Origin of the sequence: Paraburkholderia unamae (assembly GCF_003268775.1) — a bacterium.
GTDB classification, from domain to species: Bacteria; Pseudomonadota; Gammaproteobacteria; order Burkholderiales; family Burkholderiaceae; genus Paraburkholderia; species Paraburkholderia unamae.
On the sequence record NZ_QLSU01000010.1, the window covers coordinates 56478 to 171820 of the forward strand.

Here is a 115343-nt window from a genome sequence, read left to right on the forward strand (position 1 = left end):
TGACCTATATATTACTTCACAAATCACGATTTTTCATATCGATATATCTAAATTAGGATTAGGCCATTCGATAGCGCTCTGTTCGCTACCCCATTTTTCAACCGGCTCGTCCGGGAGAGAGAGGCCTAGATGTCTACACCCACCCTTACGCATGCCCTGCCGTCCACCCGCGGGCAGCTCAACGGCGTGCTGTTCGTCGCCCTGTTCGCTGCGGCCGTCACCAGCATCGCGTCGCTGCCCGCCATCGCCGGGCTCGGCATGAGCCCGCTGATCGTCGGCATCGTGGCCGGCGCGATTTACGGCAATGCGCTGCGCGACGGCATGCCCGAAAGCTGGGCCGCCGGCGTCAACTTTTCCGCGCGCAAGCTGCTGCGCATCGCCGTGGCGTTCTTCGGGCTGCGCGTGAGCCTCCAGGAAATCGCCCAGGTCGGCGTGCCGGGGCTCGTCGAGTCGGTCGCGATCGTCGTGAGCACGCTTGTGATCGGCACCTGGGTCGGCATGAAGGTGCTCAAGCTCGACCGCGACACCGCCATCCTCACGGCCGCCGGCAGTGCGATCTGCGGCGCGGCCGCCGTGCTGGCCTTCGAATCCACGCTCCAGTCGAAGCCGCACAAGAGCGCCATGGCCGTGGGCAGCGTCGTGCTGTTCGGCACGCTCTCCATGTTCCTCTACCCGGTGGTCTATAACGCGGGCTGGCTGCATCTCGACACGCTCGGCGCGGGCCTCTTCTTCGGCGGCACGATTCACGAAGTCGCCCAGGTGGTGGGCGCGGCGAGCAACGTGAGCCCGGAAGCCACGCACATCGCCACCATCGTCAAGATGACCCGCGTGATGCTGCTCGTGCCGGTGCTGCTCGTGCTCGGCGTGTGGCTCAACCGTGCGGCGCGGAGCGCCGCGCACGAGGCGGGCCAGGCCGTTACGCGCAAGCTCGCGGTGCCCTGGTTCGCGCTCGGCTTCCTCGCGCTCGTGGTGGTGAATTCGCTCCACGTGCTGCCCGAAGCGGCCACCCACGCGGTCAACACGCTCGACACCTTCGCGCTGACCATGGCAATGACGGCGCTCGGCATCGAAACGCGCGTCTCGCAGATCCGCCAGGCCGGCCCGCGTGCGCTGACCGCCGGCCTCATCATCTACCTCTGGCTGGTCGGCGGCGGTCTCGCGATCACCTGGGCCGTGGAGCGCGTGTTCGCATGACCCCGCGCCCAAGGGCGGTGCGCTCCCCTGCGCCGCCCCGACCGATCCCCCGTGCGCCGCTTCTCGCGGCCACCGGCCCCGCCCGCGGCGGGGCTTTTTGCGTTTCTGCGCGCCGCCGCGTTGCGCCATCTCGTGTCGGCGCGGCACGCGCGCGCCAGGCGCGACGGTTGCGAGCGATACTGTCCGCTGCCGTCCGTCGCGTGGACGGCGGCCGCGCACGCCGTGGCGCGCACGGCGATCGACGCAAGGGGACGACCGATGGCATACGAGCTCTACTACTGGGACGGCCTGCAAGGCCGGGGCGAATTCGTGCGGCTGGCGCTGGAAGAAGCACAGGCGCCTTACGTGGACGTGGCGCGCGGCGAGAAGAAGGACGGTCTCGGCATTGGCGCGATGATGAGCGAACTGGAGAGCGACGGGCCGTATCCGCCCTATGCGCCGCCCTTCCTGAAGGACGGCGAATTCATCATTGCGCAGACGGCCAACATCCTGCTCTACCTCGGCCCGAAGCTCAAGCTAGCCCCGCGCGACGAAGCCCTGCGCTTCGTGGCGAACGGCCTGCAACTCACGATCGCGGACCTCGTGGCCGAGGTGCACGACACGCATCATCCGATCGCAAGCGGTCTGTATTACGAGGACCAGAAGACCGAGGCGAAGGCGCGTTCGGCGGATTTCATCGCGCATCGCATTCCGAAGTTCATGAGCTACTTCGAGCGCGTGCTCGCGCAGAATCCCGAGGGGCCGCGCCATATGGTGGGCAGCGCCCTCACCTACGTCGATCTGTCGATGTTTCAGATCGTCGAGGGGCTGCGCTATGCGTTTCCGAAAGCGACGAAGCATTTCGCGGACCACTATCCGCATGTCGTCGCGCTGCGCGACGCCGTGGCGAAGCGCCCGCATATCGCCGCCTATCTCGCTTCGGAGCGGCGGCTGCCGTTCAACGAAACCGGCATCTTCCGGCACTACCCCGAACTCGACAAAGCCGTGCGCTGAAGGCGCGCGGGCCGTCGGGTGTTTCCTTTGACGCCGCTGTGGTCGCGATCAACGCGCCCGCGCGGCTTTCTTTCACCCTTCACCTGACCCGCTCGCCGTGCTGTCATTCCTGCTGAAACTGCGCACTCGCGCCCGCGATCTCTTTCGCCTGTCCGACGCCCACACGATGCTGATCTGGTCGGTCATCGTCGGCGTGGCCGGTGCATTTGCGACCGTGCTCTTTCGCGAAGGCATCGCGCATCTGCAAATGCTCTTTACGGGCAGCGAGGGCAGTCTCGTTGAAATGGCCCGTCACCTGCCGTGGCAAACGCGCATCTGGATGCCCGCCTCGGGCGGCTTCGTCGCCGGGTGCCTGTTGCTGATCGCGCGGCGCAAGTCGCCGGGCAACGGCAACAAGGCGATGCACACCGATTACATCGAGGCCGTAGCGATCGGCGACGGCGTGATGCCCGTCGGCAAGAGCATCTGGCGCAGCCTGTCGTCGCTCTTCACGATCGCGAGCGGCGGCTCGATCGGCCGCGAAGGCCCGATGGTGCAACTCGCCGCGCTCGCCGCCTCGCTGATCGGGCGCTGGGTTCACTTCGACCCGTCGCGGCTGCGCCTGCTCGTCGCGTGCGGCGCGGCGGCCGGTATCACCTCGGCGTACAACGCGCCCATCGCGGGCGCCTTCTTCGTGACCGAGATCGTGCTCGGCTCGATCGTTATGGAAAGCTTCGGGCCGATCGTGGTCTCCTCCGTCGTCGCCAACATCACGATGCGCGAGTTCGCGGGTTACAAGCCGCCGTACGAGATGCCGGTGTTTCCGCCGGTGACGGGCGTCGAGGTGCTGCTGTTCGTGGCGCTCGGTCTCTTGTGCGGCGCGCTCGCCCCGCAGTTCCTCGTGATGATGGACACCGCGAAGAAGGGCTTCGGCCGCCTCAACGCGCCGCTGCCCGTGCGGCTCGCCTTGGGCGGCCTCGTGGTCGGCGTGCTCTCGGTCTGGACGCCCGAGGTGTGGGGCAACGGCTATAGCGTCGTGAACTCCATCCTGCATTCGCCGTGGACCTGGACCGCGCTCGCCACCGTGCTCGTATTCAAGCTCGTCGCAACGGCCGCGACGGTGGGTTCCGGCGCCGTGGGCGGCGTGTTCACGCCCACGCTCTTCATGGGCGCCGTGCTCGGCTGCCTGTTCGGCCAGGGCATGCACGCGCTCTGGCCCGACGGCACCTCCGCGCCCTACGCCTATGCGATGGTGGGCATGGGCGCGTTCCTCGCGGGCGCGACCCAGGCGCCGCTCATGGCGATTCTCATGATCTTCGAGATGACGCTGAGCTACCAGGTGGTGCTGCCGCTCATGCTCTCGTGCGTGGTGGCGTACTTCGTCGCGCGCGCGATCGGCAAGGCCTCGATGTACGAAATCACGCTTCATCGCAACCGAGAGGAAGCCGAGCGCATGCGCCTGCGCATGACGCAGATGCGCGAGCTGATCCGTCCCGCCGAGACCGTCGTGCGCGCGAGCGCCACAGTGCAGGAAATGACGCGCGTGTTCCTCGAATATCCGGTGAAATATCTCTACGTGACCGACGATACCGGGCGCTTTCTCGGCGCGGTGGCGCTCGCCGACATCACCTCCGACCTCCTGCAAAAGCGCGACACCTCGAACAAGCACGCCTGCGACTACCTGAAGCCCACGTTCGACGTGCTCACGCCCGACATGCCGCTCGCCGTCGGCCTGCAACACTTCATGTCGTTCCAGGGCGAGCGCCTGCCCGTGGTCGCCAGCACGCGCGAGCCGACGCTCGCGGGCGTGGTGTACAAGACTTCGCTTCTCGACGCGTATCAGCGCATGAACGCGGAGCGCTAGGCGCTTCGCCGTTCGTGCCGCCCGCCGCGCATGGCAAAGCGCGGCGGATTTTCTAGAATTGAGGGCAAGACACGCTACGCGGCGCGCCGTGCGCCTGCGCACGGAAGCCCGCGCACGTAGCCGCCACAATCGACTCGGGGACCACCGGAGCGAAGATGAGCGAACCCTCACTCGAAGCTGTACGCCGCGACCATGCGGGCTGGATATTCGTGCACTTGCAGGGCGAGCCCTACGACCGGGGCGAGCAGCACGGCAAGTTGCTCGCTCACGAGATCCGCAACGCCATACGCACCGCGCGCTATCTCGCGAAGTGGGACACGGGCGAGGACTTCGACACCTTCGTCAACGCCGCGATCGCGCAGTTCGCGCCGCGCCTGGACACCGAGTTCGCCGACGAGATCCAGGGCATCGCGGACGGCGCGGGCCTCAAGTTCGCCGAGGTGCTCGCCTGGAACGGCTACATGGACCTGCTGCAAAGCTGGTGGCCAACCCATGTGGCGGCGCGCCAGCCGCAGTCCGCGGTGCACCTGTGGCGCGGCCGGCGCGGCCACCATTGCAGCGCGTTCATTGCCACCGGAAGCGCGACGCGCGACGGCCGCATCGTCATGGCGCACAACTCGTGGGACCGCTACGCGGCCGGCGACGCCTTCAACATCGTGTTCGACATCGTGCCCGACTCGGGGCACCGCATTCTCATGCAGGGCCTGCCCGGCTGCATTTCGAGCCTCACCGACTTCTGGATCAACGGCGCGGGCCTGATGGTGACGGAAACGACGATTTCGAACTTCGTGGGTTATCGCCCGAGCGGCGCGCCCGAGTTTTATCGCTCGCGGCGCGCCACGCAGTATGCGTCGAGCATCGCGCAATGGTGCGAGATGTTCGCCCAGTCGAACAACGCCGGCTACGTGAACAGCTGGCTGCTGGGCGACACGAAAACGGGCGAGATCGCGCGCTACGAACTCGGCTTGCAGCATGCGGGTTTCGAGAGCACGAAGGACGGCTTCTACAGCGGATTCAACGCGGCCACGGACCTCAAGATCCGCAACCAGGAATGCACCGGCGAAGCCGACGACTACACCGACGTGCGGCGCAACGGCGCGCGCCGCCTGCGCTTCATGCAGCTCGCGCAGGAGCATCGCGGCGCGATCGACGCCGAACTGGCCAAGACCATGATCGCGGACCATCACGACGTCTATCTGGAACGCAGCGACAACCCGTGTTCGCGCACGATCTGCGGCCATCTCGAACTCGACGATGCGCGCTTTGGCGGCGCCGATCACGGGCCGTTCAACCCATGGGGCGCGAACGACGGCAAGGTGGTCGACAGCGACATGGCGCGCGACATGGCGTTCTGGGCCCGCTGGGGCCATCCGTGCGGCCGGGCGTTCGACGCCCAGGCGTTCATGCAGCGCCACCCGCAGTGGAACTGGCTCAACGGCTATATGCGCGACCGGCCGTCGTGGCCATGGGCGCGCTTCGAGGCGCTGCGCCCGTAGCTTCTGCGGGCGCCTGCCCGTCCTTCTCCGCGCAAAAAAAGTACAAACGTTCGAGACGCGCCGGCGCATTTCCTGCCATCATGGAATATCCGTACACGCCTCGCGCGCACGGGCCGCAAGAGCGGCCCCCCGGCGCCCCGCGTGGCGGCGCGCCGGCTGCCCCGGCCGGCGCGGCTGCTCGCGTCGCCGCCACGGCTGGCGGACGCGGTACGGCGCTTGCTGCGACCTGTGGGCCGCATGAGAAAGGAGGTCGAGCGATGAAAACCTCGACACTGATGACCACCGTGCTGTTGTCGGCCTCGTGCTTTGCCGCTCCGGTACGCACCGCGCAGGACTCGCCGGTCGAACGCGCCGGCGCGCACCTCCCGCTCCAGACCGGTCAGTTCCGCGCCGACGACGCCCCGGTGGCGCCTCCTGCCCCCAACGTGCCCGTTTCCGTCACCGACGGTCCCCAGCATTGGGAATATCTCACCCTGCCCAAGTCGCACCGCCTCGACAAGACGCTGAGCCCGGACCTGCATCAGCAGACCTGAGCCGCGCCGGCCGTCAGGCAGGCAAGCAGGCGTGGCGAGCACGCGGCAAATGCGCGTCAGACGAGCGTCAGAAGCGCGGCGCGCGCGGTGAAGCCGGTGCACACGTGTCCACGGCGTGCGAGGCGGATTGTGTATGCTTGAGCCGCGCCGCTCACCGCGCGCCAGCCGAACAACGAACGAGACAACGACGCGAACCGCCCGCACAGGCCGACGCGCAAAGGACGCCACGCATGCCAGCCTCAAGCATTCCCGAAGAACCGATCGACCTGCAATTCTCCGACGTGCTGCGCGAAGTGCGCTGGCCCGCGAACAAGGACGAACTCGTGGACGCCGCGCGCACGGCGGGCGCAAGCAATGAAGTGCTGGGGATTCTCGACGGCATGCCCGAGCAGGATTACCCCAACGTCGATTCGGTCACGCGGCTGATCGGCAGCAACTACGGTCCGGGCATCGGCGCCTAGGTCAGGCCCGGTTCGCAGCCGGATCCCCCTCCATTGACGCCCGTGCGCGAGCGCGCGCGGGGCTCAGGCGTCGCGCCCGAACACGACCCGCGCGAGGAAGCTCGCGAGCACGGTTTCGACGACCGGCGGCGTGACGTGCTGCGGGTCGGCCGTGGCGAGAAACTGCACCCCGTCGCACAGCCCCATCAGGCCAACCGCGAGCAACTGCGGCTCGATCGGCAGGGGGGTGCCCACGCGCCTCGAAAACTCCTCGATATACGCGGCAAGACTGTCGCGCTTTTCCTGCATGAAAGCGTTAAAACGCACGCGAAAGCGCGCGTCGCGCGCGGCCAGCAGCTTGGCCTCCACCCACAGGAGGAAAACCTTGTTGTCCTGCGGCATGCGGCTGTAATACGTGAGCACACGCGCTTCCATCTGCTCGCGCGACACCTCGGTTTCGAAGATCGCGCGCAGGTCCGTCTGCATGGCCTCGTGATCGCGCCGCAGCAATTCCACGAGCAGGTCCGACTTGCCGGAAAAATTCGAGTAGAACGCGCCGCGCGTGTAGCCCGCGGCATGCGCGATGTCCTCCACGCTCGCCCCCACGAACCCTTTTTTCATGAACATGGCCTGCGCCGCGTCGAGCAGGCGCTCGCGCGTCTGATCGCGGCTTTGCTCACGGGTGAGTCGGATGCGCTTCATGGCGTGGGGCTTCGTGATGACGTGATGTCGGGTGGGTTGGCGGGAGTCTAACACTGAAACATTCTTCGGATTCAACTTCGCACTCAGATACAGTGTTGTATTAGAATCCGGCTCATCATCCCAAACCGGGGGCGTGTGCGCGAGGCCGCGCGGCGCCCGCGGTTCAACGGCGGCGCAACTGGCCCGGCGGTTTGCGGTCTGCGTGCGCGCAAGGCGTATCGAGGTCCAAGTGAATCGTTGCGGTCGTGGCGCGTCGAGCAGGATGCGCGGAGGTTCCAGTCAGCATTCCAGTCAAGGTTCCGGTGAATCCCGCCGCGCGGCGGTTTGTGCGTCGCGGCATGCGCCGTGGCGGCAGGCCGCGCGCATTCTGCTTGTGGCGGGCGTATTCGCACTCGCCGCCTGCGGCAAGCAAAAGGAAGCGCCGCCGCAGCCGCGCCCGGTCGTTTCGATGACCGTGCATCCCGACGGCGGCGCGGTGAGCCCCGCCTACCCCGGCGACATCGAGGCGCGCAACGCCACGCCGCTGTCGTTTCGCGTGAACGGCAAGATCATCGAGCGCGTCGTGCGCCTTGGCGACAGCGTCAAACCCGGACAAACGCTCGCGCGCCTCGACCCCGCCGACTCCGAGAAGAACACCGCGAGCGCGCAGGCCCAATTCGACGCCGCGCAGCACCGCTTCGTGTTCGCCAAACAGCAGCTCGATCGCGACACGGCCCAGTCGCAGGCCAATCTCATCGCCCGCGCGCAACTCGAACAGACCCAGGATGCGTACGCTTCCGCCGTGGCGCAGCGTGACCAGGCGCAGCAGCAGTTGGCCCTCGCGAAAAACCAGCTGCGCTATACGCAGCTCGTGGCGGACCACGCGGGCGTCATCACCGCCGAAAACGCCGACACCGGCCAGAACGTGCAGGCGGGCCAGCCCGTCTACCAGCTCGCGTGGACCGGCGACGTCGATGTGGTGTGCGATCTGCCCGAGCGCGCCATTGCGGCCCTGCACACGGGCGACGCGGCGCAGGTCACGCTCGGCGCGCTGCCCGGCCGCCGTTACACGGCGCGCCTGCGCGAACTCGCGGCGGCGGCCGACCCGCAAAGCCGCACGTGGCGCGCGAAGCTCACGCTCGAACACCCCGACGCCGACGTGCGTCTCGGCATGACGGCCAATGTGGCGTTCGCGTCCCCGGCCGAGGCAGGCGCCGCGCCCAGCTTCACTGTGCCGGCCACCGCCCTCTTCCACGACGGCGACGCGCCCGCCCTCTGGATCGTGCACGCGCCCGACAACGTGCTCCAGTTGCGGCGCGTGAGCGTCACGCGCTACGACGCGCGCACCATCACCGTGGCGAGCGGCTTGCAGGACGGCGAGCGCATCGTGGTTCAAGGCGTGCACACGGTTCACGCGGGCGAGCAGGTTCGTCCGGTTGCACCGCTGCATGCCGAGGACTTCGCGTCATGAGTCAGGTTCCTGGCTCGAGCCCGGGCGCCGATCACGAAGAGGGGCGCTTCAATCTCTCGGCGTGGGCGCTACGGCATCGCGCGCTCGTCACTTTCGTCGTCGTGCTCGCCACGATTTTCGGCGCGCTCGCCTATACACGCCTTGCGCAGTCGGAGGACCCGCCCTTCACGTTCCGCGTGATGGTGATCCAGACCTTCTGGCCCGGCGCGACCGCGCGCCAGGTCGAGGACCAGGTGACGAACCGCATCGGGCGCAAGCTCCAGGAGACGCCCTATATCGACTTTCTGCGCAGCTATTCGCGGCCCGGCGAGTCACTGGTGTTCTTCACGATGAAGGATTCCGCGCCCGAGAGCGAGGTGCGCGAGACGTGGTACCAGGTCCGCAAGAAGGTCGGCGACATTGCGTATACGCTGCCGCCGGGCGTGCAGGGGCCGTTCTTCAACGACGAGTTCGGCGACGTCTACACGAACATCTACACGCTCGAAGGCGATGGTTTCTCGCCCGCGCAACTGCACGACTACGCGGACAAGTTGCGCGAACAACTTCTGCGCGTGCCCGACGTGGGCAAGGTGGATTACTTCGGCGACCCGCAGCAGCGCATCTACATCGAGATCCCGAACGCGCAGCTCACGCGCCTCGGCATCACGCCCACGCAGCTAGGCCAGGTGATCGGCGCGCAGAACAGCGTGGCGGCCGCGGGCACCCTCACGACCGCCGACGACCGCGTGTACGTGCGCCCGAGCGGCCAGTACGACGACCTCAAGGCGATTGCCGACACGCTGATCCGCGTGAACGACCGCACCTTCCGCCTGGGCGACATCGCCACGATCCGGCGCGGCTACGACGAGCCGCCCGCCACGCAGATGCGCTTCCAGAACCAGGCGGTGCTCGGCATCGGCCTCACGATGCAGCCCGGCGGCGACGTGATCCGGCTTGGCAAGGCGCTCGACGCGCGCGTCGAGCAGTTGCGCGCGCAACTTCCGGCGGGCCTGAAGCTCGTGGAAGTGTCGAGCATGCCCGATGCCGTCTCACGCTCGGTCGACGACTTCGTCGAAGCCGTGGCCGAGGCCGTGGGCATCGTGCTGCTCGTGAGCCTCGTTTCGCTCGGCGTGCGCACCGGCATGGTGGTCGTCATCACGATTCCGATCGTGCTCGCCGTCACCTCGCTCACGATGTATCTGTTCGGCATCGGCCTGCACAAGGTCTCGCTCGGCACGCTCGTGCTCGCGCTCGGCCTGCTGGTGGACGACGCCATCATTTCCGTCGAGATGATGGCCGTGAAGCTCGCCCAGGGCTGGAACCGCACGCGCGCCGCCGCGTTCGCCTATACGAGCACCGCGTTCCCCATGCTCACGGGCACGCTCGTGACCGTCTCGGGCTTTCTGCCCATCGTGCTTGCGCGCTCGAGCACGGGCGAATACACGCGCTCGATCTTCCAGGTGTCCGCCATCGCGCTGATCGCCTCGTGGTTCGCGGCCGTGGTGCTCATTCCCCTGCTCGGCTATCGGCTGCTCCCCGAGCGCAAGCCCGACCCCAACGCGACGCATGGCGAAGACCACGAGCACGAGATCTACGACACGCGCTTCTATCGGCGCCTGCGCGGCTGGATCGGCTGGTGCATCGAGCGGCATCTCGTCGTGCTCGCGCTCACCATCGTGCTCTTCGTGGCGGCGCTCGCGGGCTTCACGCTCGTGCCGCAACAGTTCTTCCCGAGCTCCGACCGGCCCGAGCTGCTCGCGGACGTGCGCCTGCCCGAAGGCGCCTCGTTCGAGGCGACGCTACGCGAGGCGAAGCGCCTCGAAGCGGCGCTCAAGGGCCGCCCCGAGATCGACCATTTCATCGACTTCGTGGGCACGGGCGCGCCGCGCTTCTATCTGCCGCTCGACCAGCAGCTTCAGCAGCCCAACTTCGCGCAGTTCGTGATCACGGCGAAGTCCGTCGAGGACCGCGAGAAGCTCGCAAGCTGGCTCGAACCGATGCTGCGCGACAAATTCCCGGCCATCCGCACGCGCCTCTCGCGGCTCGAGAACGGACCGCCCGTGGGCTACCCCGTGCAGTTCCGCGTGAGCGGCGACGACATCCCGACCGTGCGCGACATCGCCAACAAGGTGGCGGCGACGCTGCGCGCCGATGCGCGCACCGAGAACGTCAACTTCGACTGGGACGAGCCGGCCGAGCGCTCCTTGCACTTCCAGATCGACCAGCAAAAGGCGCGCGCGCTCAACGTCTCGTCGCAGGACATCGCCAACTTTCTGCAAATGACGTATTCGGGCTATACCGTTACGCAGTTTCGCGAGCGCGACAAGCTCATCAGCGTGGATCTGCGCGCACCGGGCACGGAGCGCGTCGATCCCGCGCACCTGCTCACGCTCGCCATGCCCACGCCCAACGGCCCAGTGCCGCTCGGCGCGCTCGGGCATCTCGCCAACGATCTGGAGTACGGCGTGATCTGGTCGCGCGACCGTCAGCCGACCATCACCGTGCAGTCGGACGTGCGCGCCGGCGCGCAAGGCATCGACGTCACGCATGCGCTCGACAAGCAACTGGAGTCGATCAAGCGCGCGCTGCCGCCCGGCTATCACATCGAGGTGGGCGGCTCAGTCGAGGAAAGCGCGAAGGGCCAGGCGTCCATCTTCGCGCAGTTGCCCGTGCTCGCCATCGCCGTGCTCATGCTGCTCATGATCCAGTTGCAAAGCCTCGCGCGCGTGATGATGGTCGTGCTGACCGCACCTCTCGGGCTGATCGGCGTGGTGATCGCGCTGCTCCTGTTCCGGCAGCCGTTCGGCTTCGTGGCGATGCTCGGCGTGATCGCGATGTTCGGCATCATCATGCGCAATTCGGTGATCCTCGTGGATCAGATCGAGACGGACATCCGCGCGGGGCACAAACGCTTCGACGCCGTGGTGGGCGCGACGGTGCGACGCTTCCGCCCGATCATGCTGACCGCCGCGGCCGCCGTGCTCGCGCTCATCCCGCTCTTGCGCTCGAACTTCTTCGGGCCGATGGCGACTGCGCTCATGGGCGGCATCACGATTGCGACCGTGCTCACGCTGTTTTTCCTGCCCGCGGCCTACGCCGCCGCGTTCCGCGTGCGCAGCAGCGAGACTGACGAGACCGGCCGCGCGCCGGAACAGGCATCATGAAGACTTTATTGCCGACTCGGGCGTTGGCGGCGTACTCGCACGCCCCCCGCCTTCCACGCGCGCTCAGCGCCCTCGCAGCCTGCTCGGCGTTTGCGCTCGCCGGCTGCGCGATGGGTCCGACGGGCGAGCCGCCTGCGATGCCGCAGCCCGAGCATTACGGCGCGCAGGCCCAACCCGCGCAAACGGTCGCCGCCCAGGGCGTCGCGCAACAGTTCGTGACGGGCGCGGAGCCGGTGCCCCAATGGTGGACGCTCTACGGCTCCGACGCGCTCGATGCGCTCGTAAACGAAGGCCTCGCCAACAGCCCGGACCTCGCCGCCGCCGATCACAGCCTGCAAGCCGCGCGCGAACAACTGCGCGGCCAGATCGGCAGCTCGCTCCTGCCGACCGTGGATGCGATCGGCACCGCGCAACGCCAGCAGGCGCCCGCCATTCCGCAGTTCGGTATCGACCAGTTGCAATACGCGCTGTTCGCGGGCCTGATCGACGTGCGCTATACCTTCGACGTGTTCGGCGCGACGCGGCTGAACAACGCGGCGCTCGCCTCGCGCGTGAACGTGCAGGCGTTCCAGTTCGAGGCCGCGCGCCGTGCGCTCGCGGCGAACATCGTGGCGAGCGCGCTTGGCGCGGCGACGCTGCACGCACAGATCGACACGACCGAGCAACTCATCGCACTCGCCAATGCCCAGGCCGACGACGTGCAAAAGCGCTACGCACTCGGCGCCGCCTCGCGCACCGACCTGCTCAACGCCCAGCAAAGCGCGGCCTCGCTCGCGGCGAATCTGCCGGGGCTGCGCCAGCAATGGGCCGCGCAGCGCCACGCGCTCGCCGTGCTGATCGGACGCACACCCGACCAGGCCCCGCCCGATCTCGACCTGGCGAGCCTTGCCGTGCCGCCGCAGGTGCCCGTGGTCGTGCCTTCAGAACTCCTGAAGACCCGGCCCGACATCGAGGCGGCAACGGCCACGCTCACGGCCGCCGCCGCCGAGGTGGGCGCCGCGACCGCACAGATGTATCCGAGCATCACGCTTTCGGCGGCGCTCGGCCAGGGCGGCTTTAGCTGGCCCGTCGTGACGTCCGGTGCGGGCGCGCTCTGGGCGATCGGCGCTTCGCTTTCGCAACCCATCTTTCATGGCGGCGCGCTCCTCGCGCAGCGGCGTGCGGCGTTGCAGTCGTACGACGCAGCCAACGACACGTACAAGCAAACGGTGCTCACGGCGTTCCGCGACGTCGCCGACCGCCTCGCCGCGCTCGAGCACGACGCGCAGGCTCTGGACGCGGCCAGCACCTCGGCGCGCACGGCCCAGGGCGTGTACGAGGACACGAATGCGCGCCACAAACTCGGGGCCGTGCCTTGGTATGCCGTGCGCCAGAGCGAACAGCAATGGCGCAATGCGCGCCTCGACGAAATCCGCTATCGCGGCACGCGGCTCGCCGACACGGCCGCGCTCTTCCAGGCGATGGGCAATCCGCCGACGAATCCCGCGACGCTCGGCAGCGGGCACGAGGCACAGACTGCCGCCACCGCGGCGTCGGATGCCGGAGCGGCGCAGGGCAAATAGCGCTCACGCCGTTTGGTACGTTCCGTACGTGTGGCGAGTCGCCTCGCGGTAGCATGAAGGGCAACGCGCCGCGCGAGACGGCGCGCCTTCGCCAAGGACACGACATCATGCCCCCGCCCGCACTCGACTTCTGGTTCGATCTTTCGAGCAATTACAGCTACTTGAGCGTGATGCGCATCGAAGCGCTTGCGGCTCGCGCGGGCGTGGCCGTGCGCTGGCGGCCATTCATGCTGGGCCCGATTCTCGAAGCGCTCGGCTGGGAAGGCCCGCCCTTCGTCGTGCAGAAGGAAAAAGGCGCATACGTGTGGCAGGACATGCGCCGCCAATGCCGCAAATATGGCTTGCTGTGGCGACAACCCAGCGAGTTTCCGCGCCGCGCCGTGCTGGCGACACGTATCGCGATGCTCGCCGCCGACGAGCCGTGGCTGCCCGCCTGGTGCCGCGCCGTGATGGCGCGCAACTACGGCGGCGATCGCGAAGTGGATTCGCCCGAGGCGGCCGCGCAAATGTTGGTCGCGCTGAGTCTGCCCGCACAACCGATCATCGAGGCAGCCGGCAGCGATGCGAACCGGCTGCGCGTGCGTGAACGCACGCACGCGGCTCGCGAACTGGGCATCTTCGGCGCACCGACGTTCTTCGTCGGAGAGGAAATGTTCTGGGGCAATGACCGGCTCGAAGACGCTATCGACGCCGCCCTTTGCGCGCCGCCGGACCAAGACATCGACTAACCCCCTGCCCCCTGCGACTGTTGTTCTGTCAGGATTTTCTGGCCCTTATTTTTAAGACAGAACTGATACACTGCGCCGTAAGTCAGGTTTGACTGACTTAATTAAACGGCCTCAATTCCTACGCATTCCTATCTATTACGAAGAGCGGCCGCATCGGAGACGAAACCGCGCCATGCAGACGGCGCCCGTCGCGCCCAGGCAAGGCGCGACGCAAGACAACCTGAGAGATCACGACCATGGCACATCACGTGAAGCGTGGCATTTGCTTCGCATTGCTAATCATGGCCAGCGCTACCGCCCAGGCCAGCCTCGATTGTTCCGGCTCGCATGGCGGCTTTCGCTTCCAGACCGACGATAGCTGGACCGGCACGGACAAGCTGGAGCACTTCGCGGTGTCCGTGCCGTTCGGCGCGCTCGGCGGCTGGCTCACGCGCGATACGGATCACCCGGTCGTCTATGGCACGCTGATTGGTACAGTGCCGGGACTCCTGAAGGAAACGCTCGACGGCACCTGCCGCACCGATGGATTCTCGTACAAGGATCTGTTCGCCGATGCGCTCGGCGCGCTCACCGGAGCGTGGCTCGCGCATTGGGCCGTGACGTATTCGCGTGGTTCGCATGCCCGAACCTTCGGACTGCGTTATGACGATGTGTTTTGACGCGCGCTGACCCGTGTTGCGTGTTCGCGTGCATTGCCTTTGGCGTCAGCTAGTTAGGTTCGATCTCCAAAGGTTACCCACAGGTCTGCCAACAGAAACTGTGGAGAACTCAAGGTGCAAGTTACCCACAGATTTTGTTGGCAAGGCTGAGGGTAACTATTCCCCCACACCGCGCAAGTCCACGCCACAAGGCTTTCCGGGCGATGGGTGTGGGAATTTGCATTCCCCGAGCAGCCCCAAGCATCCATTCCCCCGCGTTTCCCCAACATTGCGTTGCGGGAAAACCGCCGCTCCCCCGCAGGGGAGACGGTCTACATATTGAACATCTTTCTTGCAGGAATTGCGGACAAGCGGTGACTTGGCGGCACTCTCTACAAGTCACTTGCTGCTTCAATACGCAGACAGCTTGCCTGTTGATGCTGCGCAGCAGCGTGAGCACGTGTGGGGAAAATTCATTCCCTACCTCGCGTGATGATAGGGCTACTCTCGTGATTATTGCCCCGCCGGAGACCGCTACAAAGCCTGCGACCTCGGCCCCCGAGGCCAACATGCGCGCGCTGCCCGAGGCGACATAAAAATCACAGGGTGTGATCTTTACCTCGACTATCTGCGGCTACCACTCCAGCGCGTCACTCATCAGTTCATGGGCAGGAACGAAATGCCATTGCCGGAACTCGGGATCGAACATGGCGAACTGGTCAAAATCCGGGATGGCGCCATCAGCCTCCATAACCGGGGCTTGCGCCCATGCCTCCTGCACAAGGGCCTCTAGCCTTATTTTCCCCCAGTCAGCGAAGGTCTGAGCCGTTTCCTTCCACGCGAACAGGCCCGCCCGCTCGTGGACCTCATCAACCAACCGCGCAATGCTGTCGGCCAGCAACGCAGCGTCATTCCATGAATCCGATCGATACGGCGCAAACATGATCGCTTGCGGTGCACCGCCTTGTCGCAGCAACACCCGCCCTGCACGCGCCTGCCATGCCATATGCACACAGAAAGATACAGGCCCGTTTCCCTGCCCCTTCAGTTTTCCAGGCGCAATGTTGGCAACCTCAAGTATCTGAACACGCTGCTCTGGGAGCGTGAGGCCGACATCGACAAGCGCATCAAAGGGCGACAGGTAACAGGTCAGCGCTTCCTCTCCGCTAACCGCCGAGTTGCCATGCAACGCAAATCTTCCCTCACCTTTGTCGAGTGCGGCAACGAACATCGTGAAGTCTCCTCTTCGATCCTTATGGGCTGCACCAGGCACAATTTTCGGGTCACTTTGCGGGCGGTTTGCCCGATTGTCCCCAAATGCTCTGCCCCGCATGCAACAGCTTCATCAGCATCCCCGGCGCGCAATCGGCCATGCACATCGCGCGACCTTTCGTCACTCGTCCGTTGTCACCGATTGGATAGTCGGAGTAGATCAGAGGTTTGACGGGCATGCTGCCGCGAATCTCGACCATAGAAGCGGGCATCCCCTCTCCTAGATCGACGGTATTCTGTTCCATGATATTCACCCATGGATGACTCGTCACATCAACGGATTTTGGAAAGCCTTCGTATCCTGGCGCCTCGCATTTTGTGAGATATCTATATTTTCTAGGCTTTTTTTCCGTCGCCAGATAACAGATTCCCCGAAAATCATAGAATCGGTATCCAGTCCTTTTACCATTCAGAACATTGACTTCGTATCCATCGCGATCCACGAGCCAATAGACATAAACCTCGTTCTGGCGATCGTAAGGAAGATATGAAGGCGTAACGTCGGGGTCAGAGCTCTCATGTTTTGAGGTTATACCAAAAAATGCGCGGACAGGAACCACTCCGTTCCACGGGGATAAATCGTCCAATGAAATGTAATCTTTCTTCCTGACAGAGACCGCCGGATGACCAGCCGACGCTGGAATTGTATCCACAATGTCATCATCTTTCGCGGAGCGAAATTTATCGCATGCGTAAGAATCGTCCCCAGCAGGGGAGTTACCCATCGCATGACGAAGAAAAATTACACAAGTCAATTCAATTGGATTTTCATTATTTACAGTAACATCATTGACCGTAATCGAACGCGCACTGACATGCGCGCAGGCAATCATTAAAAACGCCGAGACTACCGTCGATTTTATTAGCGATGATTGTTTCCTCATGAAATCAGCCGTCATTATTCACCCTTTGCCGTGATGTGCATATGCGTGTCATGTGGCTCGACCCAGTTGACCCATGGCGTATAGATCGCACCGTGCAACTTTTCACTGTCGCTATTCAATTCCGCGTACAGCTTCGCTGGCTTTTGCCCGCGCAAACTTGTCGGGAATGGATGGTCCCGCCCCCCGCGCCATGGCTGCGAATCGTAAAATCGCTATGCTCCAACGAATCATCGAAGCTGGCCACATCCAGTCGGTCCCCCATCTCTTATGGGCTGCACTAAACGCAATTTTCAGGTCACTTTGCGGACGGTTTACGAGGAGGTCCCCAAATGCTCTGCCCCGCATGCAGCAGCTTCATCAGCATCCCCGGCGCGCAATCGGCCATGCACATGGCCCGACCTTTGGTCACACGTCCGTTGTCACCGATTGGATAGTCGGAGTAGATCAGAGGCTTGACGGCCATGCTGCCGCGAATCTCGACACCATCTGCTGGCATGCGCTCCCCGAGATTCACAGTGTTCTGCTCCGTGATGTTCACCCAGGGATGACTTGTCACATCAACGGATTTTGGAAAATCGTTATAGTCCCACCTTTTACCCTGACATTCAGTTCGATACTTATATTTTCGAGGCTTATATTCCGTCGCCAAATAGCACACCCCCAAATAGTCATAGAATCGGTATCCAGTCCTTTTGCCACCCACGACAGCCACTTCGTATCCGTCACGATCCACAACAATATAGTTAGATATCTTATTCCAATTGTCGTAAGGGAGATACGAAGGGGCAACGTCAGGGTCAGCTTCCTCCTGTTTTCTCGAAATGGAATAATATGCTCGAATAGGAGCGTCCCCTACCCATGGGGGCAGATCATCTAGAGATATATAGTCTTTCTTTTTGACTGGAATTGCCGAATGCTCTGGCTCCGATGGAGCCATTTGAATCACATCATCATCCTTTGCATTTCGATATTTATCACATAAATCCGACATAGAGTCCCATCCAGCATGCGAATCATTAATTGCATGACGAACAAGAAGCACGCATTGAGGCGACAAATAATTATCATATGAAATTCTTGCATCATTCACCGTCACCACCCGAGCGCTTGCATAAACACAAACGATCATTAAGGATGATGCGACTGTCGCCAGCCTTATAGATAGCGATTTTTCTTCCATAGCAGTCTTTCTCAACTATTCACCCTTTGCCGTGATGTGCATATGCGTGTCATGTGGCTCGACCCAGTTCAGCCATGGCGTATAGATCGCACCGTGCAACGTTTCACTGTCGCGATTCAATTCCGCGTACAGCTTCGCCAGCTTTTGCCCACCCGAACTTGTCGGGAATGGAAGATTCCGATCCCCCGCGCCATGGTTGTGAATCGTAAAATCGATATGCTCCAACGAATCTTCGAAGCTGGTCACATCCAGCCCGTCCCCCATCTTGTGCAGGCGCGAGCCAAGCATCGGTCGCCACGAACTGGAGAGACTCAGTTTGTCGATGTGCAAGCGCCACGCGGCCTTAAGAGCAGCAGCAAAGGTGCGCGGCGACGTACGCTTGATGGCCTGTTGAATTGTCGTGTTGTCACTCGTATTAATTGCGTTGGCAAGCGCTCTTCCGATAAAGGTAAGCGTGATTCCCAAGGTGGGAATCTCAACCGTAAGCGGTGCCATGGAGCGAGAGCCGGCACCGGCAGCATAGATCGGCGCGAGCGTCGCAAGCCAGTCTACGGCGATTGTTTCCACACTCCCCGTCACCTGGGGCAGCGCAGGCGCCGACACAACAGCGGGAACGGACGCCGGCGAACTGCCGCCCAAAACAGGGCCGACGTAAGCATGTGGCCCATCAGAGTGAGGCGTAACGGCGTTTGTCATCGCCGGCACTAACGCATGGGAGGGATGCGCAGCAACCTGTGGATGCGGCATATCACCTGCAAGTGCGTTGCGCGAGATAGTGCCAGACGGACAGAGCCTGCTGATGTCGGCGTCAGTATATTCATGACTGACCTTTCTCCAAAGGTCGCCGGTGAGAAAACCATAGTATTCGTTGGTTGGCGCTGATTTAACTACCAGCGTATTTTCCGATGGGATCGATGGAAGATTGTTTTTCTCGATAAACTTATTTTGCACGTCTGACCGGAGTTCGAAGATGTGAATCTTGCTGTGCGCAGCGTCAGGAACGGTCCATGGATATAGCTGGAAGTTTCGATGGTACCTGAAAGCGTCATTTGCAATGTGTAATGCGATTCGCTTTACTTCATCGGGAATATGGATGGCGTCCAAGCTATGCACAGATCGCTTTCCGTCGTGCAAAGCGCTTGTATAGGTTCGGCCAGGAAATTCTTTGTATGCGCCCGATGTAGGGTATATCACCTTCTTCGTATCGACATCGACCACGACAAAGGGAAGCCGCGTCAAATACGAGGCAGAATCGGTTACTCCATATTTCGAAGTATCAAGGCCATGCAGGTCCGAATACATTCCATTGTACCGATCCAACGGCGCACAATAGAAAACAAAACTCACCAGGCGGTCCGTAACTGTTACCTGCTGAGTCGGCATGTTCGTCCCGGTCATCATTGAGCCGATGGGTGCCTGTGTAGAAGCATTCATTTGTATCAACCTTCGGAAGGGTCTGCATCGCAGCAACTTTCCGGCGCATTGTCGCTGTCGTTTTCTGCATCCTGTGAATGATGCGGGTGTACTTTCACTTTTTGTGACCGGCCGGCCCAGATCCGCTCAGTCAGCCCGTTTTTATCAGTGCGGCCGTACCAGATCGAGCCGTTTTCCGCTTCCAGCCGGTACGGATAGTTCTTGAGAATGGCACCGCTGCCATCGCTAAGCGTAAATTGCGCGCTGTAATCTTTCTCGCCTGGCAGGTCAGGTAATGGCGTGCGCATCGATGCCTTGCCCTGCTTCTGGATCGTGATGAACTTGAGGAAAAGGTCGTTAGGACCGCCGAGCCAGCGTCGATCACTCGTGATGAGGTCGCGCGCCTGCGAATGATGATGAAACGCAATAATTTCGGGTTTGTCAGGGTCGCCATCTCGAAAAGAAATCACCGCTTCATCGTTGTCCAGCGCGACAAAGTGGAAGCCCGTTTGCAGCTTGCCCGCGAAGGGCTTGGCGAGTCGCAGCGGTACGCTCTCGCCACCTTTGGGCCATGTTGCGAAGTCCACATCGAAGCGGACAACGTAATAGCCCACGGAATTGAGGTAGGCATAGGTGTACTTGTCCGGGCTGCAAATCCGGGCGCTCAACGTACCGCTGATTTTTGCCCAGGTTTCCGGCTTCAGTTCCAGACGGAAACGCCGGTCGGCAGGGATGGCCCTGAACGTGTTCGAATACGCCGCGTCACGCGCACCGCTGTGCGTGGCCTCGATGATGACCATGCCTTTGGGCGCATCCGGCAGCACGATCTCTGTTTCGAGCACCGTGGCGCACTGCAAGGCGAACACGTTGCCCGCGCCTTCGTACACAACCTGGCCGGCGATCGCCGCTTCGTGCCTGAGTTGTGCCTCCCACTGCGCCCCGTCCGCGTCGAGGTGGTACGTGCCGTAGATATACGGCTGGCCGTAGGTGGTCGGGTCCTCGGGCGCGACGGTGGCCGAGGCGCGAAAACGCTCCCACGCGGATTCAGGGTTGTACTCGGCAACCATGAACGACTGCGGCACTGTGACGGTATGGGTCTTGATCGCCGTGACGGCTTCCACGCCGCCCGCTTCGAGTCCCGCCGCCTCGCGGTACGGCACAATGCGCTGAGGTTGGTCGTAGAGATAGTGGTCGATGTCATCGGCAAAAACCACCTGATCGCCGTATTCTGTCTCCGCGATAAAGCACCAGATGCCCGCCTTCTGGCAGAGCATCTGGACATACGCCATATCCGTCATGTGGTGCTGCATGCGGAACAGATGCTTGGGGTAGTGGCGACGCAACCGGAAGCGGAACTGATGGTCTCTCAGGCCGTGGCGGCGCAGGATGGCTGCGAGAATGTCCGGCGTGCTCTGGTGCTGGTAGTTGCCGGTGTTCATGACGGCTTCGAGCCGTCCGAAATGCGACTTGAGGACAACCTCGCACCTTGTGAAATCCTTCGTCGTTTGAACCGTCGAGAAGCGCTCGATAAAGCCTGAGAAGCGCCGCATGGTCCCGTCATCGGCCTTGATGCTGAAAACCGCGTCACGGCTCAGGAAGTCGACGCGCAACAACTGCTGCGGGTGAGTCAGTTCGATATGGACGATGTTGGGTTCGCCCATCTTCTCGGTGGCCTTGAACGACACGACCGAAAGTTGCGCCGCGTTGTCAGAACCTGGTACCGCCAAGTGATAGGACTGACGCCCCGAAATATTTTCAGGCAATAGATCAAATTCGGCCATACGATCTCCCGGATCAAATTAATGTGCTCAATGGCACCACGAACCGGTTTCCATCAACATGGGATGAATCTGAAATGCGCATGCGCATCGGATAGATGCTCGATCCGTCTGACGCACGCCACAATTTCAATTGATAAATCACATAGTTATACTAACAATCTTGTATTGGTGAACATGCAGCAAGTGACTTGTTACCTGCTGCCTTCTCGACGGGGTTGCGCACTTCCGGTGAATGCGAGGCCAACCCAATTCTCGGAGTCCTGCATTGATCGCACCGCCGGGAGCAGTACCCCTGCGAAGCCACACGTCGAGAACGCGAGCGGTCTGGTTCCAACACGCATCCAGCAAGGCGCGAAGATCGCTTACTGTGTTGCTGTGCCTCACCGCGAGTCTGATGAGTGTGCTGCCACATGCAGTGTGGCAAACACGCCGCGCAAGGTGAGCGACGGGAGACGCCGCAAGGCGGCAATTCCCTGTCATCTGCATCACTGCTGACCAGCAGGCCGCGCTCGACCTGTGGCCTGTTTGAGCTTTACCCTCTCTACGACAGCCCTCGTGTGGCCTGCCGGATCGCCGCCGCGCTCGATATTCAGTTTTGTTTCATCGCGTTTCGCGCGGTTGCTTTCCAGCGTGTCGCGCAGCTACGCACCGACCGGCATCTCGCGCGCCGTGCTGTAGGAGCGGTAACGAAAGGGCACGCTGATCCCCGGCGTCCCTGCGTGGCCCCTTCCCGACAGACTGGTGCCGTCCCGCAAGGTGCAGTCATTCTCAGCGGCGCTGAGTTTCAGGATTCCGTTTCGGTGATGGTTTGAAAGCGAGTTCACCCACGATATTCCCGAGAGCGCACCAAGGGCGTCTCGATTCTGCAAACAACCGGAAGCCCTGCGCGCAGCGCGGCGACATTATCCACAGATTTTGTTCACAGCCCTGTGGAAAAGCCCTGGACATTGCGGCCAACTCCTTGGTCCGCAAGGAAATTCTGCTCACCAAACAAAACACGGCGCGTTGTTGCCAACGCGCCGTGCTCATCCTGCGAAACTCAACAAACCCGCATCAAGGCTTGTTCGATTCAAACAGATCCATGATTTGCTGCTTCTCCGTCGTGCTCACGTTGGGCGGCGTCATCCCGCCCGGACCCATGCTGCCGGTCGCGCCGCTCGCATCGCTCGCAGCCCCAGCCGGGTTTGCCGAGTCGAGGCCAATGCTCGACACGAAGCCGTTGCCCGGCGTCATGTCAGAGAAGTACAGCTCGCCGTTGATCGTCGTGAGGCCGTCGGGCATCGCCGGTTCTTCCTGCGGCACGCCGCGCAGCGCGCGCTGCATGTACTCCACCCAGATCGGCAGCGCGAGCTGCGCGCCGAATTCGCGGCTGCCGAGGCTCTTCGGCTGGTCGTAGCCCATCCACGCCACGGCAACGAGCGAGCGCTGATAGCCCGCGAACCAGCCGTCCTTGGCGTCGTTGGTCGTACCCGTCTTGCCTTGCAGGTCGTTGCGATGAAGCACGTTGGTGCCCGCGCCCGTGCCCGCCGTCGCCACCGAGTGCAGCAGGCTGTTCATCACGAACGCGTTGCGCGGCGAGAGCGTTTGCGGCGCGTTCTGGCCCGCTACGAGCGGCTGCGCGCGCAGGATCGGCTGGCCGTGCGCGTCGTCGACTTCGGCGATCAGGTACGGGTTGATGCGGTAGCCGCCGTTCGCGAACACGCTATACGCGCCCGCCGATTGCAGCGGCGTGACGAGGCCCGCGCCGAGCGCCATCGGCAGGTACGGCGGGGTCTTGTCCGCGTCGAAGCCGAAGCGCTGCGTCACGTAGTCCTGCGCGTACTTCGTGCCGATGTACGAAAGGATGCGGATCGACACGAGGTTCTTCGACTTTTGCAGCGCGAGGCGCATGGGCATTGGGCCTTCGGGCTGGTCGTCGTCCTTCGGCTCCCAGGCGTCTCCGCCCGGCGTGCTGGGCGGGAAGTACAGCGGCGCGTCGTTGATGATCGTCGCCGGTCCCAGGCCCTTTTCCAGCGACGCCGAGTAGATGAACGGCTTGAAGCTCGAACCCGGCTGGCGCCACGCCTGCGTGATGTGGTTGAACTTGTTCTTGTTGTAGTCGAAGCCGCCGATCAGCGCGCGAATCGCGCCGTCCTGCGGCGCGAGCGAGACGAGCGCGCCTTCCACCTGCGGCAGTTGCGTGATCTGCCAGTTGCCCTTCGAGTCCGCCATCAGGCGCACAATCGAGCCCGGGCGAATGCGCAGCGCCTGCGAGGCGCGCGGCGAGAGCCCCGCCGCCACGAAGCGCAGGCCGTCGCCCGTGACCGTCACCGAGGTGCCGTCGAGTTGTTGCGCCGTCACCGATTTCGGGCCCGCGTCGGTCACCACCGCCGAAACGAGGTCGCCATTGTCCGGGTGGTCGGTGAGCGCGTCTTCGATGGCCTGCTCGCGGTCGTCGCCGTCGGCGGGCAGTTGCACGAAGCCCTCCGGCCCGCGATAGCCGTGGCGGCGCTCATAGTCCATCACGCCCTTGCGCACGGCCGCGTAGGCGGCGTCCTGATCGGCGGAATCGATCGTCGTCACGACCGTGAGGCCGCGCGTGTAGGTCTCATCCTTGTACTGTGCGTACATCATCTGGCGGACCATTTCGGCCACGTATTCGGCGTGCACGTTGTACTCGGTGCCGGCCGTCTTCGTTTCGAGCGGCTCCTTGATCGCTTCGTCGTACTGCGCCTGATTGATGTAGCCCAGGTCCAGCATGCGCTTGAGGATGTAGTCCTGGCGAATCTTCGCGCGGTGCGGATTGACGATCGGGTTATACGCCGACGGCGCTTTCGGCAAGCCCGCGAGCATCGCGGCCTGCGCGATTGTGATGTCCTTCAGGTCCTTGCCGAAATACACGCGCGCAGCGGCCGAGAAACCGTAGGCGCGCTGCCCCAGATAGATCTGGTTCATGTACAGCTCGAGGATCTGGTCCTTCGTGAGCGCGCGCTCGATCTTGTAGGCGAGCAACATTTCGTAGACCTTACGCGTATAGGTCTTTTCGCTCGACAGGAAGAAGTTGCGCGCGACCTGCATCGTGATCGTGCTCGCGCCCTGCGAGGCGCCGCCGTGCATGAGGTCGGCCACGCCCGCACGCAGGATGCCGACGAAGTCCACGCCGCCATGCTCGTAGAAGCGGTAGTCCTCGATCGCGAGCACGGCTTTCTTCTGGATGTCCGGAATGTCCTGGAAGCGCACGAGCTGACGCCGCTCTTCGCCGAACTCGCCGATCAGCACGTGGTCGGCGGTATAGATGCGCAGCGGCACCTTGGGCTGATAGTTGGTGAGCGCGTCGAGCGAAGGCAGTTGCGGCTCCATCACGACGAGCGCGTAGCCCACGACGAGCGCGCCCACCACGCAGAGCGTCGCGACGAGGCCGACGAACCAGAGCGCAATCGCGCTGCCGAACGAGCGCCGCTTCGGGCGTTCATCGCGCGGACCGTCGCCGCCCGACTGCGGGCGGCGAGGCGGTTGGCGGCCGTTGTTGAAGGAGGGTTCCCGATCTTCGTTCGGGTACTGCGGTGAAGGCGGTCGTTTGATGATAGGCATGAGTGGAATGATGGGCGCGTCTCGCGCGCGCCAGCGGCGCGCGTTTTCGCGCGCATGGATCTCGACCACGGCGTCATGGCGCCAATGCGGCACACGACGTCGCCGGCTCACTCCCGGCGACGCGGCGCGACCGGTAACGCCCCCGTCCGGCCGCGCGGCGCGCGCTACGGCACGCCACATGCAAATGTGCCCCCGTGCAGGCGACATTCGCGAAATGTAACAGCGCATTCTAAAGAAATCGCGGGCGGCGGGTCGCGTTTTTTTGTAAGAGTTTCCTGGACAAGCCTTCCTGCCCGATTTATTGCCGCGACGAAAGGTCTGCTGATGACCCCTTGCGCCAATCGGCGCTTTATGCGCGAAAAGTTTCGTAACGAATGGATCCGCCACGCGGCAAATTACACGAAGTAGGCTTGTCGGCGGCATATTCTTGCGAGCAGGGTCTTTCCCAACAGGACACCTTCCGATTGCGCATCGGCGCACTCGTCATATGATGAAAGATCCGCTACACGCCCCTGCTCGCGCCCACGCACGCTCACAATTCCTCTTTCAAAAAGCGCGCAGGCAGGAATCGACGTCATACGAAGCCGACCCAACGGCCCGCCGATCATGAACAAGCCTAGCGAACGCATCGTCGTCTTCGTCACGCCCGCCCAGAAACGCGCGATCTCCGCCACCGCCGGCGAACTCGGCATCAGCGTCAGCGAACTCATGCGCCGCGCCGTGATCGCGTTCAGCGCGACGAGCGACCAGGTGAAAGCCGCGAGCATCGTCGACCGCCTCAACGCCCCAAGGCAGCCCGACGCGCTCGCGCAGGTATTGCAAAGGGCGGCGAGGCCGCTGCGCACGACCCGCGCGGGCGTGATCCGGCCGCCGGCGGCAGCGCCCGGCGGCGTCAATGGATTCCCCCCGGAAATTGCCCCGGAAACAGACCCGTCCGGGCACCCGGATGCCGCCGCGACGGCCGACGAATCCGCCGCCGCCCTGCCCGCCCATGAACCCGACGTGAACCATGCCGCGCGCGAGATCGCGCAGGCCGTTGCGCGCCTGAACGCCGAAGCGGCGGCTGCCGCCGAGCTCGATGCCGCGGCAGCGCAAACGCACACCGCCGAGCCGTTGCAGCCGCTGAGTTCGGCGCCCTTCGCGCGCTCGCGACGCAACGCGGACGACCCGATCGACGACGCCCACAGCGACGACACCACGCCCGAAGGCGGAAAATTCGCCTGAAATTCACCTGTCACGCGGCGCGCCTTGCGCGTGACGATTACAGGAATATTTCAGTTACGCAGCGTGCCTGCATGCGCCCTCGTGCGCCCCTTCCTTTAAGTCCCTTTTAAGACGGCCCGTGGTGTAATATCCGCGAGCGATGGCGCCCCAAGGCCTGAAGCGGTGCTTCGAGCCATACGGCAAAATGCCGTCGCAAAAGGAACGCACGAATGCGTGAATATGCGATTGCCCTATTGCAATCGCCGCACTCGCCCTGATTTGCGCGCAGCATGCGCGGTGTGCGCAAAGCGGCGTAAGCTGGCAGATGGATCGGCGATTGCCACCGTTGCCCGGCTTGCCCTGTTCGCCAGCCAGGTTGGCCCCTGCGCCAGCTTACGCCGCGAGGCGCACACTGCATGCACGCACCTCGGCCAGGCATGGCCGATCTCATTTCACTGGAGGAATTCATGTCGCTTTTCGACTCCATCTCCCGCACGGTAAAGGGCCTGCTCAACGACGCGGCCGACTCGGTGCAGGATCCGTCGCGCGATTCGCGCCAGATCGTGCGTGAGCTCGACGACAGCATCGCCCGCGCGGAGAACTCGCTCGTCGAAATCCAGGCGCAGGTCGCGACGCAGCAAAGCAAGCGCGACGTGGCCGCCGACAAGGCGAAGAAGTACGAAGACGGCGCGAAGCGCGCGCTGCAATCGGGTGACGAAGCGCTCGCGCGCGAGGCGCTCGGTGCTCAGCAAACCGCCGAAACGGAACGCGATGCGCTCGCGGTCGAACTCGCGAAGCTCGAACCGTCGGTCGACCAGTTGAAGAAGCAGATCGACGACATGCGCTCGCGCCGCAACGACCTGAACGCACGCTCGAATATCCTTCAGGCGAAGCAGCAGATCGCCCAGGCGAAGGATGTCGCGGCCACGGCGCTGGGCGGCATCGGCGGCAAGAATCTCGACGCCGACTTCCAGAAGCTCGAAGACAAGGTTGCGCTCTCGAACGCGCGCTCGGACGCCCGTCTGAACTCGGCTGACCAGTCGAGCGGCAAGGCGCTCGACGAAAAGCTCGCGGCGCTCAACAAGGGGCCTTCGGTCGACGACCGCCTCGAAGCGCTCAAGAAGCAGTTGAACACGCCGGCGCAGTAACGCAACCGTAGTGCACTTCGTAGTCGCTCCCGGCATGACGCACGACGCGCGGGAGCCAAGGATGCGGCGCGGCACGACCCGTGCTGCCGCAATAGCGAGTGGCAAGCTTGCCGCGCCGCATCCCCGAATTGAATGTCATGGAGACGGGCGTCAATCCGCCCGGCCTGCAACATGAAAAAGTTTCTTGCCGCTGCCAGCATCGCACTTGCTTCGCTCGCTTTCACGGGCGGTGTGGCGTTTGCCGTGCCTAGCGTGCAGCAGATCGAATCCGCGATGTCCCAGGGCGACTGGCAACGCGCCGACTCGGGCCTGACCGAAGTTCTCCAGGCGCATCCGGATAACGCTCGCGCCCACTACCTCTACGCCCAGGTGCTCAACCGCGAAGGCCGCTACGCCGACGCGCTCACCCAGGTCCAGCAGGCAAAGACACTCGATCCGCAGATCCGCTTCACCCAGCCGCAGCGTTTCGCGCAGGTCGAAGCGAAGATTCGCTCCGACGCCACGCGCGCCGGCGCCGTCACGACCAGCAGCGCGAGCAATCCGTTCGCGCAGCAGCAGGTCGCCGCGCCCGCTCCCGCGCCGCAGAAGCACGGCCCCGGCATGGGCATGTGGATCGGTATCGCCATCGTGCTGGTGGGCGTTGCGCTCGTGCTGCGCTGGACGCTGCGCCGCGCGAAGTCCACCGAAGACGCGAAGGCCGGCGACGACCGCCTCGACCAGCTCAAGCGTGCCACCGCACTGCTCAACGGCGTGCGTTCGCTCAAGCTCGACGTGAAGCTCTCGACCGCGCCCGGTCATGAAGCGCTCGAAAAGGAAGTCGAGGGGCTGGAAACACAGTTGCGCACGCTGGTGGAAACGCTCTCGAACAGCGCGAACCCGCGACCGCCTTATGAGATCGAAGATCTCGAGCGCCAGTTCGCAAGCCTCAAGGCGCGCGCCGAAGGCCGCCCCGATCCGAATGCGCAACCGGCAGCCCCCGCAGCCGCGCCCGGCTATGGCAGCGACTCCTCCTATGCGCGCGAAGCCGACGCCGCCTTTGGGCGTCAGCCGCAGTACCCGCCACAATATCCGCAGCAGCAGCAACCGCAGGTCATCGTTCAGCAAGGCGGCGGCGGCATGGGTGGCATGGGCGGTCTGCTGACCGGCGTGCTGCTTGGCGAGGCGCTCAACCACGGGCGTGACCGCGTGATCGAGCGCGACGTGATCGTCGACGACGAAGGCCGCCGTGTGCAGCGTGACGGCAATGGCAATGGCGGCGGCCTCGACTTCGGTCAGGGCTCGAACGACTGGGGTGACGGCTCGGGTGGCGGCGGTGGCGTCGACATGGGCAGCAACGACAGTTCGGACGACTGGAACAACTCCTGAGCGCCTGAGACCTTCCTGGCGCGCGCCGCCGACACGACGACGGGCTCCTTCATGGAGCCCGTTTTGCATCGGCGCGCAACGCCAGCAACACCGCACAACACACGAAACAACGGACGCGCATATGGCCACTGAAGCGCGCGGCAACGGGGCCGCACTGCGCATCGCCATCATCGGCAGCGGGTTTTCCGGCATCGGCATGGCGATCCGGCTGCGCCGCATGGGTATCGACTCGTTCACGCTTTACGAGGCCGCCGAAAGCCTGGGCGGCACCTGGCGCGACAACGCCTATCCCGGCGCGGCTTGCGACATTCCTTCGCATCTCTATTCGTTTTCGTTCGAGCTGAATCCGGCATGGACGCGCACCTACGCGCCGCAGCAGGAGATTCTCGACTACCTGCGCCATTGCGCGCGCAAGTACGACGTCGAGCGCTTCATCGAGTACCGCTCGCGCGTGCGCGCGGCGCGCTTCGTGGAAGCGCGCCGCGTCTGGCAGGTCGAGATCGAGCGTGGCCAGGCGGACGGGGCGATCAATACCATCGATATCATCGAGGCCGATATCGTGATCGCCGCGCACGGCCCGCTTTCGCGCCCTTCGCTGCCGCACATTCCGGGCATCGAACGCTTTGAAGGCAAGGTCTTTCACTCGGCGCGCTGGGACCATGACTATGCGCTCGAAGGCAAGCGCATCGCCGTGATCGGCACGGGCGCGAGCGCGATCCAGTTCGTGCCGCAAGTCCAGCCGCACGTGGCGCGGCTCGCGGTGTTCCAGCGCACGCCGCCCTGGATCATGCCGCGCCGCGACCGCGCGATCAGTGCGCGCTGGCGCTGGGTCTTTCGTCATGTGCCGCTTGCGCAGCGCGCCGCACGCGCGGCCATTTACTGGCAACTGGAATCGCGCGCGCTAGGCTTCTCGGTCGAACCGCGCCTGCTCAAAACGCCGACGAAATTCGCGCGCAGCTATCTCGCGCACAAGGTGAAAGACCCCGAACTGCGCGCGCGGCTCACGCCCGACTACCTGCTGGGCTGCAAGCGCGTGCTGCTCTCCAGCGACTACTACCCGGCGCTCGCGCAGCCCAACGTCGAACTGGTGACCGAGGCGATTCGCGAGGTCGTCGCCGACGGTATCGTCACCGCCGACGGCACGCATCGCGCCTTTGACGCGATCGTCTGTGGCACGGGCTTCCTGGTCAACGACGTGGAAGCGCCCTTCCAGGTGACGGGCACAGGCGGCCGGGATCTCGGCGAAACCTGGCGGCGTGACGGCCCCGAGGCGTATCTGGGCGCGAGCGTCGCCGGTTTCCCGAATCTCTTCTTCATGATCGGGCCGAATACCGCGCTCGGGCACAACTCGATGATCTACATGATCGAGTCGCATATCGGCTATATCGCGTGCTGCATCCGCGCGCTGCAACGCTCGGGCGCCCGCACGATGGACGTGCGTGCCGAGGCGCAGCGCGCCTGGAACATGCGCTTGCAGGCGCGTTTTGCGCGCACCGTGTGGCAGTCGGGCTGCCACAGCTATTACCTCACGCAGGCCGGCAAGAACACCGCGCTGTGGCCGGGCTTCACGTTCATGTTCCGGCGCAAGACGCGCCGGGTGCGCCGCGCCGACTATGCGTTCGGCCGTTAGCCTTTCCGGCTCGGGTCAACCGCGCCGCGGCCGCCCGGCGTACACGCGCGTTTCGTAAGCGAAGTTCACGCGGCCGTCCTTTTCGGTCGCCTCGAACAGCGCGCGCAACGCCGCGAGCATCGGCTCGTGACGTTCGTCGCCGGACTGCGTCGCATACGAGGACGACATCAGCCTGCCGCGCAGGCTTTCGAAATCGAGCAGCTGTGCGTTCGGGAACACGGTCTGGTGCTCGAAGCCTTCGCCGAACCAGTCCGCCATGGCAGCCGCGTCGGGATAGCTTTCGGCCACGCGCGCGTAGTCGGGGCAAAAGCGCTGGAGCAGCGCTTCGTACCCTTCAAGAAACGCCGAACCTTCGAGCAGTCGGCTGTTCCAGAACAGCACGATCTTGCCGCGCGGCTTCAGGATGCGCGCGAACTCGCGCTGCGTGTCGGTCTTGTGGAACCAGTGGAACGCCTGCCCGGCGCTTACGAGGTCCACACTCGCGGGGTCGAGCGTCGTGGCCTCCGCCGTGCCCGTCACGCTGCGGTAGCCCTTGTAGCCACCCAGCAGGTCGTCGGCCGCGGCGCGCATGGCCGCATTCGGCTCGACGGCCGTGACGGGGTGGCCCGCGTCGAGAAACAGTTTCGTGGAGAGGCCCGTGCCCGCGCCGATGTCGGCCACGGGCGCGCCCGGCGCGATGCCGCACTCCACATGCACGAAGGTCGCCACTTCGCGCGGATAGGTCGGCCGGAATTTCACGTAGTCTGCGACCCGGTCGGTGAAACGCCGGGTGGAATCGTCGATCATCGTCTGCCCTTTTGTCCGTTCAACCGCCGCCGCCAAGGAGCTTCAGGAGCTCCCAGAGGAAGCGCAGCACCATCACGATCAGCTCCCAGAGCTGGATCAACTGCTGCCAGAGCGCGAGCGGCGCGCTCCCACCGCTTATGGCCTGGATTGTTGCGTCGATTAATGCCTCGATCATCTTGCTCCTGTCGCGACGCCCCTTGCGCTGCTTGTCACCTGCCCGCGCCCGGCGCGCCCGAGTTCCCGATCATAGCGCCAGGCATGGCCACTGCGCTCAAGTCCCCGTGTTACAGGCCGTAAACAGGTTCAGATGGCCCGGCGATCGAACCTGCTCACGACCGGGCACGCGGCTTCCCCGCCGCAGTGGTCCACCGCAGTGGTTCGCGGTCGCCAATCCGCACCGGGCAAGGAGACACCCGATGACACGTTTGCGTTTGCTGGGCCTGCGCGGTCGCCGCCGCACGGGAAAATCCGCCGGGATCGTCGGCGACATTGCCGCCCAGGCCGGCAGGCTCGGCATCGAGATCTGCGACGTCGCGGGCCATGTCGACGAGGTCGCGGCGCGCGTGCAGCGTCAGACCGACGTCTGCCACGCCTTGCGCGAGTCGGCGGCCCATACCCTCGCCGGCAATCACCAGATCGCCACGGCCGCGCGCGCCATGCGCGAGCTGAGCACCGGCACCGCCGCCACCGTGCAGCAGTCGCAACAGACCATCGAAGAATCGCTCGCCGACATCCACGGTCTGGTGGAAAGCGTCACGGTCATCGAAACGCAGATCCGCGCGCTCAAGAGCGCGCTCGCGCATGTCTCGAAGGTCTCTGAGGAAATCTCGCTGATCGCCCGGCAAACCCAGCTTCTCGCGCTCAACGCGGCCATCGAGGCGGCGCGCGCCGGCGAGTCGGGCAAGAGCTTCGCCGTGGTTGCGGCCGAGGTGAAGAACCTCTCCGCGAAAACCGCGCAGGCCACCGGCCAGATCGAGCAGACGCTCGGGCAGCTCACGCAGCAGACCGAACAGCTCATCGCCGAAGGCACGGCGAACACCGAACGCGCGCATCGCGTGCGCGCGGGCACGCACACCATCGGCGAGGCCGTGCACAGCACCGGCGAGGCGATCGTGCAGCTCGACGAGCACGCCGGACAGATCGCCCAGCTCACGGGCGAGATCGAGACGAAGTGCGACGGGCTGGAGAGCCAGGTGAGCGAGATGGTCGCGGGCGTCGAGGACTCGGGCCGCAACTTCGTGCAAGCGAAGAATCAGCTCGGCAAACTGCTGGAGGTGTCGGAAACGCTCATCGAACTTTCCGCCGCCACGGGCGTGGAAACCGACGACACGCGCTTTATCGAGACCGTGCAGCGCGCCGCCGCCCAGGTCGGCAAGCTGTTCGAGGGCGCGCTCGCGCGCGGCGAAATCGGCGAGGCGGATCTGTTCGACGGCCACTATGCGCCGGTGCCGAATACGAACCCGCAGCAGCACATGACCCGCTTCACGGCGTTCACCGACCGGCTGCTGCCCCCGATCCTCGAACCGCTGCTCACGTTCGACGAGCGCGTTGCTTTTTGCGTGGCGATCGATCCGCGCGGCTATATTCCGACGCACAACCGCAAGTTCTCGCATCCGCAAGGTTCCGACCCGGTGTGGAACGCCGCGAACTGCCGCAATCACCGCATTTTCAGCGACCGAGCGGGCCGCGCGGCGGGCTCGCACACCAAGCCCTTCCTGCTGCAAACCTACCGGCGCGACATGGGCGGCGGCACGTTCGTGATGATGAAGGACGCCTCCGCGCCGATCTTCGTGAACGGGCGGCATTGGGGCGGCTTTCGCATGGGGTATCGGCTGTAGCAAGCCGTCGTCCGAACCGCCCAAACGAAGACGGCGCGCGGACATTCCTGCCCGCGCGCCGTCTTTTCATGCGCTTCGAAGCGCGTGGGTGATCAGACCGCCATCGCCATGCGCTTGCGTTCGGCGCGCTGCATGAAGTAATTGCCGAAGATCACGCCCACCGTCACAACCGCGATAAACAGCGTGGCGAGCGCGTTCATCTCGGGGTTCAGACCGAGACGCACACGCGAGAACACGACTAGCGGCAGCGTAGTCGAGCCCGGCCCCGAAAGGAACGCGGAGAGCACCAGGTCGTCGATCGACAGCGTGAACGAAAGCAGCCAGCCCGCCGCGAGCGCCTGTGAAATGAGCGGCAGCGTGATCTGGAAGAACACCTTGAACGGCGTCGCGCCCAGGTCGAGCGCGGCCTCTTCGAGCGACGGATTCAACTCGCGTACGCGCGACTGCACGATGATGGCGACGTACGAAATGCACAGCATCACGTGGCCGATCCAGATCGTGAACACGCCGCGCCCCGCAGGCCAGCCGATCAGCTTGCCCATTTCCACGAAGAGCAGCAGCAGCGAAATACCCTGAATCACTTCGGGTATCACGAGCGGCGCGTTGATCATGCCCGAGAACAGCGTGAAGCCGCGAAAGCGCCCCATGCGCGCGAGCACGAAGCCCGCCCACGTGCCGATGAACACCGAGGCGAACGCCGTCATCAGCGCGATGCGCAGCGACAGCCACGCGGCGGTGATCAACTCGTCGTCGGTGATGAGCGCCTGATACCAGCGCGTCGAAAAGCGCGTCCACACCGTCACCAGTTGCGACTCGTTGAACGAGTAGACGATCAGGCTGAGGATCGGGATATAGAGGAACGCGAAGCCGAGGCCGAGCGCGATGAACTGCAATACGCGATTCGGTTTCATTTGCCGCGGCCCTCCAGTTCCTTCGCCTGGAAGTGCTGGAACAGCGCCATCGGCACGAGCAGCAGCAGCACCATTGCGCAGGTCACGGCGGAGGCCATCGGCCAGTCGGCATTGTCGAAGAACTCGTTCCACATGACGCGGCCGATCATCAGCGTGTTCGCGCCGCCAAGCAGTTCAGGAATCACGTACTCGCCCACCGCCGGAATGAACACGAGCAGACAGCCTGCGATGATGCCGTTCTTCGAGAGCGGCAATGTGATCTCGATAAACGCGCGCCACGGCTTCGCGCCCAGGTCGTACGCGGCTTCGAGCAGCGTGAGGTCCATTTTCACGAGGTGCGCGTAGAGCGGCATCACGAGAAACGGCAGGTACGAATACACCATGCCGATATAGACGGCTGTGTTCGTGTGATAAAGCTCGATGGGCGAATGGATGATGCCGATCGACATCAGGAAATTGTTCAGCAGTCCGTTGTTCTTGAGGATGCCGATCCACGCATATACGCGAATCAGGAACGATGTCCAGAACGGCAGCATCACCGCCATCATGAGGATGTTGCGCGAGGCCGGATTCGCGCGCGCGATGTAGTACGCCATCGGATAGCCGATGATGAGGCACAGCAGCGTCGAGATCCCCGCCACGACCACGGAATTCACGTAGGTCGCGAAGTACAGGCTGTCCTGGAACAGGAACGCATAGTGCGAGAAGTCGAGCGCGATGTGCCACACGCCGTCCGCGAACGACGTGAGTTCCGTGTACGGCGGAATGCCGAGCTGCTGGTCGGCAAAGCTGATCTTCACCACCAGGATGAACGGCACGAGGAAGAACAGCAGCAGCCAGATGAACGGCCCCGCCACGACCGCCGTGCGGCCGGTCAGATTGAAGCGCTTCGCCGGCCAGTGCAGGAGGTTGCGCAAAGTCGTCGCGCTCATGACGTCAGCACCACACCGGCCGAAGCGCTCCAGCGCACGTAGACTTCGTCGTCCCAGGTGGGCGAGTCGATCTCGGAGAGCGCGAGGCTCGACATGTTCGCGACCACGGTTTTGCCCGAATCGAGCTTCACGTGATAGAGCGAGTAGCCGCCCATGTACGCGATGTTCTTCACGATGCCCTTGCCCCAGTTGAACGTGCCTTCGGGCGGCTTGCGCGTGAGCGCGATGCGCTCGGGACGTACCGAGATCGTCACGGGCATGCCAAGCGGTCCCGTGATGCCGTGGTTCACATAGAGGCGCACCGGCAGGTCCGAACACTCGACGAACACATGGTCCGGCTCGTCCTCGACCACGTTGCCGTCGAACAGATTGGTCGAACCGATGAACTCCGCCGAGAAGCGGCTGTTCGGGAATTCGTAGACTTCATTGGGCGTGCCGAGCTGCACGATCTCGCCTTCGCTCATCACCGCGAGGCGCCCCGCCATCGTCATCGCCTCTTCCTGGTCATGCGTGACCATGATGCAGGTGACGCCGACCTTGTCGAGAATGTTGACGAGCTCGATTTGCGTGCGCTGGCGAATCTGCTTGTCGAGCGCCGACATCGGCTCGTCGAGCAAGAGCAGCTTGGGGCGCTTCACGAGCGAGCGCGCAAGCGCCACGCGCTGCTGCTGGCCGCCCGAAAGCTGGTGCGGCTTGCGCTTGGCGAAGCGCGACATCTGCACGAGTTCGAGCGCGTTGGCCACGCGATCTTTCAGCTCGCCCTTCTTCACGCCTTCCTGGCGCAGCCCGAAACCAACGTTCGATTCCACCGTCATATGCGGGAAAAGCGCATACGACTGGAACATCATGTTGACCGGGCGGCGGTACGGCGGCATCGCGGCGAGGTCTTCGCCATCGATCAGGATCTTGCCCGACGTGACGGTCTCAAGACCCGCGAGCATGCGCAGCAAGGTGGACTTGCCGCAGCCCGAGCTGCCGAGCAGCGCGAACAGCTCGCCCTTCTTCACCGACAGATTGACGCCCTTGACGGCCGTTGTCTCGCCGAACTTCTTGACGACATCGACGATCTGCACGAAGTTGTCCGCGGCCGTATCTGCCGCGGCGAAGCCCGAAGGCAGCGAACCGGCGGTTGCCGGCGCGCTCGACTGGTCACTCATGATTCTCTCTGCCCTGCCTGTTTCTGCGTGAATGCTGGACGGGGTTGACGAACAAAGCCCCCGGCGGCTTGCCGAGGGCTCGGGGTAAAACGTTGGGCTGCTGCACCGACCGCGTCAGCGGCCCGACTTGAACTCGGTCCACAGACGCGTCTGGAGACGCTGGATCTCAGGCGGCAGCGGCTTGAGCAGGAACAGCGTCTTCAGGACTTCGGGCGGCGGGTACACGGCCGGGTCGTTGGCGATGTCCTTGTTCACGTACTTGCGCGCTTCCGCGTTCGCGCTCGGGTAGAAGACCGTGTTCGTGATCGCAGCGTGAACTTGCGGCGTCTCGATGTAGTTGATCCACTCGTGCGCGGCTTCCTTGTGCTGGGCATCCTTCGGGATGGTCATCACGTCAAACCAGATCGGCGCGCCGCCCTTCGGAATGTAGTACTCGATCTTGTACGGCTTCTTCGCCTCGATGGCGCGATGCTTGGCGATTACGACGTCGCCCGACCAGCCGTAGGCGAAGCAGATGTCGCCGCCCACGAGGTCGTTGATGTAGCCCGACGAGTTGAACTGCGTGATGTACGGGCGGATCTTCTTCATCATCGCGAGCGCGGCGCGATAGTCGTCCGGATTCGTCGAAAGCGGATCCTTGCCGATGTAGTGCAGCGCGGCCGCGAACATCTGGTCGGGCGCGTCGAGCACGGACACGCCGCAGGCTTTCAGCTTCGAGATGTTCTCGGGCTTGAAGAGGATGTCCCAGTTGTCGAGCGGCACGTCCTTGCCGAGGATCTGCTGCGCCTTCGTGACGTTATAGGCAAGACCGGTGGTGCCGTACGCCCAGGGCACCGCGTACTTGTTGCCCGGATCCGCACCGGCGACGAGCGCCATCAGTTGCGGATCGAGATACTTGAGGTTGGGGATCTTCGACTTGTCGAGCGGCGAGAAAATGCCGGCGGCGATCTGCTTGCCTGCGTAGTTGCTGGTCGGCACGACGATGTCGTAGCCCGAGTTGCCCGCGAGCAGCTTGGCCTGAAGCGTGTCGTCGCTGTCGTAGTTGTCGTACTTGACGTTGACGCCGGTTTGCTTCGTGAAGTTCGGAATCGTGTCCTTGGCGATGTAATCGGACCAGTTGTACACGTTCAGTTGCGTGTCTTTTGCCACCGACGTCAGCCACGGCGCCGCGCACAGCGCGAGCACGGCCAGTTGCGCCACCACCCCTTTCTTCATCCCGTTCTCCGATCCTGACCGGCTCCTGCCGGCCGCCTGCCTCGCTTAGTGCCGCGCTTCGTGTCACGTATGCAGCGGCTCCCCTGACTTTCCCGAACCTACCATCAAACCTGCCTGGCAAGAAATAAAACGCCGGCATGTCGCGCAAACGGAACATGCGGAGCATGAGCCATGGGACCATGGCGCACCCGCGCGCAGACGGTAAATCGCGCGCAATTTTAGCGGTTTCACGGGCCGTGTCCACAAAAAATCCGCGTCGGTGGCGCATGCGCGACGTCCCGCTTCGAGCGGCGTCCCTGTCGGTCTCGGCGCGCCGAAATCCCCGCCTGCTCGTCTGCGCGACCTTGCTATCAGCTTGCGGTTGCGCGGGCTGACCCATCGCGCATCGACGCTCACCGCCGCGCGGCCGGGGGGCCGCCAGGGGTGCGACCGGCCGCCTGGGCGCGTATCGGTTAACATAGCGACGTTTCGTACCGATGCCGGCGCGCCCGACGCGCCGGCCACGCCCCAAGGCTCATCAATGGCATCCAATCTCCACGACCTTCCCGACAGCCCGTGTATCGGCGTGTGCTCGACCCTCTTCGACGACATCTGCAAAGGCTGTGGGCGCACCGCCGTGGAAGTCTCCAACTGGGTGTTCCTGAGCGACGAGGAAAAGCGCGCCGTATGGGAGCGCATCGAGCGCGAAGGCACCGCCATGCGCTTCCAGAAGGATCGCGCCTGAAATAAAAAACGCCGGACAAGCCGGCGTTTGCAAAGAGGCAGGCAGGCGCTCAGAACTTCATGCCGACGCCGAGGCCCACGATGATCGGATCGATATGCAGGGTGCCGAGAGGCGTGCCGGCCAGCGACGCGTCGGTGTGCATCCAGATCTTCTTGATATCCGCGTTCACGAAGATGCGCTTCGTCACCTGGAAGTCGATGCCGAACTGCAACGCCGGACCCCAGCTATGGTTGTCGATCGAAACCGACTGGCCGCCCGCGTGCAGACCGTTGTTGTAGAACAGCGTGTAGTTGATACCCGCGCCCACGTACGGCCGCACCTTGCCCGCATTGTTGAAGTGGTACTGGAGCAGGAGCGTGGGCGGCAGCACGCCCACGCCGCCGAGCGCACCGATGTTCGACGTCACCTGGTTGCGCGACGTGCCGAGAATCAGTTCGACGCCGATGTTGTCGGTCGCCATGTAGGTGAAGTCGACTTCAGGCACGAGCGCGTTATTCACGTCGGCGCCAAGCGCGCCGAGCGGACCGCTGCCCCGTGCCTCCGGCGCGATCTCGATGGCGCGCAGACGGACCAGCCAGTCGCCTGCGTAGATGCCCGAGTCGGGCGAGCCGGCTGCATTGGCCGGCGCGGCAAAAAAGGCGGCGCTCATCATGAGCGCGCACGTTGCTGCAATCTTTCTCACTGCGTGTTGCATCGTATTTCCCCGTATCTATAAGTGTGGCCTGTCAGCGGCCTACAAATTGTCAGAGACGGGGTCCGACGGAGTTTTGACTCCCATCAAGCCAGTGCGAAGGCGGCCCGATGTGCGACCGCAGGTCGCGCAACTCCTGTCAGTAACAGCTCCAAAAGGTCGCGCACACTGCGAATCGTGTTGCCAAATGGCAACGCTTCACGGCCGCGGAAGAACAGACCGTTCGAGACATCGCCGCGCAGCGCCGCGGCGAGACGCGTGTCGATGCAGAAGTGCCCGAACTTTTCGATGCCGTCACGCAGCCCGCACGCCGAAAGGCATTCGAGCCCGGTTGGACAGGCGAGCTTGAGCGAGCCGATCTTGGCCCGGATGCGTGACTCGTTGCGCAGGTAACGTTCGAGCCACGGCGTTTTCACGGCGCGGGCGGGCAGCCCCGTCACGCTCACGAATTCCACGATGTCCTCGGGCTTCGCCTCGGCCAGCACCCGCTTGAATTCGGGGTGGGCGTCGCCCTCCTCGGTCACGGCGAACGGCGTGCCGACCTGCACGCCATTGGCGCCCGCTTCGAGCCATTTGCGCACGGCCTCATGGCTGTTGACGCCGCCCGCCACGACGAGCGGCACGTCGCGCCGCGTGATGCCGAGCGTGGTGTACACGCCTTCGAGTTCTTCGAAGATCTGCGCGAACGCGAAGCGCGCGTTGTCCATGTCGGCGATATCGGTCACGCCGAGGTGGCCGCCCGCATGCGCCGGATGCTCGATCACGATGGCGTCGGGCAGGCGCCCCTTCTTCATCCATTTCTTGAGCACGAGCGCGACGCCGCGCGCGTCGGACAGAATCGGCACGAGGGCGATGTCGACGCCCGCCGTGAGGTCGGGCAGATCGAGCGGCAGGCCCGCACCCATCACGATGGCGTCGGCGCCGTGCTCGCAGGCGGCGCGCACGTAGTCCGCATGCGCGCTCACGGCCTTCATGACGTTCACGGCGATCATGCCGTTGCCGCCGGCGAGCTTGCGTGCCGCGGCGATCTCGCGGCCCAGCGCGATCAGGTTCGCGCGCGTGAGCGTTTCGTTGCACGGATCGGCGCGGCACATTTCCATGAGGTCGCCGTGATGATGGCGCAGGTCGATGCTCGCGATGGTGCCGAGCGCGCCTTCGCGCGCGACACTGCCCGCAAGCCGGTGCGCCGAAATACCGACGCCCATGCCGCCCTGCACGATGGGCAGCAGTTGACGGCCGCGAATTTCGAGCGGTGCGAAGGAGTGTGCAGGAAACATGTTTTGCTCTGTCGATGACAAAGCGCTTATGGTCGCGCGTACCCCACAGATGATATTGACCAGAATCAAAAGAAAATGCGGCCGCCGGTAAAGGCAGCCGCATCAGTGATTTATATCAACACGTCGCACTACAAGATTTGCGATGACGCGACGAGATGCCTCATCAGGCTTTCGGCACCTTGAACTGCATGGATTTGTACTCGAGGTATTCCTCAAGGCCGTACGCGCCATTCTCGCGGCCGTGGCCCGACTGCTTGAAGCCGCCGAACGGCGCGGCCATGTTCCAGGTGCCGCCGTTGATGTCGATCTGGCCCGTGCGGATACGGCGCGCCACGCTTGCCGCGCGCTCGTCGCTGCCGGCCCAGACGGCACCACCGAGACCGTAGAGCGAATCGTTGGCGATCGCCACGGCGTCGTCTTCGTCCTTCGCCGTCAGAATCGTGAGCACCGGGCCAAAGATTTCTTCTTGTGCGATGGCCGCGTCGCGCGGCACGCGGCCGAACACGGTCGGCTTCACGAAGAAGCCCTTCGTCACGCCCTCGGGCAGGCCCGGGCCGCCGGTCACGAGTTCGGCGCCGTCGGCTATCCCGCGCGCGATGTAGTGCTGCACGCGCTCCTGCTGGACCTTCGAGGCGAGCGGGCCGAGCCTGGCCTTCTCGTCGCGCGGGTCGCCGACCGTGAACGCCTCGGCGGCCTGCTTCGCCAGCTCGCGCGCTTCTTCGTAGCGCGACTCCGGCACGATCATGCGCGTGTGCGCCGAGCAGGTCTGCCCCGAGTTCAGGAAGCACGCGCCCACGGTGCCCTTCACGGCGGCCGCGAAATCGGCGTCGTCGAGCACGACGGCGGCCGACTTGCCGCCGAGTTCCAGCGCCACGCGCTTGACGGTAGCCGAGGCCACTTCGGACACGCGCTTGCCCGCGCGCGTCGAACCCGTGAACGACACCATGTCCACGTCCGCGTGACGCGCGAGCAGTTCGCCCACCACAGGGCCATAGCCCGTCACGAGGTTGAACACGCCCGCGGGCAGGCCCGCGTCGTGGATGGCCTCGGCGAGCACGAACGCGTTGAGCGGCGCGATTTCCGAAGGCTTGAGCACGACGGTGCAGCCGGCCGCGAGCGCGGCGGCGACCTTGAGCGTAATCTGGTTGAGCGGATAGTTCCACGGTGTGATGGCCGCGACGACCCCCACCGGCTCGCGCACCACGAGCGAGTTGCCCACGCGCTCCTCGTACGGGAAATCGCTCGCAAGCTTCGCATAGGCGCCCCAGTTGTAGACGGGGCCGCCCACCTGGATTGCGCGCGCGAGCTTCAGCGGCATACCCACTTCGCCCGCGATCAATTGCGCGAGTTCATCGGTGCGGGCCTTGAGGTTGTCGGCGATTTTTTGCAGATACGCGCCGCGCTCGGCGGCGGGCGTCGCGGCCCAGCCGTTGAAGGCGGCGCGCGCGGCGGCGACGGCCGCTTCGGCATCGGCCTCTACGCCTTCGGGAATGCGGCCCATGATCGATTCGGTGCCCGAGTCGATCACGTCGATCGTGCCCTTGCCGTGGGGCGCGACCCATTGGCCGTTGATGTAGAGCTGGGTGTAGTCGTTCATGGGCGGTGCTCCTGTCTCCGTGTTCGTTTGGCGGTTTATCGCGGCCTGGCCGCGTCGATCCCGCATTCTAGCGTGGTTGACGCAAACGGAAAGCGCCGGATGAAATGGGAGAAACGACGCCCGGACTTGAGTGCGCCAGGAATGCCGCAACGTCAGTCCCAAAACAAAACGGGCGACGCTCACCGCGCCGCCCGTTTTCATTTCATGCTTCGATCAGCGACCGATGCTCAATGCAGCCCCTGGCTTGCGAGGAAGTCCTCGTAGTTGCCGCTGTAGTCGTTGATCTTGCCATCGGTTTTCACTTCGATGACGCGGTTCGCGAGACCGTTCACGAATTCGCGGTCGTGCGACACGAAAATCAGCGTGCCTTCGAACTTCTCGAGCGCGATTTGCAGCGACTCGATCGATTCCATGTCCATGTGGTTCGTGGGCTCGTCCATGAGCAGCACGTTGTGACGGCCGAGCATCAGCTTGCCCCAGATCATGCGGCCCTTCTCACCGCCCGACAGCACCTTCACCGACTTGCGGATGTCGTCGGCGTTAAAGAGCAGACGGCCCAGCGTGCCGCGCACCGACTGCTCGTCGTCGCCTTCCTGACGGTACTGGTCGATCCAGTCCATCAGCGTGACGTCGGCCGGAAACTCTTCGTACGTGTCCTGCGGCATGTAGCCGATGCTCGCGTTCTCGGCCCACTTCACCGAGCCGTTGTCGACGGCCAGCTTGCCCAGCAGCGAGCGCAGCAACGTGGTCTTGCCCGCGCCGTTTTCGCCGATGATCGCGATGCGCTCGCCCGGTTGCACGCTGATGCTGAATTTGTTGAAGATGCGGCGCTCATACGTCTTCGTGATCTCTTCCGCGACCACGACGATGTTGTGCAACTTCTTTTCGAATTCGAAGCGGATGAACGGGTTCTGGCGCGACGAGGGCTTGAATTCCTCGATCTTGATCTTGTCAATCATCTTCAGACGGCTGGTGGCCTGGCGCGCCTTGGACTTGTTTGCCGAGAAGCGGCGCACGAAGTCCTGCAAGTCGGCCACGCGTTCCTTCGCCTTGGCGTTGGCATTGGCCTGGCGCTCACGCGCCTGGGTCGACGCCAGCATGTAGTCGTCGTAGTTGCCGGGGTAGACCTTCAGCGTGCCGTAGTCCATGTCCGCCATGTGCGTGCAGACCTGGTTCAGGAAGTGTCGATCGTGGGAAATGATGATCATGGTCGAGTTGTACTCGTTCAGAACATCTTCCAGCCAGCGGATCGAATTGATGTCGAGGTTGTTGGTCGGTTCGTCGAGCAGCAGCACGTCAGGCTTCGAGAACAGCGCCTGCGCGAGCAGTACGCGCAGCTTCCAGCCCGGCGCCACAGCGCTCATCGGGCCAGTGTGGAATTCCGTGCCAATGCCGATGCCCAGCAGCAGTTCGCCCGCGCGAGCCTCGGCCGTGTAGCCGTCGTACTCGGCGAACTTCGCTTCGAGTTCGGCGGCGTGCATGTAGTCGTCGTCGGTGGCCTCGGGGTTCGCGTAAATCGCGTCGCGCTCGGTCATCGCGGCCCACATTTCGGTGTGGCCCATCATGACGACGTCGAGCACGCGCACGTCTTCGTACGCGAACTGGTCCTGGCGCAGCTTGCCCAGACGCACGTTCGGCTCGAGGATCACGTTGCCCGAGCTCTGTTCGAGATCGCCACCGAGGATCTTCATGAACGTGGATTTGCCGCAACCGTTCGCGCCGATCAGGCCATAGCGGTTGCCTTCGCCGAATTTGACCGAGATATTCTCGAACAAGGGCTTCGGCCCGAATTGCATGGTGATGTTGGCGGTAGAGAGCACAGCGCGTCCCGGAAAGTAGATCGACGAAAAACCTGTAATTTTAGCAGGTTATGCCACTTCGCGCGCGAGTTCCAGCCGCCGGAGGCCCGCCGCGCACGCAGGATCGCGGCGCGAGCCCGCGGAAAAACCGGCGCGGATCGCGCGGGCGCGAACGACGGCGCGCGCCGCCCTGCCGCAAGCATGACACGCCGATAAGTGCGCAATATGAAGGCGGCCGGCGCGGGTCGCATTGAGGGCCACATTGCGTGGCCACAGCACGCCTTCGCGGCTTCGAGCGTCAGGCCTCGCCGGTGCGCGGCGTCTGGAGCACGTCGACGAAACCCGAAAAATCGGCCTGCGCGAGGCCCATCGCCGCGGCAAGGCGCAGCAACTGCTGAACCGTGCCCGCTACGGGCATAGGCGTACCGGTTTGCATGGCCGCCGCGGCAATCGTGTCCACGTCTTTCTGGAACGTCTTGAGCGCGCCGATGGGCTCGAGGCCGTCCTGTGTCATGCGCGGTACGAAGGTGCGCAAGAGCGTCGAGTCGGCCCAGCCGCCCGCGAGCGCCTCGGGCAGTTTCGCCGCGTCGATGCCGCTGCGCCGCGCGAGGCTCACCGCCTCGGCGATCGCCGCCACCGTGGCCGTGACGATCGCCTGGTTGCACAGTTTCGTGGTCTGTCCCGCGCCCGCGCCGCCCATATGGGTGATACGCGAAGCGTAGGCGGCGAGGATGGGCGAGACGGCTTCGACATCGGTCGCCGCGCCGCCCGCCATGATCGCGAGCGTGCCGTTCTGCGCGCCCGCCACGCCGCCGGAAACCGGTGCGTCGATCCAGCCCACGCCCAGCGCCGCCGCGCGCTCAGCGAGCCTGCGCGTCGCATCGGGCGGAATGCTCGAATGATCGACGATGCAGCGCACACGCACGCCCTCGCCCGTTCCGCCTGCCAGCAGCCCCTCTTCGCCGAACACCACGGACTCGACGGCCGCCGCGTCCGCGACGCACAGCAGCACCACCTCCGCCGCGCGGGCGAGTTCGCGCGGCGTGGCCGCCACCTGTGCGCCGTCGGCGACGAGCGCCTCGGCCTTCTGCGGCGAGCGGTTCCATACGCGCACCGCGTGCCCCGCGCGCAGCAAATGGCGGATCATCGGCGCGCCCATCAGCCCCGGTCCGCAAAAACCCAATTCGTGCTTGTCCATCTTCTCCGTCTCCTGCGCCGGGCGCCCCGCAGGCACGTCCGATGCTCGATTTCTTGCGAGGCGCCATCATACCCGGCGCCGCGCCCATCGGGCCTTCGTACCTTCGCACCTTCGCGCCCGCGCGCGAGTGCGTTACCTATACTCGATTGACGCGCCCTCGCCGCGCGCCCTACGAGGAGACACCGCCATGAGCGACCACGTCTACAAACAGATCGAACTCACCGGCTCGTCCACGGTATCGAGCGACGACGCCATCCGTGGCGCCATTGCGCGCGCGTCGAAGACGCTGCGCCACCTGCACTGGTTCGAGGTCGTGGAAACACGCGGCCTGATCGAAAACGATCAGATCTCGCACTGGCAGGTCACGATCAAAGTGGGCATCCGCATCGACGATTGATGTAGATGCCCTGCGGCAGGCATTGTCCTGAGTGCAGGCATAGACCTCGCCCCCGTTTTTTACGCGCCGGCAAGGAAAAACGGCTGCGCGAGCCCCATAGGCTACGTGCAGCCGTTCCTCGTCCGGACGCCCGAATCGTCCGAAGAAAGCGCTCGCGCTTACTTCGGCAGCGAACCGTCCACGCCTTCGACGTACCAGTTCAGGCGTTGCAGTTCCGGGTCGGTCAGCGTCTTGCCCGCCGGAATCTTGACCGCGCCGGTCTGGTCCTTGATCGGGCCGGTGAAGACATCCCACTTGCCGGCGGCGATCGCCTCGCGCTTCGCGGCAACGGCCTTCTGCGCGTCGGCCGAAAGCTCGGACGTGTTGACGTCGCCGAGATCCACGGCCTTTTGCGGAATACCCCACCACACGGGGTCGTTCTTCCATTTGCCGTCGAGCACCTGCTGGATCGCGGCGACGTAATACACGCCCCAGTTGGCCTCGACCGAGCCGAGGTGCGCGTGCGGGCCGAACTTCTTCATGTTCGAATCCCAGCCGAACGCGTGGACCTTCTTCTCTTCGGCCGTGGCGAGCGTGGCGCTCGAATCGGTGTTCTGGAGCAGCACGTCGGCGCCCTGACCGATCAGCGTTTCGGCGGCCTGCTTTTCCTTGCCCGGATCGAACCAGCTATTGATCCAGATGACCTTGGTGTGGACCTTCGGATTCACCGAGCGCGCGCCGAGCGTGTACGCGTTGATGTTGCGCACGACCTCGGGAATCGGCACCGAGGCCACGAAGCCGAGCGTATTCGTCTTGGTGGCGTAGCCGGCCGCGACGCCCGCAAGATACGCGCCCTGATACATGCGCACGTCATAGGTGCCGAAGTTCGGCGCCTTCTTGTAGCCGGTGGCGTGCAGGAACACAGTGTCCGGGAAGTCCTTCGCAACCTTCAGTTCGAAGTCCTGATAACCGAAGCTCGAACCGAAGATGATCTTGTTGCCCTTGCTCGCGAGATCGCGGAACACGCGCTCCGAATCCGCCGATTCCGGCACGTTCTCCACGCGCGTGATCTTGATCTTGTTGCCGAACTTCTGCTCGGCGGCCTTCGAGCCCTGATCGTGCGCGAAGGTCCAACCGGCATCGCCCGGATTGCCGAGATAGACGAACGCGACGCCCGGCGCGTCAGCGGCCTGGGCCAGCGGCGCGAGCGCCGCCGTGCCGCACGTGGCGGCGACGGCGAAAGCGGTCAGGATGGTTTTTTTCATCGTGGATCTCCTGTCGTGGATGGAATGACTGCGAGCATGCGAAGCGTGGTGATCGGACACCGACCGCGTACTGGTCAGCAATCCCGATCAATGGCGAAAAACCAGGCGGCCGGCCTAAGCCGCCCCAAAGAACGGCTTGCCGAGCGAGGCCGGCGCGTTCAGGCGAATCGTGTTCGGGTTGCGCGAAATGAGCACGAGCACGACGATTGTCGCGACGTACGGCAGCATGGCGAGAAACTGCGTGGGCACCGGCACGCCCACGGCCTGCGCGTAGAACTGCGCGCCCGTGACCGCGCCGAACAGCAGCGCGCCGATCAGCAGACGCCCTGGACGCCAGGTGGCGAACACCACGAGCGCGAGCGCGATCCAGCCGCGCCCGGCCGTGATCTGCTCCTGCCACAGGTGCAGTTGCACCACCGAGTAATAGCTGCCCGCAAGACCCGCCATCGCGCCGCCAAAGGCCGTTGCGCCATAGCGCACGCCGATCACCGGAAAGCCCACCGAATGCGCGACCTGCGGCGACTCGCCCACCGAGCGCAGCACGAGCCCGGCGCGCGTGCGATACAGAAACCAGGCGACCACGGCGAACATGATGAACGCGAGGTAATCGACGGGCGTGAGGCTGAAGAACGCCGGTCCGATCACGGGCAACTGCGAGAGACCCGGAATCGGCCAGGCGGCAATGGTGGCCGACGTCGCGGCCGAGGTGTACGGCTTGCCCACATAGGCCGACAGCCCGACGCCGAAGATCGTGAGCGAAAGGCCCGTGGCGACCTGGTTGGCGAGCATCGTGAGCACGAGAAAGCCGAACAGCAACGCCATCGCCACGCCTGCGACCATGCCCGCGACGAGGCCAAGCCACGGACTGCCGGTGATCGTCGTGACCGCGTAGCCCGTGACGGCGCCCATCAGCATCATGCCTTCGACGCCCAGATTGAGCACACCTGATTTTTCGGTGACGAGTTCGCCCACGCCCGCGAACATGAGCGGAATGGCGGCGGTGACGGCGCTCGATGCGAGCGAGCTGGCTTGCTGGATATCCATGTCGTGTGGCCCGTATTGTTTTTCTCTGGATTGCGCCGGTCAGTTAGTGGCTGCGACCGGATGATGGCGGCGCACGCGATAGTTCACAAAGAGGTCCGCGCCGAGCAGGGAGAACAGCAGCAAGCCCTGGAACACGCCGGACAGCGCCTGAGGCAATTGCAGCGAGGTCTGCACCGCTTCGCCGCCGAGATACAGCAGCGCCATCAGCAGACTGGCGAGCACGATGCCGAACGGGTGCAGGCGCCCGACGAACACGACGATGATGGCCGTGAAGCCGTAGCCCGGCGACCACGTGGCCTGCAACTGGCCGATCGGCCCGGCGATCTCGCCCATCCCGGCGAGGCCCGCAAGACCGCCCGAGAGCAGCAGCGAGGTCCAGATCGTCTTTTTCTCCGAGAAGCCCGCGTAACGCGCGGCGAGGGGCGCGAGCCCGCCCACGCTCATGCGGTAGCCCGCGAAGCTGCGGCGCATGAACAGCCAGACGAGCGGAATGGCCGCGAGCGTGAGGAAGATCGACGCGTTCAGACGCGTGCCGCGCAGCCAGTGAATGCGCCAGTCGCCGCCAAAGGTCGGATACAGCGCGTCGCCGCTGAACATTTCGGAGAGCGGAAAGTTCATGCCTTGCGGATCGCGCCACGGGCCGCTCACGAGCCAGATCAGCAGTTGCGTGGCGACGTAGGTGAGCATCAGGCTCGTGAGAATCTCGTTGGTGTTGAAGCGGCTCTTGAGCCATGCGGGAATCGCCGCCCAGGCCATGCCGCCCAGCACGCCCGCAATCATCATCAGGAACAGGATCCACCAGCCTGTCGCCTGATCGAAGTAGATCGCCACGCCGCTCGCCGCGATGCCGCCCAGCACCATCTGCCCTTCCGCGCCGATGTTCCAGACGTTCGCGCGATAGCCGGCGGCCAGGCCCAGCGCGATCAGGCACAGCGGCGAGGCCTTGAGCAGCAGTTCGGACCAGCCGTTGACGCTCGACAGCGGCTCGATGAAGAACGCGTACATCGCCTGCATGGGATCGCGGCCTACGAGGCCGAAGATCAGGAAGCCGATGGCGAGCGTGAGCAGCGCCGCAATGAGCGGCACGGCGATACGCACCGTGCGCGACGGCGTCGTGCGGGCTTCGAGTCGGTACGGAAGGATCATGGTGGTGAAGTCGGTGGTCGGTCTCGGGAGTGATTTGCGCGCGCCGCGCGTGGCCGGGTGATGCGTCGGGCCTCAGGCGTTCGCCACGGTCTGTGCGGGCGGCTCGCCGTTGCGCCCCGCGCCGCCGTCGCCACGATCGGCGCGCTCGCCGAACAGCCCGGCCATCCAGCGGCCGATTTCCTCGGCGTTGGTCTCGCCTGTCAAACGCGCGGGCGAAAGCCGTCCGCCCGCGAGCACCGCAATGCGGTCGCAGATGTCGAAGAGTTCTTCCAGTTCTTCGGAAATCACGAGGATCGCCACGCCGCGCGCCGACAGGTCGAGCAACTGCTGCCGGATGAACGCGGCCGCACCGACGTCCACGCCCCAGGTGGGCTGTGCGACCACGAGCACCTTCGGCGCCTGAAGAATTTCGCGTCCCACGATGTACTTTTGCAGATTGCCGCCCGAGAGGCTTTGCGCAAGCGCGTCGGGGCCGCCGCAGCGCACGTCGAACGCGCCGATACAGCGCTCGGCGAATGCGCGCATCGCGCCGGTCTTGAGCCATCCCGAGCGCACCATGCCTTCGCGATGAGCGGTGAGCAAGGCGTTCTCCGCGAGCGACATGGCCGGCACCGCGCCGCGCCCAAGCCGCTCCTCGGGCACGAACGCGAAGCCGAGCCTGCGCCGCGCGCCCGCCGAAAGACGACCCGCCGGCTTGCCGCAAAGCTTGACCGCGTCGGCGGCTACGTTGTGGCGGGCCGCCTGCGCCTCGCCCGACAGCGCGGCGAGCAGTTCCGCCTGACCGTTGCCCGAGACGCCCGCAATGCCAAGAATCTCGCCCGCATGCACGCCGAACGAAACGTCGCTGAGCGACGTGCCGAACGGATCGTCGCTCGGCATGGAGAGATGCGTTACGTCGAGCAGCACGTCGCCGGGCGTATGCGCGCGGCGCGTGTAGTCGGGCAGTTCGCGCCCGACCATCAGCCGCGCGAGCGACGCATGCGTTTCCTCGCGCGGAATCACGCGGCCCGTGACCTTGCCGCCGCGCAGCACGGTGGCCGTGTCGCACAGCTCCTGGATTTCGTCGAGCTTGTGGCTGATGTAGAGGATGCTGCACCCTTCCGAAGCGAGACGGCGCAGCGTGCCGAACAGCTTGCGCACCGCCTGCGGCGTGAGCACCGAAGTCGGCTCGTCCATGATGAGCAGACGCGGGTTCTGCAACAGACAGCGCACGATCTCCACGCGCTGGCGCTCGCCCACCGTGAGGCTGTGCACGTGCCGCTGCGGATCGACGTCGAGGCCGTACTGCGCCGACACCTCGCGAATGCGTTGGCCCAGTGCTTTCAGGTCGAACGCTTCGTCGAGCGAAAGCGCGATGTTCTCGCCAACGGTCAGTGTTTCGAACAACGAAAAATGCTGGAACACCATGCCGATGCCGAGCTTGCGCGCCGCGGCCGGGCTGCCGATCTCGACAACCTGACCTTCCCAGCGAATCTCGCCCGCGTCAGGGCGCACCGCGCCATAGACGATCTTCATGAGCGTGCTCTTGCCCGCGCCATTTTCGCCGAGTAACGCGTGGATTTCGCCGGGCGCGACCGAGAGCGTGACGTCGTCGTTCGCGCGCACCGCCGGGTACTGCTTCGTAATGCCGCCAAGCGCGAGGCGCGGGACGCCCTTGTCCGTGTTCTCGCCCTGCGCGCCCCTGGCCTGACGTGGAGATGAATCGCCCATGGAGGTTCCGCCGTTGTACGTTATTGCTGTTTCAAAGCCGTTTGACGCGTACCGCCGCGGCCAGGCGTTGCGCACACTCGCGCGGGGTGAAGATACCCGTTAGCCATGCCAAGGTCGAGCCGCCAAAATTCACCGTTGCCCCGCCGCGCGGGCGACTCGGGGTAAGCCTCGCTTGACGGCGTTTTTTGTACATATTAAAAACCATATACCCCCGAACCCCATCGATCAGCCAGAACATATAATCGGAGAATTCATGAGTCAGCAACGCGAGGCGATCGACACGTACCTCTTGCGCGTCTTGCACACGCTTCTGATGGAGCGCAGCGTGACACGCGCCGCCGTCAAGCTCAATCAGTCCCAGCCCGCGATCAGCGCGGCGCTGCGGCGCCTGCGCGACATCACCGGCGACCCGCTCCTCGTGCGCGGCAAGTCCGGCATGGTGCCGACCGAGTACGGCCTGCGCCTGCTCGAGCCCGTGCAGAACGCGCTGCGCGAGATCGAGCGCATTCGCTTCCAGCAACACAATTTCGACCCGGCCACGTCCATCCGTTGTTACCGGATTGGGTGTCCTGACTATCTGAACGTCCTGTTCGTGCCGACCGTGGTCGAGCGCTTTCGTCAGGCCGCGCCCAACGCCACGCTCGAATTCCATTCGCTTGGCCCCGCGTTCGACTACGAACTCGCGCTCGAAGAAGGCAAGCTCGACATCGTCATCGGCAACTGGCCCGAACCGCCCGAGCAACTGCACCTCTCGAATCTGTTCGTCGACCAGATCGTTTGCCTGATGAGCAACACGCACCCGTTCGCCAAACGCGGCGGGCTCACGCTCGACCAGTACCTGAACGCGCCGCATCTCGCCCCTACGCCCTATTCCGTGGGCCAGCGCGGCGCCATCGACGTGCACCTCGCCCGCGAGCGCCTCAAGCGCCACGTGGTCGTCACGCTGCCGTACTTCAATCTCGCGCCCTACGTGCTCATCAAGTCGGACCTGATCTTCACGACCACGCGCCTCTTCGCCGACCACTACGCGCGCTTCCTGCCGCTCACGGTCGTGCCCGCGCCGCTCGACTTTCCGCCCATGCAGTACTACCAGTTGTGGCACGAACGCTGTCATTACTCGGACGAAGTACGCTGGTTGCGCGGCCTCGTGGCCGAAGCCACCAAGACGCTGATCGACAAGCCCTGAGCGCGGCGGCCGCACGATGCTGCGGCCCGCCACGCATTTTTGTCAGCCCTGTGCGGCGCGCGCCCTGAAGCGCGCTGCCGCAGGTCTTCCCTAGCGCGCCATCTGCACGAGCTGCGCCGCGAGCCGGTTGTGCCGCTCGATTACCGGCCCAAGCTCCACCGTCTGCAACACGCCCTCCTTCACGACCACGCGTCCGCCAATCACGCTCAGCGCGACCTGTGACGGCGCGCAGAACACGAGCGCCGCAACCGGATCGTGCAGCGCCCCGGCAAAGAGCGGCTGCCGCAGGTCGAACGCGACGAAGTCGGCCGCCATGCCGGGCGCCAGCGCGCCAATATCGTCGCGCCCGAGCACCTGTGCGCCGCCCAGTGTGGCGATTTCGAGCGCCTCGCGTGCCGTCATCGCGTCCGGGCCAAAACCCACGCGCGCGAGCAGCATGGCCTGGCGCGCCTCGGCCACCATCTGCGCGCCGTCGTTCGACGCCGAGCCGTCCACGCCGAGCCCCACGGGCACCCCTGCAAGCCGCATCTTCTTCACCGGCGCGATGCCCGAGGCGAGCCGCATGTTCGAGCATGGACAATGCGCGACGCCCGTGCCCGTGCGGCCGAAAAGCCCGATGCCGTGATCGTCGAGCTGCACGCAGTGCGCGTGCCACACGTCGCGGCCCACCCAGCCGAGATCCTCGGCGTACTCGGCGGGCGTCATCCCGAACTTCTCCCGGCTGTAGGCGATGTCGTTGACGTTCTCGGCGAGGTGCGTGTGCATCGACACGCCGTAGTGGCGCGCCAGCACCGCCGATTCGCGCATCAGATCGCGGCTCACCGAAAACGGCGAACACGGCGCCACCACGACGCGCAGCATCGCGTAGCGGCCCTCGTCGTGATAGGTCTCGATGAGGCGCTGGGTGTCGGCGAGAATCGCGTCCTCGCGCTCAACCACGGAATCGGGCGGCAGGCCGCCGTCCTTCTGGCCCACGCTCATGCTGCCGCGGCTCGCGTGAAAGCGCATGCCGATGCGTTGCGCCGCGCGGATGCTGTCGTCGAGACGGCTGCCGTTCGGGTAGATGTACAAATGATCGCTCGAGGTCGTGCAGCCCGAGAGCAGCAGTTCCGCCATCGCCGTGAGCGTGGAAACCTCGATCATCTCGGGCGTGAGGTTCGCCCATACCTTGTAGAGATTCGTGAGCCAGCCGAACAGTTCGGCATCCTGGGCGGCCGGCACGGCCCGTGTCAGGCTCTGGTACATGTGGTGATGCGTGTTGACGAGCCCCGGCGTCACGAGGTGGCCACTCGCGTCGATCACCTCGTCGGCCGTGGCGGGGAGTTCCGCCGTCGGCCCGACCGCGACAATGCGGTTGTCTTCCACGTAAATGCCGCCGCCGCGAATCTCGCGGCGCGCGCCGTCCATCGTCAACAGCATGTCGGCATGCTTGAGCAGCAAGGTCCGGCCGGGTTTCGGCAAAGCTTGCCCTTGTGCGAGTGTGCGTTCCATCGTCCTCGTTCGCTCCGTTGTCGTGCCGTGGCGAGCCAGTCCGGCTCGTTCCAGGCGTGTGAACCAGACGCCCTCGCCCGCACCCGCCGGTCAGGCCGGCCGCCCAGGCGCCGGTGCCGACGCGTCCCGGGGAGGACGCCGCTGGCCCGGTTACCCGGCGTCCGACGCCGTCTTCGGGACGCGCAGCACGCGCTGCGCATGACCACAACGATCCTCAGCCAAAATAATCGTGGCAATTCACGCCGCTGCGATACCCACATTCACGCCACGCATATAAAGGTCGAATTTTGGCGTCGCTACGATACCTGCATGGGGCGAACCAATCCGGGGCGCCATGAGCGCGGCACCCAGGGCGCACCCCTATGCGCGAAGCTTTATCTTTCCTATCGCTCGCGCGCGCCGGGTGCGATCGTTCTTAAAATGCGTTCACGGCGCTCGATTCGATCCGCCGACGGGTATGTAGCCACTCACGTGGAGCCTCGATCCGCCGCAATGCATCACGCATGGGATCGAGGACAGTTGCCGGAACATCGCAATCGCACCAGGCACTCACAAGGAAAACTGCGAATGGGCAAGCTGACTACCCACGTGCTCGACACCGCGAACGGCCGTCCCGGCGCGGGCATCAAGGTCGAGCTCTTTGCGCTCTCGGGCGACGCACGCCGCGCGCTCAAGACCGTCACCACCAATCACGACGGCCGCTGCGACGAGCCGCTGCTGGAAGGCGCAACGCTCGAGAAAGGCGAATACGAACTCGTGTTCCACGCCGGCGACTATTTCGCCGCGCTCGGCGCGAACGTGCCCGAGCCGCGCTTCGTGGACCGTGTCGTGCTGCGCTTCGGCATCGCCGACGCCGGTTCGCACTACCACGTGCCGCTGCTCGTTTCGCCGTGGTCGTACAGCACCTATCGGGGTAGCTGAGCGGCTGGCGCATCGCAGTCTCACCACAGGGCGTTTCAGGCGATCTTGGCGCCCGCTTGATGAAGCCCCAAGGTTATACGAACAACAACGGCAGCGCGGCAGCGTCCGGGGCGTCAAACGTCCCTGGCTGCGCGACGCGCGCATACCCCGCAGTTCGCGCAGGCGTCCCGACGCACGCGCAATGCATCAGGAGTGGAGGAGTTTCATGGAAGGCTTTATTACCGACTGGCTGAACCTCGCACTGCGCTGGTTCCACGTCATCGCCGCGATTGCCTGGATTGGCGAGTCGTTCTATTTCGTCGCGCTCGACAACAGCCTCAAACCACCCACGGACCCGAACCAGCGCCGCCGCGGCGTGTTCGGCGAGCTGTGGCACGTGCACGGTGGTGGCTTTTACAACATGCAGAAGTACACCGTGGCGCCGCCCGAAATGCCCGACGACCTGCACTGGTCGAAGTGGCCGTCGTACACCACGTGGCTCTCGGGCGCGTCGCTCTTCACGGTGCTGTACCTCATGGCGCCGAACACGTACCTGATCGACAAGAACGTGCTCGACATGGGTCCGGTCGTCGCGATCTTTTCGGCGCTCGGCTTCCTCGCCGCGGGCTGGATCGTCTATGACTCGCTGTGCCGCGCGCTCGGCACGAAGGACAAGCTGCTCGGCGCCTGCGTGGGCATCTATGTCGTGATCGCCGCGTACCTCGCGTGCCATATTTTCTCGGGCCGCGCCGCGTACCTCATCATGGGCGCCATGCTCGCGACGATCATGTCGGCGAACGTGTTCTTCGTCATCATCCCCGGCCAGCGCAAGATGGTCGCCGCGATGCTCAAGGGCGAAGTGCCGAACCCCATTTACGGCAAGCGCGGCAAGCAGCGTTCGGTGCACAACACGTACTTCACGCTGCCCGTGGTGTTCGCGATGCTGTCGAATCACTACGCCATGACCTATGCGCACGCCTACAACTGGGCCGTGCTCGTGGTGATCATGCTGGCAGGCGCGCTGATTCGTCAGTTCTTCGTGATGCGCCATCGCGGCCAGCAACTCTGGTATCTGCCGATCGGCGGCGTGGCGCTGATGTTCGTCGCGCTGGTATGGACGCTGCCGCGCCCGGTTGTGCCGCAGGCCGAAGCCGCGAACGCGCCCCAGCTCAAGGTCGCCGACATCCAGCCGATCCTCCAGCAGCGCTGTGCCTCATGCCACTCGGCGCACCCGACGATGATGGGCGCAGCGCCCGCTGGCGTGATGTTCGATACGCCCGATGAAATCTCGCAAAACGCGCAACGGCTGTATCAGCAGGCTGTGACGCTCAAGGCGATGCCGCTTGGCAACGTCACGCACATGACCGACGACGAGCGGCAAAAGATTGCCGCCTGGTTCCAGGGCGGTGCGAAGCCGTGATCGACTAACGCCCTCTCGCTAGAGCGAGGAAGCCCGAAGCGCAGTGCGCTTCGGGCTTTTTTCTTTGGCGGGCAGAAATCGCATATGAAATAAATATATTGAACCGCGTCTCGTACGAAAATTCTCAATAAAAACCATTGCAAATAGAGAAATTTCCATAACAAAAAATCTGACGTATAAGTATAAATAATTTTTAAGAGTCGTCTTATGTATCACTTGCTTGCCAGCAAATAGAGTCTGATCGCCCCCTTAATAGAAAGCCTTAGTTGCAGGCTTTTCGGGGGTTTCCCGCTTTGCTCGCATTGCCGAATCGGGATGCAACCAGCCTGCTCTGCGGGACGATTCTTTAATTCAACAAATTGAATATCAGAGTGCCCACGCATTTATGCCGTTGGCGCTTATCGGCCATGCGCTGGCGTTATGCACTGGATATTCACTCTTAGACCACGGCAAGCCATGAACAAGACATATCGATCAGTCTGGAACGAGTCCACGGGGGTCTGGACTGCGGCTCAAGAGAACGCGCGCGGGCGCTCGAAGTCTGCGTCAACGAAGACGGGAGCGGTCGTCTCAGTCGCCATGTCGGCGGCGGTCGCGGCCCTGGCGCTGAGCGCCTCGATGCAGGCGCGTGCGCAGTTCGCAGGCGGTGGAGGCGTACTCGGACCAGCCAACAAAGGTGACGGGGTCTCGATTGGTTATCTTACGAATGCCGTCAATGGTTACTCAATCGGCAGTTGGGTCACGACAACCGGCAACTGGTCCATCGGCTTTGGCCACGCCGTGACGGTGACCGGGCAAAGTAATATCGGCATCGGCACCGACGTACTTGTGATCGGCACCGATGCCATCGCGCTCGGAAACGCCGCAAACGCATATGGTTCGATCGGCTCCACGGCGCTCGGCAGCCACAGCCTCTCATCGAATAGCTACGCGACGGCGCTTGGAGATTACGCGCAGGCAACAGGCCTGAGCGCCACGGCACTGGGCTACAACGCAAGAGCGTCGACCACGAATTCGGTGGCGCTCGGCGCCAACTCGTTGACAGGTTCGGCAACGAGGATCTCGGGCGACACGATTGGCGGCAACTACTATATGTACGCAGGTACGGCACCGGTTGGTGTCGTAAGCGTAGGCTCCGCCGGCGCGGAACGTCAGATCATGAATGTGGCTGCCGGGCGCGTGGCGTCCAACAGCACCGATGCGGTCAACGGCTCGCAACTCTACGCCACGAACCAGGCACTGACAGATCTGGCAGGCAAGAGCACCAATGCCGTACTGTACGACTCGCCGTCACAAACGTCCGTCACGCTCGGCGGCGTGGGCAGCAGAAATCCGGTCGCACTGCGCAACGTCGCGAACGGCGCGCTCACGGCGTCCAGCCTGGATGCCGTGAACGGCTCGCAACTCTACGCGACGAACGAGCGCATCACGAGCCTCGACGGCAAACTCCAGGATGCGGTGCTGTATGACTCCTCGTCGCACAATTCCGTGACGCTGGGTGGCTCGGGTAGCACCAAATCCGTCGCTCTGCACAACGTCGCGAACGGCGCGCTCACGGCTTCCAGCCTGGACGCCGTGAACGGCTCGCAGCTCTACGCGACGAACGAGCGCATCACGAGCCTCGACGGCAAACTCCAGGATGCGGTGCTGTATGACTCCTCGTCGCACAATTCCGTGACGCTGGGTGGCTCGGGTAGCACCAAATCCGTCGCTCTGCACAACGTCGCGAACGGCGCGCTCACGGCTTCCAGCCTGGACGCCGTGAACGGCTCGCAACTCTATGACGCCATGCAGCAGGCGGGTGGCAAGGGGACGCACTACGTCGGCATCAATAGTCTTCCAGACCAAGGAAACTACAACGGCGAAGGTGCGATCGGCGACTCGGCGATCGCCATTGGAGCGAACGCGACGGCATCGGGTTATCATGCCCTCGCCATCGGAACAGGCGCTACCACTACGGCGGCTACCGGTACGGCGATCGGCCACAATACGCTCGCCACCGAAGCATCTGTTGCCCTGGGCGCGTCAAGCTCCGCCACGACCTGGCGAGACGTGGCAATCGGCCCCGGTAGCACGGCCACCGGCGGCTCCTCGATCGCGATAGGTTCTCTCACCACGGCAGCGGGCTATCACGCCATGGCACTGGGCGGCGGCGCGGTTGCTCAGGATAGCTATGGAATCGCCCTCGGTGACACCGCCGTCGCGGCAGGTCGGGCATCCGCCGCGTTCGGCCCCGCAGCGGCGGCGCTGGGCGGTAACGACGTCGCCATCGGTTTCCAGAGCACTTCGTCCGGCGCCGCTGCCATCGCGATCGGCACCGGCGCGCAAGCCGGCGAGGGATCGGCAACAGCGGTTGGCGCAAACGCATTCGCAGCCAGCGCGAACGCGCTCGCGCTTGGTGCAGGAGCCACAGCCTCGCAAAGTTACGCAGTCGCGCTTGGCTCTGACTCCACGACGGCCGCCGCCGTCGGAACATCGGGCACCACGATTCGCGGCGTGCCCTACGATTTCGCCGGCACAAATCCGGCCAGTACCGTCAGCGTAGGCAGCGTGGGCAACGAACGAACGATCACCAACGTTGCTGCGGGGCGGCTCAACGAGGATTCGACCGATGCGGTCAACGGTTCGCAGCTCAATGCAACGAACGAAAGCATCGATGCCATCAACGAGACTGGGACGAAGTATTTCCACGCCAACTCGACGCTGGATGACTCTAATGCGTCCGGAACCGATGCCATCGCAATTGGACCGCTCGCTGTCGCGAGTGGCGATCAGTCGATCGCACAAGGCATGTCGGCGACGGCGGCAGGCGAAGGCGCCATCGCGTTAGGCACGGCAAGCCGCGCCGGCATCAACGCCGGCCCGTACAACGCCGTGGCTATGGCAGTTGGCAGCGGAAGTACCGCTTACGGTGAAGGCGATCTCGCGTTAGGCTCCGGTGCGACGGCAGGCTATGCCTCGACCTCGAGCAGCTCATACCTGCCCGGCGGCGTAGCGATCGGAATGAATGCAAGCGCTACCGGGGGCAACGCTATCGCAGTCGGCCTCAATGCCACATCGACTGGCGGCGCTGCGATTGCGATCGGCAATGGCAGCAAAACGCCTGGATCAAGCTCTTTGGCATTAGGCGCGCTCAGTGCGGCAAACGCAACACAAAGCGTTGTTCTCGGCGCCGCAGCAACAGCAAATGGCGATCTTTCCACCGCGATCGGTTTCGGTGCGTTGGCAAATAACGCGAAAGACGTCGCGCTTGGCTCCGGTTCGACAACGGACGCCGCCGTTGGAACGCCGGACACGACGATTCGCGGTGTTTCCTATGATTTTGCCGGCGCAAATCCGTCCAGCACCGTCAGCATAGGCAGCGTGGGCAATGAACGCACGATCACCAATGTCGCTGCCGGCCGCCTTTCGGCGGATTCTACCGACGCAATCAACGGCTCCCAGCTCTATGCAACCAATCAGGCGATCCAGAACTTCAAGCTGCCATACATCGACGGTAGCGGACAGGGTGACCCCGCGCAGGCAAAGGGCCTGAATTCGGTTGCGCTCGGCTACGGTTCGGTCGCCGATGAAGCGCTGACGGTCTCGGTGGGCAGACCTGATCAGACCCGCCGGATCACGAACGTGGCAGAGGCTCTGGCGGATACCGACGCTGTCAATTTGGGTCAGGTGAGAAGCTTGTTTGGCCTTGATACGTCCGATTCGGCTTCCCGAGTGGCCTTGAACGCGGCTGACAGTGCCTCCCTCGACACCGCTTCCGCCAATTCGCGCCGCGCGCTGGCCGCGGCAGCCCCGGGCAGTGCGACCGGCGCGTCGGCTACAGACGCCACGACTGATGCACTCGCCCTGCACTACGATTCGTCGTCACACGCCTCGGTCACGTTGAGCAGCACGAGCGGCGGCAACGTTCAGCTGACGGGTCTGCAAAACGCGTCGCTCGCCGATGGCAGCACCGACGCCGTGACCGGCCAGCAACTCTTCGCAACCAACCAGCAACTCGACAACCTGAACCAGGCCGTGCAGAACATCAGCACCACGGGCTCGTTCGCCGTCGCCACGAACACCACGAGCGGCGCGGCAGCCGCGACGGGTACGCAGTCAATCGCCGTGGGCGGCGGCGCCGTGGCAACGGGCAACAGCGCGACCGCGATCGGCGACAAGGCCAGCGCATCGGCGGACAATTCGGTCGCCGTCGGCGCGAATTCGATCGCGAATCGCGCCAACGCCGTGTCGGTCGGCGCCGAGGGCGCCGAGCGCCAGATCGTCAACGTGGCGGCAGGCACGTCGGGCACCGACGCCGTGAACCTGAACCAGTTGAACAACGCTATCACCCAGCAATCGAATGCGTTCAACCAGCAGATCACGGGGCTTCAGAACTCGATCAACACCGTCTCGAAGAACGCGTATGCCGGCGTGGCCGCGGCAATGGCCATGCCGAACCTCACGCCTTCAGGTCCTGGACGTACCGTAGTGGCGGCCGGCGGTGGCTACTACATGGGTGGCAGCGCCGCAGCGGTGGGCGTGACATACCGATCGGTCAACATGCACTGGCTTGTGAACGGCGGCGTTTCGGTCACAAGCACGGGCAACACAGCCGCACGCGCTCAGGTCGGATACGAATTCTGACCACGATTGCCCAGACACTGCGCTAATGCGCTGCGCCACATGTGCGAAAGCCACGGCCAAGGCCGTGGCTTTCTTTCGTTGTGCCGCTGTGTCACATCAGAACATCACGGCATTGCGGCCTTCATCGCCTCTTGCGTCAACCAGAGCGACTCCGGCAAATCCTGCTCGTTGAGATTGAGCCCTTCGCCACCGCGATCGACGACGATGAAGTCGCTCACCTCATCCAGCGCGATCAACGGATGATGCCAAACGCCTTTGGCGTAATTCACGCCCTGCCAGCCACGCGAAACGAACGCGCGAATCTTCGTGACATCCAGATCGCCCGCGGGCGCGACCACCACGAGATACGGCTTGTCGTTGAGCGGCACAAACGCCTGGCTGCCGAGCGGATGCCGTTCGAGCATCCTGACCTCGAACGGCAACTCGCGAGGCTGCCCGCGAAAGAGGTTCACGAGCGTGCGCCCGCCCTCGTCCGTCACATCCACTTTCGCGAGATCGTGATAGCGGATCGTCGTGCCGAGGTTGATCGGAATCTGCTTCGCACCCGCAAGCTCGATCACGTCGCCGAACGCCGCGAACGCCTCGCGCGTGAGCGGTTCGATGGTGAGCGTAGTCCTGGTTTCACTCATGATGGCCTCGTCAGCGAATCACGCAAGCGTGCCCCACAGGCGCACGCGCGACACGCCGCCGTCCGGGAAAATATTGAAGCGCACGTGCGTCACGGGCCCGAGCGCCGCGAGTTCGCTTTCGTAGTAGTGCTGCTTGTCCATCTCCAGCTTCTGCTCGCCGAGCAGGACCGGCCAGAACATCGCCTGGGTCACGAGCGAGCTGTCCGTGCCACCCGTCACGCGCGCGGCCTGGAACGAGCAGCGATCGGGATAGTTGCCCTTGAAGTGCGCCGTGTCCACCTCGATCTTCTTGATGATGCCCGGCTGCGCGAGCGCGATGATCGCCCAGTCGTTGCCCGGTTCGCGGCGGCGGCGCGTTTCCCAGCCGTCGCCCATGTTCACGCCACGGCCCGGCATGAGCAGCGTCGACGCCATGCCAAAGTGCTGGTTGTTCGCGCCCACGAGGTACGCGCCGTTTTCCATCGCCGCAAGATCGAAGAGTTCGGCGCGGCTCGCGCCCGCCCAGTCCACTTGCGGCTGGCCATACACGCGCAGACGTGCAATGCCGCCATCCGGATAGATATTCACGCGCAGGTGCGTGTACGGCTTGTCGCTCGAGACTTCCACGTAGTGGTGGCTGTTGCCGTTCAGCGAGGTGGAGGGAACGATTTCCGTCCATTGCGTCGAGGCACCGGGCACGCCGTCGGCAACATACGCGCCTTCCACCGAAGCCGCCGGCGGATAGTTGCCCGTGAAGTGGCTCGTATCGAGGTCGAGCCCCTTGATCACGCCGGGACGCGCGAGCTTCACGATGCACCAGTCGTAGCCGGTCGTGCGCTTGCGGCGCGTTTCCCAGCCGTCCATCCACTTGCCGTGTTCGTCGTACTTGCCCGGAATGAAGACGGCCGGCTCCGGATTGAGCATGCGCTCCTTCGGCGCGAAGAAGTCGTCGCTCGCCTCGAGCGCCTGTGCGCCCAGTCGCGGATCCGCGAGATTCACAAAGCGGCGCGTGAAGTCAGGTGCGTTGGGGTCGAGAGTCGGGAGTGCCATCGTTGTCTTCCTTCGTGTCTTTTCTATGGATCAAAACGGCGCGGCGCCCTCTTCGAACCGCCGAGGGCGCATCGTCGGGTCACGCATCAATCAGTTCATCCAGCCTGAAGCGCGCAATACGGTAAATCTGGTCGAGGCTCGCGCGCATCTCGTCGGCGCGACTGTTATTCAAGCGCGCCTCGAAGTTCGCGATGATGCCGTGGCGGTCGTAGCCGCGCACCGCGAGAATGAATGGGAATCCGAACTTCTCGCGATACGCCCGGTTGAGCGCCTGCAACCGGTCGAACTCTTCCTGCGTGCACTGGTTCAGGCCCGCACCGCTCTGCTCGCGCGTGGATTCAGCGGTCAGCTCGCCGCGCACGGCGGCCTTGCCCGCGAGTTCCGGGTGCGCGTTGATCAGCGCGAGCTGCTTCGCTTCGCCCGCGGTTTCCACGGCCTTCGACATGGTGTGATGCAGCGTGTCGATGCTCGCGAACGGACGCTGCAACGCTGCCGCTTCGGCCACCCAGGGCGAGTGCTCGAAGATGCCCGAGAGCGCCGCCACGAAGGCGTCGGCCGAGGCTTGATTCAACTGTTCGAGGGTGTAGTGCATTGCCTTCATGCGGCGGCCCCGCGGTGGTCGTTCTGTTGCGGTTGATAGGGATGGTGCTCGCGCCAGTGGCGCGCGATGTCCACGCGGCGCGTGACCCACACGCGCTCGTGCTTTTCGATGTGGTCGAGAAAACGTTGCAGCGCGCGAATGCGGCCGGGGCGGCCGAGCAGGCGGCAATGCATGCCGATCGACAGCATCTTCGGCGCTTCGTCCCCTTCTTCGTAGAGCACGTCGAACGCGTCGCGCAGGTACGTGAAGAAGTGATCCGCCGTATTGAATCCTTGCGGCGTGGCGAAGCGCATGTCGTTGGTGTCGAGCGTGTACGGCACGATCAGTTGCGGCACGGTCTTGCCGCCCGTGACCGCCACGTCCATCCAGAACGGCAGGTCGTCGCCATAGTAGTCGGAGTCGTAGAGGAAGCCGCCATATTCGGCAACCAGCCTGTGCGTGTTCGGACTGTCGCGTCCCGTGTACCAGCCGAGCGGACGCACGCCCGTCACGCGCTCGATCGCTTCCATGCCGAGCTTCATGTGCTCGGCTTCCAGCGCCGGCGAGGCGTCCTGATAATGAATCCAGCGATAGCCGTGGCATGCAATCTCATGCCCCAGTTCGACGAACGCGCGCGCCACTTCGGGATGGCGCTCGATCGCCATGCCCACGCCGAACACGGTGAGCGGCAGGCCGCGCTTCTCGAACTCGCGCAGGATGCGCCACACGCCCGCGCGCGAGCCGTACTCGTAGATCGATTCCATGCTCATGTGACGCGCGGGGTAAGCGGCGGCGCCGACGATCTCGGAGAGGAACTGTTCGGAGGCGGGGTCGCCGTGCAGCACGCAGTTCTCGCCGCCCTCTTCGTAGTTGAGCACGAACTGCACCGCGACGCGCGCCTGACCGGGCCAGTTGGCCTGCACCGGATGCCGGCCATAACCGATCAGATCGCGGGGATATTGGGGATCGAGTGGCATGCTGGTCGAATCAATCGAATAGAGAGGATGAAACGAAGTGTCCGCAAACGGCGAGGCACGTTGAAATGCCCGCCGGCCCTGCGTGGCAGGGCCTGGCGGGAGGCCCGCGCAACCTGACATCAGGACCGGACCAGTGTAGCGAAATCACTCTTACGCGCCCATACGCACACTCAGATAGTACGGGTCAAGCGAGGTGTATGTGAGCCGGCCTGCCTCGCTTGCGCGGGTTTCGCCATTGCCCCGCGTTTACCCGTATCGCAGCGGCCGCACCGGCGGCGGCGTTTCCGTAACGGGCGCAGGGTTGGTCGGGCTGAAACGCGCGAAATCGCCGTCGTAGCGCTTGGCGAGCGGGCGCGCGAAGTCGCCGCGCTTGGCGGTCGTGAGGCGCAGCGCAACGAGGCCCTCCACCCACTTCACGGCGGCCGTCACGCCGTCCACCACGGGCACGCCCAACGCCTCCTCCACTTGCGCGCACAGGCTCGTCATTCCCGCGCAGCCCAGCACGATGGCGTCGGCGCCATCTTCGTCGAGCGCGCGGCGGCACTCTTCGACGATCGCGCGGCGCGCGGCCGAGCCCGGCTCGTCGAGTTCAAGCACGGCCACGTCGATGGCGCGCACGTTGCGGCAAAAGCGCGACATGCCGTAACGCTCGGCGAGATGCCAGGCCATGGCGCGAGTGCGCGAGAGTGTCGTCACGACCGAGAAGCCGGGCGCGAGCACGCTCGCCGCGTGCATCGCCGCTTCGGCGATCCCTATCACGGGACCGCGAGCCAGCTCGCGCGCCGCATAGAGACCGGGGTCGCCAAAACAGGCGATGACATAGCCATCGAAGCCTTCGCGCTCGCCGGCCTCCACTTCGGCGAGCAGACCCGGCGTCGCAAGCGCTTCGTCGTAATAGCCTTCGATCGAGGGCGGCCCCATCGTCGGGCTCACCGCCACGACTTCCGTGCCCGGCGCGATCACGGCGCGCGCGCACTGCTCCATTGCGGCGGTCATGCGCTGCGTGGTGTTCGGGTTGATCAGTTTGATACGCATGTCAATTCCTTCGTTGATGCCTGGTTTTGCCTGGTCTTGCCCAACACTCATGCGTTTGCGCGAGCGCGTTCGCCCATCGTGAGCGCGCGATAGAACAATGCGGCGAGCGCTGCACCGATGAACCACGAGAAGTTGGCCGAGCCACTGAGCGACGGCACCATCACACAGAGGATCGCGATCACGGCAGCCGGCAGCAAGGCCGCCACCGCGCGCCAGTTGACGCCGTTGCGATACCAGTACGCGCCCTTGGGCGAAACCGAGTAGAGATCGTCCACGGCAAGACGGCCACGCTTCACGAGATAGAAGTCGACGATCAGGACACCATATAAAGGTCCGATGAAGGCACCAAGCACGTCGAGCGTGTAGTGGATCACGGCCGGATTATTGAAGAGGTTCCACGGCGTGATGAAGATCGACGCCACCGCGGCGAGCATGCCGCCCGCACGCCAACTGATCAGGCGCGGCGCGACGTTGGAAAAATCGAATGCCGGTGAGACAAAGTTGGCGACGATGTTGATGCCGATGGTCGCGATCGTGAACGTGAGCGCGCCGAGAATCACGGCGGTGGGATGATCGATGCGGCCGACCGTTTCGACCGGGTCAGTAATCAGTTCTCCGAACACAGGCAGCGTGGCCGACGTGGTGATGACGGTAACGAGCGAGAACGCGAGGAAGTTGACCGGCAAGCCCCAGAAGTTGCCCTTGTGCACGCTCTTGAGCGACTTGCCGTAACGCGAGAAGTCGCCGAAATTGAGCATCGGCCCCGAGAAGTACGACACCACGAGCGAGATCGCCGTGATCATCACGGGAATCACTTCCGTGCCGTGATACTTCACGCCGCCGAGATTCAGCCCGATGTTGTGCCAGCCCGCGCGGTACACCATATAGCCCGCGAGTGCGAACATGACGACATAAACGGCTGGGCCGGCGAAGTCGATGAACTTCTTGATGGTTTCCATGCCGTTCCAGAACACGAGCGCTTGCAGCACCCACAGCGTCATGAACCCGGCCCAGCCGATTGCGGACAGTCCGAGCAGACCGTGTTTGTGCACATCGGCGTATGGCATGAGTTGCGGGACGAACTTGAGCACGACGATCACGAGCGCGCTCGACGCGAGATACGTCTGGATGCCGTACCACGCAACGGCGATGAGACCGCGGATCACAGCCGGAACATTCGCGCCGAGCACGCCGAAGGTGCCGCGGCATGCAACCGGATACGGCACGCCATGCCGCTGGCTCGGCCGCGCGATCAGATTGCAGAGCACGTTGACGATGGAGATGCCGACGATCAGCGCAACGAGCACCTGCCAGCTCGTGAGGCCAAGCGCGAAAAGACTGCCCGCGAACACATAGCCGCCCACGCTGTGCACGTCGGACATCCAGAACGCGAAGATGTTGTACGCGCCCCAGGTCTGCTCCTTGAGCGGTGCGAGATCGTGGTTGTAGAGCCGCTCGCTGTAGCCGGCAGGCAAGCGCAGGGTTTCTGCGCTCTCGCTGCTTTCGCCGGATTCGAAGTTGGGCACTGCCGGACTGCCAGGTGACGCGCTGAACTGAGCCATGATCCGCTCCTTGGGATGGATACGCCGACGGAAAAAAGACGCCTGAACGCCTCGAAACGCGTGCGAACCGCCGCTGGACGCGGCCGCCGCGATATCCCCGAATGGTCCGGCCCGAGGCACCCGCCGCTTACCGGTCGCCGCTTTCGCGCGCCCTGCAACGCCGTGCCTGCTTCAAGCCGTGCGCATGCCCTGCATGCGCCCCACTCCATCCTTTTGAGCCGCGGCGGGCACGTTTCGCCGTGCGCCGCCGCGATTGACTGCCATCCTTTGCTGAAATCCGTTTCAGCGCCACCGCAAACTGCGGCTCAGCGTGCGAGCACCGTCGTCTCGCGTGTGCCGAATACTTCCTGCAAGTCGACCGATGCGCCGGCCGGCCGGTCGAGCATCCTCAGCTCGACGCCCTGCAAATGCCGCACCATGAGCTCGGCAGCCAGCTTCTCATCTCCGGCTTCGAGCGCCGCGAGAATCGTCTCGTGGTCGTCGAACGAACAGGGACTGCGCCCCGGCGATTCGTAGAGCGCTGAAATCAGCGTCGAGCGCGCCACGAGCCCGTTCAGGCAGTCGCAAAGCACGGTATTGCCGGTGAGCGTGGCGAGCGACGTATGGAACTCGCCCGAGAGGCGGATCCACGTCGGGAAGTCGCGGCCCTCGAAGGCTTTGCGCTCGCGCCGGATCGTCTCGCCGATGCTCTTGAGCCGCCGGTTGCCGTGCTGCGCGCTGCAAATGCGCCCCACCACGGCCAGCTCGATGATCCGCCGCATCTCGAACACCTCGTGCACTTCCTGGAGCGTCGGGCTGGCGACGAACGCGCCGCGATTGGGCTCCAGGTCCACGAGATGGTCCGTTGCGAGCAGCGCAAGCGCCTGGCGGATCGGACCGCGCTTCACGCTGAATACTTCGCACAACTGGGCTTCCGTCAATTTCGCGCCGGGCGGCAAGCGGTGCTCGAGGATCGCGGCGCGAATGCGCGCGGCGATCGCTTCGGGCTTCATGCCGGTTGCTTCGGCGTCGATATCGGTCTTTCGCATAGCTCGGGTCTCTATGTTGGGTATCCTAGGTTGGACATAAATATTGTCAACAATTTTATCGGTGAACCTGGGGAAGATCCCCACGCGCACCCGATTCGCTGCATGCCTTTTTTCGGTGAAAGTCGCTTTATATCGGGGAATCCGGCACCATAGCGGTGATTCGCCGCCTCGAAATGGGTCCATTTTTTGTCAACAATTTGGCCGTGAGGCTTTCTTCTGAGTATTTGCCTGAACCGTGCATGATAGGCTGTTAGTTGCATATGTATCCACTAAAAAAGCGCCCGAAAGCGCTCGCGATGCTTATGCGTCAACCCAGATGCGGGTAGTCGCTCACGGTCAGCTCGAAGCCGTGCGGCGCGGCGTTCAACTGCGCCGACGCGCCCATCGGCAGCGTCACCATATCCGGAATGTGGCCGAACGGCAGGCCCGTCACCACCGGGATACCCACGACCGAACGCACCTGCTCCACCATCTCGCGGAGGTCGTAACCGTTGTCGTAGTCGAACTGCTTGCTACCCGAGAAGTCGCCCAGCACGAGCGCCTGCTGGCGCGCGAGGATGCCCGTGAGGTGCAACTGATAGATCATGCGTTCGATGCGGAACGGCTGCTCGTTCACGTCCTCGACGAACAGGATGCCGCCCTCGACCGGTGGCAGATAAGGTGTGCCGATCAGCGACGTGAGCACCGCGAGATTGCCGCCCCAAAGCGTGCCCGACACGTTCACCGCTTGCGCCTGGGGCGCGTTCACCTTCAGCGTGAAAGTCGGCTTCGAGAGCGTCTCCCAGAAGTGCTGCATCGTGAAGCTGCTGAGATTCTCGGCGCCGAAGTCGCTGACGAGCATCGGGCCGCCAAACGTCGTGAGCCCGGCGCGCGCGAGCAGCGCCAACTGGATGGCGGTGAAGTCGCTGTGCCCCACGAAGGCGATGGGTTGATCCTTCAGGCGCCGCTGCAATCCTTCGTAGTCCAGACCGTGCAGGATGCGTACCGCGCCATAGCCGCCGCGCACCGCCAGCACGATGTCCGGCAGGTCGCGCGACGGATCGGCCAGGCGGTTCAGCTCGGCTGCGCGCTGGCCGTCGGTGCCGGCAAACCGCTGATAGCGTCGCTCGGTCGACTGCACGCCATCGACATGATGGCCCTGCGCCCGCAACCGCGCGAGCGCACGATGCACCGCCTGCGGATCGTGCGGATAGCCGGACGGTGCGATCAGTTCGATGGTGCGATGTAGGGTCATGTCGGCTGAAATTCAGGCTGAAGGTTCGTCCGGGCTGCAAGCGCCGGCTCGCGTCTGCTCTTCTTCGCTCTGCAAGCGCGCCGCCCGCCGCGCTTCGCGGCTCACGCGCCGCCGCTCGGCGAAGAACGTGCGCAGCGCTTCGCCGCACTCGTCCGCCAGCACGCCACCGGATACGCTCGTATGGTGATTGAGCTGCGGATTGGCGAATGCATCGACCACGCTACCGCACGCCCCCGTTTTCGGGTCGTGCGCGCCGAACACGACGCGCGCGATGCGCGCATGCATGATCGCGCCCGCGCACATCAGGCACGGTTCAAGGGTCACATAGAGTTCGCAGCCGGGCAAGCGGTAGTTACCCAGCGCCTGGGCGGCGGCGCGCAAGGCGGCCATTTCGGCGTGCGCGGACGGATCGTGCCCACCGATCGGATGATTGAAGCCCGACGCGATCACTTCGTCGCCGCGCACGAGCACGGCGCCCACGGGCACCTCGCCCGCCGCGCGCGCCGTTTCGGCGGCGGCCTGGGCGAGCCGCATGAAATGGCGGTCGCGTTCGGTAAGGGTATCGGTCGGAGAATCTGCCCCGGACGCCGTGCCGGACGACCCGTGCGGAGCGAGTGGTCCGAGTGGTTCGACAGGCGCGTCAGTCACGCCGCCCCCGCCAGCGCCGAACCCGGCTCACCGGCGGCGCGCTCGGACAAACGCTCGGCAATGCGGCGACGGTACTCGTGCGGCACGACCATCGGGCCGCCGCCGCGCAACGATTCGAGCGCCATGTCGAGCGCGAGCATGCGCGCGCGAAGACGGCATTGCTCGGCCTTGTCGCTGACCTTGGCGAGTTCCGCTTCGAGATCGCACAACGCGCGCAACTGCTCGAGCGCGGGCGGCACGAACCCGGCGTTCTTCAGGATGCGGTTGGCTACGCGCACTTCTTCGGGCACGAGCAGGTCGTCGTCGAGCGCCTGCGGCGCGCCTGCGCCGGGCAGGTCGTCGAGGTCGCCACGCGCAGCCGCGGCGGCAATCCGTTGTTCGACGAGGGCATCAAGCAATTTCATCAGCAATCCACTACGTTGCGGCTCACGCATTCTATCAGGGTAAGACCTGGAGGACCGTGTGCTTCCGTCGTGTACTTCCGTCATGTGTGTCATCGGCTTCCGACAGCTTGACAGACCCACAGTTTGATGCCGGTTGCATGCGCACGCACGACAAAACCTGGAATCGTCCGATAGCGTCCGCCAGTGGAACGAGCGTATCGTTAGGCGGCTGGATCCGGTCAGGACCTAGACCGGTTCGCCCCCTTTTTTCAACCTGCCATGATGAAACGAAACACCTCCTCTTCCACCGGCTCGACGGCGCGCCGCTTGCGCCTCGCTGCCCTGTGCTGCTTGCTGGCCGCCAGCCTTTCGGGCTGCGGCGTGTTCTGCGGGGCGGTGGGCGGCAGCGGCGGAGGCATGGCGGGTGGATGCGGCGCCGGCATGCGGTTTTGAGGGGCGGATGTGACAACGCCGCCGACATGCGCGGATCGAACCGGCACACCAGCGGCGTTTGAAGGTTTGCGAGGCTGAGCGCCCCGCTCACCCTACCCTTTAGTCCTTCATCACCTTGCCGACCGCGTCAACCACCACGCCCACGTTGGCCTCGTTCAAGCCTGCCACGCACATGCGGCCCGAACGCAAGATATACACGCCGAACTCTTCCTTCAGGCGCTCGACCTGATCCGCGCTCAGCCCCGTGTACGTGAACATGCCGCGCTGCTTCACGTAGCGCGACAGCGCCGCTTCGCTCGCGTGGGCACGCAAGCCGTCGTGAATCGCGACGCGCATGCGGGCGATGCGCTCGCACATCGCCGCCAGCTCCTGCTCCCACGAAGCCTTCAGTGCCGGCGTGTTCAACACGCGCGTCACGATCTTGGCGCCGTGAGTCGGCGGGTTGCTGTAGTTCGCGCGCACCGCGCTCGTGAGCTGGCCGAGCACGCGGTCAGCGGCCGCCGCGTCTTCGCAGATCACGTGCAGGCCACCGCAGCGCTCGCCGTACAGCGAGAAGTTCTTCGAGAACGAATTCGCCACGAGCGCGGGCACGCCGCGACGCGAGAGCTCACGCACCGCGAAGGCGTCGTCGTCGAGGCCCGCGCCGAAGCCCTGGTACGCCATGTCGACGAACGGCAGCAGGTCGCGCTTTTGCAGCACGTCGATCAGTTGCTCCCACTGCGCGCGATCGAGATCGACGCCCGTCGGGTTATGGCAGCACGCGTGCAGCAGCACGACGCTTTTCGCCGGCAGCGCGTCGATAGCCGAGAGCATGGCCTCGAACTTCAGGCCGCCCGATGCCTCGTCGTAGTACGGGTAGGTGTTCACCGTGAAGCCCGCGCGCTCGAAGATGAAGCGGTGGTTCTCCCACGTCGGATCGCTCACCCACACCTGGCTGCCCGCAAAGTAGCGCTTGATGAAATCGGCGCCGACCTTGAGCGCGCCCGAGCCGCCCAGCGTCTGCACGGTCGCGATGCGGCCTGCTGCGCGCGAGGGGCACTCGGCCCCGAACACGAGCGACTGCACGGCGTCGCGATATTGCGCGAAACCGGCCATCGGCAGATAGGGCTTCGGGCCCGGCTCCTCGAGAATCGCCGCCTCGGCCGCGTGAACGGCCTTCATGACCGGCAGACGGCCTTCATCGTCAAAGTAGATGCCGATGCTCAGATTGACCTTGTTCTGACGCGGGTCCTTCTGGAAGTTCTCGTTGAGCGAGAGGATCGGGTCGCCGGGGTAGGCATCGATGTGTTCGAACATGGTGTTTACTGATTAGCTCTTCAGGACGAAAAATCGGGACGAACAGACTGGGCGGCGCTCAGGGTGCCGGCACGCCGCGTTGCAGCGCCGGCGCCGCCTTGCGGTTCCACAGGCGATAGGCAACGCCGAGCACGCCCAGCCAGACCGGAATCAGATACACGGAAATCCGCAGATCCGGAATCAGATACATTACAACGAGAATGCCGCCAAGGAACACGAGGCACACGTAATTCGTGAGCGGATAGCCGAGGCTGCGGAACGTGGTGGTCTCCCCGGCGCGCGCCTTCTCGCGGCGGAACTTCAGGTGAATCAGGCTGATCATCGCCCAGTTGATGATGAGCGCGGACACCACGAGGCCCATCAGCAGTTCGAACGCCTTGCCCGGCATGAAGTAGTTGATGATCACGCACGCGGCCGTGACGAACGCCGACACGCCGAGCGCCGCCAGCGGAATGCCACGCTTGCTGACCTTGAGCAGCGCCTTGGGCGCATTGCCTTGCTGCGCGAGGCCGTAAAGCATGCGGCTGTTGCAGTACACGCCGCTGTTGTAGACCGAAAGCGCGGCGGTCAGCACGACGAGATTGAGCACATTGGCCACGATGTCGCTGTTCATCGCGTGGAAGATCAGCACGAAGGGGCTGCCGCCAGCCACGACTTTCTGCCACGGATAGAGCGAGAGCAGCACGCCGAGCGCGCCGATGTAGAAAATCAGGATGCGGTAGATCACCTGATTCGTGGCGCGCGGGATGGTGTGCGAAGGATCGTCTGCCTCGGCTGCGGTAATGCCCACGAGTTCCAGGCCGCCGAACGAGAACATCACGACGGCCATCGCCATGACGAGTCCGGAAACGCCGTGCGGAAAGAAGCCGCCGTTGCGCCAGAGGTTCGAGACGCTTGCTTCAGGACCGGCCGAGCCCGAGAACAGCAGCCAGCCGCCAAAGGCGATCATGCCGACGATCGCCAGCACCTTGATGATCGCGAACCAGAACTCGAGTTCGCCGTACGACTTCACGCTCGTGAGGTTGATGCCGTTGATGACGACGAAGAACACGAGCGCCGAAACCCACGTGGGCAAGGTCGGCCACCAGTAATGCATGTAGATGCCCACGGCGGAAAGCTCCGCCATGCTCACGAGCACGTACAGCACCCAGTAGTTCCAGCCCGAGAGAAAGCCAGCGAACGGGCCGAAGTATTTGTCGGCGAAATAGCTGAACGAACCGGCGACGGGCTCGTCCACGACCATCTCGCCCAGTTGCCGCATGATGAAGAACGCGATGATGCCGGCAACGCCATAGCCGAGCAGCACCGAAGGTCCGGCAGTCTGAATGGTCTGCGCAATGCCGAGGAACAGGCCCGTGCCGATCGCCCCGCCCAGCGCGATGAGCTGGATATGGCGATTCTTGAGCCCGCGTTTTAGCTCGCCGCGGTTTTCACGCGTGTCGTTTGAAACCATGTCTCTTCCTGTCTCCCACTTATCGATTCGGCGCCAGGACGTCCGGGTAGGACGCCGGCCCCGCTACACGAAATAAAATTGCGCGCGCAACGTTCTGCGTCGGCGTGCTCCCAGGCTTGCCGGTATTGGCCGTCAGCCCGATCATGTGCGCCCAGTGTATAGTTGGCGGGGAAAAATATGATTTCATCTCGTACGCAGGCAAACCCTGATTGATACAATTCCGTTTCGCCTTGAACCCACATTACGCAAGATAAATGCAGAATCTCGCGCTCGACACGATCGACATGCGGCTGCTCGCCGCACTCCAGGAGCACGGACGCGCCTCGAATCTCGAACTCGCGGCGGCAATCAAGCTCTCGCCCGCGCAAACGCTCAGGCGCCATCGGCGGCTCGAGGACCTGGGCGTGATCCGCCGCTACGAGACGCGCCTCGACGCGCAGGCGCTCGGCTTCGGCGTGGTCGCCTTCATTCAGGTGACGATGGAGCGCGGGCACATGCGCGAACTCGTCAAGTTCAAGGAACTCGTCGCGACGCTGCCGCAGGTGCAGGAGTGCTACTCCGTGACGGGCGATATCGACTACGTGCTGAAGGTGGTGGCGCGTGACCTCAAGGCGCTTTCCGAATTCCTGCTCGATACGCTGATGCGCGCGCCCGGCGTGAACAGCGTGCAGTCGATCGTGTGCCTCGATGAGCTCAAGGGGACGAGCGCGATGCCGCTGGAGGCATGAAGCAAGCGTGCGACAGCGCCTTCCGCAGATTCCGCGCATGCCCGCCTGACGGGGTTCTTCGGCGAAAATGCAATTTTATCTCATCGGCGGCCGCCTGGCTGCGGCATCCGGCAGCGCACCGCTGCGGCGTGCTGCGTTGCACGAATCGTTGCACGGCGAAAAGGCCCGTGGCGCCCCGCTTCGCCGCGTTTTACCGGGCGGCGAAATAGTCTTGCTAAAAGCGCCATCGTGCTCTAAAAAACAGGCTAGTTAGCACGTCTACCGGTCGCCCAGACCAATACGGCGGGCGGCTCCACAAGAGCGAGCGCGACAGTCCATGAGTCTTCTTGAACTCAGAGGCGTATCCAGGCACTTCGGCGCCATCCATGCGCTGAACGACGTGACGTTGAGCCTGGAGCCAGGCCAGGTCGTGGGACTCATGGGAGACAACGGCGCGGGCAAATCCACGCTTGTGAAGGTCATCGCCGGCAACTTTCCGCCCTCTCACGGCGAAATGCTCATCGACGGCAAGCCGGTCCACTTCAGCCGCCCCGTCGACGCGCGCGCACAAGGCATCGAGGTCGTTTATCAGGATCTCGCCCTCTGCGACAACCTCACGGCCGCCGCCAATGTCTTTCTCGGGCGCGAACCGCGCCTCGGCATCTGGCCCTTTCGCGTGCTCGATCATGCGACCATGTACCGCCGCGCCGCCGAGCTTTTCAAGGAACTGAAATCGGAAACGCGCCCGCGCGATCTCGTGCGGCAAATGTCGGGCGGTCAGCGGCAGGCCGTGGCGATCGCACGCACGCGCTTGTCCGAGGCACGGCTCGTACTCATGGACGAGCCAACCGCGGCGATTAGCGTACGCCAGGTCGCGCAGGTGCTCGACCTCATCAAGCGCCTGTCCGAACACGGCATCGCCGTCATTCTCATCAGCCATCGCATGCCGGACGTCTTCGAAGTCGCCCACCGCGTGGTCGTCATGCGGCGCGGGCACAAAGTCGCGGACAAAAAGACCGAGGCATCCTCACCGGAAGAAGTGACCGGCCTCATCACCGGAGCCATCGCCAACGCCTGAACCCGTCGCGCGCGGCTTCGCGCGAGGCCGGAGGAGACCCGAAATTGAACGATGCGCCGCAAAGGCCGAACCCCATGCCAACGCTGCTCGACGATCCCCAATCCGCGAGAACGCACACGCGCTGGAGCGGGCTGCTCGCGAGCCAGGTGTTCTGGGTGGTGCTGGCCACGCTCGTTGCCTGCGTGGCGCTCTCGCTCGTGACCTCGACGTTCGCCACGCAGCAGAACCTCTTCAACGTCACGCGCAACTTCGCTTTCGTGGCGATCGTCGCGCTCGGCATGATGGCCGTGATCGTCACGGGCGGGATCGACATTTCCGTTGGCTCGACAATCGGCCTGAGCGGCATCGTGCTGTCGGTCACCATGAACGCGGGCTATCCGATCTGGGCGGGCATCGGACTCGGGCTGCTCACCGCAGGGATCGTCGGCCTCGTGAACGGCCTGCTCATCGCCTATCTGAACATGCAGCCATTCGTCGTAACGCTCGGCATGCTGAGCGTGGGCCGCAGTCTCGCCCTCGTGATCTCCGGCAGCCGGACCATTTTCGAATTCGGACCCGACGGGCACAAGCTCCTGGTGCTCGGCGGCGGCAAGACGCTCGGCGTCGCCAATCCCGTGTGGTTTCTGATCGTCCTCGGCGTCCTGTTCTGGTTTGCCTTCGCCTTCACGCGCTGGGGCCGCTACGTGTTCGCGGTCGGCGGCAACCGCCATGCGGCCAATCTGACCGGCGTGCCGGTGCGCCGCGTGATCTGCTCCGTGTATGTGCTCGGCGGCCTCATGGCGGGCGTCGCGGCCATCCTCGAAGTCGGCTGGCTCGGCGCCGTGACGACGGGCCTCGGCACCGGCGACGAGCTGCGCGTAATCGCCGCGACCGTGATCGGCGGGACCAACCTCATGGGCGGCGTGGGCAGCGCCTTCGGCACTATCGTCGGCGCCGCGCTCATCGAGGTGATCCGCAACAGCCTGATCCTGCTCGGCGTCGACTCGTTCTGGCAGGGAACGGTCGTGGGCTCGTTCATCATCGTCGCCGTGCTGTTCAACCGGCTTGGCGGCGAGCGGCAAGGAGAGTGACGTGAATTCGGTCGCGCCGGCGGCACTCTGGCCAGCGCACCGTGAGAAGGCAGCGCGGCCGGACACACGCGGAACCGCCGGCCGCCAGCCATCACCTGAGGCGCGAGGTTCCGCAGGAAGCCCAAAGCACGGGCGCGGGCTTTCCTTCCGATGAAGAAAGCGGTACGAGACACGCGCGCCGGGAGACCGGCGCCGAACAGGAGGAAACCATGAAGAAGGCGTGGAAGTATTTCGCTGCGATCGGAGGGCTGGCCATGCTGGCCTCTTCCGCCTATGCAGCCGACAAGACCCTCGCGCTGGTCGTGAAGGGCCTCGACAATCCGTATTTCGATCTCATGCATCAGGGATGCGACCGGGCGAACAAGGAGCTCGGCAAAGAGGGCTACAACTGCTACTACACCGGGCCCGCGACGGCCGCCGACGAAAGCGCCGAAGTGCAGATCGTCGACGACTTGCTGACCAAGGGGGTGGCGGCCATTGCGATTTCACCCTCGAATGCCCCGGCCATCGCGGAAGTGATCCGCCGCCGCAACGCGAACATTCCGATCATCACGGCGGACGCCGACCTGCTGCCCAAGGACCAGTCGCTGCGCAAGGCGTATGTGGGCACCGACAACTACGAACTGGGCGTGAAGCTTGGCGAGCAGTTGAAGACGCTCATGCCCAAGGGCGGCAATATCTGCCTCGTGATGGGCAACCCCGCGGCCGAGAACATCAACCAGCGCGCCCAGGGCACGCGCGACGTGCTTTCGGGCAAGAAGGGCATCAAGAAGCTTGCGGGCGAAAACAACTGGCATGAGATCAGCGCCTGCCCGCTCTACGTGAACGACGACGCCGCGAAAGCGAACCAGATGATGCAGGACACGCTCACGGCCAACGCCAACACGCTACAGGCGTTCGTGTTCGAGGGCGGCTGGCCGCTTTTCGCACCGGAGGCGTACTCGCAGGTCGTCGCGCCGATCATGGACAAGATCCAGAGCGGCAAATTCGTGATCGTCTCAGCCGATACGCTCGGGCCGGAACTCCAGGCGCTCAAGGACCACAAGGTCAACGCCCTCGTCGGGCAGCGGCCCGAGGAAATGGGCTATCAGGCGGCGATGGTGATGCGCGACCTGGCGGCAGGCAAGACGGTGAAGCCCATCGTTCATACGGGGCTCGACGTTTGCACGTGGAAGAACGCGGATACGTGTCTGAAGCACTGAGGGCGTAACCGTGAGCAAGCCGAGGCTCGGATTGCTCGGCTTGCATTGCACAACCGCCAGCCTAAACCTTGTACGGCACGCGGATGCCCGGCTCGTCGGCCGGAAAGTCCTTCGTGTTGCGCGACACCAGAAGCAGCGAGTGAACCTGCGCGGTCGCCCAGACGACTGCATCGGGCAGCAGCACCTTCTTTGTCCTGCGGATCGCGACGGCGCGGTCCGCAATGCGGTGGTCGAGTTCGAGCACGTCGAACGACGCCAGCCAGCCGCGAATCGCCGGCTCATCGTCCGGCTGCGCGCCGACCATGACTTCCATCCACGTGATCGTGCTGATAGCGCGATATTCGTAGCGCGCCAGTTCCTTTTTCGCCTGAAGGATGCCGCTGAGGTAGTCGATCAGGATGTTGGTGTCGAAGAGCGCCCTTACCATTCCGAACGCAGCTCCCGCTGATAGTCGAGGCCGTCGACTTGCCTGCCCTTCCAGGCCCCGAAGACGTCCTCGCCCTCTGCCGAGCGTTTGCGCTGCGCAATATAGGACTCGATCGCCTCACGAATGATCGCCGCACGCGACCGATGCTCGGTCTGCACGAGCGCCGCCAGTTCTTCGACCTGCGCCTCGGTTAGATCAATCAGAATCCGGCTCATTCCATTCTCCATACATGATATACATATCGTATATCAAAACCTGCGGAAAGGTGCTCCCCGAAAGCAAAAAACCCGCGTCGGCTCAAATGCCGAACGCGGGTTTTTGCATCGCCAGCAGGCTAGCGGGAGACCATCACTCCCACTCGATCGTCGCAGGCGGCTTGCCCGAGATGTCGTACACGACACGATTGATGCCGCGCACTTCATTGATGATGCGGTTCGACACATGGCCCAGCAGGTCATGCGGCAGATGCGCCCAGTGGGCCGTCATGAAGTCGAGCGTCTGTACCGCGCGCAGCGCCACCACGTACTCGTAAGTGCGGCCATCGCCCATCACGCCCACGCTCTTCACCGGCAGGAACACCGCGAACGCCTGGCTCGTGAGTTCGTACCACGACTTGCCGGTTTCCTTGTCGATCGTGTTGCGCAGCGTCTCGATGAAGATCGCATCGGCGCGACGCAGCAGGTCCGCGAAATCGCGCTTCACTTCGCCGAGAATACGCACGCCCAGGCCCGGGCCCGGGAACGGATGGCGGTACACCATTTCATGCGGCAGGCCGAGCTTCACGCCCAGTTCGCGCACTTCGTCCTTGAAGAGTTCGCGCAGCGGTTCGAGCAGCTTGAGGTTCAGCGTTTCCGGCAGGCCGCCCACGTTGTGGTGGCTCTTGATCGTGTGCGCAGCCTTCTTGCCCTTGCCGGCCGATTCGATCACGTCCGGATAGATCGTGCCTTGCGCAAGCCACTTCGCGTCGGTGAGCTTGCCCGCTTCGGTCTGGAACACCTCGACGAACTCAGCGCCGATGATCTTGCGCTTCGCTTCCGGATCGGTCACGCCCGCGAGCTTCGACATGAACGCTTCGCTCGCGTCGACATGGATCACCTTCACGCCCAGGTTGTCCGCGAACATCGACATCACCTGCTCCGCCTCGTTCAGGCGCAGGAGACCATGATCGACAAACACGCAGGTGAGCTGGTCGCCAATCGCGCGATGCAGCAGCGCCGCCGCCACCGACGAATCCACGCCGCCCGAAAGGCCGAGAATCACGTGCTCTTTGCCCACCTGCTTGCGGATCGTCTCGACGGCTTCGTCGATGTAGTGGCCCATTTCCCAGTCGGCCTTCGCGCCGCAGATGCCGAGCACGAAACGCTCGAGCATCGCGCGGCCCTGCACCGTGTGCGTGACTTCCGGGTGCCATTGCAGGCCGTAGAAGTGGCGCGCTTCGTCGGCCATGGCTGCGATCGGGCACGATTCCGTCGATGCCATCAACTGGAAGCCTTGCGGCATTTCCGTGACCTTGTCGCCGTGGCTCATCCACACCTTGAGCATGCCGTGGCCTTCGCTCGTGCGGAAGTCTTCGATGCCTTCGAGGAAGCTCGTGTGGTTGCGCGCGCGCACTTCGGCGTAGCCGAATTCGCGCAGGTGGCCGCCGTCGACCTTGCCGCCGAGCTGCTCGGCCATCGTCTGCATGCCGTAGCAGATACCGAGCACCGGCACGCCCAGTTCGAACACCGCTTGCGGCGCGCGCGGGGTGTCGGTGTCGGTGACCGAGTTCGGGCCGCCCGAGAGGATGATGCCCGTCGGCGCGAATTCGCGAACGAACGCGTCGTCGACGTCGTAGGGATGGATTTCCGAGTAGACGTGGGCTTCGCGCACGCGGCGTGCGATGAGCTGGGTGACTTGCGAGCCGAAGTCGAGAATCAGGATTTTGTCGTGCATGGCTGCGGACGAGACCTAAAAAAAGAACGGATACAGAAAGCCGCGCTGCCGGTAATCCGCGCGCGGCGTGAATTCATCAGGACCAGGACAGCGCACTACGGCGGGACCGGGTAGCGCACATTCGGATGTGCTGCCGCCCCAACTGCGGGCGCACTGCGTCTGGTATTTCGGAGGCCGGGTTTGCGCGCGGCATCAGCCACGCAGCGGCGGCCTCGGTGCGTCGGCCGCTTCGTCGCGAGCCGTGCGTCGAGCCTCATCGGCCGGCGCCGCACTCGCCAGCGGCGGCGTAACCGGCGGCACAGGCGCCGGCGTCACAGGCGGGACTGCCGCAGGCGTCACGGTCGGCACTTCCACGACCGGTTCGAGCGGCGCGGCGGACCGTTGCGCTTCACGCGCTTCCCGCGCCCCACCCCACGGCATCGAGCGCATGAAACCCGGCTTCGCGTACGTCACCGGCTCGTCACGGCGTTCGGACCGCTCCTTCGCGACCTTGCGCGCTTCTCGCTGCCGAGTGGAGCCTCCTGCCGCCTGCTCCTTCACGCGCTTGCGCACCGCGCCTGCGAGGCGGACACCGCCAAGCCCGAGAACGATCAACCAGACGCCCACCGCACCGGCCACCAACTGGCCCAACCCCGTGAGGCGCGGCGCACGCAGCCCGATCATCCAGACCAGCATGAGCACGCCGGCAATCCAGTTGACGTGCCCCACCGTGCGGCCCACGGGCAAAGTCATCTCGCCGTGGAAGGCCGCACGTAGCGCGAGCCACGCGAAACCCAGCAGCACCACGCCGAACGCCTGCCCAACGAGCGCCGGCTGCGTTTGCACCAGTTGCAACGCGTTGTAGACCAGGGTCCAGGGCGTGAGAACGAACAGCACGCCGAACCCCAGCAACGTCAACGCATCGACAATCAGCAGCACGCGCAGCAGCGGCTTCATCGGGATTTAGTCCACGTGATAGTTGGGGGCTTCCTTCGTGATCTGCACGTCGTGCACGTGCGATTCGTTCAAGCCGGCGCCGGTGATCTGCACAAACTCCGCCTTCGCGTGCAGTTCGTCGATCGTGCGGCAACCGCAGTAGCCCATCGAGGCGCGCACGCCGCCGATCATCTGGAACAGGATCGCGTTGATCGGGCCCTTGTAGGCGACGCGGCCTTCGATGCCTTCCGGCACGAGCTTGTCGATGTTCGCCGAATTGTCCTGGAAGTAGCGGTCAGCGGCACCGTCCTTCATCGCGCCAACCGAACCCATGCCGCGGTACGACTTGTACTGGCGGCCCTGGAACAGGAACACGTCGCCCGGCGACTCTTCGGTGCCCGCGAACATGCTGCCCATCATCACAGCGTTCGCGCCGGCTGCCAGCGCCTTCGACACGTCGCCCGAATAGCGCACGCCGCCGTCTGCGATGCACGGCACGCCCGTGCCCTTGAGCGCTTCCGAGACATTGGAAATCGCGCTGATCTGCGGCACGCCCACGCCTGCCACGATACGCGTCGTGCAGATCGAGCCCGGGCCAATACCGACCTTCACGCCGTCCGCGCCGTACTCGACGAGCGCGCGGGCCGCGTCGGCCGTGGCGATGTTGCCGCCGATCACTTCGACCTGCGGGAAGTTCTTCTTCACCCAGCGAACGCGCTCGAGCACGCCCTTGCTGTGGCCGTGCGCCGTATCGACCACGATCACGTCCACGCCGGCCTGCACCAGCAGTTCGACGCGCTCTTCGTTGTCCGGACCGACGCCGACTGCCGCGCCCGCGCGCAGCTTGCCGTGCTCGTCCTTACAGGCGGCCGGGTGCTCGGTCTGCTTGGTGATGTCCTTGACGGTCATGAGGCCGCGCAGTTCGAACGCATCGTTCACGACCAGCACGCGCTCGAGACGGTGGCTGTGCATGAGCGACTTGGCTTCGGCGAGCGGCGTGCCTTCCTTGACGGTGACGAGGCGCTCGCGCGGCGTCATGATCGAGCGCACCGGCTCGTCCAGACGCGTTTCGAAACGCAGGTCGCGGTTCGTGACGATGCCGACGAGTTGCGCGCCTTCCACAACCGGGAAGCCCGAGATGCCATGCTGCTGCGAGAGCGCGATGACATCCGCGACCTTCATTTGCGGCGGGATCGTGATCGGATCGCGCACCACGCCGGACTCGAAGCGCTTCACCTTCGCAACCTCACGCGCCTGCTCGGCCGGCGTGAGGTTCTTGTGGACGATGCCGACGCCACCCTGCTGCGCCATGGCGATTGCCAGACGGCCTTCCGTGACGGTGTCCATTGCGGCCGACACGAGCGGAATGTTCAGGGAGATATTGCGGGTCAGCCGGGTCTTCAGGCTGGTATCGCGCGGGAGAACGTCGGAAAAGGCGGGGACGAGGAGCACGTCATCGAACGTGAGTGCTTTCTGGATCAGACGCATGGCAAATCCTATAGGCGCAAAAGCAGATTATACGCGATAGCGCCCTGGAAATCATCAGTGTGAACAGTAGCTTAGCGCCGTTTTCGGGATTATTTCCACGCTCGGGCCTTGGCGGCTGCGAAGCGGCGGGCCAGGTGCGCCTCCGACCCGAATTCCCACTCGGGCAACCCGCGCAAGCGCAGCGAGCGGCGCGGTGCAGGATTGAACAAGACGCCCCGGCATGTCGCCCGTTAAGCTTCGAGCCATCGTGTTTCATGGCCCGCGCGGGCCGCCAGTCGTCTTTGGAGGCAAATCAAATGCAGCGTGGTGTGTTGTACGGCGTGCTTGCCGGCGCGTTATGGGGCACCGTATTCGTGGTGCCCCGGCAGTTGGCGGAATTCTCGCCCCTGCTCCTGAGCTCGGGCCGCTATGTGATGTACGGGCTCGTCTCGCTCGCCGCGCTCGTGCCCATGCTGCGCCGCGTGTGGCCCCGCCTCACGCGCGCCGACCTCGTTGCGCTCGTGAAGCTCGCGCTCATGGGCAACGTGCTCTATTACCTCTTTCTGGCGAGTGCGATCCATCTGGTGGGCATCGCGCCCGCTTCGCTGATCGTCGGCGTGCTGCCCGTCACGGTGACGCTGCTCGGCCGCCGCGACCACGGCGCCGTGCCGCTTTCACGGCTGGTCTGGCCGCTCGCGATGATCGCGGCCGGCATCGTCTGCATCAACGTGGACGTGTTCACCGCAGCGGGCGAGGCCGGCAGCCAGACGAGCGTGCTCACCCGCATTACCGGTCTTGGCTGCGCCGTGGGCGCGCTCGTGTGCTGGACGTGGTTCGCGGTCGAGAACGCGCGTTACCTGCATCGCAACGCGCACTTCAGCGGGAACGAATGGTCGGTGTTGTGGGGTGTGGTGACGGGCGCGCTCGGCGGCGTGCTCTGGCTCGGCATTCTGGCCCTGCCCTCGGGCTGGGTGCAGGAAACCGTGCCGGCCGCGCGCTGGACCACCTTCTGGCAGCTCAATCTGGTGCTCGCGATCGGCGCCTCGTGGCTTGGCAACGGGCTCTGGAACGCCGCCGCCAAGCGCCTGCCGCTCACGCTGTCCGGCCAGATGATCGTGTTCGAGACGCTGTTCGCGCTGCTGTACGGCTTCATCTACGACCATCGGCTGCCGCGCGTGCTGGAAGTCGCGGCCATCATGCTGCTGGTGGCGGGCGTGAGCTGGTCGGTGCGCCAGCATGCGGGCGGCCCGGAGGACACGGCCCACGGCGACGGGATCGTGCCGGAAGGCGACCTGCCGGGGATCGGGACCGAAAAGCGCGCCGCATCCGGCGACGAGACGCAGCAACGCCGCACGACCGCGTGAGCGGCGCGCAGACAACCCAAACGGAAAGGCTGAGAACCTGAGAGCCTGAGAACAGGAACGCCCTGAGAGGCCGGACGGGCGGGCTAGCGCGAGCTACCCCGCCCTTTACGTTTTTGCAGCCGCTTGCGCTGCCCATCACAAAGGCGTCAGCGCGAATCCTTGTGCAGCCATTTGCGCCCCTCGATCGAGCCTTCCTTGCGGCTCTTGTCGACGCGGCGCTGGCGCGCCGCTTTCGGATCGACGATCAGCGGGCGATAGATCTCCACCCGATCATGATCGGCAAGCACCGTATCGAGCGGCTTGAGCTTGCCATACACGCCCACCTTCAGCTTCGTCAGGTCGATCTCGGGATGCCGCGCGAGAACGCCGCTTGCGTCGATGGCCTGCTGGACGGTGGCGCCCGCCGGCAGTTCGATGCTGATGAGCGTTTGCGCGTCAGGCAGCGCGTAGCAAACGTCGACGGAAAGATTCGCGCTCATGGCTTGCCGTAGCGCTGGTCGGCGCGCTTCACGAAGGAGTCGACGAAGGTGTTCGCGATGTGATGGAACACCGGCCCGATGAGCTTCTCGAGAATGATGTTTGAAAACTCGTAGTGCAGCGCGAACTCGATCTTGCAGGCGTCGGCGCGCAGCGGCGTGAAGCGCCAGTAGCCGGTGAACTTGCGGAACGGGCCGTCCGCGAACTCCATGTCGATGCGCTCGGGGCGCTTCTGGGAGTTGCGCGTGGCGAAGTGCTGCTTGATGCCCTTGAAGTTGATGTCGATCTTCGCCTCCATGCCCGCCTCGTCCTGACGGCGTATCTCGATGCCGCCGCACCACGGCAGGAAATTGGGGTAATCGGCGACGTCGGTGACGAGGTCGAACATCTGTTCCGCCGAATGGCGAATCAACACGGTTTTCTGGACATCCGCCATAAATTGCGCAATGCGTGGCAAGGGTGAAAGCGCCACGGGCTTTCGCGAGCCCGCTTTGCTAAAATCGTGATTTTAAACGAGTTGGGCCAATCCCATTTCCCCATGAGCATCATCGACAACAGAAAAGCGTTCTTCGATTACTTCATCGAAGAGCGCCACGAGGCTGGGCTCGTGCTCGAAGGATGGGAGGTCAAGGCCATGCGCGCGGGGCGAGCCAACATCAAGGAGAGCTACGTCGTCATCAAGGACGGCGAGCTGTACCTGATCGGCACGCACATCAGCCCGCTGCCCGAGGCCTCGACGCACATCCACCCGGACCCCACGCGCATCCGCAAGCTGCTGCTGCACCGCGAAGAAATCGACAAGCTGATCGGCAAGGTCGAGCAGCGCGGCTTCACGCTCGTGCCACTGAACTTCCACTACAAGGGTGGCCGCGTGAAGTGCGAGATCGGCCTCGCCAAGGGCAAGAAGCTGCACGACAAGCGCGAAACCGAGAAGCAGCGCGACTGGCAGCGCGAAAAGGCACGCCTGATGCGCTCGCCCACCTGATCGCGCCAGGCATCGTTCAGATGTTCAGATAGACAACGGGCCGCTCGCGCGGCCCGTTGTCATTTCCAGCGACTCAGCGCTCACGCGCCCTTCGTCGCCCCGGACCCGCTGATCTGCCCCTCGCGCAAGCCCGCGCGATTCACGATCGTGAGCGCCGACGCGATCATCGTGCTCAGATCGCCCATGTTGCCCGGCACGATCAGCGTATTGCCCTGCTTCGCGAGATTGGCGAAGGCGTTGACATACTGCTCGGCCACCTTGAGGTTGACCGCGTCCATGCCGCCCTGCGCCTGGATCGAGTTGCCGATCTTCTGGATGGCCTGCGCGTTCGCCTCGGCCACCGCCAGAATGGCCGCGGCCTGCCCTTGCGCCTGGTTGATGGCCGCCTGACGCTCGCCTTCCGACTTCTGGATCGCCGCCTCGCGCGCGCCGGCCGCCAGGTTGATCTGCTCCTGCTTGCGACCTTCCGACGCCGCGATCAGCGCGCGCTTCTCACGCTCTGCGGTGATCTGCGCCTGCATGGCGTGGAGGATTTCCTTCGGCGGCGTGAGATCCTTGATTTCGTAGCGCAGTACCTTCACGCCCCAGTTCGAGGCCGCCTCATCGAGCGAGGAAACGACGCTGTGATTGATGAAGTCGCGCTCCTCGAAAGTCTTGTCGAGTTCGAGCTTGCCGATGACGGAACGCAGCGTGGTCTGCGAAAGCTGTGTGATCGCGAACACGAAATTGCTCGACCCGTACGACGCTTTCATCGGATCGGTCACCTGGAAATACAGCACGCCGTCCACCTGAAGCTGCGTGTTGTCGCGCGTGATGCAGACCTGGCTCGGCACGTCGAGCGGAATCTCCTTGAGCACGTGTTTGTAGGCCACGCGATCCACGAACGGCAGCACGATCGTCAGCCCGGGCGTAAGCGTGGCGTGGTAGCGCCCGAGGCGTTCGAGCACCCAGGCATGCTGCTGCGGCACGATCTTGATGGTCTGCGCGATCAGCACGATGACGATCACGAGCAGAATCAGGCCGACGACTGGGACTTGCATACGGGACCTCCGTTCGCTTCAGTGTGGTTTTGTTGGTGCGCTGCGGGAATTCGGCGACTCAGGCGACTCAGGCATGGCGCGCGGTGTCATCGGCCTTGTGCGTCTGGGCGTCGTGCCGCTCGTGCTTCGCCGCCACGACGAGGCAACTGCCGCGCACCGCCTTGATTTCGTAGAGCGGTGCGTCTTCGGGCTCGCCGGGCGCGAGTTCGACGTCCCATTCGGCGCCGCGGTACATCGTGCGGGCGCGGCCGTCGCGCCAGGCGGCAACGGTGAGCGTCGCGCCGATATCGAGATTCACGCCCGGATCGGTCGAGGCGTCGGTCATGCGGCGCCGGCGGCCGAAGCGCGAGCGGCGCAGCGTGACCACGGCGGCGAGTCCAACCACGGCCGCGACGATCAACTGCACGTCGAGCGGCGCGCCCAGTTCATAGCTCAAGGCGCCCGCGAGAAAACCGAGCGCGATCATCAAGAGGTAGAACGTGCCCGTCATCAGCTCCGCGACGATGAGCACGCCGGCGGCAATCCACCAGAACAAACCATGCGGACCCACGGCGACCTCCCAAAGTAAAACACCCCGGCTAGACCGGGGTGTTATAGCACGAAGCTGACACTTTTTTCCGCAGCGTGCAAGCTGGCTGGGAAACTGCATCAAGCTTCGCGAGCACCGGGGGCTCGCGCCCCCGGCACCGTGCTTACTTCGACTGCGACTTCGCCAGTTGCTGCCAGGTCTCGACAACCGAGTCCGGGTTCAGCGAGATCGAAGCGATGCCTTCTTCCGCGAGCCACAGGGCGAAGTCCGGATGATCGGACGGGCCCTGACCGCAGATGCCGACGTACTTGTTCAGACGGCGGCAGGTGTCGATCGCGCGCTTGAGCATGAACTTCACGGCCGGATCGCGCTCGTCGAAGTCGACGGCCAGCAGTTCCATGCCCGAGTCCCGGTCGAGGCCGAGCGTGAGCTGCGTGAGGTCGTTCGAGCCGATCGAGAAGCCGTCGAAGTACTGAAGGAACTCTTCGGCGAGGATCGCGTTCGACGGCACTTCGCACATCATGATGAGCTTGAGGCCGTTCACGCCGCGCTTGAGGCCGAACTTCTCGAGCAGACCGACCACGCGCTCCGCCTGCTTGAGCGTACGCACGAACGGCACCATGATTTCGACGTTCGAGAGGCCCATCTCTTCACGCACGCGCTTGAGTGCCAGGCACTCCATTTCGAACGCTTGAGCAAAGTCTTCGGCGATGTAACGCGACGCGCCGCGGAAACCCAGCATCGGGTTTTCTTCGTCCGGCTCGTAGCGCGAACCGCCGATCAGCTTCTTGTACTCGTTCGACTTGAAGTCCGACAGACGCACGATGACGGGCTTCGGATAAAACGCCGCCGCGATCGTGGCGATGCCTTCCGTGAGCTTGTCGACGTAGAACGCGCGCGGCGATGCGTGACCGCGTGCAACGCTTTCCACGGCCTTCTTCAGGTCCGCGTCGATGTTCGGGTACTCGAGAATCGCCTTCGGATGCACGCCGATGTTGTTGTTGATGATGAACTCGAGACGCGCGAGGCCAACACCTGCATTCGGCAGTTGCGAGAAGTCGAACGCGAGTTGCGGGTTGCCGACGTTCATCATGATCTTGACCGGAATGGCCGGCAGCTCGCCACGTTGAACTTCGCTCACTTCTGTTTCGAGCAGACCGTCGTAGATACGGCCTTCGTCGCCTTCCGCGCACGATACCGTCACGAGCGCACCGTCTTTCAGCACGTCGGTCGCGTCGCCGCAGCCCACCACGGCCGGCACACCGAGCTCACGCGCGATGATCGCCGCGTGGCAGGTACGGCCGCCACGGTTCGTGACGATGGCGGCTGCGCGCTTCATCACCGGCTCCCAGTTCGGGTCGGTCATGTCGGCGACCAGCACGTCACCCGGCTGCACGCGTTCCATTTCGGACGGATCGTGAATCACCTTCACGCGGCCCGCGCCGATCTTCTGGCCGATGGCACGGCCCGTTGCGAGAACCTGCGACTGGCCCTTGAGCTTGAAGCGCTGCTCGACCTTGCCCACGGCCTGGCTCTTCACGGTTTCCGGGCGTGCCTGGAGAATGAAGATCTTGCCGTCGAGGCCGTCCTTGCCCCACTCGATGTCCATCGGACGCTGGTAGTGCTTCTCGATGATGACAGCGTACTTGGCCAGCTCGATCACGTCTTCGTCGGTGATCGAGAAGCGGTTGCGCTGTTCGTGCGAGACGTCGACCGTCTTCACGCGGCCCGGCTCGCCCGGCTGCGTGAATTCCATCTTGATGAGCTTCGAGCCGATCGAGCGACGGATGATCGGTGCCTTGCCCTGCTCGAGCGTGGTCTTGAAGACGTAGAACTCGTCCGGATTCACGGCGCCCTGCACGACCGTTTCGCCCAGGCCATAGCTCGACGTGATGAACACGGCGTCCTTGAAGCCCGATTCGGTATCCAGCGTGAACATCACGCCTGCGGCGCCGCGGTCCGAACGGACCATGCGCTGCACGCCGGCCGACAGTGCGACTTCAGCGTGGGTGAAGCCCTTGTGGACGCGATAGGAGATAGCGCGATCGTTGTAGAGCGACGCGAACACGTGCTTGAGGCGGTCGAGCACGTCTTCGATGCCCACCACGTTCAGGTAGCTTTCCTGCTGACCGGCGAACGATGCGTCGGGCAGGTCTTCCGCCGTTGCCGACGAACGCACGGCGAACGACAGTTCAGACGGCGAGCTGCTCTTCAGCGTCTCGAAGCCCGTGCGGATGTCCGCTTCGAGCTTCGCCTGAAGCGGCGCGTCGATGATCCATTGACGGATTTCCTTGCCCGCTTCGGCCAGCGCCTTGACGTCGTCGACGTCGAGCGTTTCCAGGCGAGCGGCGATCCGTTCGGTCAGGTTGTTGTGTTTCAGGAAGTCGCGGAAGGCGAGCGCGGTCGTGGCGAAGCCCGTGGGCACACGCACGCCAGCCTCAGCCAACTGGCTGATCATTTCGCCGAGCGAGGCGTTCTTGCCGCCCACGATCTCGACATCGGTCATCCGCAACTGCTCAAAAGGCACTACATACGCCTGATCCTTGGCAACGGTGTTAGTCATACAAGCCCCTAAGTGTGAAAAAAATTCACGATTGCGCAAGTGGGCTCGAACGCGAGTCACCCATTGGAGGCGATTTCGCGTCTTGCGCAACCTGTTGGAGAAACAATCGCTCACACGCCAAGCGAATTTCCATTCAATGGAAAAACACGAAGATGCGCGCGATTACACGGAGTTAGACGGAATCGCTGCAAGTTGACACCAGAATGCGCTGCGATGAGCGGCTGTTTGGCGCGGTTGCACTGCAATTGCTTATCCAACAGGTTGCCGCTATTCTACCGTGCCGACTCCCGAATTTGTGCCAGTCGGCGAGAATTGCCCCTCGGTCCCGCCGGACGGGGCTTTCCGGGCGCCCAGCCTGTCCCCGAGCGGCCCTGCGCTCACGTACCCAGCCTCAACCGATGCCGCCTACCGTATTCATCGTCTCCGACGGTACCGGGATCACTGCCGAAACCTTCGCGCATTCGATCCTGTCGCAGTTCGACCAGAAGTTCCGCCTCGTGCGCCTGCCCTTTGTCGATTCGACCGACAAGGCCTATTCGACCGCCGAGAAGATCAACGAAGCCGCCGTGCAAGAAGGCCGCCGCCCGATCGTCTTTACGACGCTCGTGGACAGCAATTCGAACGAGATCGTCAAGCGCTCGAACGCGCTCGTGCTCGACATGTTCCAGACCTTCGTGGAGCCGCTGGAGCAGGAGCTCGAGCTCAAGTCGAGCCACGCGATGGGCCGCGGCCACCAGAACGCCGACACCGACGAGTACAAAAACCGTATCGAGGCGATCAACTTCTCGCTCGCGCACGACGACGGCCAGTCCGACCGCAATCTCGCCGACGCCGACGTGATCCTCGTGGGCGTGTCGCGCAGCGGCAAGACGCCGACGAGCCTCTACCTTGCCATGCAGTACGGCGTGAAGGCAGCAAACTACCCGCTCATTCCCGACGATTTCGAGCGCGGCAAGCTGCCGAATTCGTTGCTGCCGCACCGGGCGAAGATTTTCGGCCTTTCGATCGATCCGCAGCGCCTCACCGAAATCCGCAACGAGCGTCGGCCGGGCAGCAAATACGCGGCGCTGGAGAACTGCCGCTACGAAGTGAACGAAGCCGAAGCGATGATGCGCCGCGAAGGCATCAAGTGGCTCTCGTCCACACACAAGTCGATCGAGGAAATCGCCACGACGATCCTCCAGGAAATCCGCATCGACAAGCCGGCGTACTGACGTCAACCCGAAGCCGTTTGCCCGCACGTGAAACAAAAAAGCCCGCTTGGTAAAGCGGGCTTTTTCTTTTCGAGGCTTCAAGCCGGCGTCAACGCGCGTGCCGTTGCTGCCGGCATTGCTCGAACACGCACACGGCCGCCGCCGCCGCGACGTTGAGCGACTCCATGCCGCCCGGCTGCGGGATCGTCACGCGCAGCGCCGCCGCGTCTCGCCACACCTGCGAGACACCCGCGCCTTCGTTGCCGAACACCCAGGCCACCTGCCCCGCCAGATCCGCCTCGTCGATCGCCTGCGCGCCGTGCGAATCGGTGATGACGACGGGCACGCCGAGCATGTCGACCAGCACTTGCGGTTCCACGTTCTCGAACACCTGCAACAGGAAATGCGCGCCCATGGCCGAGCGCAGCACCTTCGACGACCACACATAAGCCGTTCCCGGCGTGCAGAACACCTTGTCGATGCCGGCCGCCGCCGCGCTGCGCAGGATCGAGCCGACATTGCCCGCGTCCTGCAAGCCGTCGAGCACGAGACAGGTCGATTCGACGCGCTCGGGCAGCCTCGCCTCGGGCATGTCGACGAGCAGCAGCAGCCCCACGCCGTGCACGACGTTCGACAACTGGCCGAACAGCGCATCGGGCAGCGTGATGATGCGGCGTTCGTCCACGCGGGAGACGATAGCCTGCGCTTCTTCGTGCGCAAGCGCGCCTTCGGTCACCACGCAGAATTCGGGTTGCGATCCGCCGTCGAGCCAGGCACTCGCGAGGTGGAACCCTTCGAGGAGAGCCTGATGGCTGCGCCGCTGTTGATGCGTCGAACCGGCCAACGCCTTCAGGCGCTTGTAGAGCGGATTGTCGCGCGAGGTAATGGCTTTCACGGGCGGCCCTGGCGTATTCAGAAAAGATCAATGAAAAGGAAAACGGCGCCGCCCGCAGCATGCGTAGCGGCGCCGGTTCACCTGAGTCCCGCTGCGCGTGCTCCGCGCGGCGGTTCAAGGTAGTGGCGCGAAGGCGTCGCCTGCTTCGAGGCTGGCGGCGTCGCTCGCCACCGCTGCCGCGCCGGGCACGACGATGCCGTGCAGTGCAAACGCTTCGCGCACGGGCGCGAACGAGCGCCGGTGATGCTCGCACGGACCATGCACGCGCAACGCTTCGAGATGCTGCGGCGTGCCGTAGCCGGCATGGGCGTCGAAACCGTAGTGAGGATGGCGTTCGTGCAGGTCGACCAGCATGCGGTCGCGCGTGACCTTCGCGATGATCGAGGCCGCCGAAATGCTCGGCACGAGCGCATCGCCGCCAATCACGGCCTCGCTGCGCACCGGCATCACCGGGCAGCGGTTGCCATCGATTTTCGCGAGCGTCGGCGTGATGCTCAAGCCTTCGACGGCGCGCCGCATCGCCAGCATCGTCGCATGCAGGATGTTGAGCGTGTCGATTTCCTCGACCGTGGCCAACGCGGCGCACCACGCAAGCGAGCGCTCCACGATCTGCTCGTAGAGCGCTTCGCGCGCCTGTGCCGTCAGCACCTTCGAATCATCGAGTCCGCGAATCGGCCGCGCGGGATCGAGAATCACGGCGGCTGCGACAACGGGCCCGGCAAGCGGCCCGCGGCCGGCTTCGTCCACCCCGCAGATCACGTCGTCGGGCGACTCGAACAGCAGCCCGGCCTGACGCGCCGCCTTGCGCCGCGCGGCGAGCTTGAGCGCCGCCTGCGACGGCGGCTTCTTCACGGCCGGCGCCTTCGCCCGCTTGATCGCGCCCTCGCTCACGCCCTTCTCCTGCGGCTTTCCACGATGCCCGCGACGACTTCGGCCGCGCGCGCCGAGGTGTTCTGACGCAGGGTCAGATGCATCTGCGTGAACACCTCTGTCAGCGTGCGCCGGTTTGCCTCATCGTTCAACTGCGTGAGCGTGGCGTCGGCGAGCGCCTCGGGCGTCGCGAAATGCTGAAGGATTTCGGGCACGACGAAGCGGCCCGCGAGAATGTTCGGCAACCCCACGTACGGCAGATAGCCCTGGCGGCGCATGATCTGGCCCGTGAGCCAGGGCACCTTGTACGAGATGACCATCGGCTTCTTGAGCAACGCCGCTTCGAGCGTGACCGTGCCGCTCTTCACGAGAATGGCGTCGGCGGCCGTCATCGCGAGCTGCGACTGGCCGTCGATGATCGTGAGCGCGAGACCCTGGTGCTGATTCGCCAGCTCCTGCAACTGCGCGTGGATGGCGGGCGTCGCCGCCGGCATCACGAAGCGCAGCGCCGGCTCGCGCCGCTGCATGATCTGCATCGCGTCGAAAAACGTCGGCCCGATCAGGTTGATTTCCGAGCGGCGGCTGCCCGGCAGCACCGCGATCACGGGCTCGCTTTCCGGCAGGCCGAGCGTGCGGCGCGCGCCCGGCATGTCGGGTTCGAGCGGGATCTCGTCGGCGAGCGGATGGCCCACGTAGGACGCCGCCACGCCCGCCTTCTCCAGAATCGCCGTTTCGAACGGGAACACGCACATCATGTGATCCACGGCTTTCTGGATCTTCTTGATGCGCCCGCCCCGCCACGCCCAGATCGAGGGGCAGACGAAGTGGATGGTCGGAATGCCCGCGTCGCGCAAAGGGTGTTCGAGACCGAAGTTGAAGTCGGGCGCGTCCACGCCGATGAACGCGTCGGGCGGATCGGCCAGCAACTGGTGCTTGAGTTCGCTGCGAATGCGCAGGATCTCGGGAATGTGCCTGAGCGCCTCGACGTAGCCGCGCACCGAAAGTTTTTCCATCGGCCAGTGCGCGTCGAAGCCGGTGGCCATCATGCGCGGACCGCCGATCCCATAGTACTGCGTAGTATCGGGCAAGCGGGCTGTGAGACCGGCAAGCAGCGAGGCCGCGAGCAGATCGCCGGACGGCTCTCCGGCGACCATCGCGAGGCGCAGAGGACGCGTTTGCAGCGCCATCGGTTAGCGGATGATGCCGCGTTGCGACTGCTCGACGAAATCGAGCAGCGCCTTCACGTGCACGTCGCCGTCGCCGCCCGCCTGCGCGAGGTCGGCGAGCTGCACCTTCGCCTCTTCGAGCGAAAGCCCGTTCTTGTACAGCGTGCGGTACGCCGCGCGCAGCGCCGAAATCGCGTCGGGGCTGAAGCCGCGGCGGCGCAGGCCTTCCACATTGATGCCGTGGGGCACCGCCTTGTTGCCCGCGGCAACCACGAACGGCGGCACATCCTGCACGAGCGCCGAGGCGCCGCCCACCATCGAGTGCGCGCCGATGCGCACGAACTGGTGGACGCCGGTCATGCCGCCGACGATCGCGTAGTCGTCAACGATCACGTGGCCCGCGAGTTGCGCGTTGCTCGACATGATGACGTTGTTGCCAAGGGAGCAGTCATGCCCCACGTGCACGTAGGCCATGATCCAGTTGTCGTCGCCGATGGTCGTGACGCCGGTGTCCTGCACCGTGCCCGTATGCAGCGTCGTGAATTCGCGGATGGTGTTGCGGTCGCCGATCACGAGCCGCGTGGGCTCGCCCTTGTACTTCATGTCCTGCGGACGGCCGCCGATCGACGCGTAGTGGCCGATCGTATTGTCTTCGCCGATCGTCGTGTGGCCTTCCAGCACGCTATGCGAACCGACCTTCGTGCGTGCGCCGATGGTGACGTTCGCGCCAATGACCGCGTACGGCCCGATCTCGACCGATTCGTCGATCTGCGCACCTGGCTCGACGACCGCAGTGGGATGGATCCTGCTCATTCGTCCTCGCTCTCCGATTCTGTTACCGTGCCGCGGCGCCCACGCAAAGCCGGGGCGCGCAGCGGCATGCGGCGGCGCGTCTTATTGCGCCGCGTCCATTTTCTTGACGGTGCACATGAGTTCCGCCTCGCAGGCCACGGAACCTTCCACTTCGGCCACCGCCTTGAACTTCCAGATGCCGCGCATGTAGCGCTCGAAAGTCACGTTGAGGATGAGCTGGTCGCCCGGCTCGACCACGCGCTTGAAACGCGCGCCGTCGATGCCGACGAAGTAGTACAGCGTATTCTCGAAGTCCTGCTCCTCTTCCGAGAACGTGAGCAGTGCGGCGGTTTGCGCCAGCGCTTCGAGGATCATCACGCCGGGCATGACCGGACGCTGCGGGAAGTGGCCCGTGAAAAAGGGCTCGTTGACCGTCACGTTCTTCAACGCCTTGATGCTCTTGTGCGGCTCCAGCTCGAGCACCCGGTCCACCATCAGGAACGGGTAGCGGTGCGGCAGCAGCGTGAGAATCTTGTGGATGTCGAAGTTGAGTTTTTCGATGTTCATGGTGGTTCTGCTCACGCAGGAATTGCGCGTGTGACTTTCGATTTCGATATTCGAGGCGCCCGGCGTGCCGGATCGGCCAACCCCAATCGGCCAAACCGGCTGCTCCAAACTGGCGCGCGCTGACGCGAAGTATGCGCCACGCCCGGACTCCCGTGCATGAGGATTGCCCCAGGCGGATAGCCCCAAGCGGGTCACCCACGCCGGTTGCCCTTGCCGGTCGCCCCTGTACGCAAAGCGGCGCGCAAAAACCGGCGCCACGCACAGGCACCCGCTTTTGCGCGCCGGTCCGGCGGCGTGCCGCTTGCGCGAGACGCCGCCCTTACCCCTTTACTGCATGCTTATTCGCCGCCCTGCGGCTTTTGCGCGGCTGCGGCTTCGAGCGCCCTGATCCGGTCGCGCAGCTTGTCGATGTTGCGCAGAAGCGCGGCGCTCTTGTTCCAGTCGGCGTGATCGACCGCCGGGAAGGCGCTCGTGTAGATGCCCGCCTTTGGCAGCGACTTCGAGACGCCCGACTTCGCCGTGACGATTACATAGTCGCCAAGCGTGACGTGCCCCGCAATGCCAACCGCGCCGCCGATCATGCAATGACGCCCGATCGTCGTGCTGCCGGCAATGCCTGCGCAGCCCGCGATGACGGTGTACGCACCGATCTTGCAGTTGTGGCCGATCTGCACGAGGTTATCGATCTTCACGCACGTTTCGATGATCGTGTCGGCCATCGCGCCACGGTCGATCGTGGTGTTCGCACCGATTTCGACGTCCGGCCCGATGCTCACGCCGCCAACCTGCGGAATCTTGACCCAGCTGCCCGTGCGCGCGTCGCCCTCGCCCGTGAAATCGGGGGCAAAGCCGAAGCCGTCGGAGCCGATCACGGCGCCCGCATGCACGATGGCGCGCGCGCCAAGCTTGCAGCCATGGTAGACGCTCACGCCCGGATACAGGTGCGAGCCCTCGCCCACCTCGGTGCCGCGGCCGATGAAAACATTCGCGTCGAGCCGCACGTTTTCGCCGATCACAGCGCCCGCTTCGACCGTGACATTCGGGCCGATCACGGCGCTCGCCGCCACCTTCGCGTTCGCGTCGACGTGGGCGCTGGCATGCACCCCCGGCTGCACCTTCGGCGCGGCGAGGTCGATGAACGCCTGCGCGACACGCGCAAAGTAAGCATACGGATTCGGTGTGACGATGAAGTTGCGGCCCTCGCGCGACGCCAGCTTCTCGAGGTCGGCCGGACTGATGAGCACCGCGCCCGCGCGGGTCGTTTCGACCTGCGCGAGATACTTCGGATTGGCGAGGAACGCGAGCTGTTGCGGACCAGCCTGATCGAGGGGCGCGAGCGACCCGACGCGTTGCGTCGCATCGCCCACCACCTCGCCGCCGAACCGCCCGACGATGTCCTCAAGCGTAAATGCCATGCGCGTGCTGCTCCTGCCTTAGTTGCTGTTGCTGCCGGTGGCGCCGGACGCGAGCGCCTTCAGCACCTGGTCCGTGATGTCGATGCGCGGACTCACGTACACCGCTTCCTGCACGATCAGGTCGTAATGCTGTTGCTCGGCGATCTGCTTGATCACCTTGTTCGCGCGGTCGAGCACCGCCGCGAGTTCCTCGTTGCGGCGCTGGTTCAGGTCTTCGCGGAATTCGCGCTGCTTGCGCTGGAAGTCGCTGTCGAGCGCCGAAAGGTCGCGTTGCTTTTGCGCGCGGTCAACCGGCGCGAGCGACGCGCCGTTCTTGTCGAGCGAGTCGGACATCGCCTTCAGGCGCTGCGCCATGTCCTGCAAATCCTTGTCGCGCTTGGCGAATTCGGCTTCGAGCTTGGTCTGCGCGGCCTTCGCGGGGGCGGATTCGCGCAGGATGCGATCGGAGTTCACTGCCGCGATCTTCGCTTCCTGGGCGTGGGCCGCGCCCGTGCCGAAAGCGAGAAGCGCCAGCGATACGGTCATCGCTCCGATCGTCCGTCTGGAAAACATTCCCGTTAGCAAAGTCATCCTCTCGTTTCTTGGGGTTCCGGCGCCGCGCTTCGCGGCACCGGATGGATACACGTCAGAATGCCGTCCCGATCTGGAACTGGAACTTCTGGTACTGGTCGCCTTCGTGCTTGACGATCGGGAAGCCCAGGCTCAGCTTGAGCGGGCCGATCGGCGAAATCCACGCGAGGCCGAAACCGTAGCTGTAACGCAGGCCGTTCGACCCGATACTTGCGCCCTCGTCGCCCCAGACGTTACCACCATCGACGAAGGTGAAGACGCGCAATGTCCGGTCGTAGCCCGTACCCGGCAGCGGGAACGTCAGTTCGATGTTGCCGACGAGCATCTTCGAGCCGCCGATCGGATCGTTCGTCGACTTGTCGCGCGGACCCAGCGAGCTCGGCTCGTAGCCACGCACCGAACCGATACCGCCCGCATAGTAGTTCTTGAAGATCGGGTACGGCTTGCCGCCCAGACCGTTACCGTAACCACCCTGGAAGTTCATGCCCAGCACGAAGCCACGCGCGAACGAATAGTAGTACTGCGCCTGAATGTCGGCCTTGTAGTACTGCGTACCGCCGATCGGCGTGCCGTACTCGGCGTTCGCCTGCGTGAAGTAACCGCGGCTCGGAATGAGCGCACTGTCACGCGCGTCGCGCGACCAGCCCACCGTCAACGGGACGTTGTTCGACACGCGGCCGAACGCATTCACGTAGTCGATGTAGCTCTGCGGCGTGTTCGAATCGATGTCGAGCGTGTCCTGCTCGAAGCCCGCGCCGAAGTACACCGTGTCGACTTCCGAGAACGGGATGCCGAACTTGAGGTCGGCGCCCATCGTGATGATGCGGAAGCTCGAATCGGTCGAGTAGTACAGCGGCTGATACGTACGGTAGTAGGCGTCGGTAATGCGCTTGATGCCGTCCACCGTGAAGTACGGGTCCACCTGCGTAACAGCCAGCGTGCGGTACGTCTTCGCGGTATTCACGTTCACCGAGAGCGACGTGCCCGAACCGAACACGTTGTCCTGCGACACGCCTGCCGAGAGCACCACCTTGTCAGTGGACGAGAAGCCCGCGCCCAGGGTGATCGCGCCCGTCGGCTTTTCGGCGACCTTCACGTTCACGTCGACCTGGTCGGCCGTGCCTTCCACGGGCACCGTGGTCACGTCGACGTCGGTGAAGTAGCCCAGACGGTTGATACGGTCCTTCGAAAGCGCGAGGCGGTTCGAATCGAACCACGAGCTTTCGAGCTGGCGCATTTCGCGACGCACGACTTCGTCGCGCGTACGCGTGTTGCCCACCACGTTGATGCGGCGCACGTACACGCGGCGGCTCGGGTCCACCTGCAACGTGAGGTCGACCGTGTGATTGGCCTGGTCGATCTGCGGCAGCGCGTTCACGGTCGCGAACGCGTAACCGTATTCGCCGAGCTTGTCGACGATCGCCTTGGTCGTGGACTGCAACTTCTCCGCCGAGAACCGGTCGCCCGGCTTGATCGTGACCAGCTTCTTGAGCTCCGCCTCGCGATCGAGCAGATTCCCGGCCAGCTTGATGCTCGACACCTTGTAGGGCTCACCTTCGTGAATACCGATGGTGAGGTACATGTCCTTCTTGTCGGGCGAGATCGAGACCTGCGTCGAGTCGATGTTGAACTCGAGGTAGCCGTGGTTCAGGTAGTACGAGCGCACGTTCTCGAGGTCGCCCGTGAGCTTTTCCTTCGAGTAGAGGTCGTTCTTCGTGTACCAGGAGAACCAGTTCGGCGTGGAGAGCTGCATCTCGCCGAGCAGCGTGCTCGTGCTGTACGTCTTGTTGCCGATAAAGTTGATCTGGCGGATCTTCGCGCTCGGACCTTCGACCACGGAGAACAGCAGACCCACGCGATTGCGGTCGATCGGCGTAACCGTGGTGGTGACCTCGGCGGCGTAGAAACCGCGCGTGAGGTACTGGCGCTTGAGCTCCTGCTCCGCCTTGTCGACGAGCGCCTTGTCGTAGTAGCGGCCTTGCGAGAGACCGACTGCGCGCAGCGCCTTCGTCAGGTTGTCCTTGTCGAACTCGTGAATGCCCGAGAAGTCGATCGTGCCGATGGCCGGGCGCTCCTGCACCTGCACCACCACCACGCCGCCTTCGGAAGCGATTCTCACGTCGTTGAAAAAGCCCGTCGCGTACAACGCGCGGATGGCCTCGGACGCCTTTTCATCGGTGAAGGTGTCGCCCTGCTTGATCGGCAGGTAGGCGAACACCGTGCCCGGCTCGACGCGTTGCAGCCCTTCGATGCGGATGTCCTGAACCACGAAAGGCGTCGTTGCTGCGTGGGCAACCACTCCATGCGCGGCAATCGCCGCAGCCGCAACCGTTTTTGGAACCAAGCGATGAGGTCTAAACAACGTGCTTCCCCAATTGTGTATAGCTGCATCAGGTCGGGCGGCCCGCCCACGGACGCCGCCAGACATCTTTAAAAATGGATTAACCGAGCCAGATCGTTGAACAACGCGATCGCCGACAGTGCGACGATGCAGGCAAGTCCCGCGCGCTGCAACACGAGCTGCCAGCGGTCCGAGACGGCTTTGCCCGTTACGGCTTCAACCGCATAATATAACAGATGCCCCCCGTCCAATACCGGAATTGGGAGCAGATTCAATACACCGAGGCTGATGCTCACCAGCGCGAGGAACGAGAGGAATGCGGATGGGCCGAGTCTTGCACTCTTGCCCGCATAGTCAGCAATCGTCACCGGACCCGACAGATTCTTGAGTGATGCCTCGCCCGTCACCATGCGGCCGAACATCCGCAGCGAATACACCGCGATGTCCCACGTGCGATTCGCACCGAGGCGCACGCTCTCCAGCGGCCCATAGCGCACGTCCACCGAAGGCGCCTGCGCCGAGAGCGCCGCGCCAATACGTCCCACCTCTTCACCGGTTTCCGTGTCGCGCTGCGGCGTGGGCGTGACCGTCAGCGTCAGCGTTTGCTGCGAGCGCGTGGCCGCGTTGTCGCGCGCAATCGTGAGCCGCACGGGCTTGCCCGCGCGCGCCTTCACGTACGAGATGAAGGTCATCGCGCTGTCCACGGGGCGACCGTCGATGGCGCGCAACTGGTCGCCCGCCTGCAAGCCGGCATGCTGCGCCGCACTACCGGCTTCCACGGCCGCGACCTTGAGTGTGCTGCCGCCCGCCTCCAGGCCGAGCTTCGACATGAAGTCGCCGTCGAGGTCCTTGCTCGTGAGCTGCGAGAGATCGAGCGGGAAATCGTAGGTACCGGCGCCATCGCGCGCGGAAAGCACGACACGACCCTGATCGAATGCGGACGCAAGCAGTTTCCAGCGCAGGTCCGACCACGAGCGCACGGTCTCGGTTTCGCTGCCGTTTGGATCGCTCACCGAAAGAATCGTCTCGCCGCCCTGGAAGCCCGCCTGGGCCGCCGCCGACTGCGCCGGGGGTGCAGCGACAATGGCAGACTGCTCCGTCACGCCGCTCGCATACACGACCGAAAAGAGCACGACGGCCAGCAGGAAATTGGCGATGGGACCCGCCGCGACGATCGCAATGCGCTTGCCGACCGACTGCCGGTTGAACGCGTGCGGCAAATCGCTGGCGGGAATCGTGTCGGGCGACTCGCGCTCGTCGAGCATCTTCACGTAGCCGCCGAGCGGCAGCGCGGAGATCGTCCACTCGGTGCCGGTCTTCTTGCTGACCCATTGCACGAGCGGCTTGCCAAACCCGATGGAAAACCGCAGGACCTTCACGCCGCACAGGCGCGCCACACTGTAATGGCCGTATTCATGCACGACGACCAGCACGCCGATCGCCACGATGAAAGCGACAAGTTCGGTAAGCAGGTTCATGAGCGCCTCCCAGGCTGGAAGCAGCGCACCGGTGCGGGAACGGTCCCGAGGTCAGGCTCGCGGGCCTGAAGGACCACGAAGGGGCCCTTCAGCGAGCCCCCTGGCGACCTGATCAGGCCGGCACCGGCAAGCTGTCGATGATGGTGTGCGCCGCGCGGCGAGCGGCCGCGTCGGCTTCGAGCACGACTTCGAGGCTCGACGCGCTGTGGTTTTGCAGCGCGTTGAGCACGGCGTCGACCGTCTGGGCGATCGCCATGAAGCCGATGCGTCGGTTCAAAAAAGCGTCCACTGCGACTTCGTTCGCCGCGTTGAGCGCCGCGCTCGCCACGCCGCCTTCGGCCAGCGCCTTCATGGCAAGCGCGAGACACGGGAAGCGCGCGTAATCGGGCTTCTCGAACGTAAGCGTCGCGACCTGCGCGAGATCGAGCTGCGCGACACCCGAGTCGACGCGCTCCGGAAACGCGAGCGCATGCGCAATCGGCGTGCGCATGTCGGGGTTGCCCAGTTGCGCGAGCACCGAACCGTCGGCGTACGAGACCATCGAATGGATCACGCTCTGCGGATGGATCAATACGTCGATGCGATCGCCCGGCAGATCGAACAGGTAATGCGCCTCGATCACCTCGAGGCCCTTGTTCATCATCGTGGCCGAGTCGACCGAGATCTTGCGGCCCATCGACCAGTTCGGGTGCTTGCAGGCCTCGTCGGGCGTCACGTTCACGAGCGTCGAGGGCTCGCGCGTGCGGAACGGGCCGCCCGAGGCGGTCAGGATGATCTTCGTCACGCCGCCGTGCTGCACGCCTTCGTGCCCGCCGTTCGGCAGGCACTGGAACACCGCGTTGTGCTCGCTGTCGAGCGGCAGCAGCACCGCGCCGCTGTCGCGCACCGTGCCCATGAAGATGTCGCCCGACATCACGAGCGCTTCCTTGTTGGCGAGCAGGATCTGCTTGCCGGCCTTGGCCGCCGCGAGCGTCGGTGCAAGCCCTGCCGCGCCGACGATGGCCGCGACGACCGTGTCGCAGGCGTCGCTCTTCGAGACTTCGACGAGCGCCTGCGGACCGTAGGTCACGACGGTCTTCGAACCGGCCTCGCGCAGCTTGCGCTCGACCTGGGCGGCGGTGTCGGCGTCGCCGACCACGGCCACCTCGGGCGCAAAGCGCAGGCATTGTTCGACGAGCTTCTCGCCGTTGCGGTGCGCGGTGAGCGCGTAGATCGAGAAGCGTTGCGGATGACGCGCGACTACGTCGAGCGTGCTGTCTCCGATCGAGCCCGTGGAACCGAGCAATGTGAGTCGTTTTTGCATATTCAAATCTCTAGCCGGTCACCGCTTAGCCGAGCAGCAGCATGGCGAGCGGCAACACGGGCAGCAGCGCGTCGATGCGGTCGAGGACCCCGCCGTGGCCCGGCAGAAGGCCGCTCGAATCCTTCACGCCGGCCTGGCGCTTCAACATCGACTCGAACAGATCGCCGATCACGCTGAACGCGACCAGCACGGTAAGAACGAAAAGCGCACGGCCAAGCCCGATCTGGGCCGCGAGCGCGGAATACAGCGTGGGTTCGAAGGCGTGCAGCGCGATCGCCGCGCCCGACACGACCATCACGGCGGCCCACCCGCCCACGGCGCCCTCCCAGGTCTTGCCGGGGCTGATGGCAGGCGCGAGCTTATGCTTTCCGAATGCCTTACCTGCAAAGTATGCGCCGATATCAGCGAGCCAGACGACTAGCAGGAGCGACAAGACGAAGGCCACGCCCGCCGTGCGCGCTGCGACGAGCGCATGCCAGCACGCGGCGAAAACCACGAGCCCGGCGGCGAGCAGGAAGGCGCGCCACGCGCCGGCGGCGAGCACCGGCTTGCGCAGCAGCACGTAAGGCCCGGCGATGACCCAGAACACGCCCGCGGCCTGAAAGAGCGGCCGAGGCGCCGGCAGACGCATGCTGAGCGCCACGACGGCCGCCGCGATCACGGCGTAGACGATCGCGCCGGTGGCGCCCGCCTTCAGGAGACGCGCCCATTCCCACGCGGCAAACACGACCACGAGGCCAATCAGCGCGCCGAACGCCGCCACGGGCGCGAACAGCGTGACCGGCAGGAAAACGGCCAGCAGGACGAGCGCCGTGATGACGCGGGTCTTTAGCATGAAAGGGAGTCGGCGTTCTGGGAAACGACCTGCGCGCTCGTGCGGCCGAAACGGCGCTCGCGCTCGGCATACGACGCAATGGCGCGGTTGAGCGCCTCGGAGTCGAAATCCGGCCAGAACGTGTCAGTGAAATAGAACTCGGCGTACGCGAGTTGCCAGAGCAGGAAGTTGCTCACGCGTTGCTCGCCGCCCGTGCGGATGAAGAGATCGGGCTCGGGTGCATAGGCCATGGCCAGGTGCTGCGCGAGCGTGTCTTCGGTGACGGGCACCGGCTGCCCGGTCGCCGCGGCTTCCTCGACCAGCTTGCGGGTGGCCTGGAGAATGTCCCAGCGGCCGCCGTAGTTCGCAGCGATCGTGAGCGTGAGACGGGTATTGCGCGCGGTCTTGGTTTCCGCGCGCCGAATCAGGTCCTGGATGCGCTCATTGAACATCGACAGGTCGCCGACCACGCGCAGGCGGATGCCGTTTGCGTGCAGTCGCGCCACTTCGCGCTCGAGCGCGGTGACGAAAAGACGCATGAGAAACGACACTTCGTCGGTCGGACGACGCCAGTTCTCGGAGCTGAACGCGAACAGCGTGACGTATTCGACGCCACGCTCCACGCACTTTTCGACGACCGAACGCACGGCGTCGACGCCGCGCGTATGGCCCGCAACGCGCGGCAAGCGGCGCTGCGTTGCCCAACGGCCATTGCCGTCCATGATGATCGCGATGTGGCGCGGTACGGCCGCCACGTCGGGCACGCGAACGGTTGAGCTGGTATAGGTCATGGCCGTCGGACTGTAACTTCTATGGAATGGGAAAGCCGCGAAAATCCTGGCGGAACTGAAAGCCCGAGGGCTTCAGACCGTCATGATCTCGGCTTCCTTCGTCTGCACGAGCTTGTCGATCTCGGCCACGAAGCGGTCCGTCAGCTTCTGGACGTCGTCACTGCCGCGGCGCTCGTCGTCTTCGGAGATTTCCTTGTCCTTCACGAGCTTCTTGAGCTGCTCGTTGGCGTCGCGACGCAGGTTGCGCACGGCGACCTTCGCCGTTTCGCCTTCGTTCTTGACGACCTTCGTGAGCTCCTTGCGGCGCTCTTCGGTGAGCGCGGGCATCGGCACGCGGATCAGGTCGCCGTGGGTGGCCGGGTTCAGGCCGAGATCCGACTCGCGGATCGCCTTTTCGATCACCGGCACCATCTTCTTTTCCCAAGCCTGCACGCCGATCGTGCGGGCGTCGACGAGCGTGAGGTTCGCGACCTGCGAGATGGGCACGGGCGAACCGTAGTAGTCGACCTGGATGTGATCGAGCAGACCGGTATGGGCGCGGCCCGTGCGGATTTTCGCCAGATCGCTCTTGAACGCGTCGATCGAGCGCTGCATTTTCTGCTCGGCGCCCTTCTTGATGTCAGCCACAGCCATTTTGATACCTCCGAACCTTCATAACGGAACAGGCCCGCCGGCGCGCTGGTGGGCGGCGCGGCCCATGTTCGAATCTCTCGTGAAACGAGAGTTTACACGTGGACGAGCGTGCCTTCGTCGTCGCCCTGTACGATGCGCTTGAGGGCACCGGGCTTGTTGATCGAAAAAACGCGGATCGGCAGCTTCTGGTCGCGGCACAGTGCGAACGCCGTGGCGTCCATCACCTGCAAATTGCGGCCGATTGCCTCATCGAAGCTGATCGTCGAATAACGCGTGGCCGTCGGGTCCTTCTTCGGGTCGGCCGAGTAGACGCCGTCGACCTTGGTGGCCTTCAGCACGACTTCGGCGCCGACTTCCGAGCCGCGCAGCGCAGCAGCGGTGTCGGTGGTGAAGAACGGGTTGCCCGTGCCGGCGGCGAAAATCACGACCTTGCCCTCTTCGAGCTGGCGGATCGCGCGAGGGCGGATATACGGCTCGACAACCTGGTCCATGCGCAGCGCCGACTGCACGCGCGCTTCGATGCCCGCATGACGCATGGCGTCCTGCAACGCGAGCGCGTTCATCATCGTGGCCAGCATACCCATGTAGTCGGCGGTTGCGCGGTCCATGCCGGCCGCGCCGCCCGCGACGCCGCGGAAAATGTTGCCGCCGCCGATCACGACGGCGAGCTGGGTGCCCAGACGCACGACCTCGGCCACGTCCGCCACCATACGTTCGATCGTGGCGCGATTGATGCCAAAGGCATCATCGCCCATCAGGGCTTCGCCGGAAAGTTTGAGCAGGACACGTTTATAGGCGGGTGTGGGCATGGAGGTATCCAGGATCGCGCGCAAAGGGCAATAACTTCAAACTGTAGGGGTGAAATACGGCTTCGGGCAAGCGCCGCCAGAAATAGCGAAGATTTCCAACGCCGCGCGCGGCGGGGGACTGCCATGCGCGGTGTCGCTACGCTGCCCACCGTGGCGGATTGCTCCGCCACGATTTACAACTGATGCAAACTGCGGTACTGCAACAACTGCGGTTGCCGCCTGCCGCGCACGGCGCGACAGGCTTGCCGACTTTATTGCTGCTTTGCAGCAGCGACTTGCGCGGCCACTTCGGCGGCGAAGTCGTCCTGCTTCTTCTCGATGCCTTCGCCCACCACGAAGAGCGCGAACTTCTGCACCGTCGTGCCAGCGGCCTTGAGCATCTGCTCGATCGTCTGCTTGTCGTTCTTAACGAACGGCTGGTTCAGCAGCGAGACTTCCTTCAGGTACTTCTGGACCGAACCTTCGACCATCTTCGCGACGATCTCAGCCGGCTTGCCCGATTCGGCAGCCTTCTGCTCGGCGATGCTGCGCTCCTTGGCGATCAGGTCGGCCGGCACGTCGTCCGACGACAGCGAGACCGGCTTCATCGCGGCGATGTGCATCGCGACGTCCTTGCCCACTTGCTCGTCAGCGCCCGTGTACTCGACCAGCACGCCGATGCGCGTGCCGTGGAGGTACGCAGCCAGCTTGTTGGCGGTTTCGAAACGCGCGAAACGGCGGATCGAGAGGTTTTCGCCGATCTTGCCGACCAGCGCGAGACGCACTGCGTCGACCGTCGAGCCGTCCAGCGGCAGTGCCGAGAGGGCAGCGACGTCAGCCGGGTTTTGCGTAGCGACCAGCTCGGCGATCTTCTTCGAGAAGTCGATGAAGTCGTCGTTCTTCGAAACGAAGTCGGTTTCGCAGTTCAGTTCGACGATCGAGCCAGCGCCAGCGCCGATGAACGAAGCGATCACGCCTTCAGCCGTGACGCGCGAAGCGGCCTTGCTGGCCTTGTTGCCCAGCTTCACGCGCAGCAGTTCTTCAGCGCGCGCCAGGTCGCCGTCGGCTTCCGTCAGCGCCTTCTTGCATTCCATCATCGGCGCGTCGGTCTTCGCGCGCAGTTCTGCCACCATGCTTGCGGTAATTGCCGCCATCATTCGCTCCTTGAGTCTGTCTGGTACACGCCGCCCGCCTTTCGACGCGGCCGGCACAAATTCGTTTCCGTTTCCGCCTGCCAAGAAACGCTTTTTTACAGCTGCTTCTACAGGGCTACGGTGCCGCGCATATGACGCGGCGACGAAAGTCGCGGCTTAAAAAAAAGGGGCCTATGGAAAGCCCCCTTTTCTTGCCGGACACGGGGGCAGCTTACGCCTCCGGGTTGACCTCGACGAACTCGTCGTCGCCGTCGTTGCCGCGCACGGCTGCAACCACTTCGTTCACCGAGTTTGCACGGCCTTCGAGGATCGCGTCAGCCACGCCTTGCGTGTACAGCGCGACAGCCTTGCTGGCGTCGTCGTTACCCGGGATCACGTAATCGATGCCTTCCGGCGAGTGGTTCGTATCGACCACGGCGATCACGGGGATGCCCAGCTTGTTCGCTTCCGTCACGGCAATCTTGTGGTAGCCGACGTCGACCACGAAGATCGCGTCCGGAATGCCGCCCATGTCCTTCACGCCGCCGATCGACTTTTGCAGCTTGGCGATTTCGCGTTCGAACAGGAGCGCTTCCTTCTTGCTCATCTTCTCGAGCTCGCCCGCTTCCACGGCTGCTTCCATGTCCTTCAGGCGCTTGATCGAAACCTTCAGCGTCTTGAAGTTGGTCAGCATACCGCCGAGCCAGCGTGCGTTCACGAACGGCATGCCAGCGCGGTTTGCCTCTTCGGCGATCGTGTCGCGCGATTGACGCTTCGTGCCAACGAACAGGATCGTGCCGCGGTTCGCTGCCAGTTGACGCACGTACTTCAGTGCGTCGTTGTACATCGGCAGCGTCTTTTCGAGGTTGATGATGTGAATCTTGTTGCGATGGCCGAAAATGAAGGGGGCCATCTTCGGGTTCCAGAAGCGCGTTTGGTGACCGAAGTGGACACCGGCTTCCAGCATCTGGCGCATGGTAACTGCCATGTTTCAATTCTCCGCAAGGGTTTGGGTCTGAAGCCGGCTGCCGTATCGGTGCGCCCTCCTGCTTTCTGGAGATCGACGCGCCCGACACCCTGGGTGCGCCGGCTTGCGAGTGTGCTACCTGAAGAAGATGCTTCCGAATGTTCTTCGCGCGCCCGCCAGTGTCTCAAGCCTTTCGGCCCTTTTCAGCTCTGGCAAAGCGCTCCGCGGCAACGGCGGACCAGCCGCGCCCCGCAAATCCCGAACACGAATTCGAAAGATATGAGAAGCGACTTAGCCGAAGAGTATAGCACGCAAACTGCCCCTTACTCAAGACAGCTATTACCCGCGGAATACGGCCCCGGGGGAGTGTGCCGGGCCCCGCCCCACCTTTTCAAAAGCCAGCGACCACTGGCATTAGGTGCGATAATTCAATATTCGACTGCATTTTCGGGCGCACACCATGGCCATTTCGATCAAGAACGAACACGACATCGCGCAAATGCGCGTCGCCTGCCGACTGGCGAGCGAGGTGCTCGATTACATCACGCCGTTCGTCACCGCGGGTGTGACGACGGGCGAGCTCGACCGCCTGTGTCACGAATACATGACCAATGTGCAGGGCACGGTGCCCGCGCCGCTGAACTATCAGCCGCCCGGCTACCCGCCCTACCCGAAGGCGATCTGCACCTCGGTGAACGACGTGATCTGTCACGGTATTCCGGGCGACAAGGCGCTGAAGAACGGCGACGCGCTCAATATCGACATCACGGTCATCAAGGAAGGCTATTTCGGCGACACGAGCCGCATGTTCATCGTGGGCGAGGGTTCGATCCTCGCGAAGCGCCTCGTGCAGACCACTTATGAATGCATGTGGCTCGGCATCGACCAGGTGCGCCCGGGCGGGCATCTGGGCGACATCGGCCACGCCATCCAGCGTTACGCCGAAAGCCAGGGCTACAGCGTGGTGCGCGAATACTGCGGTCACGGCATCGGCACCGTGTTCCACGAAGACCCGCAAGTGCTGCACTACGGCCGCCCCGGCACCGGCATCGAACTCGTGCCCGGCATGATCTTCACCGTCGAGCCGATGATCAACGCGGGCCGCCGCGACATCCGCACGATGCCGGACCAGTGGACCGTCAAGACGAAGGACCGCAGCCTCTCGGCGCAGTGGGAGCACACGGTGCTCGTGACCGAGACGGGTTATGAGGTTCTGACGGTCTCGGCGGGCACGCCCGCCAAGCCGGCCATCGTCGCGCAGATGGCGGGCACGGCGGCCTGAACGCCGCACAGGCCGCACATGCAGCACACGCAGCAAGAGCCGGAACGCGCGGCCTCGCGCGAATCCCGATCCGGCGCACAATGAAGGCGCGCCTGTTGAGCGCCCCATGCCGGACGCCGGAACGCGCAACGCGGACGATGCGCTCCGCGCGCACTCGCCGCGAGGCGCCCGCACCATGACAAAGCAGCAGGCGAACCTGCACGGCCGCCCGCCCAACCACGCCAGACACGACCAGAGCCCATGAGCGTTCCCGCTGTCGCCGTTCCCGATACGACGTCGCTGAAGTCCGACTACAAGGCCGCCAAGGCCGAGCTGCTCGAGCGCTTCAAGTGCGCGACCAACGTCGACTCGCTGATGCGCGCCCTCGCCCGCACCACCGACGACACCTTGCGCCACGCCTGGAACCTCTGCGAGCTGCCGGCAACGCTCGCCCTGGTGGCCGTGGGCGGTTTCGGACGTGGCGAGCTCGCGCCCTGGTCGGACGTCGACATTCTCGTGCTGCTGCCGGACGACGAGCCGCTCGCGCCGCTCGAGGAGCGCATCGAACGGTTCATCGGCCTCGCCTGGGATCTCGGGCTCGACATCGGCAGCAGCGTGCGCAGCGTCTCGCAGTGCCTCGAAGAAGCCGCCAACGACGTCACCGTGCGCACGTCGCTGCTCGAGGCGCGCCGCATCACGGGCAGCCCGACGCTGTTCGGCGATTTCGCCCAGCGCTATCGCGACGCGATGGACCCGCGCGCTTTCTTCCAGGCGAAAGTGCTCGAAATGCGCCAGCGCCACGCGCGCTTCCAGGACACGCCCTATGCGCTCGAACCGAACGTCAAGGAAAGCCCCGGCGGCCTGCGCGACCTGCAACTGATACTCTGGATTACCGAGGCGGCCGCCTTCGGCAGCAGCTGGAAGGAACTCGACCAGCGCGGCCTCATCACCGGGCGCGAAGCGCGCGAGCTGCGCCGCAACGAGACGTTCCTCAAGGCGCTGCGGGCGCGCCTGCATGTGATCGCGGGCCGCCGCCAGGACATTCTCGTGTTCGACCTGCAAACCGCCGTGGCCGAGAGCTTCGGCTACAAGGCGAGCGGCGCGCGGCGCGCGAGCGAACAGCTCATGCGCCGCTACTACTGGGCCGCGAAGGCAGTCACGCAACTTGCCACGATCCTGATCCAGAACATCGAGGCGCAGCTCTTTCCGAGCACGAGCGGCATCACGCGCACGCTGTCCGATCACTTCGTCGAAAAGCAGGGCATGCTGGAGATCGTCAGCGACGACGTGTTCGAACGCGAACCGCACGCGATTCTCGAAGCCTTCCTGCTCTACGAGCAGGTGCCCGGCGTGAAGGGCCTCTCGGCGCGCACCCTGCGCGCGCTCTACAACGCGCGCGAGACCATGGACCAGCATTGGCGCCGCGACCCGGAAAACCGCCGGCTCTTCATGGAGATCCTCAGGCAGCCGGCCGGCATCACGCACGCCATGCGGCTCATGAACCAGACGAGCGTGCTCGGGCGTTATCTGCTCAATTTCCGCCGCATCGTCGGGCAGATGCAGCACGACCTGTATCACGTCTACACGGTCGATCAGCACATCCTCATGGTGCTGCGCAATATCCGCCGCTTTGCCGTGGCCGAGCATGCGCACGAATATCCTTTCTGTAGCCAGCTCATCGCCAACCTCGAGCGCCCGTGGGTGCTCTACGTCGCGGCGCTGTTCCACGACATCGCCAAGGGCCGCGGCGGCGACCACTCGCAGCTCGGCATGGCCGACGCGCGGCGCTTTTGCCGCGAGCACGACATCACGGGCGACGACGCCGACCTGATCGTCTGGCTCGTGCAGCAGCACCTGACGATGAGCCAGGTCGCGCAGAAGCAGGACATCACGGACCCCGAGGTCGTGAAGCGCTTCGCCGACCTGGTCGGCACCGAGCGCCGCCTGTCCGCGCTCTACCTGCTGACCGTCGCCGACATTCGCGGCACGAGCCCGAAGGTGTGGAACAACTGGAAGGGCAAGCTGCTCGAAGACCTCTACCGCTCGACGCTCGCCGTGCTCGGCGGCGCCAAGCCCGACGCGCACTCGGAGCTCAAGACGCGCCAGGAACTGGCGCTCGCGCTGCTGCGCCTCGAAACCGTGCCGGAGAACGCGCATCGCGCGCTGTGGGACAAGCTCGACGTGGGCTACTTCCTGCGCCACGACGCCGCCGACATCGCCTGGCAAACGCGCGTGCTCTACCGCCACGTGGAAGCGCCGGCGGCCGTGGTTCGGGCCCGCCCGTCGCCGATCGGCGAGGCGTTGCAGGTGCTCGTCTACGCGAAGGACCGCCCCGACCTGTTCGCGACGATGTGCGCCTATTTCGACCGCAGCGGCCTGTCCGTGCTCGACGCGCGCGTGAGCACGACGCGCCATGGCTACGCGCTCGATAACTTCATCGTCGCCCACACCGAGGGCGACGTGCATTACCGCGATATTGCGAACCTCGTCGAACAGGAACTCGCGGAGCGGCTGAACGCCACCGGCAACGTGCTGCCCGAGCCGTCCAAGGGGCGCCTCTCGCGCCTTTCGCGTACCTTCCCGGTGACGCCGCGCGTCGACCTGCGGGCCGACGAGCGCGGCCAGTACTACATCCTGTCCGTGTCGGCGAACGACCGGCCGGGCCTACTCTATTCCATCGCACGCGTGCTCGCCGAACACCATGTCGGCGTCCACGCGGCGCGGATCAATACGCTCGGCGAGCGCGTCGAAGACGTGTTTCTGCTCGACGGCTCGGGACTCTCCGACAACCGTCTGCAAATTCGCGTCGAGACCGAATTGCTGCGCGCGATAGCAGTGTGAACGACTTGAAATACCCAGATCCATGCGAGCCAAACTGACAGCCAAACATCCGCGCCCGACCGCCCCGGAACGCGCGCCCGTCCGCCGCGGCAGTACAACCGCGCGTAAGCCGGCGCGCCCGGCGGAAACGCGGCCGGCGGAGGCTGCGAAACCCGCTGGGGCGACGAAGCCCGCGCGGCCCTCAACCGGCCGCGCCACAACGCGCCCCGGTGACGCGCGCCAGGGTGAGCGTCCGGCGCGCCCGGCCATGTCGCGCGATCGCGATGCGTCGAGCCGCCCCGCGCGGCCGCCCCGCGAAGGCGGTTTCGGCGACGAACGACGCCCGGCGCGGCGCACCGGCGACGAGCCGCGCGGCTTTGGACGCGGCCGGGATGAAGGGGGCGAGCGACGTTTCGCACCCCGTGCCGGTGGCGACGATCGTCGTCCGCCGCGTGGCCGCGACGATGGTGGCGAGCGACGCTTCGCACCCCGCGACGGTGGCGACGATCGCCGCCCGCCGCGTGGTCGCGACGAAGGTGGCGAGCGCCGTTTCGCACCCCGTGCCGGTGGCGATGACCGCCGCCCGCCGCGTGGCGGCGACGAAGGTGGCGAGCGACGTTTCACGCCCCGTGCCGGTGGCGACGACCGCCGTCCGCCGCGTGGCCGCGACGAAGGTGGCGAGCGACGCTTCGCACCCCGCGACGGTGGCGACGACCGCCGTCCGCCGCGTGGCCGCGACGAAGGTGGTGAGCGACGTTTCGCACCCCGTGCAGGTGGCGATGACCGCCGCCCGCCGCGCAGCCGCGACGAAGGTGGTGAGCGACGTTTCGCACCCCGTGCAGGTGGCGACGACCGGCGCCCGCCGCGTGGCCGCGACGAAGGTGGCGAGCGACGCTTCGCCCCCCGCGACGGTGGCGATGACCGCCGCCCGCCGCGTGGTCGCGACGAAGGTGGTGAGCGACGCTTTGCGCCCCGTGCCGGTGGCGACGACCGCCGTCCGCCGCGCAGCCGTGAGGAAGGTGGCGAGCGACGCTTTGCACGCCGTGACGAAGGCGACGACCGCCGTCCGCCGCGTGGCCGCGAGGAAAGCGGCGAACGACGCTTCGCACCGCGCCGCACCGAAGGCGACGACCGCCGTCCGCCGCGTGGCCGCGAGGAAAGCGGCGAACGACGCTTTGCACCGCGCCGCACCGAAGGCGATGACCGCCGTCCGCCGCGCAGCCGCGAGGAAGGTGGCGAGCGACGCTTTGCGCCCCGCGCCGAAGGCGACGACCGCCGCCCGCCGCGCAGCCGCGACGAGGGCACGGAACGCCGTTTCGCGCGCCCGGTGAAAGCCGCCTGGAGCGATGACCGCGAAGGCGGCGCGCGCAAGACCGCCCGCCCCGTCAAATCCACCGACAAACCGCCGCGCCGCATTGCCGACGACGAAGCCGCACCGCGCCGCACGGCGCGCGAAGAAGTCGAAGGCGACAACGCGCTGCGCCTGTCCAAGCGCATGTCCGAGCTCGGCCTGTGCTCGCGCCGCGAAGCCGACGAATGGATCGAAAAAGGCTGGGTGTATGTGGACGGCGAAGTCGTCGACACGCTCGGCGCCAAGGTCACGCCGGAGCAGCGCGTCGAAGTCGACCCAGCCGCGCTCGCCGCGCAGGCTCGCCAGGTCACGATCCTGCTGCACAAGCCGGTGGGCTACGTCTCGGGTCAGGCCGAGGACGGCTATGAGCCCGCCGTCGTGCTCGTCACGGCCGAGAACCACTGGGAAAGCGACCACTCGGGCATCCGTTTTTCGGCTAAGCATCTGCGCACCCTCGCCCCGGCGGGCCGTCTCGACATCGACTCGACCGGCCTGCTCGTCCTGACCCAGGACGGCCGCGTGGCGAAGCAGTTGATCGGCGAGAGCTCGGATATCGACAAGGAATACCTCGTACGCGTCACCTACAACGATATCGAGACCGAGATCGACCAGCATTTCCCGCCCGAGCTGCTTGCCAGGCTGTGCCACGGCCTGTCGCTCGACGACGTGCCGCTCAAGCCGGCCCAGGTGAGCTGGCAGAACGGCGAGCAGTTGCGCTTCGTGCTGCGTGAAGGCAAGAAGCGCCAGATCCGCCGCATGTGCGAACTGGTCGGCCTCAAGGTCGTGGGCCTCAAGCGCGTGCGCATGGGCCAGGTGATGCTCGGCGCGCTGCCGCAAGGCCAATGGCGCTATCTCGCCGCCGACGAGGCGTTTTGACGCCGGAAGCCTCGCACTGAACAAAAAAGGGAGCCGCATGGCTCCCTTTTTTTCAGGTTCGCTGAATTCCCTCAGTCGTCGCGATTCGGATCGAGTTCGGGAAACAGCACGTCGGTGAAGCCGAACTTCGAAAAGTCGGTAATGCGCATGGGATACAGCTTGCCGATCAGATGATCGCACTCATGCTGCACGACCCGCGCGTGAAAGCCCTCGGCCACGCGCTCGATCGGCGTGCCGTACTGGTCGAAACCGTTGTAGCGGATCATCGAGAAGCGGCTCACTGCCCCACGCATGCCCGGCACCGAAAGGCAGCCTTCCCAGCCCTCTTCCATGTCGTGCGAAAGCGGGTGAATAACCGGGTTGATGAGCACCGTTTGCGGCACGGCCGGCGCCTCGGGATAGCGCTCGTTTTGCTCGAAACCGAAAATCACCACCTGCAAATCGACGCCGATCTGCGGTGCGGCGAGGCCCGCGCCGTTCGCCGCATGCATGGTGTCGAACATGTCGGCGATGAGCGCGTGCAACTCCGGCGTATCGAAGTGATCGACCGGCTTGGCGATGCTGAGCAGGCGCGGATCGCCCATTCTGAGAATTTCGCGAATCATGTCGTTTGCCCCTCCAGGAGCTTGCGCATTCCTTCTTCGTCGAGCACCGGTACGCCAAGTTCCTCTGCTTTCGCGAGCTTGCTGCCCGCGTCGGCGCCCGCCACCACGTAATCGGTCTTCTTCGACACCGAGCCGGCCACCTTCGCACCGGCCGCTTCCAGCATTTCCTTCGCCTCTTCGCGCGCGAGCGTGGGCAGCGTGCCGGTCAGCACCACCGTCTTGCCGGCCAGCACGCCCACCGGCGCCTTCGGCGCGGGCGGACCTTCCGTCCATGTTACTTTGCCTGGCGCGCGTAGTTGCTCGATCACCGTGCGGTTATGTTCTTCCGCAAAGAACTCGTGGATAGCGAGCGCGACGATCGGCCCGACATCATTCACTTCGAGCAATTCATCGACCGACGCGCTCATGATCGGATCGAGGGAGCCGAAATGTTTGGCGAGATCCTTCGCCGTCGATTCGCCCACATGCCGGATGCCGAGCGCATAGATGAAGCGCGCGAGCGTCGTGGACTTGGCTTTGTCGAGCGAATCGAGCAGGTTCTGCGCCGATTTGTCCGCCATGCGGTCGAGCGCCGCGAGCGTGCCGAAGCCGAGGTTGAACAGGTCGGCCGGCGTGCGCACGAGGTTCTGCTCGACCAGCTGGTCGATGATCTTCTCGCCCAGGCCGTCGATGTCGAGCGCCCGGCGCTGTGCGAAGTGCCAGAGCGCCTGTTTGCGCTGGGCCGGACAGAACAGGCCGCCGGTACAGCGCGCAATCGCCTCGTCGGGCAGGCGCTCGATGCGTGAGCCGCACACGGGGCATTCGGTCGGCATCACGAACTCGAGGGCGTCGGCGGGACGGCGGTCCATGATGGCGCTCACCACTTCGGGGATCACGTCGCCCGCGCGCCGCACGATCACGGTGTCGCCGATGCGGATGTCCTTGCGGCGCACTTCGTCTTCGTTGTGCAGCGTGGCGTTGGTCACCGTGGCGCCGCCGACGAACACGGGCTCCAGACGCGCGACCGGCGTAATGGCGCCGGTGCGCCCCACCTGCACGTCGATCGCGAGCAGCTTCGTGAGCGCTTCCTGGGCCGGGAACTTGTGCGCGAGCGCGAAGCGCGGCGCGCGCGAGACAAAGCCCAGCGCGTCCTGCTCGTCGCGCCGGTTCACCTTGTAGACCACGCCGTCGATATCGTACGGCAGGCCGTCGCGCTTCTCGCCCACCGCGCGGAAGAATTCGAGCAGGCCTTGCGCGCCCTTCACGACTGCTCGCTCGGCGTTGACCGGCAAGCCCATTTCCGCGTACCAGTCGAGCAACTCGGCATGGGTGGCCGGCATCGGCTCGCCTTCGAGCACGCCGATGCCATAGGCGAAGAACGACAACGGCCGCTGCGCCGTGATCTTCGGATCCAGCTGACGCAGGCTGCCCGCCGCCGCATTGCGCGGGTTCGCGAATTCCTTGTGGCCGGCGTCGCGCTGGCGCTGGTTCATGCGCTCGAAGTCGCGGCGGAACATCAGCACCTCGCCGCGCACGTCGAGCAACTTCGGCACGCGCTTGCCCTTCAGGCGCAGCGGCAGCGAACGGATGGTACGCACGTTTTCCGTGACGTTTTCGCCGGTCGTGCCGTCGCCGCGTGTGGAGGCCTGGACGAACGCGCCGTCGACATAGCGCAGCGAAATGGCGAGCCCGTCGAACTTCAGCTCGGCGGCATATTCGACTTCGGCGCCCTCCGTTTTGCCGAGGGCGTCGGACACGCGCTTGTCGAACGCGACGATGTCTTCGTCGGCGAAGCCGTTGTTGAGCGAGAGCATCGGCACTTCGTGCACCACGGGCTCGAAGCCCCCGGCGACTTCGCCGCCCACGCGCTGGGTAGGCGAATCGGGCGTGATGAGATCGGGATGCCCGGCCTCGATCTGCTGAAGCTCGCCGAACAGCTTGTCGTATTCCGCGTCGGGCAGCTCCGGCTGATCGAGCACGTAGTAGGCGTGATTCGCGCGCTCGAGTTCGGCGCGCAACCACGCCGCGCGCTGCGCAGCGGTGGCATCTTCGGGAGGACGGGCGGGAGTACGGACCATGCCTTGGGCAACTCGCTGTTGGAAGTGATTTCGGACGTCAGATTATCTCAGGAAGCGGCGCGTGTCGCATCGGCCGAACGGCCATCTTCGTGCGCCGCCGTACGGCCTGCACGAAGCTCCTGGCCGGACGGCCAACGTTGGGCAAATGCCGTTGACGGCGCTTTCCCGCGATGCGAACGTGAACGCACTGCAACACATGTGCCGACCACCCCGCAAGCGCCCCCATGAACGACCGTCACGACCTTGCCGCACCGGCGCGCGCGAACAAAAAAGGCGCGGCGCCTTCACGGCGCCACGCCTTGTCTGCGAGTGGAAGGCTCGGCTTCCTTACTGGCTGAACAGCCGGCGCGTGGCCGGCGAGCCGGCCGGAATGCCGGCTTGCTCCAGCTTCGCGTAGAGCGTCATGAGCTGCTTGTCGATGGCTTGCAGCACCGACTCGGGCAGCTGCCTGCGCTGGTCGTCGACCACGCGCCCGCCAATGCGCTCGGCGAGCGACTTCGCGTAATCGCACATGAGGCGGAACGGCAGGATGTCCTCGTCGGCCACCGGCACATCGAGAATCAGCGTGATCAACTCGCCGCCCTTGTAGGTCAGGTCATCGCGCAGGAAGTTGGTGTCGCCGAATTGCAGCATGAACACCGGGCTCTGCTTCGCGTCGAGCTTCACGAAACGCGTGCCGTCGCGCGAAAGCAGCAAGCCATCTTGCGCGGCCACGGCCTGCACGTAGTTCGCCGACCACGGCGCGCCGTCCGACATCACGTTGATCGAAAGCTGCGCGTCGCACTGCGCCGCGAAACCGTCGAGCTCGCGCGCCATCGCGACCGTTTCCATCATGTCCGGGAATTCGGGCGCGGCGTCGAGCGCGTCGGCGAACTGCTGCACGCCGGTGACGAACTCCGAGAACTCGAGTTCGTTGAGCGGGCCGTTGCGGTTGGCGAGCTGTGCCGCCGCGCGCAGTTCCTCATAGCGCACGCCGTTTTGCAGCAGTTCCCAGCCGTCGCCGCCCTCGGGCTTGCCTTCGATGTGAACCGGCTTGCTGCCCGCGCGTCGCAGGCGCTGCGCGAGCGGAATCACGCGTTCGCCCGCCACCGACGCGCCGAGCCGGATCGGCACGATGCAGTCGATGCGACGGTCGAC

General features: G+C 64.6%; 96 protein-coding genes and 2 pseudogenes (1 of these 98 only partly in view). 34 read left to right on the forward strand and 64 right to left on the reverse strand.

Translation table 11 applies throughout. The annotated features are described in order from the left end of the window. Positions 1–129 precede the first annotated feature (129 nt). From C7401_RS17825 to C7401_RS17850, 6 genes are all read left to right on the forward strand, one after another. Entirely contained in the window at positions 130–1194 is a 1065-nt protein-coding gene (locus C7401_RS17825; protein WP_112172730.1) for a YeiH family protein, read from the forward strand. A gap of 258 nt (positions 1195–1452) precedes the next feature. Further along, complete coding sequence (locus C7401_RS17830; RefSeq protein WP_112172924.1) at positions 1453–2187, forward strand: glutathione S-transferase; 735 nt, start codon at positions 1453–1455, stop codon at positions 2185–2187. A gap of 97 nt (positions 2188–2284) precedes the next feature. Further along, positions 2285–4030, forward strand: coding sequence for a ClcB-like voltage-gated chloride channel protein (locus C7401_RS17835; RefSeq protein WP_112172731.1), 1746 nt, complete (start codon positions 2285–2287; stop codon positions 4028–4030). A 155-nt stretch (positions 4031–4185) separates the two neighbouring features. Next, positions 4186–5526 carry a C45 family autoproteolytic acyltransferase/hydrolase gene (locus tag C7401_RS17840; protein ID WP_112172732.1) on the forward strand — a complete coding sequence of 447 codons (1341 nt, stop codon included), beginning with the start codon at positions 4186–4188 and terminating at the stop codon, positions 5524–5526. A 257-nt stretch (positions 5527–5783) separates the two neighbouring features. Then, positions 5784–6059: a hypothetical protein gene (locus C7401_RS17845; RefSeq protein WP_112172733.1), complete on the forward strand. Its 276-nt coding sequence runs from the start codon at positions 5784–5786 to the stop codon at positions 6057–6059. Between the two features lie 230 nt (positions 6060–6289). Further along, positions 6290–6520 carry a DUF2795 domain-containing protein gene (locus C7401_RS17850; RefSeq protein ID WP_112172734.1) on the forward strand — a complete coding sequence of 77 codons (231 nt, stop codon included), beginning with the start codon at positions 6290–6292 and terminating at the stop codon, positions 6518–6520. 63 nt (positions 6521–6583) lie between these two features. Here the strand turns inward: C7401_RS17850 and C7401_RS17855 are convergent, their stop codons facing one another. Then, positions 6584–7201, reverse strand: a complete 618-nt coding sequence (locus C7401_RS17855) for a TetR/AcrR family transcriptional regulator (RefSeq protein WP_112172735.1) — start codon at positions 7199–7201, stop codon at positions 6584–6586. A gap of 373 nt (positions 7202–7574) precedes the next feature. On the opposite strand from C7401_RS17855, the gene C7401_RS17860 reads away from it, so the two are divergent. The 5 genes from C7401_RS17860 to C7401_RS17880 all read left to right on the forward strand — a co-directional run bounded on the left by C7401_RS17860 (position 7575) and on the right by C7401_RS17880 (position 14743). After that, positions 7575–8651 (forward strand): efflux RND transporter periplasmic adaptor subunit, encoded by a 1077-nt coding sequence (locus C7401_RS17860; RefSeq protein ID WP_373864441.1) that lies wholly within the window; start codon positions 7575–7577, stop codon positions 8649–8651. Further along, a complete protein-coding gene (locus C7401_RS17865; protein ID WP_112172737.1) occupies positions 8648–11794 on the forward strand; it encodes an efflux RND transporter permease subunit in 3147 nt (1048 codons plus the stop codon). Before C7401_RS17860 ends, C7401_RS17865 begins: the two co-directional genes overlap by 4 nt. Before the next feature lie 110 nt (positions 11795–11904). Beyond that, positions 11905–13356 (forward strand): efflux transporter outer membrane subunit, encoded by a 1452-nt coding sequence (locus C7401_RS17870; protein ID WP_373864445.1) that lies wholly within the window; start codon positions 11905–11907, stop codon positions 13354–13356. Positions 13357–13463: 107 nt separating this feature from the next. Further along, positions 13464–14084 (forward strand): 2-hydroxychromene-2-carboxylate isomerase, encoded by a 621-nt coding sequence (locus tag C7401_RS17875; protein ID WP_112172925.1) that lies wholly within the window; start codon positions 13464–13466, stop codon positions 14082–14084. A 281-nt stretch (positions 14085–14365) separates the two neighbouring features. Further along, complete coding sequence (locus C7401_RS17880; protein WP_258397131.1) at positions 14366–14743, forward strand: YfiM family lipoprotein; 378 nt, start codon at positions 14366–14368, stop codon at positions 14741–14743. A 613-nt stretch (positions 14744–15356) separates the two neighbouring features. On the opposite strand, the gene C7401_RS17885 is transcribed toward C7401_RS17880, so the two are convergent. The 5 genes and pseudogenes from C7401_RS17885 to C7401_RS17900 form a co-directional block, all read right to left on the reverse strand. Continuing rightward, positions 15357–15953, reverse strand: coding sequence for a hypothetical protein (locus C7401_RS17885; protein ID WP_112172740.1), 597 nt, complete (start codon positions 15951–15953; stop codon positions 15357–15359). A 52-nt stretch (positions 15954–16005) separates the two neighbouring features. Next, on the reverse strand, positions 16006–16893 hold the full coding sequence (locus C7401_RS44400) for a hypothetical protein (protein WP_146757943.1): 888 nt from the start codon (positions 16891–16893) through the stop codon (positions 16006–16008). A gap of 280 nt (positions 16894–17173) precedes the next feature. Then, positions 17174–18058, reverse strand: a complete 885-nt coding sequence (locus C7401_RS44405; RefSeq protein ID WP_146757944.1) for a hypothetical protein — start codon at positions 18056–18058, stop codon at positions 17174–17176. 15 nt (positions 18059–18073) lie between these two features. After that, entirely contained in the window at positions 18074–19492 is a 1419-nt protein-coding gene (locus C7401_RS44410; RefSeq protein WP_146757945.1) for a hypothetical protein, read from the reverse strand. 347 nt (positions 19493–19839) lie between these two features. Then, a pseudogene (locus tag C7401_RS17900) lies at positions 19840–21252 on the reverse strand (type VI secretion system Vgr family protein); the annotation flags it as partial. Positions 21253–21662: 410 nt separating this feature from the next. Between C7401_RS17900 and C7401_RS45000 the strand changes: the two are divergent. Next, the gene (locus C7401_RS45000; protein ID WP_181565603.1) at positions 21663–22064 is read left to right on the forward strand and encodes a hypothetical protein; all 402 of its coding nucleotides are present in this window, start codon (positions 21663–21665) and stop codon (positions 22062–22064) included. A 241-nt stretch (positions 22065–22305) separates the two neighbouring features. Here C7401_RS45000 and C7401_RS17905 read toward each other — a convergent pair whose 3' ends face one another. Beyond that, positions 22306–24822, reverse strand: a complete 2517-nt coding sequence (locus C7401_RS17905) for a penicillin-binding protein 1A (RefSeq protein WP_112172926.1) — start codon at positions 24820–24822, stop codon at positions 22306–22308. Positions 24823–25428: 606 nt separating this feature from the next. Here C7401_RS17905 and C7401_RS17910 point away from each other — a divergent pair. From C7401_RS17910 to C7401_RS17925, 4 genes are all read left to right on the forward strand, one after another. Continuing rightward, entirely contained in the window at positions 25429–26046 is a 618-nt protein-coding gene (locus tag C7401_RS17910; protein WP_112172743.1) for a hypothetical protein, read from the forward strand. 446 nt (positions 26047–26492) lie between these two features. Continuing rightward, positions 26493–27173: a PspA/IM30 family protein gene (locus C7401_RS17915; protein WP_112172927.1), complete on the forward strand. Its 681-nt coding sequence runs from the start codon at positions 26493–26495 to the stop codon at positions 27171–27173. Positions 27174–27344: 171 nt separating this feature from the next. After that, positions 27345–28538, forward strand: coding sequence for a tetratricopeptide repeat protein (locus tag C7401_RS17920; protein ID WP_112172744.1), 1194 nt, complete (start codon positions 27345–27347; stop codon positions 28536–28538). Positions 28539–28659: 121 nt separating this feature from the next. Further along, complete coding sequence (locus C7401_RS17925; RefSeq protein WP_112172745.1) at positions 28660–30168, forward strand: flavin-containing monooxygenase; 1509 nt, start codon at positions 28660–28662, stop codon at positions 30166–30168. Between the two features lie 15 nt (positions 30169–30183). On the opposite strand, the gene C7401_RS17930 is transcribed toward C7401_RS17925, so the two are convergent. Both C7401_RS17930 and C7401_RS45005 read right to left on the reverse strand, forming a co-directional pair. After that, positions 30184–30954 carry a class I SAM-dependent methyltransferase gene (locus C7401_RS17930; protein WP_112172746.1) on the reverse strand — a complete coding sequence of 257 codons (771 nt, stop codon included), beginning with the start codon at positions 30952–30954 and terminating at the stop codon, positions 30184–30186. Positions 30955–30973: 19 nt separating this feature from the next. Then, a complete protein-coding gene (locus tag C7401_RS45005) occupies positions 30974–31129 on the reverse strand; it encodes a hypothetical protein (RefSeq protein ID WP_181565604.1) in 156 nt (51 codons plus the stop codon). 241 nt (positions 31130–31370) lie between these two features. Here C7401_RS45005 and C7401_RS17935 point away from each other — a divergent pair, with 241 nt between their 5' ends. Next, positions 31371–32792, forward strand: coding sequence for a methyl-accepting chemotaxis protein (locus C7401_RS17935; protein ID WP_116611288.1), 1422 nt, complete (start codon positions 31371–31373; stop codon positions 32790–32792). 92 nt (positions 32793–32884) lie between these two features. Here the strand turns inward: C7401_RS17935 and C7401_RS17940 are convergent, their stop codons facing one another. From C7401_RS17940 to C7401_RS17955, 4 genes are all read right to left on the reverse strand, one after another. Beyond that, positions 32885–33703, reverse strand: coding sequence for an ABC transporter permease subunit (locus tag C7401_RS17940; protein ID WP_112172748.1), 819 nt, complete (start codon positions 33701–33703; stop codon positions 32885–32887). Then, entirely contained in the window at positions 33700–34635 is a 936-nt protein-coding gene (locus C7401_RS17945) for an ABC transporter permease subunit (RefSeq protein WP_112172749.1), read from the reverse strand. Before C7401_RS17945 ends, C7401_RS17940 begins: the two co-directional genes overlap by 4 nt. Further along, the gene (locus C7401_RS17950; protein WP_112172750.1) at positions 34632–35792 is read right to left on the reverse strand and encodes an ABC transporter ATP-binding protein; all 1161 of its coding nucleotides are present in this window, start codon (positions 35790–35792) and stop codon (positions 34632–34634) included. The genes C7401_RS17945 and C7401_RS17950 overlap by 4 nt, the downstream gene beginning before the upstream one ends. Positions 35793–35906: 114 nt before the next feature. After that, positions 35907–37007: a polyamine ABC transporter substrate-binding protein gene (locus C7401_RS17955; RefSeq protein WP_112172751.1), complete on the reverse strand. Its 1101-nt coding sequence runs from the start codon at positions 37005–37007 to the stop codon at positions 35907–35909. Between the two features lie 520 nt (positions 37008–37527). Between C7401_RS17955 and C7401_RS17960 the strand changes: the two genes are divergently transcribed. Further along, the gene (locus tag C7401_RS17960; protein WP_112172752.1) at positions 37528–37731 is read left to right on the forward strand and encodes a DUF1289 domain-containing protein; all 204 of its coding nucleotides are present in this window, start codon (positions 37528–37530) and stop codon (positions 37729–37731) included. Positions 37732–37780: 49 nt separating this feature from the next. Here C7401_RS17960 and C7401_RS17965 read toward each other — a convergent pair whose 3' ends face one another. The 5 genes from C7401_RS17965 to C7401_RS17985 all read right to left on the reverse strand — a co-directional run bounded on the left by C7401_RS17965 (position 37781) and on the right by C7401_RS17985 (position 44293). Continuing rightward, positions 37781–38440: an OmpW/AlkL family protein gene (locus tag C7401_RS17965; RefSeq protein ID WP_372460431.1), complete on the reverse strand. Its 660-nt coding sequence runs from the start codon at positions 38438–38440 to the stop codon at positions 37781–37783. Positions 38441–38508: 68 nt separating this feature from the next. Beyond that, positions 38509–39699, reverse strand: coding sequence for an NAD(P)H-dependent flavin oxidoreductase (locus C7401_RS17970; protein ID WP_112172754.1), 1191 nt, complete (start codon positions 39697–39699; stop codon positions 38509–38511). Positions 39700–39862: 163 nt separating this feature from the next. Beyond that, positions 39863–41296 (reverse strand): aldehyde dehydrogenase family protein, encoded by a 1434-nt coding sequence (locus tag C7401_RS17975; protein WP_112172755.1) that lies wholly within the window; start codon positions 41294–41296, stop codon positions 39863–39865. Between the two features lie 227 nt (positions 41297–41523). Then, the gene (locus tag C7401_RS17980; RefSeq protein WP_112172756.1) at positions 41524–43116 is read right to left on the reverse strand and encodes an ABC-F family ATPase; all 1593 of its coding nucleotides are present in this window, start codon (positions 43114–43116) and stop codon (positions 41524–41526) included. Positions 43117–43393: 277 nt separating this feature from the next. Next, positions 43394–44293, reverse strand: a complete 900-nt coding sequence (locus tag C7401_RS17985) for an NAD(P)-dependent oxidoreductase (RefSeq protein WP_112172757.1) — start codon at positions 44291–44293, stop codon at positions 43394–43396. 187 nt (positions 44294–44480) lie between these two features. Here C7401_RS17985 and C7401_RS17990 point away from each other — a divergent pair, with 187 nt between their 5' ends. Then, positions 44481–44690, forward strand: coding sequence for a dodecin (locus C7401_RS17990; protein ID WP_112172758.1), 210 nt, complete (start codon positions 44481–44483; stop codon positions 44688–44690). A 158-nt stretch (positions 44691–44848) separates the two neighbouring features. Here C7401_RS17990 and C7401_RS17995 read toward each other — a convergent pair whose 3' ends face one another. The 4 genes from C7401_RS17995 to C7401_RS18010 all read right to left on the reverse strand — a co-directional run bounded on the left by C7401_RS17995 (position 44849) and on the right by C7401_RS18010 (position 49834). Beyond that, entirely contained in the window at positions 44849–45934 is a 1086-nt protein-coding gene (locus C7401_RS17995) for a BMP family ABC transporter substrate-binding protein (RefSeq protein ID WP_112172759.1), read from the reverse strand. Positions 45935–46048: 114 nt separating this feature from the next. Beyond that, entirely contained in the window at positions 46049–46978 is a 930-nt protein-coding gene (locus tag C7401_RS18000; protein WP_112172760.1) for an ABC transporter permease, read from the reverse strand. A 39-nt stretch (positions 46979–47017) separates the two neighbouring features. Further along, positions 47018–48124: an ABC transporter permease gene (locus C7401_RS18005; protein WP_112172761.1), complete on the reverse strand. Its 1107-nt coding sequence runs from the start codon at positions 48122–48124 to the stop codon at positions 47018–47020. Between the two features lie 72 nt (positions 48125–48196). Continuing rightward, the gene (locus C7401_RS18010; protein ID WP_112172762.1) at positions 48197–49834 is read right to left on the reverse strand and encodes an ABC transporter ATP-binding protein; all 1638 of its coding nucleotides are present in this window, start codon (positions 49832–49834) and stop codon (positions 48197–48199) included. A 253-nt stretch (positions 49835–50087) separates the two neighbouring features. Between C7401_RS18010 and C7401_RS18015 the strand changes: the two genes are divergently transcribed. Beyond that, positions 50088–51020: a LysR substrate-binding domain-containing protein gene (locus C7401_RS18015; protein ID WP_112172763.1), complete on the forward strand. Its 933-nt coding sequence runs from the start codon at positions 50088–50090 to the stop codon at positions 51018–51020. 90 nt (positions 51021–51110) lie between these two features. Here the strand turns inward: C7401_RS18015 and C7401_RS18020 are convergent, their stop codons facing one another. Continuing rightward, entirely contained in the window at positions 51111–52511 is a 1401-nt protein-coding gene (locus C7401_RS18020) for an 8-oxoguanine deaminase (RefSeq protein WP_112172764.1), read from the reverse strand. A 567-nt stretch (positions 52512–53078) separates the two neighbouring features. Between C7401_RS18020 and uraH the strand changes: the two genes are divergently transcribed. The 3 genes from uraH (at position 53079) to C7401_RS45010 (ending at position 59457) form a co-directional block, all read left to right on the forward strand. Next, positions 53079–53432, forward strand: coding sequence for a hydroxyisourate hydrolase (gene uraH, locus C7401_RS18025; RefSeq protein WP_112172765.1), 354 nt, complete (start codon positions 53079–53081; stop codon positions 53430–53432). A 205-nt stretch (positions 53433–53637) separates the two neighbouring features. Further along, on the forward strand, positions 53638–54831 hold the full coding sequence (locus C7401_RS18030) for a urate hydroxylase PuuD (protein ID WP_112172766.1): 1194 nt from the start codon (positions 53638–53640) through the stop codon (positions 54829–54831). Between the two features lie 456 nt (positions 54832–55287). Next, complete coding sequence (locus tag C7401_RS45010; protein WP_181565605.1) at positions 55288–59457, forward strand: ESPR-type extended signal peptide-containing protein; 4170 nt, start codon at positions 55288–55290, stop codon at positions 59455–59457. Between the two features lie 104 nt (positions 59458–59561). Here C7401_RS45010 and C7401_RS18070 read toward each other — a convergent pair whose 3' ends face one another. From C7401_RS18070 to C7401_RS18125, 12 genes and pseudogenes are all read right to left on the reverse strand, one after another. After that, positions 59562–60086, reverse strand: coding sequence for an ureidoglycolate lyase (locus C7401_RS18070; protein WP_112172767.1), 525 nt, complete (start codon positions 60084–60086; stop codon positions 59562–59564). Between the two features lie 18 nt (positions 60087–60104). Then, complete coding sequence (alc, locus tag C7401_RS18075; RefSeq protein WP_112172768.1) at positions 60105–61115, reverse strand: allantoicase; 1011 nt, start codon at positions 61113–61115, stop codon at positions 60105–60107. A 79-nt stretch (positions 61116–61194) separates the two neighbouring features. Then, positions 61195–61716 (reverse strand): 2-oxo-4-hydroxy-4-carboxy-5-ureidoimidazoline decarboxylase, encoded by a 522-nt coding sequence (gene uraD / locus C7401_RS18080; protein ID WP_112172769.1) that lies wholly within the window; start codon positions 61714–61716, stop codon positions 61195–61197. After that, positions 61713–62672, reverse strand: coding sequence for an allantoinase PuuE (gene puuE / locus C7401_RS18085; RefSeq protein WP_112172770.1), 960 nt, complete (start codon positions 62670–62672; stop codon positions 61713–61715). The genes uraD and puuE overlap by 4 nt, the downstream gene beginning before the upstream one ends. Positions 62673–62856: 184 nt before the next feature. Further along, positions 62857–63707: pseudogene (locus tag C7401_RS18090) on the reverse strand (aspartate/glutamate racemase family protein). A 47-nt stretch (positions 63708–63754) separates the two neighbouring features. Further along, entirely contained in the window at positions 63755–65269 is a 1515-nt protein-coding gene (locus C7401_RS18095; RefSeq protein ID WP_112172772.1) for an NCS1 family nucleobase:cation symporter-1, read from the reverse strand. Between the two features lie 305 nt (positions 65270–65574). Beyond that, positions 65575–66297 (reverse strand): GntR family transcriptional regulator, encoded by a 723-nt coding sequence (locus C7401_RS18100; RefSeq protein WP_181565606.1) that lies wholly within the window; start codon positions 66295–66297, stop codon positions 65575–65577. A gap of 307 nt (positions 66298–66604) precedes the next feature. Beyond that, positions 66605–67531 (reverse strand): muramoyltetrapeptide carboxypeptidase, encoded by a 927-nt coding sequence (gene ldcA, locus C7401_RS18105; RefSeq protein ID WP_112172773.1) that lies wholly within the window; start codon positions 67529–67531, stop codon positions 66605–66607. 12 nt (positions 67532–67543) lie between these two features. Then, the gene (gene tadA / locus C7401_RS18110) at positions 67544–68179 is read right to left on the reverse strand and encodes a tRNA adenosine(34) deaminase TadA (RefSeq protein WP_112172774.1); all 636 of its coding nucleotides are present in this window, start codon (positions 68177–68179) and stop codon (positions 67544–67546) included. Then, on the reverse strand, positions 68176–68583 hold the full coding sequence (locus C7401_RS18115) for a DnaJ family domain-containing protein (protein ID WP_112172775.1): 408 nt from the start codon (positions 68581–68583) through the stop codon (positions 68176–68178). The genes tadA and C7401_RS18115 overlap by 4 nt, the downstream gene beginning before the upstream one ends. A gap of 531 nt (positions 68584–69114) precedes the next feature. After that, positions 69115–70311, reverse strand: a complete 1197-nt coding sequence (locus tag C7401_RS18120; RefSeq protein ID WP_112172776.1) for an amino acid aminotransferase — start codon at positions 70309–70311, stop codon at positions 69115–69117. Positions 70312–70369: 58 nt separating this feature from the next. Continuing rightward, a complete protein-coding gene (locus tag C7401_RS18125) occupies positions 70370–71764 on the reverse strand; it encodes an amino acid permease (RefSeq protein ID WP_112172777.1) in 1395 nt (464 codons plus the stop codon). Between the two features lie 254 nt (positions 71765–72018). On the opposite strand from C7401_RS18125, the gene C7401_RS18130 reads away from it, so the two are divergent. The 4 genes from C7401_RS18130 to C7401_RS18145 all read left to right on the forward strand — a co-directional run bounded on the left by C7401_RS18130 (position 72019) and on the right by C7401_RS18145 (position 75821). Next, positions 72019–72492 carry an Lrp/AsnC family transcriptional regulator gene (locus C7401_RS18130; protein ID WP_112172778.1) on the forward strand — a complete coding sequence of 158 codons (474 nt, stop codon included), beginning with the start codon at positions 72019–72021 and terminating at the stop codon, positions 72490–72492. A gap of 316 nt (positions 72493–72808) precedes the next feature. Next, the gene (locus C7401_RS18135) at positions 72809–73549 is read left to right on the forward strand and encodes an ATP-binding cassette domain-containing protein (RefSeq protein ID WP_112172779.1); all 741 of its coding nucleotides are present in this window, start codon (positions 72809–72811) and stop codon (positions 73547–73549) included. Between the two features lie 74 nt (positions 73550–73623). Further along, entirely contained in the window at positions 73624–74619 is a 996-nt protein-coding gene (locus tag C7401_RS18140) for an ABC transporter permease (RefSeq protein WP_112172780.1), read from the forward strand. A 209-nt stretch (positions 74620–74828) separates the two neighbouring features. After that, positions 74829–75821, forward strand: coding sequence for a sugar-binding protein (locus C7401_RS18145; protein ID WP_165841904.1), 993 nt, complete (start codon positions 74829–74831; stop codon positions 75819–75821). A gap of 61 nt (positions 75822–75882) precedes the next feature. Here C7401_RS18145 and C7401_RS18150 read toward each other — a convergent pair whose 3' ends face one another. The 5 genes from C7401_RS18150 to guaB all read right to left on the reverse strand — a co-directional run bounded on the left by C7401_RS18150 (position 75883) and on the right by guaB (position 80583). Then, complete coding sequence (locus C7401_RS18150; RefSeq protein ID WP_112172781.1) at positions 75883–76248, reverse strand: type II toxin-antitoxin system VapC family toxin; 366 nt, start codon at positions 76246–76248, stop codon at positions 75883–75885. Continuing rightward, on the reverse strand, positions 76242–76463 hold the full coding sequence (locus C7401_RS18155) for a ribbon-helix-helix domain-containing protein (protein WP_112172782.1): 222 nt from the start codon (positions 76461–76463) through the stop codon (positions 76242–76244). The genes C7401_RS18150 and C7401_RS18155 overlap by 7 nt, the downstream gene beginning before the upstream one ends. Positions 76464–76596: 133 nt before the next feature. After that, positions 76597–78180 (reverse strand): glutamine-hydrolyzing GMP synthase, encoded by a 1584-nt coding sequence (guaA, locus tag C7401_RS18160; protein ID WP_112172783.1) that lies wholly within the window; start codon positions 78178–78180, stop codon positions 76597–76599. 192 nt (positions 78181–78372) lie between these two features. After that, positions 78373–79116 (reverse strand): hypothetical protein, encoded by a 744-nt coding sequence (locus C7401_RS18165; protein WP_112172784.1) that lies wholly within the window; start codon positions 79114–79116, stop codon positions 78373–78375. A gap of 6 nt (positions 79117–79122) precedes the next feature. Next, complete coding sequence (gene guaB, locus C7401_RS18170; protein ID WP_112172785.1) at positions 79123–80583, reverse strand: IMP dehydrogenase; 1461 nt, start codon at positions 80581–80583, stop codon at positions 79123–79125. Between the two features lie 296 nt (positions 80584–80879). Here guaB and C7401_RS18175 point away from each other — a divergent pair, with 296 nt between their 5' ends. Further along, positions 80880–81926: a DMT family transporter gene (locus C7401_RS18175; RefSeq protein ID WP_112172786.1), complete on the forward strand. Its 1047-nt coding sequence runs from the start codon at positions 80880–80882 to the stop codon at positions 81924–81926. A gap of 146 nt (positions 81927–82072) precedes the next feature. Here the strand turns inward: C7401_RS18175 and C7401_RS18180 are convergent, their stop codons facing one another. Beyond that, positions 82073–82405 carry an RnfH family protein gene (locus tag C7401_RS18180; protein ID WP_112172787.1) on the reverse strand — a complete coding sequence of 111 codons (333 nt, stop codon included), beginning with the start codon at positions 82403–82405 and terminating at the stop codon, positions 82073–82075. Then, a complete protein-coding gene (locus C7401_RS18185; protein ID WP_112172788.1) occupies positions 82402–82839 on the reverse strand; it encodes a type II toxin-antitoxin system RatA family toxin in 438 nt (145 codons plus the stop codon). The genes C7401_RS18180 and C7401_RS18185 overlap by 4 nt, the downstream gene beginning before the upstream one ends. Before the next feature lie 102 nt (positions 82840–82941). On the opposite strand from C7401_RS18185, the gene smpB reads away from it, so the two are divergent. Continuing rightward, positions 82942–83388 (forward strand): SsrA-binding protein SmpB, encoded by a 447-nt coding sequence (gene smpB / locus C7401_RS18190; RefSeq protein WP_112172789.1) that lies wholly within the window; start codon positions 82942–82944, stop codon positions 83386–83388. A gap of 80 nt (positions 83389–83468) precedes the next feature. On the opposite strand, the gene C7401_RS18195 is transcribed toward smpB, so the two are convergent. From C7401_RS18195 to ppsA, 3 genes are all read right to left on the reverse strand, one after another. After that, positions 83469–84428, reverse strand: coding sequence for an SPFH domain-containing protein (locus C7401_RS18195; RefSeq protein WP_112172790.1), 960 nt, complete (start codon positions 84426–84428; stop codon positions 83469–83471). Positions 84429–84495: 67 nt separating this feature from the next. Further along, positions 84496–84978, reverse strand: a complete 483-nt coding sequence (locus C7401_RS18200; protein WP_112172791.1) for an NfeD family protein — start codon at positions 84976–84978, stop codon at positions 84496–84498. A 142-nt stretch (positions 84979–85120) separates the two neighbouring features. After that, positions 85121–87520 carry a phosphoenolpyruvate synthase gene (gene ppsA / locus C7401_RS18205; RefSeq protein WP_112172792.1) on the reverse strand — a complete coding sequence of 800 codons (2400 nt, stop codon included), beginning with the start codon at positions 87518–87520 and terminating at the stop codon, positions 85121–85123. 398 nt (positions 87521–87918) lie between these two features. On the opposite strand from ppsA, the gene ppsR reads away from it, so the two are divergent. Then, positions 87919–88734 carry a posphoenolpyruvate synthetase regulatory kinase/phosphorylase PpsR gene (ppsR, locus tag C7401_RS18210; protein ID WP_112172793.1) on the forward strand — a complete coding sequence of 272 codons (816 nt, stop codon included), beginning with the start codon at positions 87919–87921 and terminating at the stop codon, positions 88732–88734. Positions 88735–88822: 88 nt separating this feature from the next. Here the strand turns inward: ppsR and C7401_RS18215 are convergent, their stop codons facing one another. The 16 genes from C7401_RS18215 to rpsB all read right to left on the reverse strand — a co-directional run bounded on the left by C7401_RS18215 (position 88823) and on the right by rpsB (position 105257). Next, positions 88823–89608, reverse strand: coding sequence for a TrmH family RNA methyltransferase (locus tag C7401_RS18215; protein WP_112172794.1), 786 nt, complete (start codon positions 89606–89608; stop codon positions 88823–88825). Between the two features lie 114 nt (positions 89609–89722). Next, positions 89723–90460, reverse strand: coding sequence for a ribonuclease HII (rnhB, locus tag C7401_RS18220; RefSeq protein ID WP_112172931.1), 738 nt, complete (start codon positions 90458–90460; stop codon positions 89723–89725). A gap of 35 nt (positions 90461–90495) precedes the next feature. Continuing rightward, the gene (lpxB, locus tag C7401_RS18225) at positions 90496–91665 is read right to left on the reverse strand and encodes a lipid-A-disaccharide synthase (protein WP_112172795.1); all 1170 of its coding nucleotides are present in this window, start codon (positions 91663–91665) and stop codon (positions 90496–90498) included. Between the two features lie 3 nt (positions 91666–91668). After that, the gene (gene lpxA / locus C7401_RS18230) at positions 91669–92457 is read right to left on the reverse strand and encodes an acyl-ACP--UDP-N-acetylglucosamine O-acyltransferase (RefSeq protein WP_112172796.1); all 789 of its coding nucleotides are present in this window, start codon (positions 92455–92457) and stop codon (positions 91669–91671) included. An 81-nt stretch (positions 92458–92538) separates the two neighbouring features. Beyond that, positions 92539–93003 (reverse strand): 3-hydroxyacyl-ACP dehydratase FabZ, encoded by a 465-nt coding sequence (gene fabZ, locus C7401_RS18235; protein ID WP_112172932.1) that lies wholly within the window; start codon positions 93001–93003, stop codon positions 92539–92541. 338 nt (positions 93004–93341) lie between these two features. After that, positions 93342–94418 carry a UDP-3-O-(3-hydroxymyristoyl)glucosamine N-acyltransferase gene (gene lpxD / locus C7401_RS18240; protein WP_112172797.1) on the reverse strand — a complete coding sequence of 359 codons (1077 nt, stop codon included), beginning with the start codon at positions 94416–94418 and terminating at the stop codon, positions 93342–93344. Positions 94419–94436: 18 nt separating this feature from the next. Further along, entirely contained in the window at positions 94437–94982 is a 546-nt protein-coding gene (locus C7401_RS18245) for an OmpH/Skp family outer membrane protein (RefSeq protein ID WP_181565612.1), read from the reverse strand. Between the two features lie 61 nt (positions 94983–95043). Next, positions 95044–97350, reverse strand: a complete 2307-nt coding sequence (gene bamA, locus C7401_RS18250) for an outer membrane protein assembly factor BamA (RefSeq protein WP_112172799.1) — start codon at positions 97348–97350, stop codon at positions 95044–95046. Between the two features lie 68 nt (positions 97351–97418). Then, positions 97419–98807, reverse strand: coding sequence for an RIP metalloprotease RseP (rseP, locus tag C7401_RS18255; RefSeq protein WP_112172800.1), 1389 nt, complete (start codon positions 98805–98807; stop codon positions 97419–97421). Positions 98808–98919: 112 nt separating this feature from the next. Continuing rightward, entirely contained in the window at positions 98920–100110 is a 1191-nt protein-coding gene (locus C7401_RS18260; RefSeq protein WP_112172801.1) for a 1-deoxy-D-xylulose-5-phosphate reductoisomerase, read from the reverse strand. A gap of 25 nt (positions 100111–100135) precedes the next feature. Next, positions 100136–100945: a phosphatidate cytidylyltransferase gene (locus tag C7401_RS18265; protein ID WP_112172802.1), complete on the reverse strand. Its 810-nt coding sequence runs from the start codon at positions 100943–100945 to the stop codon at positions 100136–100138. Continuing rightward, a complete protein-coding gene (uppS, locus tag C7401_RS18270) occupies positions 100939–101715 on the reverse strand; it encodes an undecaprenyl pyrophosphate synthase (protein WP_112172803.1) in 777 nt (258 codons plus the stop codon). Before uppS ends, C7401_RS18265 begins: the two co-directional genes overlap by 7 nt. Positions 101716–101787: 72 nt before the next feature. Next, positions 101788–102348 carry a ribosome recycling factor gene (frr, locus tag C7401_RS18275; protein WP_112172804.1) on the reverse strand — a complete coding sequence of 187 codons (561 nt, stop codon included), beginning with the start codon at positions 102346–102348 and terminating at the stop codon, positions 101788–101790. Positions 102349–102440: 92 nt separating this feature from the next. Continuing rightward, on the reverse strand, positions 102441–103157 hold the full coding sequence (pyrH, locus tag C7401_RS18280; RefSeq protein WP_112172805.1) for a UMP kinase: 717 nt from the start codon (positions 103155–103157) through the stop codon (positions 102441–102443). A 251-nt stretch (positions 103158–103408) separates the two neighbouring features. Then, positions 103409–104290 carry a translation elongation factor Ts gene (gene tsf / locus C7401_RS18285; protein WP_112172806.1) on the reverse strand — a complete coding sequence of 294 codons (882 nt, stop codon included), beginning with the start codon at positions 104288–104290 and terminating at the stop codon, positions 103409–103411. A gap of 211 nt (positions 104291–104501) precedes the next feature. Further along, a complete protein-coding gene (gene rpsB, locus C7401_RS18290) occupies positions 104502–105257 on the reverse strand; it encodes a 30S ribosomal protein S2 (protein WP_112172807.1) in 756 nt (251 codons plus the stop codon). 439 nt (positions 105258–105696) lie between these two features. Here rpsB and map point away from each other — a divergent pair, with 439 nt between their 5' ends. The 4 genes from map to C7401_RS45955 all read left to right on the forward strand — a co-directional run bounded on the left by map (position 105697) and on the right by C7401_RS45955 (position 111544). After that, positions 105697–106518 carry a type I methionyl aminopeptidase gene (map, locus tag C7401_RS18295; RefSeq protein ID WP_112172808.1) on the forward strand — a complete coding sequence of 274 codons (822 nt, stop codon included), beginning with the start codon at positions 105697–105699 and terminating at the stop codon, positions 106516–106518. Between the two features lie 240 nt (positions 106519–106758). Then, complete coding sequence (locus C7401_RS18300) at positions 106759–109338, forward strand: [protein-PII] uridylyltransferase (RefSeq protein WP_112172809.1); 2580 nt, start codon at positions 106759–106761, stop codon at positions 109336–109338. Positions 109339–109601: 263 nt separating this feature from the next. Then, positions 109602–110648: a hypothetical protein gene (locus tag C7401_RS45950; protein WP_309251996.1), complete on the forward strand. Its 1047-nt coding sequence runs from the start codon at positions 109602–109604 to the stop codon at positions 110646–110648. Further along, the gene (locus tag C7401_RS45955) at positions 110645–111544 is read left to right on the forward strand and encodes a pseudouridine synthase (protein ID WP_308012546.1); all 900 of its coding nucleotides are present in this window, start codon (positions 110645–110647) and stop codon (positions 111542–111544) included. Before C7401_RS45950 ends, C7401_RS45955 begins: the two co-directional genes overlap by 4 nt. A 71-nt stretch (positions 111545–111615) precedes the next feature. Here the strand turns inward: C7401_RS45955 and def are convergent, their stop codons facing one another. The 3 genes from def to C7401_RS18320 all read right to left on the reverse strand — a co-directional run. Next, entirely contained in the window at positions 111616–112149 is a 534-nt protein-coding gene (gene def, locus C7401_RS18310) for a peptide deformylase (protein WP_112172811.1), read from the reverse strand. Further along, positions 112146–114206, reverse strand: a complete 2061-nt coding sequence (gene ligA / locus C7401_RS18315) for an NAD-dependent DNA ligase LigA (RefSeq protein ID WP_112172812.1) — start codon at positions 114204–114206, stop codon at positions 112146–112148. The genes def and ligA overlap by 4 nt, the downstream gene beginning before the upstream one ends. A gap of 327 nt (positions 114207–114533) precedes the next feature. Then, positions 114534–115343, reverse strand: the 3' portion of a protein-coding gene (locus C7401_RS18320) for a cell division protein ZipA C-terminal FtsZ-binding domain-containing protein (protein ID WP_112172813.1). The gene runs 504 nt beyond the window's last position; only the last 810 of its 1314 coding nucleotides appear in the window; its start codon lies beyond the right edge, outside the window; its stop codon occupies positions 114534–114536.

Excerpts from the sequence above, each read along its gene's own strand:
- C7401_RS17885 (WP_112172740.1), bottom strand. The coding sequence starts at position 15,953 with ATGTTCGTTGCCGCACTCGACAAAGGTGAGGGAAGATTTGCGTTGCAT.
- C7401_RS44405 (WP_146757944.1), bottom strand. The coding sequence starts at position 18,058 with ATGGAAGAAAAATCGCTATCTATAAGGCTGGCGACAGTCGCATCATCC.
- C7401_RS17935 (WP_116611288.1), top strand. The coding sequence starts at position 31,371 with ATGACACGTTTGCGTTTGCTGGGCCTGCGCGGTCGCCGCCGCACGGGA.
- C7401_RS17855 (WP_112172735.1), bottom strand. The coding sequence starts at position 7,201 with ATGAAGCGCATCCGACTCACCCGTGAGCAAAGCCGCGATCAGACGCGC.
- C7401_RS17945 (WP_112172749.1), bottom strand. The coding sequence starts at position 34,635 with ATGAGCGCGACGACTTTGCGCAACCTCCTGCACTGGCCGGCGAAGCGC.
- C7401_RS17970 (WP_112172754.1), bottom strand. The coding sequence starts at position 39,699 with ATGTTTCCTGCACACTCCTTCGCACCGCTCGAAATTCGCGGCCGTCAA.
- def (WP_112172811.1), bottom strand. The coding sequence starts at position 112,149 with ATGATTCGCGAAATTCTCAGAATGGGCGATCCGCGCCTGCTCAGCATC.
- C7401_RS17840 (WP_112172732.1), top strand. The coding sequence starts at position 4,186 with ATGAGCGAACCCTCACTCGAAGCTGTACGCCGCGACCATGCGGGCTGG.
- C7401_RS17955 (WP_112172751.1), bottom strand. The coding sequence starts at position 37,007 with ATGAAGAAAGGGGTGGTGGCGCAACTGGCCGTGCTCGCGCTGTGCGCG.
- C7401_RS18165 (WP_112172784.1), bottom strand. The coding sequence starts at position 79,116 with ATGAAGCCGCTGCTGCGCGTGCTGCTGATTGTCGATGCGTTGACGTTG.
- C7401_RS18185 (WP_112172788.1), bottom strand. The coding sequence starts at position 82,839 with ATGGCGGATGTCCAGAAAACCGTGTTGATTCGCCATTCGGCGGAACAG.
- C7401_RS18180 (WP_112172787.1), bottom strand. The coding sequence starts at position 82,405 with ATGAGCGCGAATCTTTCCGTCGACGTTTGCTACGCGCTGCCTGACGCG.
- C7401_RS17830 (WP_112172924.1), top strand. The coding sequence starts at position 1,453 with ATGGCATACGAGCTCTACTACTGGGACGGCCTGCAAGGCCGGGGCGAA.
- C7401_RS17990 (WP_112172758.1), top strand. The coding sequence starts at position 44,481 with ATGAGCGACCACGTCTACAAACAGATCGAACTCACCGGCTCGTCCACG.
- C7401_RS18005 (WP_112172761.1), bottom strand. The coding sequence starts at position 48,124 with ATGATCCTTCCGTACCGACTCGAAGCCCGCACGACGCCGTCGCGCACG.
- C7401_RS18000 (WP_112172760.1), bottom strand. The coding sequence starts at position 46,978 with ATGGATATCCAGCAAGCCAGCTCGCTCGCATCGAGCGCCGTCACCGCC.
- C7401_RS17845 (WP_112172733.1), top strand. The coding sequence starts at position 5,784 with ATGAAAACCTCGACACTGATGACCACCGTGCTGTTGTCGGCCTCGTGC.
- alc (WP_112172768.1), bottom strand. The coding sequence starts at position 61,115 with ATGGCACTCCCGACTCTCGACCCCAACGCACCTGACTTCACGCGCCGC.
- guaA (WP_112172783.1), bottom strand. The coding sequence starts at position 78,180 with ATGCACGACAAAATCCTGATTCTCGACTTCGGCTCGCAAGTCACCCAG.
- C7401_RS17940 (WP_112172748.1), bottom strand. The coding sequence starts at position 33,703 with ATGAAACCGAATCGCGTATTGCAGTTCATCGCGCTCGGCCTCGGCTTC.
- ldcA (WP_112172773.1), bottom strand. The coding sequence starts at position 67,531 with ATGACCCTACATCGCACCATCGAACTGATCGCACCGTCCGGCTATCCG.
- lpxB (WP_112172795.1), bottom strand. The coding sequence starts at position 91,665 with ATGGCGCTGCAAACGCGTCCTCTGCGCCTCGCGATGGTCGCCGGAGAG.
- C7401_RS18020 (WP_112172764.1), bottom strand. The coding sequence starts at position 52,511 with ATGGAACGCACACTCGCACAAGGGCAAGCTTTGCCGAAACCCGGCCGG.
- C7401_RS45000 (WP_181565603.1), top strand. The coding sequence starts at position 21,663 with ATGCAGTGTGGCAAACACGCCGCGCAAGGTGAGCGACGGGAGACGCCG.
- C7401_RS18300 (WP_112172809.1), top strand. The coding sequence starts at position 106,759 with ATGAGCGTTCCCGCTGTCGCCGTTCCCGATACGACGTCGCTGAAGTCC.
- ligA (WP_112172812.1), bottom strand. The coding sequence starts at position 114,206 with ATGGTCCGTACTCCCGCCCGTCCTCCCGAAGATGCCACCGCTGCGCAG.
- lpxA (WP_112172796.1), bottom strand. The coding sequence starts at position 92,457 with ATGAGCAGGATCCATCCCACTGCGGTCGTCGAGCCAGGTGCGCAGATC.
- rseP (WP_112172800.1), bottom strand. The coding sequence starts at position 98,807 with ATGAACCTGCTTACCGAACTTGTCGCTTTCATCGTGGCGATCGGCGTG.
- C7401_RS17825 (WP_112172730.1), top strand. The coding sequence starts at position 130 with ATGTCTACACCCACCCTTACGCATGCCCTGCCGTCCACCCGCGGGCAG.
- C7401_RS17870 (WP_373864445.1), top strand. The coding sequence starts at position 11,905 with ATGGGTCCGACGGGCGAGCCGCCTGCGATGCCGCAGCCCGAGCATTAC.
- C7401_RS18125 (WP_112172777.1), bottom strand. The coding sequence starts at position 71,764 with ATGGTTTCAAACGACACGCGTGAAAACCGCGGCGAGCTAAAACGCGGG.
- fabZ (WP_112172932.1), bottom strand. The coding sequence starts at position 93,003 with ATGAACATCGAAAAACTCAACTTCGACATCCACAAGATTCTCACGCTG.
- C7401_RS17995 (WP_112172759.1), bottom strand. The coding sequence starts at position 45,934 with ATGAAAAAAACCATCCTGACCGCTTTCGCCGTCGCCGCCACGTGCGGC.
- frr (WP_112172804.1), bottom strand. The coding sequence starts at position 102,348 with ATGGCTGTGGCTGACATCAAGAAGGGCGCCGAGCAGAAAATGCAGCGC.
- map (WP_112172808.1), top strand. The coding sequence starts at position 105,697 with ATGGCCATTTCGATCAAGAACGAACACGACATCGCGCAAATGCGCGTC.
- C7401_RS18120 (WP_112172776.1), bottom strand. The coding sequence starts at position 70,311 with ATGTTCGAACACATCGATGCCTACCCCGGCGACCCGATCCTCTCGCTC.
- C7401_RS17875 (WP_112172925.1), top strand. The coding sequence starts at position 13,464 with ATGCCCCCGCCCGCACTCGACTTCTGGTTCGATCTTTCGAGCAATTAC.
- ppsR (WP_112172793.1), top strand. The coding sequence starts at position 87,919 with ATGCCGCCTACCGTATTCATCGTCTCCGACGGTACCGGGATCACTGCC.
- C7401_RS17920 (WP_112172744.1), top strand. The coding sequence starts at position 27,345 with ATGAAAAAGTTTCTTGCCGCTGCCAGCATCGCACTTGCTTCGCTCGCT.
- ppsA (WP_112172792.1), bottom strand. The coding sequence starts at position 87,520 with ATGACTAACACCGTTGCCAAGGATCAGGCGTATGTAGTGCCTTTTGAG.
- C7401_RS17910 (WP_112172743.1), top strand. The coding sequence starts at position 25,429 with ATGAACAAGCCTAGCGAACGCATCGTCGTCTTCGTCACGCCCGCCCAG.
- uraD (WP_112172769.1), bottom strand. The coding sequence starts at position 61,716 with ATGAAGGCAATGCACTACACCCTCGAACAGTTGAATCAAGCCTCGGCC.
- C7401_RS18095 (WP_112172772.1), bottom strand. The coding sequence starts at position 65,269 with ATGGCTCAGTTCAGCGCGTCACCTGGCAGTCCGGCAGTGCCCAACTTC.
- C7401_RS45005 (WP_181565604.1), bottom strand. The coding sequence starts at position 31,129 with ATGATCGAGGCATTAATCGACGCAACAATCCAGGCCATAAGCGGTGGG.
- C7401_RS18030 (WP_112172766.1), top strand. The coding sequence starts at position 53,638 with ATGGAAGGCTTTATTACCGACTGGCTGAACCTCGCACTGCGCTGGTTC.
- C7401_RS18260 (WP_112172801.1), bottom strand. The coding sequence starts at position 100,110 with ATGCAAAAACGACTCACATTGCTCGGTTCCACGGGCTCGATCGGAGAC.
- C7401_RS17960 (WP_112172752.1), top strand. The coding sequence starts at position 37,528 with ATGGCATCCAATCTCCACGACCTTCCCGACAGCCCGTGTATCGGCGTG.
- C7401_RS17850 (WP_112172734.1), top strand. The coding sequence starts at position 6,290 with ATGCCAGCCTCAAGCATTCCCGAAGAACCGATCGACCTGCAATTCTCC.
- smpB (WP_112172789.1), top strand. The coding sequence starts at position 82,942 with ATGAGCATCATCGACAACAGAAAAGCGTTCTTCGATTACTTCATCGAA.
- guaB (WP_112172785.1), bottom strand. The coding sequence starts at position 80,583 with ATGCGTCTGATCCAGAAAGCACTCACGTTCGATGACGTGCTCCTCGTC.
- C7401_RS17925 (WP_112172745.1), top strand. The coding sequence starts at position 28,660 with ATGGCCACTGAAGCGCGCGGCAACGGGGCCGCACTGCGCATCGCCATC.
- C7401_RS17880 (WP_258397131.1), top strand. The coding sequence starts at position 14,366 with ATGGCCAGCGCTACCGCCCAGGCCAGCCTCGATTGTTCCGGCTCGCAT.
- rpsB (WP_112172807.1), bottom strand. The coding sequence starts at position 105,257 with ATGGCAGTTACCATGCGCCAGATGCTGGAAGCCGGTGTCCACTTCGGT.
- lpxD (WP_112172797.1), bottom strand. The coding sequence starts at position 94,418 with ATGGCATTTACGCTTGAGGACATCGTCGGGCGGTTCGGCGGCGAGGTG.
- C7401_RS18140 (WP_112172780.1), top strand. The coding sequence starts at position 73,624 with ATGCCAACGCTGCTCGACGATCCCCAATCCGCGAGAACGCACACGCGC.
- C7401_RS17975 (WP_112172755.1), bottom strand. The coding sequence starts at position 41,296 with ATGAACGACTACACCCAGCTCTACATCAACGGCCAATGGGTCGCGCCC.
- C7401_RS18135 (WP_112172779.1), top strand. The coding sequence starts at position 72,809 with ATGAGTCTTCTTGAACTCAGAGGCGTATCCAGGCACTTCGGCGCCATC.
- C7401_RS45950 (WP_309251996.1), top strand. The coding sequence starts at position 109,602 with ATGCGTCGAGCCGCCCCGCGCGGCCGCCCCGCGAAGGCGGTTTCGGCG.
- uraH (WP_112172765.1), top strand. The coding sequence starts at position 53,079 with ATGGGCAAGCTGACTACCCACGTGCTCGACACCGCGAACGGCCGTCCC.
- C7401_RS17950 (WP_112172750.1), bottom strand. The coding sequence starts at position 35,792 with ATGAGTGACCAGTCGAGCGCGCCGGCAACCGCCGGTTCGCTGCCTTCG.
- C7401_RS18155 (WP_112172782.1), bottom strand. The coding sequence starts at position 76,463 with ATGAGCCGGATTCTGATTGATCTAACCGAGGCGCAGGTCGAAGAACTG.
- C7401_RS18175 (WP_112172786.1), top strand. The coding sequence starts at position 80,880 with ATGCAGCGTGGTGTGTTGTACGGCGTGCTTGCCGGCGCGTTATGGGGC.
- C7401_RS44400 (WP_146757943.1), bottom strand. The coding sequence starts at position 16,893 with ATGACGGCTGATTTCATGAGGAAACAATCATCGCTAATAAAATCGACG.
- C7401_RS17915 (WP_112172927.1), top strand. The coding sequence starts at position 26,493 with ATGTCGCTTTTCGACTCCATCTCCCGCACGGTAAAGGGCCTGCTCAAC.
- C7401_RS17930 (WP_112172746.1), bottom strand. The coding sequence starts at position 30,954 with ATGATCGACGATTCCACCCGGCGTTTCACCGACCGGGTCGCAGACTAC.
- C7401_RS44410 (WP_146757945.1), bottom strand. The coding sequence starts at position 19,492 with ATGAATGCTTCTACACAGGCACCCATCGGCTCAATGATGACCGGGACG.
- C7401_RS18265 (WP_112172802.1), bottom strand. The coding sequence starts at position 100,945 with ATGCTAAAGACCCGCGTCATCACGGCGCTCGTCCTGCTGGCCGTTTTC.
- uppS (WP_112172803.1), bottom strand. The coding sequence starts at position 101,715 with ATGACCTATACCAGCTCAACCGTTCGCGTGCCCGACGTGGCGGCCGTA.
- pyrH (WP_112172805.1), bottom strand. The coding sequence starts at position 103,157 with ATGCCCACACCCGCCTATAAACGTGTCCTGCTCAAACTTTCCGGCGAA.
- puuE (WP_112172770.1), bottom strand. The coding sequence starts at position 62,672 with ATGCCACTCGATCCCCAATATCCCCGCGATCTGATCGGTTATGGCCGG.
- C7401_RS18010 (WP_112172762.1), bottom strand. The coding sequence starts at position 49,834 with ATGGGCGATTCATCTCCACGTCAGGCCAGGGGCGCGCAGGGCGAGAAC.
- C7401_RS45010 (WP_181565605.1), top strand. The coding sequence starts at position 55,288 with ATGAACAAGACATATCGATCAGTCTGGAACGAGTCCACGGGGGTCTGG.
- C7401_RS18100 (WP_181565606.1), bottom strand. The coding sequence starts at position 66,297 with ATGCGAAAGACCGATATCGACGCCGAAGCAACCGGCATGAAGCCCGAA.
- C7401_RS17865 (WP_112172737.1), top strand. The coding sequence starts at position 8,648 with ATGAGTCAGGTTCCTGGCTCGAGCCCGGGCGCCGATCACGAAGAGGGG.
- C7401_RS18150 (WP_112172781.1), bottom strand. The coding sequence starts at position 76,248 with ATGGTAAGGGCGCTCTTCGACACCAACATCCTGATCGACTACCTCAGC.
- C7401_RS18015 (WP_112172763.1), top strand. The coding sequence starts at position 50,088 with ATGAGTCAGCAACGCGAGGCGATCGACACGTACCTCTTGCGCGTCTTG.
- tsf (WP_112172806.1), bottom strand. The coding sequence starts at position 104,290 with ATGGCGGCAATTACCGCAAGCATGGTGGCAGAACTGCGCGCGAAGACC.
- C7401_RS17905 (WP_112172926.1), bottom strand. The coding sequence starts at position 24,822 with ATGCCTATCATCAAACGACCGCCTTCACCGCAGTACCCGAACGAAGAT.
- C7401_RS18145 (WP_165841904.1), top strand. The coding sequence starts at position 74,829 with ATGAAGAAGGCGTGGAAGTATTTCGCTGCGATCGGAGGGCTGGCCATG.
- C7401_RS18195 (WP_112172790.1), bottom strand. The coding sequence starts at position 84,428 with ATGCAAGTCCCAGTCGTCGGCCTGATTCTGCTCGTGATCGTCATCGTG.
- C7401_RS18070 (WP_112172767.1), bottom strand. The coding sequence starts at position 60,086 with ATGAGTGAAACCAGGACTACGCTCACCATCGAACCGCTCACGCGCGAG.
- C7401_RS18115 (WP_112172775.1), bottom strand. The coding sequence starts at position 68,583 with ATGAAATTGCTTGATGCCCTCGTCGAACAACGGATTGCCGCCGCGGCT.
- C7401_RS17985 (WP_112172757.1), bottom strand. The coding sequence starts at position 44,293 with ATGGACAAGCACGAATTGGGTTTTTGCGGACCGGGGCTGATGGGCGCG.
- C7401_RS18130 (WP_112172778.1), top strand. The coding sequence starts at position 72,019 with ATGCAGAATCTCGCGCTCGACACGATCGACATGCGGCTGCTCGCCGCA.